Source organism: Kiloniella sp. (assembly GCF_965205715.1).
In the GTDB taxonomy this organism is placed as follows: domain Bacteria; phylum Pseudomonadota; class Alphaproteobacteria; order Kiloniellales; family Kiloniellaceae; genus Kiloniella.
The window spans coordinates 744,040-856,955 of the sequence record NZ_CBDBHW010000013.1; the positions used below are offsets into that span (position 1 = coordinate 744,040).

At 46.5% G+C, this 112,916-nt stretch carries 114 protein-coding genes and 2 tRNA genes (2 of these 116 only partly in view); 59 read left to right on the forward strand and 57 right to left on the reverse strand.

Going from position 1 to position 112,916, the window contains the following annotated elements:
• Nucleotides 1-58 carry the final stretch of a TlpA disulfide reductase family protein gene (locus ACOGW3_RS14825; protein ID WP_419903691.1) on the forward strand. 536 nt of this gene lie to the left of the window's left edge, so only the last 58 of its 594 coding nucleotides appear in the window; its start codon lies off the left edge, out of view; it ends in the stop codon at nt 56-58.
• A gap of 89 nt (nt 59-147) precedes the next feature.
• Here ACOGW3_RS14825 and ACOGW3_RS14830 read toward each other — a convergent pair whose 3' ends face one another.
• The 7 genes from ACOGW3_RS14830 to ACOGW3_RS14860 all read right to left on the reverse strand — a co-directional run bounded on the left by ACOGW3_RS14830 (nt 148) and on the right by ACOGW3_RS14860 (nt 5,447).
• Nucleotides 148-1,032 carry a 3-hydroxybutyryl-CoA dehydrogenase gene (locus ACOGW3_RS14830; protein ID WP_419903692.1) on the reverse strand — a complete coding sequence of 295 codons (885 nt, stop codon included), beginning with the start codon at nt 1,030-1,032 and terminating at the stop codon, nt 148-150.
• Between the two features lie 135 nt (nt 1,033-1,167).
• Entirely contained in the window at nt 1,168-2,100 is a 933-nt protein-coding gene (locus ACOGW3_RS14835; protein WP_419903693.1) for an electron transfer flavoprotein subunit alpha/FixB family protein, read from the reverse strand.
• Between the two features lie 2 nt (nt 2,101-2,102).
• Nucleotides 2,103-2,852 (reverse strand): electron transfer flavoprotein subunit beta/FixA family protein, encoded by a 750-nt coding sequence (locus ACOGW3_RS14840; RefSeq protein WP_419903694.1) that lies wholly within the window; start codon nt 2,850-2,852, stop codon nt 2,103-2,105.
• A gap of 149 nt (nt 2,853-3,001) precedes the next feature.
• A complete protein-coding gene (locus ACOGW3_RS14845; RefSeq protein WP_419903695.1) occupies nt 3,002-3,565 on the reverse strand; it encodes a cob(I)yrinic acid a,c-diamide adenosyltransferase in 564 nt (187 codons plus the stop codon).
• Between the two features lie 153 nt (nt 3,566-3,718).
• Nucleotides 3,719-3,916 (reverse strand): twin transmembrane helix small protein, encoded by a 198-nt coding sequence (locus tag ACOGW3_RS14850; protein WP_419903696.1) that lies wholly within the window; start codon nt 3,914-3,916, stop codon nt 3,719-3,721.
• A gap of 184 nt (nt 3,917-4,100) precedes the next feature.
• Nucleotides 4,101-4,955, reverse strand: coding sequence for a DUF4743 domain-containing protein (locus ACOGW3_RS14855; RefSeq protein ID WP_419903697.1), 855 nt, complete (start codon nt 4,953-4,955; stop codon nt 4,101-4,103).
• 102 nt (nt 4,956-5,057) lie between these two features.
• Nucleotides 5,058-5,447, reverse strand: coding sequence for a YceI family protein (locus tag ACOGW3_RS14860; RefSeq protein ID WP_419903698.1), 390 nt, complete (start codon nt 5,445-5,447; stop codon nt 5,058-5,060).
• Here ACOGW3_RS14860 and ACOGW3_RS14865 point away from each other — a divergent pair.
• Nucleotides 5,434-6,666 (forward strand): ISL3 family transposase, encoded by a 1,233-nt coding sequence (locus ACOGW3_RS14865; protein ID WP_419901077.1) that lies wholly within the window; start codon nt 5,434-5,436, stop codon nt 6,664-6,666. The genes ACOGW3_RS14860 and ACOGW3_RS14865 overlap by 14 nt on opposite strands.
• 6 nt (nt 6,667-6,672) lie before the next feature.
• Here the strand turns inward: ACOGW3_RS14865 and ACOGW3_RS14870 are convergent, their stop codons facing one another.
• The 4 genes from ACOGW3_RS14870 to ACOGW3_RS14885 all read right to left on the reverse strand — a co-directional run bounded on the left by ACOGW3_RS14870 (nt 6,673) and on the right by ACOGW3_RS14885 (nt 10,422).
• Nucleotides 6,673-7,017, reverse strand: coding sequence for a YceI family protein (locus ACOGW3_RS14870; RefSeq protein ID WP_419903699.1), 345 nt, complete (start codon nt 7,015-7,017; stop codon nt 6,673-6,675).
• A gap of 13 nt (nt 7,018-7,030) precedes the next feature.
• Nucleotides 7,031-7,621 carry a YceI family protein gene (locus ACOGW3_RS14875; RefSeq protein WP_419903700.1) on the reverse strand — a complete coding sequence of 197 codons (591 nt, stop codon included), beginning with the start codon at nt 7,619-7,621 and terminating at the stop codon, nt 7,031-7,033.
• Nucleotides 7,622-7,645: 24 nt separating this feature from the next.
• Nucleotides 7,646-8,203 (reverse strand): cytochrome b, encoded by a 558-nt coding sequence (locus ACOGW3_RS14880; protein WP_419903701.1) that lies wholly within the window; start codon nt 8,201-8,203, stop codon nt 7,646-7,648.
• 188 nt (nt 8,204-8,391) lie between these two features.
• Nucleotides 8,392-10,422 carry a protein meaA gene (locus tag ACOGW3_RS14885; RefSeq protein ID WP_419903702.1) on the reverse strand — a complete coding sequence of 677 codons (2,031 nt, stop codon included), beginning with the start codon at nt 10,420-10,422 and terminating at the stop codon, nt 8,392-8,394.
• 212 nt (nt 10,423-10,634) lie between these two features.
• Between ACOGW3_RS14885 and ccrA the strand changes: the two genes are divergently transcribed.
• The gene (gene ccrA / locus ACOGW3_RS14890; protein WP_419903703.1) at nt 10,635-11,918 is read left to right on the forward strand and encodes a crotonyl-CoA carboxylase/reductase; all 1,284 of its coding nucleotides are present in this window, start codon (nt 10,635-10,637) and stop codon (nt 11,916-11,918) included.
• 145 nt (nt 11,919-12,063) lie between these two features.
• Complete coding sequence (locus ACOGW3_RS14895; RefSeq protein WP_419903704.1) at nt 12,064-13,722, forward strand: acyl-CoA dehydrogenase family protein; 1,659 nt, start codon at nt 12,064-12,066, stop codon at nt 13,720-13,722.
• 17 nt (nt 13,723-13,739) lie between these two features.
• Here ACOGW3_RS14895 and gluQRS read toward each other — a convergent pair whose 3' ends face one another.
• Complete coding sequence (gluQRS, locus tag ACOGW3_RS14900; RefSeq protein ID WP_419904064.1) at nt 13,740-14,588, reverse strand: tRNA glutamyl-Q(34) synthetase GluQRS; 849 nt, start codon at nt 14,586-14,588, stop codon at nt 13,740-13,742.
• A 41-nt stretch (nt 14,589-14,629) separates the two neighbouring features.
• On the opposite strand from gluQRS, the gene ACOGW3_RS14905 reads away from it, so the two are divergent.
• The 3 genes from ACOGW3_RS14905 (at nt 14,630) to ACOGW3_RS14915 (ending at nt 16,877) form a co-directional block, all read left to right on the forward strand.
• Nucleotides 14,630-15,259, forward strand: coding sequence for a DNA-3-methyladenine glycosylase family protein (locus tag ACOGW3_RS14905; protein ID WP_419903705.1), 630 nt, complete (start codon nt 14,630-14,632; stop codon nt 15,257-15,259).
• 122 nt (nt 15,260-15,381) lie between these two features.
• Nucleotides 15,382-16,059 carry an alpha/beta hydrolase gene (locus ACOGW3_RS14910; RefSeq protein WP_419903706.1) on the forward strand — a complete coding sequence of 226 codons (678 nt, stop codon included), beginning with the start codon at nt 15,382-15,384 and terminating at the stop codon, nt 16,057-16,059.
• A gap of 290 nt (nt 16,060-16,349) precedes the next feature.
• Complete coding sequence (locus tag ACOGW3_RS14915) at nt 16,350-16,877, forward strand: HNH endonuclease (RefSeq protein WP_419903707.1); 528 nt, start codon at nt 16,350-16,352, stop codon at nt 16,875-16,877.
• Nucleotides 16,878-16,912: 35 nt separating this feature from the next.
• Here ACOGW3_RS14915 and ACOGW3_RS14920 read toward each other — a convergent pair whose 3' ends face one another.
• The 3 genes from ACOGW3_RS14920 to ACOGW3_RS14930 form a co-directional block, all read right to left on the reverse strand.
• Nucleotides 16,913-17,425: a disulfide bond formation protein B gene (locus ACOGW3_RS14920; protein WP_419903708.1), complete on the reverse strand. Its 513-nt coding sequence runs from the start codon at nt 17,423-17,425 to the stop codon at nt 16,913-16,915.
• A 22-nt stretch (nt 17,426-17,447) separates the two neighbouring features.
• Nucleotides 17,448-18,029, reverse strand: coding sequence for a YqaA family protein (locus ACOGW3_RS14925; protein WP_419903709.1), 582 nt, complete (start codon nt 18,027-18,029; stop codon nt 17,448-17,450).
• A gap of 140 nt (nt 18,030-18,169) precedes the next feature.
• Nucleotides 18,170-18,673, reverse strand: coding sequence for a cold-shock protein (locus ACOGW3_RS14930; RefSeq protein WP_419903710.1), 504 nt, complete (start codon nt 18,671-18,673; stop codon nt 18,170-18,172).
• A 317-nt stretch (nt 18,674-18,990) separates the two neighbouring features.
• On the opposite strand from ACOGW3_RS14930, the gene ACOGW3_RS14935 reads away from it, so the two are divergent.
• Together ACOGW3_RS14935 and ACOGW3_RS14940 are read left to right on the forward strand one after the other, a co-directional pair.
• Nucleotides 18,991-19,075: transfer RNA gene (locus ACOGW3_RS14935), tRNA-Leu, on the forward strand.
• A 146-nt stretch (nt 19,076-19,221) separates the two neighbouring features.
• The gene (locus ACOGW3_RS14940) at nt 19,222-19,680 is read left to right on the forward strand and encodes a hypothetical protein (RefSeq protein WP_419903711.1); all 459 of its coding nucleotides are present in this window, start codon (nt 19,222-19,224) and stop codon (nt 19,678-19,680) included.
• On the opposite strand, the gene ACOGW3_RS14945 is transcribed toward ACOGW3_RS14940, so the two are convergent.
• On the reverse strand, nt 19,664-20,596 hold the full coding sequence (locus ACOGW3_RS14945; protein WP_419903712.1) for a LysR family transcriptional regulator: 933 nt from the start codon (nt 20,594-20,596) through the stop codon (nt 19,664-19,666). The genes ACOGW3_RS14940 and ACOGW3_RS14945 overlap by 17 nt on opposite strands.
• Nucleotides 20,597-20,698: 102 nt before the next feature.
• Between ACOGW3_RS14945 and ACOGW3_RS14950 the strand changes: the two genes are divergently transcribed.
• Both ACOGW3_RS14950 and ACOGW3_RS14955 read left to right on the forward strand, forming a co-directional pair.
• A complete protein-coding gene (locus ACOGW3_RS14950; protein WP_419903713.1) occupies nt 20,699-21,112 on the forward strand; it encodes a VOC family protein in 414 nt (137 codons plus the stop codon).
• A complete protein-coding gene (locus ACOGW3_RS14955; protein WP_419903714.1) occupies nt 21,109-22,044 on the forward strand; it encodes a 2-hydroxyacid dehydrogenase in 936 nt (311 codons plus the stop codon). Before ACOGW3_RS14950 ends, ACOGW3_RS14955 begins: the two co-directional genes overlap by 4 nt.
• A gap of 1 nt (nt 22,045) precedes the next feature.
• Here ACOGW3_RS14955 and ACOGW3_RS14960 read toward each other — a convergent pair whose 3' ends face one another.
• A complete protein-coding gene (locus ACOGW3_RS14960; protein WP_419903715.1) occupies nt 22,046-23,233 on the reverse strand; it encodes an NAD(P)/FAD-dependent oxidoreductase in 1,188 nt (395 codons plus the stop codon).
• Between the two features lie 259 nt (nt 23,234-23,492).
• Here ACOGW3_RS14960 and ACOGW3_RS14965 point away from each other — a divergent pair, with 259 nt between their 5' ends.
• From ACOGW3_RS14965 to ACOGW3_RS14980, 4 genes are all read left to right on the forward strand, one after another.
• On the forward strand, nt 23,493-24,140 hold the full coding sequence (locus ACOGW3_RS14965; protein ID WP_419903716.1) for an NnrU family protein: 648 nt from the start codon (nt 23,493-23,495) through the stop codon (nt 24,138-24,140).
• A gap of 56 nt (nt 24,141-24,196) precedes the next feature.
• The gene (locus tag ACOGW3_RS14970; protein WP_419903717.1) at nt 24,197-24,889 is read left to right on the forward strand and encodes a cyclic nucleotide-binding domain-containing protein; all 693 of its coding nucleotides are present in this window, start codon (nt 24,197-24,199) and stop codon (nt 24,887-24,889) included.
• Between the two features lie 91 nt (nt 24,890-24,980).
• On the forward strand, nt 24,981-25,325 hold the full coding sequence (locus ACOGW3_RS14975) for an arsenate reductase (RefSeq protein ID WP_419903718.1): 345 nt from the start codon (nt 24,981-24,983) through the stop codon (nt 25,323-25,325).
• A 9-nt stretch (nt 25,326-25,334) separates the two neighbouring features.
• Entirely contained in the window at nt 25,335-27,032 is a 1,698-nt protein-coding gene (locus ACOGW3_RS14980) for an RsmB/NOP family class I SAM-dependent RNA methyltransferase (RefSeq protein WP_419903719.1), read from the forward strand.
• A gap of 41 nt (nt 27,033-27,073) precedes the next feature.
• Here ACOGW3_RS14980 and ACOGW3_RS14985 read toward each other — a convergent pair whose 3' ends face one another.
• Entirely contained in the window at nt 27,074-27,508 is a 435-nt protein-coding gene (locus ACOGW3_RS14985) for a DUF2846 domain-containing protein (RefSeq protein WP_419903720.1), read from the reverse strand.
• Between the two features lie 251 nt (nt 27,509-27,759).
• Between ACOGW3_RS14985 and ACOGW3_RS14990 the strand changes: the two genes are divergently transcribed.
• The 13 genes from ACOGW3_RS14990 (at nt 27,760) to ACOGW3_RS15050 (ending at nt 43,674) form a co-directional block, all read left to right on the forward strand.
• The gene (locus tag ACOGW3_RS14990) at nt 27,760-28,191 is read left to right on the forward strand and encodes a MaoC family dehydratase (RefSeq protein WP_419903721.1); all 432 of its coding nucleotides are present in this window, start codon (nt 27,760-27,762) and stop codon (nt 28,189-28,191) included.
• Nucleotides 28,192-28,386: 195 nt separating this feature from the next.
• On the forward strand, nt 28,387-29,382 hold the full coding sequence (locus tag ACOGW3_RS14995; RefSeq protein ID WP_419903722.1) for a bifunctional riboflavin kinase/FAD synthetase: 996 nt from the start codon (nt 28,387-28,389) through the stop codon (nt 29,380-29,382).
• A 29-nt stretch (nt 29,383-29,411) separates the two neighbouring features.
• Nucleotides 29,412-32,258: an isoleucine--tRNA ligase gene (gene ileS / locus ACOGW3_RS15000; RefSeq protein ID WP_419903723.1), complete on the forward strand. Its 2,847-nt coding sequence runs from the start codon at nt 29,412-29,414 to the stop codon at nt 32,256-32,258.
• Between the two features lie 25 nt (nt 32,259-32,283).
• Nucleotides 32,284-32,775: a signal peptidase II gene (lspA, locus tag ACOGW3_RS15005; protein WP_419903724.1), complete on the forward strand. Its 492-nt coding sequence runs from the start codon at nt 32,284-32,286 to the stop codon at nt 32,773-32,775.
• A 30-nt stretch (nt 32,776-32,805) separates the two neighbouring features.
• Nucleotides 32,806-33,387, forward strand: coding sequence for a DUF3035 domain-containing protein (locus tag ACOGW3_RS15010; protein WP_419903725.1), 582 nt, complete (start codon nt 32,806-32,808; stop codon nt 33,385-33,387).
• 339 nt (nt 33,388-33,726) lie between these two features.
• A complete protein-coding gene (locus ACOGW3_RS15015) occupies nt 33,727-34,959 on the forward strand; it encodes a M16 family metallopeptidase (protein WP_419903726.1) in 1,233 nt (410 codons plus the stop codon).
• Complete coding sequence (locus ACOGW3_RS15020) at nt 34,959-36,311, forward strand: M16 family metallopeptidase (protein WP_419903727.1); 1,353 nt, start codon at nt 34,959-34,961, stop codon at nt 36,309-36,311. Before ACOGW3_RS15015 ends, ACOGW3_RS15020 begins: the two co-directional genes overlap by 1 nt.
• A 116-nt stretch (nt 36,312-36,427) precedes the next feature.
• Complete coding sequence (locus tag ACOGW3_RS15025; RefSeq protein WP_419903728.1) at nt 36,428-37,729, forward strand: glucose-6-phosphate isomerase; 1,302 nt, start codon at nt 36,428-36,430, stop codon at nt 37,727-37,729.
• Between the two features lie 100 nt (nt 37,730-37,829).
• Nucleotides 37,830-39,755 carry a DNA mismatch repair endonuclease MutL gene (gene mutL / locus ACOGW3_RS15030; protein WP_419903729.1) on the forward strand — a complete coding sequence of 642 codons (1,926 nt, stop codon included), beginning with the start codon at nt 37,830-37,832 and terminating at the stop codon, nt 39,753-39,755.
• A gap of 33 nt (nt 39,756-39,788) precedes the next feature.
• Complete coding sequence (locus tag ACOGW3_RS15035; RefSeq protein WP_419903730.1) at nt 39,789-40,985, forward strand: DUF3095 family protein; 1,197 nt, start codon at nt 39,789-39,791, stop codon at nt 40,983-40,985.
• An 89-nt stretch (nt 40,986-41,074) separates the two neighbouring features.
• Complete coding sequence (locus ACOGW3_RS15040; RefSeq protein ID WP_419903731.1) at nt 41,075-41,383, forward strand: hypothetical protein; 309 nt, start codon at nt 41,075-41,077, stop codon at nt 41,381-41,383.
• A gap of 485 nt (nt 41,384-41,868) precedes the next feature.
• Complete coding sequence (gene ltrA / locus ACOGW3_RS15045) at nt 41,869-43,107, forward strand: group II intron reverse transcriptase/maturase (protein WP_419903732.1); 1,239 nt, start codon at nt 41,869-41,871, stop codon at nt 43,105-43,107.
• A gap of 114 nt (nt 43,108-43,221) precedes the next feature.
• On the forward strand, nt 43,222-43,674 hold the full coding sequence (locus ACOGW3_RS15050; protein ID WP_419903733.1) for a hypothetical protein: 453 nt from the start codon (nt 43,222-43,224) through the stop codon (nt 43,672-43,674).
• Here the strand turns inward: ACOGW3_RS15050 and ACOGW3_RS15055 are convergent.
• From ACOGW3_RS15055 to ACOGW3_RS15065, 3 genes are all read right to left on the reverse strand, one after another.
• Entirely contained in the window at nt 43,652-44,884 is a 1,233-nt protein-coding gene (locus tag ACOGW3_RS15055; protein ID WP_419901077.1) for an ISL3 family transposase, read from the reverse strand. The genes ACOGW3_RS15050 and ACOGW3_RS15055 overlap by 23 nt on opposite strands.
• A gap of 149 nt (nt 44,885-45,033) precedes the next feature.
• On the reverse strand, nt 45,034-45,612 hold the full coding sequence (rsmD, locus tag ACOGW3_RS15060) for a 16S rRNA (guanine(966)-N(2))-methyltransferase RsmD (RefSeq protein ID WP_419903734.1): 579 nt from the start codon (nt 45,610-45,612) through the stop codon (nt 45,034-45,036).
• Nucleotides 45,613-45,627: 15 nt separating this feature from the next.
• Nucleotides 45,628-46,659 carry a pseudouridine synthase gene (locus ACOGW3_RS15065; protein WP_419903735.1) on the reverse strand — a complete coding sequence of 344 codons (1,032 nt, stop codon included), beginning with the start codon at nt 46,657-46,659 and terminating at the stop codon, nt 45,628-45,630.
• Between the two features lie 123 nt (nt 46,660-46,782).
• Here ACOGW3_RS15065 and ACOGW3_RS15070 point away from each other — a divergent pair, with 123 nt between their 5' ends.
• Nucleotides 46,783-47,265: a nucleoside deaminase gene (locus tag ACOGW3_RS15070; RefSeq protein WP_419903736.1), complete on the forward strand. Its 483-nt coding sequence runs from the start codon at nt 46,783-46,785 to the stop codon at nt 47,263-47,265.
• Between the two features lie 69 nt (nt 47,266-47,334).
• Here ACOGW3_RS15070 and purD read toward each other — a convergent pair whose 3' ends face one another.
• The gene (gene purD, locus ACOGW3_RS15075) at nt 47,335-48,609 is read right to left on the reverse strand and encodes a phosphoribosylamine--glycine ligase (protein ID WP_419903737.1); all 1,275 of its coding nucleotides are present in this window, start codon (nt 48,607-48,609) and stop codon (nt 47,335-47,337) included.
• 170 nt (nt 48,610-48,779) lie between these two features.
• Between purD and xseA the strand changes: the two genes are divergently transcribed.
• The 4 genes from xseA to ACOGW3_RS15095 all read left to right on the forward strand — a co-directional run bounded on the left by xseA (nt 48,780) and on the right by ACOGW3_RS15095 (nt 52,754).
• A complete protein-coding gene (gene xseA / locus ACOGW3_RS15080; protein ID WP_419903738.1) occupies nt 48,780-50,342 on the forward strand; it encodes an exodeoxyribonuclease VII large subunit in 1,563 nt (520 codons plus the stop codon).
• The gene (locus tag ACOGW3_RS15085; protein ID WP_419903739.1) at nt 50,339-51,160 is read left to right on the forward strand and encodes a M23 family metallopeptidase; all 822 of its coding nucleotides are present in this window, start codon (nt 50,339-50,341) and stop codon (nt 51,158-51,160) included. The genes xseA and ACOGW3_RS15085 overlap by 4 nt, the downstream gene beginning before the upstream one ends.
• Before the next feature lie 112 nt (nt 51,161-51,272).
• Nucleotides 51,273-52,505: an ISL3 family transposase gene (locus ACOGW3_RS15090; protein ID WP_419901077.1), complete on the forward strand. Its 1,233-nt coding sequence runs from the start codon at nt 51,273-51,275 to the stop codon at nt 52,503-52,505.
• 27 nt (nt 52,506-52,532) lie between these two features.
• Nucleotides 52,533-52,754, forward strand: a complete 222-nt coding sequence (locus tag ACOGW3_RS15095; protein ID WP_419904065.1) for an NUDIX domain-containing protein — start codon at nt 52,533-52,535, stop codon at nt 52,752-52,754.
• Nucleotides 52,755-52,811: 57 nt separating this feature from the next.
• On the opposite strand, the gene ACOGW3_RS15100 is transcribed toward ACOGW3_RS15095, so the two are convergent.
• The 6 genes from ACOGW3_RS15100 to ACOGW3_RS15125 all read right to left on the reverse strand — a co-directional run bounded on the left by ACOGW3_RS15100 (nt 52,812) and on the right by ACOGW3_RS15125 (nt 59,612).
• On the reverse strand, nt 52,812-53,840 hold the full coding sequence (locus ACOGW3_RS15100) for a site-specific DNA-methyltransferase (protein WP_419903740.1): 1,029 nt from the start codon (nt 53,838-53,840) through the stop codon (nt 52,812-52,814).
• A 142-nt stretch (nt 53,841-53,982) separates the two neighbouring features.
• On the reverse strand, nt 53,983-54,630 hold the full coding sequence (locus ACOGW3_RS15105; protein WP_419903741.1) for a ribonuclease HII: 648 nt from the start codon (nt 54,628-54,630) through the stop codon (nt 53,983-53,985).
• Complete coding sequence (locus ACOGW3_RS15110) at nt 54,623-55,942, reverse strand: cation:proton antiporter (protein WP_419903742.1); 1,320 nt, start codon at nt 55,940-55,942, stop codon at nt 54,623-54,625. Before ACOGW3_RS15110 ends, ACOGW3_RS15105 begins: the two co-directional genes overlap by 8 nt.
• A 193-nt stretch (nt 55,943-56,135) precedes the next feature.
• Nucleotides 56,136-56,675, reverse strand: a complete 540-nt coding sequence (gene moaB / locus ACOGW3_RS15115) for a molybdenum cofactor biosynthesis protein B (RefSeq protein WP_419903743.1) — start codon at nt 56,673-56,675, stop codon at nt 56,136-56,138.
• A complete protein-coding gene (locus ACOGW3_RS15120; RefSeq protein ID WP_419903744.1) occupies nt 56,659-58,551 on the reverse strand; it encodes a lytic transglycosylase domain-containing protein in 1,893 nt (630 codons plus the stop codon). The genes moaB and ACOGW3_RS15120 overlap by 17 nt, the downstream gene beginning before the upstream one ends.
• Before the next feature lie 218 nt (nt 58,552-58,769).
• On the reverse strand, nt 58,770-59,612 hold the full coding sequence (locus tag ACOGW3_RS15125) for a uracil-DNA glycosylase (RefSeq protein ID WP_419903745.1): 843 nt from the start codon (nt 59,610-59,612) through the stop codon (nt 58,770-58,772).
• Nucleotides 59,613-60,026: 414 nt separating this feature from the next.
• On the opposite strand from ACOGW3_RS15125, the gene ACOGW3_RS15130 reads away from it, so the two are divergent.
• The 3 genes from ACOGW3_RS15130 to ACOGW3_RS15140 all read left to right on the forward strand — a co-directional run bounded on the left by ACOGW3_RS15130 (nt 60,027) and on the right by ACOGW3_RS15140 (nt 64,504).
• The gene (locus ACOGW3_RS15130) at nt 60,027-61,685 is read left to right on the forward strand and encodes an electron transfer flavoprotein-ubiquinone oxidoreductase (RefSeq protein ID WP_419903746.1); all 1,659 of its coding nucleotides are present in this window, start codon (nt 60,027-60,029) and stop codon (nt 61,683-61,685) included.
• Nucleotides 61,686-61,891: 206 nt separating this feature from the next.
• Nucleotides 61,892-63,607: a tetratricopeptide repeat protein gene (locus ACOGW3_RS15135; RefSeq protein WP_419903747.1), complete on the forward strand. Its 1,716-nt coding sequence runs from the start codon at nt 61,892-61,894 to the stop codon at nt 63,605-63,607.
• 21 nt (nt 63,608-63,628) lie between these two features.
• A complete protein-coding gene (locus ACOGW3_RS15140) occupies nt 63,629-64,504 on the forward strand; it encodes a 4-(cytidine 5'-diphospho)-2-C-methyl-D-erythritol kinase (RefSeq protein ID WP_419903748.1) in 876 nt (291 codons plus the stop codon).
• Between the two features lie 38 nt (nt 64,505-64,542).
• On the opposite strand, the gene ACOGW3_RS15145 is transcribed toward ACOGW3_RS15140, so the two are convergent.
• Entirely contained in the window at nt 64,543-65,313 is a 771-nt protein-coding gene (locus tag ACOGW3_RS15145; RefSeq protein ID WP_419903749.1) for a peptidoglycan-binding protein, read from the reverse strand.
• A 271-nt stretch (nt 65,314-65,584) separates the two neighbouring features.
• On the opposite strand from ACOGW3_RS15145, the gene ACOGW3_RS15150 reads away from it, so the two are divergent.
• Nucleotides 65,585-65,659, forward strand: a tRNA-Gln gene (locus ACOGW3_RS15150).
• 185 nt (nt 65,660-65,844) lie between these two features.
• Nucleotides 65,845-66,528 carry a nitroreductase family protein gene (locus ACOGW3_RS15155; RefSeq protein WP_419903750.1) on the forward strand — a complete coding sequence of 228 codons (684 nt, stop codon included), beginning with the start codon at nt 65,845-65,847 and terminating at the stop codon, nt 66,526-66,528.
• A 14-nt stretch (nt 66,529-66,542) separates the two neighbouring features.
• Here ACOGW3_RS15155 and ACOGW3_RS15160 read toward each other — a convergent pair whose 3' ends face one another.
• On the reverse strand, nt 66,543-66,860 hold the full coding sequence (locus tag ACOGW3_RS15160) for a GNAT family N-acetyltransferase (RefSeq protein ID WP_419903751.1): 318 nt from the start codon (nt 66,858-66,860) through the stop codon (nt 66,543-66,545).
• A 96-nt stretch (nt 66,861-66,956) separates the two neighbouring features.
• Here ACOGW3_RS15160 and ACOGW3_RS15165 point away from each other — a divergent pair, with 96 nt between their 5' ends.
• Nucleotides 66,957-68,189: an ISL3 family transposase gene (locus ACOGW3_RS15165; RefSeq protein WP_419901077.1), complete on the forward strand. Its 1,233-nt coding sequence runs from the start codon at nt 66,957-66,959 to the stop codon at nt 68,187-68,189.
• Here the strand turns inward: ACOGW3_RS15165 and ACOGW3_RS15170 are convergent.
• On the reverse strand, nt 68,167-68,631 hold the full coding sequence (locus ACOGW3_RS15170) for a GNAT family N-acetyltransferase (protein ID WP_419903752.1): 465 nt from the start codon (nt 68,629-68,631) through the stop codon (nt 68,167-68,169). The two genes, ACOGW3_RS15165 and ACOGW3_RS15170, sit on opposite strands and share 23 nt — an antisense overlap.
• 243 nt (nt 68,632-68,874) lie before the next feature.
• Between ACOGW3_RS15170 and ACOGW3_RS15175 the strand changes: the two genes are divergently transcribed.
• From ACOGW3_RS15175 to ACOGW3_RS15185, 3 genes are all read left to right on the forward strand, one after another.
• Entirely contained in the window at nt 68,875-69,765 is an 891-nt protein-coding gene (locus ACOGW3_RS15175) for a fused MFS/spermidine synthase (RefSeq protein WP_419903753.1), read from the forward strand.
• Nucleotides 69,766-69,824: 59 nt separating this feature from the next.
• Nucleotides 69,825-70,262, forward strand: coding sequence for a YaiI/YqxD family protein (locus ACOGW3_RS15180; RefSeq protein WP_419903754.1), 438 nt, complete (start codon nt 69,825-69,827; stop codon nt 70,260-70,262).
• A gap of 190 nt (nt 70,263-70,452) precedes the next feature.
• Complete coding sequence (locus ACOGW3_RS15185) at nt 70,453-72,165, forward strand: sensor histidine kinase (RefSeq protein WP_419903755.1); 1,713 nt, start codon at nt 70,453-70,455, stop codon at nt 72,163-72,165.
• A 19-nt stretch (nt 72,166-72,184) separates the two neighbouring features.
• Here the strand turns inward: ACOGW3_RS15185 and ACOGW3_RS15190 are convergent, their stop codons facing one another.
• Nucleotides 72,185-72,841 carry a hypothetical protein gene (locus ACOGW3_RS15190; RefSeq protein WP_419903756.1) on the reverse strand — a complete coding sequence of 219 codons (657 nt, stop codon included), beginning with the start codon at nt 72,839-72,841 and terminating at the stop codon, nt 72,185-72,187.
• A gap of 233 nt (nt 72,842-73,074) precedes the next feature.
• Here ACOGW3_RS15190 and ACOGW3_RS15195 point away from each other — a divergent pair, with 233 nt between their 5' ends.
• Complete coding sequence (locus ACOGW3_RS15195) at nt 73,075-74,214, forward strand: DNA alkylation repair protein (protein ID WP_419903757.1); 1,140 nt, start codon at nt 73,075-73,077, stop codon at nt 74,212-74,214.
• 4 nt (nt 74,215-74,218) lie between these two features.
• On the opposite strand, the gene ACOGW3_RS15200 is transcribed toward ACOGW3_RS15195, so the two are convergent.
• The 6 genes from ACOGW3_RS15200 to ACOGW3_RS15225 form a co-directional block, all read right to left on the reverse strand.
• Nucleotides 74,219-75,271: a Glu/Leu/Phe/Val dehydrogenase dimerization domain-containing protein gene (locus ACOGW3_RS15200; protein WP_419903758.1), complete on the reverse strand. Its 1,053-nt coding sequence runs from the start codon at nt 75,269-75,271 to the stop codon at nt 74,219-74,221.
• 1 nt (nt 75,272) lies between these two features.
• Nucleotides 75,273-75,458 carry a hypothetical protein gene (locus tag ACOGW3_RS15205; RefSeq protein ID WP_419903759.1) on the reverse strand — a complete coding sequence of 62 codons (186 nt, stop codon included), beginning with the start codon at nt 75,456-75,458 and terminating at the stop codon, nt 75,273-75,275.
• A 228-nt stretch (nt 75,459-75,686) separates the two neighbouring features.
• On the reverse strand, nt 75,687-76,181 hold the full coding sequence (locus tag ACOGW3_RS15210; protein ID WP_419903760.1) for a copper chaperone PCu(A)C: 495 nt from the start codon (nt 76,179-76,181) through the stop codon (nt 75,687-75,689).
• 84 nt (nt 76,182-76,265) lie between these two features.
• Entirely contained in the window at nt 76,266-76,724 is a 459-nt protein-coding gene (locus ACOGW3_RS15215) for a hypothetical protein (protein ID WP_419903761.1), read from the reverse strand.
• 15 nt (nt 76,725-76,739) lie between these two features.
• On the reverse strand, nt 76,740-77,414 hold the full coding sequence (locus tag ACOGW3_RS15220; protein ID WP_419903762.1) for a tetratricopeptide repeat protein: 675 nt from the start codon (nt 77,412-77,414) through the stop codon (nt 76,740-76,742).
• Between the two features lie 211 nt (nt 77,415-77,625).
• Nucleotides 77,626-77,895: a hypothetical protein gene (locus ACOGW3_RS15225; protein WP_419903763.1), complete on the reverse strand. Its 270-nt coding sequence runs from the start codon at nt 77,893-77,895 to the stop codon at nt 77,626-77,628.
• 449 nt (nt 77,896-78,344) lie between these two features.
• Here ACOGW3_RS15225 and ACOGW3_RS15230 point away from each other — a divergent pair, with 449 nt between their 5' ends.
• A complete protein-coding gene (locus ACOGW3_RS15230; RefSeq protein WP_419903764.1) occupies nt 78,345-81,338 on the forward strand; it encodes a phosphoenolpyruvate carboxylase in 2,994 nt (997 codons plus the stop codon).
• Nucleotides 81,339-81,436: 98 nt separating this feature from the next.
• Entirely contained in the window at nt 81,437-81,976 is a 540-nt protein-coding gene (locus ACOGW3_RS15235) for a DUF924 family protein (protein ID WP_419903765.1), read from the forward strand.
• A 20-nt stretch (nt 81,977-81,996) separates the two neighbouring features.
• On the opposite strand, the gene ACOGW3_RS15240 is transcribed toward ACOGW3_RS15235, so the two are convergent.
• Nucleotides 81,997-82,482 carry a protocatechuate 3,4-dioxygenase gene (locus ACOGW3_RS15240; protein ID WP_419904066.1) on the reverse strand — a complete coding sequence of 162 codons (486 nt, stop codon included), beginning with the start codon at nt 82,480-82,482 and terminating at the stop codon, nt 81,997-81,999.
• Nucleotides 82,458-83,690 (reverse strand): ISL3 family transposase, encoded by a 1,233-nt coding sequence (locus ACOGW3_RS15245; protein WP_419901077.1) that lies wholly within the window; start codon nt 83,688-83,690, stop codon nt 82,458-82,460. The genes ACOGW3_RS15240 and ACOGW3_RS15245 overlap by 25 nt, the downstream gene beginning before the upstream one ends.
• Between ACOGW3_RS15245 and ACOGW3_RS15250 the strand changes: the two genes are divergently transcribed.
• Nucleotides 83,677-83,934, forward strand: coding sequence for a hypothetical protein (locus ACOGW3_RS15250; RefSeq protein WP_419903766.1), 258 nt, complete (start codon nt 83,677-83,679; stop codon nt 83,932-83,934). The genes ACOGW3_RS15245 and ACOGW3_RS15250 overlap by 14 nt on opposite strands.
• Before the next feature lie 197 nt (nt 83,935-84,131).
• On the opposite strand, the gene ACOGW3_RS15255 is transcribed toward ACOGW3_RS15250, so the two are convergent.
• Together ACOGW3_RS15255 and ACOGW3_RS15260 are read right to left on the reverse strand one after the other, a co-directional pair.
• A complete protein-coding gene (locus ACOGW3_RS15255) occupies nt 84,132-85,106 on the reverse strand; it encodes a glutathione S-transferase family protein (RefSeq protein WP_419903767.1) in 975 nt (324 codons plus the stop codon).
• A gap of 19 nt (nt 85,107-85,125) precedes the next feature.
• A complete protein-coding gene (locus tag ACOGW3_RS15260) occupies nt 85,126-85,836 on the reverse strand; it encodes a pirin family protein (RefSeq protein ID WP_419903768.1) in 711 nt (236 codons plus the stop codon).
• Between the two features lie 130 nt (nt 85,837-85,966).
• On the opposite strand from ACOGW3_RS15260, the gene ACOGW3_RS15265 reads away from it, so the two are divergent.
• Both ACOGW3_RS15265 and ACOGW3_RS15270 read left to right on the forward strand, forming a co-directional pair.
• Nucleotides 85,967-86,869, forward strand: a complete 903-nt coding sequence (locus ACOGW3_RS15265; RefSeq protein WP_419903769.1) for a LysR family transcriptional regulator — start codon at nt 85,967-85,969, stop codon at nt 86,867-86,869.
• Between the two features lie 304 nt (nt 86,870-87,173).
• Complete coding sequence (locus ACOGW3_RS15270; protein WP_419903770.1) at nt 87,174-87,734, forward strand: GNAT family N-acetyltransferase; 561 nt, start codon at nt 87,174-87,176, stop codon at nt 87,732-87,734.
• Here the strand turns inward: ACOGW3_RS15270 and ACOGW3_RS15275 are convergent.
• From ACOGW3_RS15275 to ACOGW3_RS15290, 4 genes are read right to left on the reverse strand one after another with little or no spacing between them, the layout of a single operon-like run.
• Nucleotides 87,731-89,800, reverse strand: a complete 2,070-nt coding sequence (locus ACOGW3_RS15275) for a hypothetical protein (RefSeq protein WP_419903771.1) — start codon at nt 89,798-89,800, stop codon at nt 87,731-87,733. The genes ACOGW3_RS15270 and ACOGW3_RS15275 overlap by 4 nt on opposite strands.
• Nucleotides 89,797-92,556 (reverse strand): DUF4159 domain-containing protein, encoded by a 2,760-nt coding sequence (locus ACOGW3_RS15280; RefSeq protein ID WP_419903772.1) that lies wholly within the window; start codon nt 92,554-92,556, stop codon nt 89,797-89,799. Before ACOGW3_RS15280 ends, ACOGW3_RS15275 begins: the two co-directional genes overlap by 4 nt.
• Entirely contained in the window at nt 92,549-93,514 is a 966-nt protein-coding gene (locus tag ACOGW3_RS15285; RefSeq protein ID WP_419903773.1) for a DUF58 domain-containing protein, read from the reverse strand. Before ACOGW3_RS15285 ends, ACOGW3_RS15280 begins: the two co-directional genes overlap by 8 nt.
• Before the next feature lie 10 nt (nt 93,515-93,524).
• Nucleotides 93,525-94,538 carry an AAA family ATPase gene (locus ACOGW3_RS15290; RefSeq protein WP_419903774.1) on the reverse strand — a complete coding sequence of 338 codons (1,014 nt, stop codon included), beginning with the start codon at nt 94,536-94,538 and terminating at the stop codon, nt 93,525-93,527.
• A 195-nt stretch (nt 94,539-94,733) separates the two neighbouring features.
• Between ACOGW3_RS15290 and ACOGW3_RS15295 the strand changes: the two genes are divergently transcribed.
• Genes ACOGW3_RS15295 through ACOGW3_RS15310 form a run of 4 tightly spaced genes read left to right on the forward strand, consistent with a single transcriptional unit; the run spans nt 94,734 to nt 97,521 of the window.
• Nucleotides 94,734-95,285 carry a DUF1285 domain-containing protein gene (locus ACOGW3_RS15295; protein ID WP_419903775.1) on the forward strand — a complete coding sequence of 184 codons (552 nt, stop codon included), beginning with the start codon at nt 94,734-94,736 and terminating at the stop codon, nt 95,283-95,285.
• 3 nt (nt 95,286-95,288) lie between these two features.
• Nucleotides 95,289-95,963, forward strand: a complete 675-nt coding sequence (locus ACOGW3_RS15300) for a CoA pyrophosphatase (RefSeq protein ID WP_419903776.1) — start codon at nt 95,289-95,291, stop codon at nt 95,961-95,963.
• Nucleotides 95,963-96,256 carry a hypothetical protein gene (locus ACOGW3_RS15305; RefSeq protein ID WP_419903777.1) on the forward strand — a complete coding sequence of 98 codons (294 nt, stop codon included), beginning with the start codon at nt 95,963-95,965 and terminating at the stop codon, nt 96,254-96,256. Before ACOGW3_RS15300 ends, ACOGW3_RS15305 begins: the two co-directional genes overlap by 1 nt.
• On the forward strand, nt 96,253-97,521 hold the full coding sequence (locus ACOGW3_RS15310) for a CCA tRNA nucleotidyltransferase (protein WP_419903778.1): 1,269 nt from the start codon (nt 96,253-96,255) through the stop codon (nt 97,519-97,521). Before ACOGW3_RS15305 ends, ACOGW3_RS15310 begins: the two co-directional genes overlap by 4 nt.
• A gap of 43 nt (nt 97,522-97,564) precedes the next feature.
• On the opposite strand, the gene ACOGW3_RS15315 is transcribed toward ACOGW3_RS15310, so the two are convergent.
• On the reverse strand, nt 97,565-98,083 hold the full coding sequence (locus tag ACOGW3_RS15315) for a GNAT family N-acetyltransferase (RefSeq protein WP_419903779.1): 519 nt from the start codon (nt 98,081-98,083) through the stop codon (nt 97,565-97,567).
• Between the two features lie 148 nt (nt 98,084-98,231).
• Here ACOGW3_RS15315 and tnpA (ACOGW3_RS15320) point away from each other — a divergent pair, with 148 nt between their 5' ends.
• Entirely contained in the window at nt 98,232-98,666 is a 435-nt protein-coding gene (gene tnpA / locus ACOGW3_RS15320; protein WP_419901075.1) for an IS200/IS605 family transposase, read from the forward strand.
• 151 nt (nt 98,667-98,817) lie between these two features.
• On the opposite strand, the gene hemF is transcribed toward tnpA (ACOGW3_RS15320), so the two are convergent.
• Nucleotides 98,818-99,717 (reverse strand): oxygen-dependent coproporphyrinogen oxidase, encoded by a 900-nt coding sequence (gene hemF / locus ACOGW3_RS15325; RefSeq protein WP_419903780.1) that lies wholly within the window; start codon nt 99,715-99,717, stop codon nt 98,818-98,820.
• Between the two features lie 63 nt (nt 99,718-99,780).
• Entirely contained in the window at nt 99,781-100,269 is a 489-nt protein-coding gene (locus ACOGW3_RS15330) for a tRNA (cytidine(34)-2'-O)-methyltransferase (protein ID WP_419903781.1), read from the reverse strand.
• A gap of 299 nt (nt 100,270-100,568) precedes the next feature.
• Here ACOGW3_RS15330 and petA point away from each other — a divergent pair, with 299 nt between their 5' ends.
• From petA to ACOGW3_RS15355, 5 genes are all read left to right on the forward strand, one after another.
• A complete protein-coding gene (gene petA, locus ACOGW3_RS15335) occupies nt 100,569-101,123 on the forward strand; it encodes a ubiquinol-cytochrome c reductase iron-sulfur subunit (RefSeq protein WP_419903782.1) in 555 nt (184 codons plus the stop codon).
• Nucleotides 101,124-101,132: 9 nt separating this feature from the next.
• Entirely contained in the window at nt 101,133-102,344 is a 1,212-nt protein-coding gene (locus ACOGW3_RS15340; protein WP_419903783.1) for a cytochrome b, read from the forward strand.
• Nucleotides 102,345-102,358: 14 nt separating this feature from the next.
• Nucleotides 102,359-103,123, forward strand: coding sequence for a cytochrome c1 (locus ACOGW3_RS15345; RefSeq protein WP_419903784.1), 765 nt, complete (start codon nt 102,359-102,361; stop codon nt 103,121-103,123).
• Between the two features lie 147 nt (nt 103,124-103,270).
• Nucleotides 103,271-104,164, forward strand: a complete 894-nt coding sequence (locus ACOGW3_RS15350; protein ID WP_419903785.1) for a VOC family protein — start codon at nt 103,271-103,273, stop codon at nt 104,162-104,164.
• 106 nt (nt 104,165-104,270) lie between these two features.
• Entirely contained in the window at nt 104,271-104,780 is a 510-nt protein-coding gene (locus ACOGW3_RS15355) for an HPP family protein (RefSeq protein ID WP_419903786.1), read from the forward strand.
• Between the two features lie 55 nt (nt 104,781-104,835).
• Here ACOGW3_RS15355 and ychF read toward each other — a convergent pair whose 3' ends face one another.
• The 5 genes from ychF to tnpA (ACOGW3_RS15380) form a co-directional block, all read right to left on the reverse strand.
• On the reverse strand, nt 104,836-105,933 hold the full coding sequence (gene ychF / locus ACOGW3_RS15360; protein WP_419903787.1) for a redox-regulated ATPase YchF: 1,098 nt from the start codon (nt 105,931-105,933) through the stop codon (nt 104,836-104,838).
• Between the two features lie 60 nt (nt 105,934-105,993).
• Nucleotides 105,994-106,749, reverse strand: coding sequence for an aminoacyl-tRNA hydrolase (gene pth, locus ACOGW3_RS15365; RefSeq protein ID WP_419903788.1), 756 nt, complete (start codon nt 106,747-106,749; stop codon nt 105,994-105,996).
• 38 nt (nt 106,750-106,787) lie between these two features.
• Nucleotides 106,788-107,441 (reverse strand): 50S ribosomal protein L25/general stress protein Ctc, encoded by a 654-nt coding sequence (locus ACOGW3_RS15370; RefSeq protein WP_419903789.1) that lies wholly within the window; start codon nt 107,439-107,441, stop codon nt 106,788-106,790.
• A 133-nt stretch (nt 107,442-107,574) separates the two neighbouring features.
• Entirely contained in the window at nt 107,575-108,507 is a 933-nt protein-coding gene (locus tag ACOGW3_RS15375; protein WP_419903790.1) for a ribose-phosphate pyrophosphokinase, read from the reverse strand.
• Between the two features lie 283 nt (nt 108,508-108,790).
• Nucleotides 108,791-109,213 (reverse strand): IS200/IS605 family transposase, encoded by a 423-nt coding sequence (gene tnpA / locus ACOGW3_RS15380; protein ID WP_419901409.1) that lies wholly within the window; start codon nt 109,211-109,213, stop codon nt 108,791-108,793.
• 22 nt (nt 109,214-109,235) lie between these two features.
• Here tnpA (ACOGW3_RS15380) and ACOGW3_RS15385 point away from each other — a divergent pair, with 22 nt between their 5' ends.
• Nucleotides 109,236-110,405 carry an RNA-guided endonuclease TnpB family protein gene (locus tag ACOGW3_RS15385; protein WP_419901410.1) on the forward strand — a complete coding sequence of 390 codons (1,170 nt, stop codon included), beginning with the start codon at nt 109,236-109,238 and terminating at the stop codon, nt 110,403-110,405.
• Here the strand turns inward: ACOGW3_RS15385 and ACOGW3_RS15390 are convergent.
• The 3 genes from ACOGW3_RS15390 to ACOGW3_RS15400 form a co-directional block, all read right to left on the reverse strand.
• On the reverse strand, nt 110,302-111,255 hold the full coding sequence (locus ACOGW3_RS15390; protein ID WP_419903791.1) for a hypothetical protein: 954 nt from the start codon (nt 111,253-111,255) through the stop codon (nt 110,302-110,304). The two genes, ACOGW3_RS15385 and ACOGW3_RS15390, sit on opposite strands and share 104 nt — an antisense overlap.
• A gap of 150 nt (nt 111,256-111,405) precedes the next feature.
• On the reverse strand, nt 111,406-112,191 hold the full coding sequence (pgeF, locus tag ACOGW3_RS15395; RefSeq protein WP_419903792.1) for a peptidoglycan editing factor PgeF: 786 nt from the start codon (nt 112,189-112,191) through the stop codon (nt 111,406-111,408).
• 40 nt (nt 112,192-112,231) lie between these two features.
• On the reverse strand, nt 112,232-112,916 hold the 3' portion of the coding sequence (locus ACOGW3_RS15400) for a class I SAM-dependent methyltransferase (protein WP_419903793.1). Its footprint extends 416 nt past the window's final position; 685 of the gene's 1,101 nt are visible here — the last part of the coding sequence; the start codon falls outside the window, past its right edge; its stop codon occupies nt 112,232-112,234.

The following is a 112,916-nucleotide window of genomic DNA, read 5'->3' on the forward strand; positions in this document are numbered from 1 at the left end:
TTATGAGTGGGATGCACCAGAGGTAAAGACGTTGATCAAGTTTTATACTGACTTGTAATCGTTCATTTGAAACAAAAAGAGCCGTGCGAAAAGATCTTCGCACGGCTCTTTTTGTTTGATTGTCAGCTTCCCTATTAAGGAGAACCGTTACCGTGTTGGGACGGGTGTGTCGCCGCCGTAGTCATAGAAACCACGTCCGGATTTTTTGCCGACCCAGCCGGCTTCTACATATTTCACAAGTAGCGGGCACGGGCGGTACTTTGTGTCGGCAAGGCCTTCATAGAGGACAGACATAATTGCCAAACAGGTGTCTAGGCCAATAAAGTCTGCGAGTTCCAAGGGACCCATTGGGTGGTTTGCGCCTAAGCGCATTGCTGTATCGATAGAATCGACAGTCCCTACACCTTCGTAAAGGGTGTAGACGGCTTCGTTAATCATCGGCAATAAGATGCGGTTAACGATAAAGGCCGGGAAATCTTCGGATGAGGCTGAGGTCTTACCCAGCTTATGTGTCATGTTTTTGATCGCCTGATAAGTAGGCTCTTCAGTTGCGATACCTCGGATCAGTTCGACCAATTGCATGACAGGAACCGGGTTCATGAAGTGCATACCCATGAACTGTCCTGGACGGCTTGTTACGGCAGCCAAACGTGTGATCGAAATTGAGGAGGTGTTCGAGCAGAGGATTGCTTCAGGCTTAAGCAGGGGGCAAACCTTACGGAAGATATCTTTTTTAATTTCTTCGTTTTCAGTCGCGGCTTCGATGACAACGTCACATTGATTGAGGCTCTCGAGCTCTTGTGAATTCCCAATCCTGCCAAGTGCAGCGGCTATGTCGGCTTCGGAAATTTTACCTTTGGCAGACTGGCGTTGCATATTTTTTTTGATAATCGCGAGTGCGGTGTCAAGTTGCTCTTGATTGACATCGACCATACGAACATCAAAGCCGGCAAGTGAGCTGACATGTGCGATGCCACTTCCCATTTGCCCTGCGCCAATAATACCTACGGATTTAATTTCCTGAATCGTCATACTCTTTGCGAGCCTTTCCGCTACTTCTAAAATCTAAGGCAAGACGCTATCACATTTGATAGCGTCTTGCCTTAGGATATTACTGCAGAACGATCTTTGGACAATCAAGCCGTGGGGACTTGACCGTAAGATCAATTATCCGAGTTCTTTTTCAAGCTCAGGAACTGCATCGAATAGATCCGCAACCAAGCCATAATCAGCAACTTGGAAAATTGGAGCTTCTTCGTCTTTGTTGATTGCCACGATGACTTTAGAATCTTTCATCCCGGCCAAGTGTTGGATCGCACCTGAAATACCTACGGCAATGTAGAGATCCGGAGCGACAACTTTACCTGTTTGACCAACCTGGTAATCGTTCGGAACGTAACCAGCGTCAACAGCAGCACGCGATGCACCAACGGCAGCACCAAGCTTGTCAGCAACACGCTCGAGCATGGCGAAGTTTTCGCCGTTCTGCATGCCGCGACCACCAGAGATAACCACACCAGCAGTTGTTAGTTCTGGACGCTCTGATTTAGTGAGCTCCTGACCTACAAATGAAGACAAGCCAGCGTCGCCAGTTGCATCAACTGCTTCAACAGATGCTGAACCACCTTCTTCAGCAGCTGCATCAAAGGCTGTACCGCGAACGGTGATCAGTTTGATTGCATCTGAAGACTGTACGGTTGCAAGTGCGTTACCTGCATAAATCGGGCGAACAAAAGTATCCGCAGATTCAATCGCAGAAATCTCTGAGATCTGTTGAACATCAAGAAGAGCAGACGCACGTGGCAAAATATTTTTACCATAAGTCGTCGCAGGAGCGAGGACGTGGCTATAATCAGAAGCAAGCTTCACGATTAAGGGTGCGATATTTTCTGCAACGTCCTGAGCATATTCAGCAGCATCAGAAACGAGGACTTTGGACACGCCAGCAATTTTAGCAGCGGCTTCACCAGCAGCAGCACAATCAGAGCCCGCAACGAGGACGTGAACATCGCCACCGAGTTGGCCAGCAGCTGTTACAGTGTTCAACGTAGCAGGCTTGATGCTTGCATTGTCGTGTTCGGCGATAACAAGAATAGACATCGTTAGATCACCTTTGCTTCGTTTTTAAGTTTCTCAACAAGCTCAGCAACGGAGCCAACGATTACACCTGCATCACGTGCAGCTGGCTCAGTAACTTTAAGCGTTGTTACGCGTGGAGTTACATCAACACCAAGATCTGCTGGGTTTGTTGCATCGATTGGTTTCTTCTTTGCTTTCATGATGTTTGGCAAAGAAGCGTAACGAGGCTCGTTCAAGCGAAGATCAACTGTCAGGACAGATGGTAGAGGCAGGCTTACATTCTGGAGTCCACCGTCTACTTCGCGGGTGATTTTCAGTTTATCACCATCCTGCTCAACAGCAGAGATGAATGTACCCTGAGACCAACCCAGAAGAGCAGAAAGCATCTGGCCAGTCTGGTTGTTATCACCATCGATAGCTTGTTTACCGAGAATTACCAAGCCTGGCTCTTCATTGCCAACAACAGCTTTTAAAAGCTTGGCAATGGCGAGTGGCTGAAGTTCATCATCACTTTGGATATGTATGCCGCGGTCAGCGCCCATAGCGAGGCCGGTGCGCAACGTTTCCTGAGTCTGAGTTGGCCCAGCTGAAACAACAATAACTTCACTGGCAACGCCAGATTCTTTCATGCGTACAGCTTGCTCTACAGCAATTTCACAGAAGGGGTTCATCGCCATCTTGACGTTGGTTAACTCAACGCCTGTTTGGTCGGACTTAACCCGAACCTGCACGTTCGCGTCAATGACGCGTTTGATCGGGACGAGTACTTTCATCGAGAAGTATCCTTAATATTCGCGCTTTTCCTAAGCAAATTTAGGGGAATCCTATTTCCTTAAATTTACTCTCTAACAGCCAGTCGCCGGGAACTTTAGGCTCGCCGACATACACTGTCAATGATCGCCTGATCAGTTTATTCTGACGATCATCGATTTGCTCCGGGTATCCAGAGCACGTCCTGGGCTCCATTGTCATTTACGTGACGAGCCAGAACAAAAAACAAGTCTGAAAGACGGTTGATATACCGCAGTCCTTCAGGGTTAATATCTTCTTCTTGCACCAAAGCCGAAATCAGGCGCTCTGCACGTCTTGAGACCGTGCGAGCTTGATGCAAATAAGCTGCGGCGGCAGAGCCGCCAGGCAGTATGAATGATTTTAGCGGTGCCAACTCAGCATTGATTTCATCAATTTCACGCTCCAATCTTTCAACCTGCTCTGCTGAAACACGCAGAGGAGGGTATTTTGGGTCTTTTTCTTCTGGGCAGCAAAGATCAGCGCCGAGATCAAAAAGATCGTTTTGGATGCGAGAAAGAATATCATCAACAGCGGTTTTACTATGAAGTCTCACGAGGCCGACTATAGCATTGGTTTCATCAACAGTGCCGTAAGCTTCGACACGTAGGTCGTGTTTATCAACACGTTTTCCAGACCCCAAAGAAGTTTTTCCCTTATCACCGCCCCGGGTATATATTCGTGTCAACTGAACCATGAAAGCTAACTCCGTTTAGCTGTTGCTGCCTTTCGTCCTAACCAAAATCTTATTAACATAAGTCAACATAGCTGAAGCTATACAAAGAGAGATATCACCGTTGCGACTGACTTTTGACGAATTTGGCTGAAAAGCAGATTGAATTTCAGAATTTCAGGCGTTCTTAGCCCAGATTGCGATCATAAATATGAATAAAGCTACGCCTTGGGCGATGACTCTGTAGCGCATGAACTTATTGGCATTTTTGTTATTGTAATCACCTCCACGGGCCATTGTGATCAACCCGGTGAAGAGAATGATCACGACAGTAGCGAGGGAGAGAACAACAAGAATGTTGAGGAAACTATCCATGATTTAATAAACTCGAAAGATAAGGCTGTGCCTGTTATTGGTCCAAAATGCTGCTGTGCATCATTACGCATTCTACGGATAGAGGAAAAGAAGAATCATTATTATCTAAGCTTCAATTTTTCCTAAGTAACAGCTTTATCCAAGCATATCATCGAATCTGCCGTTTATATCATTGATATTTTGCTTATAGGCTTTGGCGATGCATTCCTTCAACGAGGGCCGTGTAATCTGGACTGTCAGGGGTGATATGGCCTTCGCGAATTAAGAAATGGATGGTTGCAAGGCTCACATTAAACTTGAAATCATCGGTGTTGGTAATGCGGTCAATTATTTGCTCGAGAGGCCAAAGGTAGAATTCTTCAACTTCACCATCGGTGTTTTGAGGGGTAAAGCTTTCTGGTAGATAAAGGTCGTAGGTGAAAAGGACATCATTTCTCAGGCCGTCATCTCTTTCGCAACGATAAGAAAGCAACCCTGTAGGCTTTGCTTGTTGGGCGAGTGCCTTTGGGATATCGGCTTCTTCTTCTGCTTCTTTGATAAGGTTCTCTAGTATGCTCAATCCAAAGGGCTGTCCGCCAGCGACAATATGATCGAGCTTTCCTGGTGCATTGGGCTTGTCCATTGAGCGTTTTCCAACCCATACCCTTAAGCCCTGGTCAGTCTTAACTATGCCGTTCACATGAACGCCATAGCCGCGAATGCCAAAATATCCCGCAGCCCCGCGATCCATCTTCATTAAGGGAGGCTGTCCCCATTGGTTGGTAATAGGATAGTACTCATCGCGCCAGCGCGGGATGTCGCCAGTTTCTACAAGCTGTTTTATGACGCTTTCCACAGCAATTGAACGATCATCGAAACTGGTGAGATTTTCTGAAACCCTAACTTCATTGTCTGACGTTTCGAAAACGCTTGAAAAGTCACTGAGTTTTCTGGCGAATTCATGCGTTACGTGGCCATGAATTTCCGTGCCAATGATAAAAGGGCGGTAGTTGTCGGGATGCCAATGGTGACAGGTATGTATTCGGTCCAACAATGCCATCGGCAGCTCCTGTGAAGATGTGATTTCATATATTGCGATGCCGTGGGGTGCTACGCAATTTGAAAATCAACTTTCTGGGGCAATCCCGAGTGTTCGGTGTGACTATCTGAGTACAACTGTCTCGGTAGGGTCTTCAAGTGCACTCAGGTTGAACGAAATGGATATCTCTTCATCAACGACAGAGAAGCTGGAGCCTACGCCAAAATCTAGTCGATTTAAGAAGATCTCACCTTGAAAGCTAAGCTCTTCTCTATTGGAGAGATCTTTCTTGTCGAATTTGGTGTTCAGGAGAATTTTTTTGGTAATGCCGTGCATCGTAAGCAAGCCTTGGACCTTAATGTCAGTTCCTTGACGCCATTGGGTCATCGTACTGAGAAAAATAAGGCTCTTCTCCGCTTTGTTGAGTAGAAAAAGATGCCGACCGCCAAGTAACCTGTTGATATGTATGGTTTCTGATAACTTTACATAGAGCAGGTATATGACAATCAACATCTCGCAGCATATTTTAGGCCTCAAAGGGCAACGTGTAAATGAAATTAAACTGGATGACGGCGGTGTTAAGATTGTCATTCACTGCAGCCGAGACGCGCGTAGGAGGGCTATAGACCCTGCTACAGGCCAGAAGGGAAGCATCAACCAGCATGTCCGCCGACAAGTAAACGACATCCCCCTTTTTGGGTATCCTTGTGTGGTCGAGATTGAGCTGGCGCAGGTTTATATTAACAAGGGCGAACGCCGCATTGAGGGGTGTGATTTTGTTGATAAAGGGTGCCGTTTCACTCACCGATTTTGCCGACTGATCAGTGGATTATGTCGGCATATGTCTATTCAAGCGGTTTCCAGACATTTGGATATACGATGGGAAACGGTCAAGAATATCGACAGGGCATACCTTATTGAAACTCTCCCTACGCTTGATCCTGCAGAGCTAACTGGCTTGGAATATATTGGTGTAGATGAAGTTGCCCGGGCGAAAGGTCATGACTACATGACGGTGGTCTACGATATGGTTGGCGGTCATCTGATCTGGGTTGAAGCAGGCCGAACTGCCGAGGTTTTTTCAAGGTTTTTGAAACAACTGCAACCAGATACAGCCTGCAAAATAAAGGCCGTAGCGATGGATATGGGGCCTGCCTACCAAAAGGCTGTCAGAGAGTCCTTGCCGTTGGCCGACATAGTATTTGACCGTTTCCACGTCATGAAAAACTACAGCAAAGCTATCCATAATCAGCGTCGACTTGAGTTCAGAAAGGCCGATCCAAGTGGTAAAGAGTTGATGAAAGGGACGCATTATCTGTTGCTCAAAAATGCGGATAAGTTGAGTGAAAAACAAAGTGACAAGCTGCAAAGGTTGCTGGAGAGCAATAGCAACCTGAATGCACTTTACGTCTTGAAAGAACAGCTTCAGCTGCTGTGGAGTGCCGCTTCATTTGAGGCGATGGCGGAGCAACTGGAACGTTGGTGCCTGATAGCAGATCAGTCACAGATGCTCTATCTAAAAAAGTTCGCGAAATCCCTACGGAAACATTGTGTGGGCATCTGCAACTACGCCAAACACAAGCTCACAAGCGCCAGGATAGAGGCTGGTAATGTCAGTATAGGAATGATCCGTAAGCGAGCCAGAGGCATCAAGGATACCGAATACTTCAAACTCAAAATTAGACAATCATCCATTCCAGATAATCAATCTATGCTCTATTTGAAATCCTAAATCTACTCAACAAAGCGGAGAAGAGCCAAAAATAATTTTTGGAAAATTAGTGCAATCTAGAAATGAAGCGCTTTTTACTTTTAGGGACAGGGCTTTGTCATTCATGTCGACCGAGCAGGTGTCGATTGAAATTTGCACTCTATCGTTCCCGGGGTTTTCTGGGTCAGAAAAGATTGTGCCCCTGATATCGTTAAACTGTCCGTTAAACGAAGAGAGGCCAAAATAGTAGCCCTTGAAAGTGGCTTCGGCAGTTTTAGGGTCGATAGTAAATGTTTTACCGGCAGCATGTGCGCTTATGGACAGGAAAATAACTGTTAAAGAAAGTGCGAACTGTACAACCTGTTTAATCATATATGTAAACGGTTTAGTTATTACCTACCGGCCAACCTTCTACGGCAAAGGTAATTTGAACCATTTCCCCTATTACTGCTGTGTCCAGCCATTGACCAGATCCAATACCATATTCTAGTCGAGAAATCTGAGTTCCGCCAGAGGCTGCAAGGGTTTTGCTATCAACAGATGCTAAAAAGGGGAGGTCTATGTTTTTGGTAACTCCCCGCATCGTTAGTTTGCCGTGAGCTATGAATTCGTTGTCTTGAACGTTTTCAAAACGAAAGGATTCAAAAATTGCTTTGGGATGGTTTGTGCTATCAAAAAATGCAGTTGAGCGGATAAGCTTATCACGATCATTCGATTTGGTGTTTACAGAATTTGTCTCGATTTCAATTCGGATATGACTCGTGTCTAAATCTTTGGGGTCAAAGGAGATTTCGGCATTATATTGTTCGAATACCCCCTCTACATCGGCGCCGGATTGTTGAGCGACAAAGCCAACTTGGCTTTGCTTGGTGACCAAATCCCAATTTTGTGCAGCATCTGCGTGCGACCTGCCCAAAAACATAATGCCAAAAACAAGCAATGCAGCGGAAAAAAGGATACGAAAGAATATTTTCATATGAGTCTCGTGTTTCAAAAAGAGTCAGTTCCGCACCCTGCCAAACGGTAGCATGCGAACCAAAATTAAGTCTTTGTCCAGGTAATGATGTTTGAGAGCTGCGCTTATATGGACAACGATAAGCGCTGCAATCCCCCACCCTAGCAAGAAGTGGGTAGTCGAGAGCCAATCTGCAATCGTTTTATTTGAAGATATTAAATTAGGTATGGTGTAACTGTTGAAAAATACGATTGGATACCCCGATGCCCAGGAATGAATGATGCCAACAACAGGTTGGGCGACCAAAGCTGCGTATAGTCCGTACTGTACGGTATGAGCAGCAATCTTCTCAATATTCTTTACTGTGTTTGGCGGGGGAGGTGGTGGTGAAATGTAGCGCCATAAGATTCTGAGCAAGACGAGAACCAGAATAACGATCCCAAGGGATTTGTGGAGATTGTAGTGCCAAACTTTCTCCAGACTTACTGGGAGGGTACCCATCCACCACCCAAAAGGGATGTGCCCAATGATTAAAATGGCTGTGAACCAATGCAAAAATTTTGTGACCGCCCCATACTTGTCGGGGCTGTTTTTTAGTTGCATCTCATCTGTTCCTGTCGCCGGTTCTCGTCAGTATAGCTAATTTTTGTGCTGTTGGTCGCTCAACCAGAGATAGGTATTGTCATGATTAATCAACAGTCACAAATCAGTGAGGTCCGTTGTCGCTGTGAAACTGGTGTCTCCTATAAAATGTTTTTGCTCCGGTGAGTAGGGTTGTCTCCTTGGGTATTTCAGGCCGCAGTTTTAATTGATTCTGACAAAATTTTTGTGATGTCCTCGAGTATCGATGTCAGGTCGTAATTTTTTGGGGTGTACACTGCTGACACTCCTATTTTCTTCAAGGCTTCAGCATCTTCGGGAGGAATAATGCCGCCGACAACAACGGGGATATCCGACAAGCCGGCTTTAGACATTCTTGACATGATCTCTTCTACCAAAGGAAGGTGAGAGCCAGATAGAATTGACAAACCAACGACATGGACCCCTTCTTCGAGGGCCGCGTTGACAATTTGTGCAGGGGTTAAGCGTATTCCTTCATATACCACTTCAAACCCGGCCTCTTTTGCACGTACGGCGATTTGTTCTGCACCATTTGAATGACCATCCAGGCCAGGTTTCCCTACGAGCATTTTAGCGCGACGTCCAATTTTGTCCGACAGGTGATTGAGGTCTGACTGGATTTTAAGAAGTGAATGTTGATCATTTTGAGTGCTGGAAGCCTGACCAACACCAGTTGGAGCGCGGAATTCTCCAAAAATGTCACGTAAAGTTTGTGACCATTCACCGGTAGTAACGCCGGCATGTGCGCAGGCGATGGAGCTTTCCATGATATTTTGGCTCTCTTGGGCTGCTCTCTTCAGCTCCGCTAAGGCGTTGCTTACGGCAGTATCGTCCCGTAGGTCTCTCCATTGATTTAGGCGTTTTAGCTGTTCGGCCTCAGCTTCCGGATCCGCTTTCAAAAAGCCATCATCCTCACCTGTTGTGAGGGGAGAAGGTTCCGTTTCAGTGTTTTTATTAACGCCAATTACGGTTAATTCGCCACTTTCAATGTCTCGGAATCGTTTTGCTGCAGATTCTACCAGTTTGCCTTTCATGTAAGAGCTTTCGACCGCTGCAATTGCTCCACCCATTTCTTCAATCCGGCCAAGTTCTTCTCGCGCTTCACCCATTAGGGACTGGACCTTGTTTTCGATCTCAGTAGACCCATTAAAGATATCGCCGTATTCCAATATATCGGATTCAAAAGCAACGATTTGCTGCATTCTCAGTGACCATTGTTGATCCCAGGTGCGTGGGAGGCCCATGGCTTCATTCCATGCCGGGAGTTGAACGGCTCTGGCGCGAGCATCCTTGGAAAGAACAACCGCAAGCATTTCCAGTAGGATCCGATAAACGTTGTTTTCCGGCTGTTGCTCGGTAAGGCCCAGAGAGTTGACCTGAACGCCGTAACGAAAACGCCGATACTTCTCTTCTTCTACGCCGTAGCGTTCACGGCAGATTTCATCCCATAATCTGGTGAAGGCTCTCATTTTGCAGAGCTCCGTCACGAAACGTACCCCGGCATTCACGAAAAATGAGATACGGCCAACAACTCTGGAAAAATCAGCGTCAGGGACCTGGCCTGATTCCTTAACCGAATCCAATACCGAGATTGCTGTGGCCAGTGCGTATGCAAGTTCTTGTACCGGTGTCGCACCAGCTTCTTGAAGGTGGTACGAGCATACATTCATAGGGTTCCACTTTGGAACCTCGTTATATGTGAATGATATAACATCGGTGATCAGTCGCATGGATTGTTGTGGGGGGTAAATATAGGTCCCGCGTGAAAGATATTCTTTAATTAGATCATTCTGTGTTGTTCCAGATAATTTCTCTCTGGGGACGCCCTGTTTTTCAGCACAAGCGATGTAGAGGGCTAGCAACCAAGGGGCTGTCGCATTGATTGTCATCGACGTGTTCATCTGGTCCAGGGGGATATCATGGAAGAGAGTTTCCATATCACCTAGATGGGAAATAGGGACCCCAACCTTGCCGACCTCGCCACGAGAAAGTACGTGGTCCGAATCGTACCCGGTTTGTGTGGGCAGATCGAACGCAACTGAAAGGCCAGTCTGGCCTTTGCTGAGATTATTTTTGTAAAGAGCGTTCGATGTTGCCGCAGTAGAGTGGCCAGCATATGTGCGAAATAACCAGGGACGGTCAGGGGATGATGTTTTTGCTGCACCTGCGTTGTTGGTAGGTGTTTGTTGTTCTTCTGACATTCCCGTTTTCCCTAATTTTATTTTTATTGTCACTATTTATGCCATATTTCGACATAAAATTACTATATATTATTCGTTATCGCAAAAACATAATAATTGTGCATTGCAAAATAATCAACTCTCGTTAAACTAATTTTCAACAGAGATGAAGTTTTGCCTCTCCGGGCGACTGAAAGACCATCAAAAGGTGGCATAAATGGGGAAAGGCTACGATGAGTGATACGGCAAAAGTTGTGGACATCACGGTTCACCAGGAAAAAAAAGATTTATACGAAGTAGGTGAGATTCCTCCCATGGGGCATGTCCCCAAGCAAATGTACGCTTGGGCGATCCGAAGAGAGCGACATGGTGAGCCTGAACAGGCTATGCAAATCGAAGTGGTTGACGTTCCAAAGTTGGAAAACAACGAGGTCCTAATTCTGGTTATGGCTGCTGGTGTGAACTACAACGGCGTATGGGCTGGCCTCGGTAAGCCAATTTCTCCTTTCGATGTTCATGGTGACCCCTATCATATTGCAGGATCAGATGCTTCTGGCATTGTTTGGGCGGTAGGTTCGAAAGTAACCCGTTGGAAGGTTGGTGACGAAGTTATTGTTCACTGTAATCAGGATGACGGGGATGATGAAGAGTGTAATGGTGGTGATCCCATGTTTTCTTCTTCCCAGCGTATATGGGGTTATGAAACATCAGATGGATCGTTTGCACAGTTCACACGTGTCCAGTCCCAGCAACTTATGCATCGTCCCCGTCACCTGACCTGGGAAGAATCAGCCTGTTACACCCTGACCTTGGCAACCGCTTACAGAATGCTGTTTGGTCATCGTCCACATATTCTTCGCCCGGGACATAATGTTTTGGTTTGGGGGGCATCTGGCGGTTTAGGCTCCATGGCGATCCAGCTGATTTCCACGGCCGGTGCCAATGCGATTGGGGTTATTTCCGATGAAACCAAGCGTGACTTTGTTCTCTCCCTGGGCGCAAAGGGTGTTATTAATCGACGCGATTTTGACTGTTGGGGGCGTCTGCCAGAGGTTAATGACGTCGATGGCTACAAAGATTACATGAAAGAAGTCCGCAAATTTGGGAAAGCAATCTGGGATATTACCGGCAAAGGTAATGATGTGGATTTTGTCTTTGAACACCCTGGTGAACAAACCTTCCCGGTAAGCTGTAATATTGTAAAGCGTGGGGGTATGGTCGTCTTCTGTGCTGGTACAACAGGTTTTAACCTGACCTTTGATGCTCGTTTCGTCTGGATGCGTCAAAAGCGAATTCAAGGCAGCCACTTTGCCAACCTCAAGCAGGCTTCGCAGGCAAATCAGCTTGTTATCGAGCAACGTATTGATCCCTGCATGTCAGAAGTATTCTCTTGGGATGATATCCCAAGAGCACATACAAAAATGCTGAACAATGAACATAAGCCAGGAAATATGGCTGTTCTTGTGCAATCAAAACGACCAGGGTTGCGTACTCTGGAAGACGTTATTGATGCTTAGTTGTTCCCTGTTGCCGGTAGGAATGTTCACCATTTAGGATCAGCTCTAAAAAGCTAGTTGTTGATCACTACTGGAGAGCTTTTCCTACCGGATAACATTTGAAGTTAATGATAAAATTTGTTGTATGTTTCCAAGGGCTAAAGGCATGTCTGACGATCTAGTTCTGTTTTCCAAATGTGATAAAGCTGTTGAAGCTGCGGGGCTCTTGCTTGAAAAGGCGCGTAAATCCGTCTCTGAACTCATAAGCCGTGATGACCGGATAGATGCAGCCCTGCTGGAAGAACATCAGCTGGCAGCTCATGGTTATGCCTGGCTTGCGACATATGTTTCCGCATTGGAGAACATGCTTGTCTGGGCGCGTCGGTTAAAAGATGAAAATGTCTATGGTGAAACAGAAAATCTGATTTTACAGATTTCTTTTGGCGAGTACCTCTCTCAGATGAGTGGGGGGATTGCCATAAGTCAGGTTGAGATTGTCAGGCCCAGTGATTTGGGTGTGGATCAAGATGTCGTTTTCGCCTTCCAGACCGAAGAAGTCATCTCTCTGATCGACTCAGGGAATACGACTGAAAACAAAAAGCTTCTCGCGGCTTGTTTGGTCGATAGCATGGCGACCAAAAATTTTGGCGCCCTTGGCCTGGGTGACGAGACGCTGGAGATGGTACGCGATCAATTTCAAAAATTTGCAGATGATCATGCCGATGCGGCGCACGACTGGCACTTGAAGGACGAATTAATCCCGATAGAGGTTGTCGAGCAATTGGCAGAGCTAGGTATTTTCGGGTTAACCGTTCCAGAGGAATACGGTGGCCTGGGGATGGGAAAGACCGCCATGTGCGTGGTTACCGAAGAATTATCCCGTGGTTATATTGGTCTTGGATCTTTGGGGACACGATCTGAGATTGCGGCAGAGCTTATTCGACTGGGTGGTACCGAGGAGCAGAAACAGCACTGGTTACCCCGAATTTCGGTTGGCGAGATATTGCCAACGGCTGTGTTCACAGAACCCAATACAGGATCAGATCTTGGTTCCCTCAGAACCCGAGCGGTTAAAGAGGGGGATGTCTATAAGGTTACAGGCAACAAAACCTGGATCACCCATGCGGCACGCAGTGATATTATGACGCTACTGGCACGAACAAATACTGATGAGCCCGGTTATAAAGGGTTATCTATGTTTATTGCTGAAAAACCCCGAGGCAATGACAATAACGATTTCCCTGCTGAGGGGATGAGCGGTGGCGAGATCAAAGTCCTGGGCTACCGTGGGATGAAAGAGTATGAGCTTGGTTTTGATGGTTTCGAAGTGAAGTCGGAAAATCTACTGGGTGCGGAAGAAGGGCAGGGCTTTAAGCAGTTGATGGCGACTTTTGAATCCGCCCGGATACAAACGGCGGCACGTGCGGTAGGTGTAGCACAATGTGCCATGGAGTTGGGTATGCAATACGCCCATGATCGTATCCAATTTGGAAAACCACTATATAGCTTCCCGCGGGTCTTTGGGAAGCTTGTCTGGATGGCTGTGGAGACCATGGTTGCCCGTCAGCTCACATATGCATCAGCCCGGGAAAAGGATTCTGATCGCCGGTGTGATATCGAGGCCGGTATGGCGAAACTGTTAGGGGCGCGTGTGGCGTGGTCTAATGCGGATAACGCCCTGCAAATTCACGGTGGAAATGGCTATGCTGAAGAGTACAAGATCAGTCGGGTACTCTGTGATGCGCGTATTTTGAATATTTTTGAAGGGGCTGCAGAAATACAGGCCCAGGTAATTGCGAGAGGACTGCTTGCAGGGCGTAATTGACTTCAAAGATTTAAAATTTAAATACCCGCCATCGCCGCAACCTCTTGAGGAGAGTGCCCCCGTTCTCTGAGCTCTCGAATTGCAAGCGCATTGTGCCGTTTTGCTAAACGATTACCCTTTTCATCGCAGATAAGGTCGTGATGATGCCATGTTGGCACGGGAAGTTCGAGCAGGGCTTGAAGCAGTCGATGAATATGGGTCGCTTCAAAAAGGTCTTTGCCTCTGGTGACGCAGTTCACGTTTTGAAGCGCATCGTCTATCGTGACCGATAAATGGTAGCTTGTATTGATGTCTTTACGGGCAAGGACGACATCCCCGAATCTTTCAGGGGTGGCTTCGATTGTGCCTACTGCGAGATCCTGCCATGTAAGCGGCCCTGTTAAGTCTATGGCTTTATCCATTTTGAGGCGTAGAGCGTAACTTTGTCCCAGAGTGATTTTTTCTTCACTTTGAGCCGAAGATAAATTGCGACAAATGCCTGGGTAAATGTGTCCTTCTGGCCCATGTGGCGCTTTGCCGGATCGTAGTATTTCTGCCTGGATTTCTTTTCGGGTGCAAAAACAGGGATATATTAAGTTCTTGTCGTCCAGTCTTTGTAGGGCGCCTTTGTAATCATCCATATGTCTGGATTGAATTCGGACAGGTTCTTCCCATTTTAAACCCAGCCATTTGAGATCCGTATAGATCGCTTCTTCAAAAGACTTGCGGCACCGTGTGGTGTCGATATCTTCTATGCGTAACAAAAAACGCCCGTTTAGTTTCTGAGCTTGCGCCCAGGAAAAGAGCGCTGAGTATGCATGCCCCAAGTGGAGATATCCACTGGGGGAGGGGGCGAAACGAATAACTGCTGGCTCGGCTAAGGTCATGGTAATGAAATGTGTAACGAGATAAGGGGAAATGTCCAGTCGTGAGTGATCTAAAAATTCCAGACGAGAGTTTGCGTCCGGCACTTGAAGCTCTTTCCTTGAAAGACCCGGACATGGCAAGTGCCTATAGAGAATGCGGCTTACCACCTGTTCGATCGCAAGACCCTGGATTTGATGGTCTCATCCGCATGATTATCTCTCAACAGGTATCCGTGCAATCGGCGCGGGCAATATTGGCGCGATTATTGGGGCAGGTTGGGGAAATAACGCCGGAAAACATTCTCGCTCTTGATGATGAAGGTATGAAAGCGGCTGGATTAAGTCGTCCCAAGCAACGTTACGCAAGAGGTTTGGCGTCAGACGTATCGGAGGGACGATTAAATCTCGACCAGCTTGCTGAGTTACCTGATGATGATGTGATCGAAAACCTTATTCAGGTGAAGGGAGTTGGTCGCTGGACTTGCGAAGTCTACCTTTTGTTCGCCTTACAACGCCAAGACGTGATGCCGGCGGCTGATCTGGCATTGCAAGAGGGGATGAAGCACCTCAAGGGGTTGAAAGATCGGCCAAGCGCCAAAGAAATGTATGAATTATCAGAGGCTTGGCGGCCATACAGAAGTGCTGGTGCTCGTTTCTTATGGCACTATTATCACCATGCAGGGGTCGCCTGATCTCTGTTGGATAAGGGTAATTGTGCCCTTTATTGAATATTTATTAACCAATTGGCTAAAATTAGTGACCCGGCAAAATTAATCGTGTAATGTTAAATGGTTATACATGGGGGGCATGATAAATGTCAGAGGTAACTTTATCTGGACCACGTCACGAGCCGAGCTCGGGTGGGCCAGCAAAAGAGCTAATAGTTATGTTGCACGGTTTGGGCGCTGATGGTCAGGACTTGATCGGGCTTGCCCCATACTTTGCGAATGTCCTTCCCAATGCTGCTATTGTTTCTCCAGATGCACATCAGCCCTGTGATATGGCCCCTATGGGGCGCCAATGGTTTAGTCTGCAGAGTAGAGATCAAGACCTCATTCTTGATGGTATCCAAAAAGCAGCTCCGATCATCGAAGCTTATATTGCCAAGGAAATGGCACATTATAATCTCTCAGCTGACAGAGTTCTCCTGATGGGCTTTTCTCAAGGGGCGATGATGACTTATCACATCGGCTTCCGTCAGAAAGAGCCTTTTGCGGGAATGATGTGTTTTTCAGGGATGCTGGTTGCTTCTGAGCTGCTCAAGGATGAACTGAAAAGTCGGTGTCCTGTTCTGGCTATTCACGGTGATGTAGATGAAGTGGTTCCCCCTGAGGCTTTACCCGCAGCGGTAAAGACCATGATGGAGCATGAAATTACTGTTTATCAGCAGATGATTTCTAAACTTGGTCACGGTATCGATGAAAATGGCATTAGGATGGGTGTTGGCTTTGCTATGGAGACGTTGGGTTATAGTCCTCTCGAAGAGGCTTAAGTTTTATTCCGGTCAGCGCAACTATTTGAGGCTGCTTTTCACGTATGTGGAGCGGCCTTTTTTGTGTTTTTCACGTAAGGATTTCAATGAAAATAATGTGACAGTTGAATCTTAATTTTGTGTTTCTTTTGTTACGTGTACACAAAATGTTGTATGATGAGGATATATTCACTATTTATAAGTAGATACAATCGTATCGTTAACCATAGGTGTGTAAGAACCCACGGAGGTAAAACGTGGTTTCCTTTTCTGCCAATCCGGTCTTAGTTCTCAATGCTGACTTTAGGCCGATGAGTTATTTTCCACTCTCCCTCTTGTCTTGGCAGGATGCTGTCAAAGCTGTGTTTCTTGGGCGTGTCCATATTGTTTCTGAATACGACCACGAGATCCATTCCCCATCATTTCAAATGCGCCTGCCGAGCGTTGTTGCGTTGAAAGACTACGTCAATATGGATCGCCGCCCGGCGTTTACCCGTTTTCACGTGTTTTTACGCGATGGCTTTACGTGTCAGTATTGCGGGGTGCAGGAGCGATCTGAAAATTTGACATTTGATCATGTCGTCCCGCGGTGCCAGGGAGGGGGAACTTCCTGGGAGAATATCGTAACGGCTTGTCAGGCCTGTAATCTCTCTAAAGGGGGGCGTTCTCCAGGCGAAGCACGTATGCCACTTATGTCTTGGCCGCGTTGTCCTAGTATTCATGAGCTAAATGCCAACGGACAGGGCTATCCCCCCAACTATCTTCATGAAAGTTGGCGAGATTTTCTCTATTGGGATACTGAATTGGAAGGAGAAACAGAGGGCGCCATTCTGCAATAAATGGCTTCTGTTGTCGTACCCTTGCCTGATTCCGATTATGTGTTTCTTCCACGAAGAGCCATGGAACAGATAATGGCGAGCCCTAAGGAGATGGCTACGTTAAATCCCGCCATAGAGATGCCAAACAGTTCCCAAGGAGCAACATCACATCTGACAATAGGTTGATTTAATAGTTGATTGGCGAGGTCTTCAGCGGAAAGGGATAAGTCGAGGGCATCACCCTGGCATTCACTGGTACCTTCCCACCAATGATTTTCAACCCCGACATGGAAGGCCGCAATGCCCGATCCTGCTATGAAAGATAAGCTGCTAACACCAAGTGTAATGCGGGCAAGTGTCGGATTTTTACGCAAAATCCAGGCTAAGGCTGCAAAGCCAGCAGCTGTAACGTAAGCCCAACGCTGGTACATGCAGAGAACGCAAGGATAAAGGCCGCCGATATACTGAAAGGCAAGAGCACCAGCCAGCACGAGTGCGCTGGACACTATTGCGAACAAGGCCATATACCCGGTTCTTATTTCAGTGAGCATTTGTTTTATGGCGGCCATTTTATTTCTCATTTTGCTTGGATTAAAGAAGATACTTGAGAGCGACGAAGCCCCCAATAAGCAGTATGAAGAAAATTGTGGCGAGAATATTGAGATACTTCTCAATAAAAATCCGAATAGGTTGTCCGAAGTACCATAGAAGTCCGGCCACAAGGAAGAAGCGAGCTCCACGTGCAGCGACAGAGGAAACTGTAAAGACGATTAAGTTTAGATCAAGTGCACCCGAAGCAATGGTGATGACTTTGTAAGGGAAAGGTGTGACTCCTGCGCCAAATACGATCCAGGCTCCCCATTCATGGTAAAGGTCACGGAATTTGACCAGATAATCGCCTTTCCCATAAAAATCGATTATGGGTTGACCAATTGTATCAAACAACAGCGCGCCAATTCCGTAGCCAAACATGCCGCCGAGTACAGAAGCAATCGTCGCAATGAGGGCAATTTTCCATGCCTGATCCCGTGCCGCAAGAACCATCGGTATAATGAGAATGTCTGGCGGGATAGGGAAAACCGAACTTTCAATAAAAGCGATCAAGGCGAGCGCGAGCATTGCATGCGGATTGGCAGCAAGGTTCATTGTCCAGTTGTAAAGGCTACGAAACACTATTTGCTTCCTTCTAGTAATCGGGAAGCGAAGAAAACAGGACAACGTAGCTCAGGTCAAGCTTTGAACTGAGATTATCTGTTCCGAATGTAAAAACTCGGATGCTGCAACCTGGAAATATCGGCGGGGAGCCCGAATTATTATTCGAGCATCTGCACAATTGTCGCTAATGGACCTTTGTCACCATCTTCAGTTTCCATCTTGATTCGCTGGTTTTGAGTAACGCGAAAGATGCCTGACCTCTCAAGAATTCGGGCAGAGATAAATATATCCCGGCTACCATCATCAGGAGAAACAAAGCCATAGCCTTTATCAGCATTAAAAAATTTGACAATGCCTTCTATGGTTGGTTCCCCGCTTTCACTACCTGGTGGCGGTGGCGGTTCTGGCATGGATTCAACACGGTGAATATGTTTGACTTGTAAGCCTTTGTCTCCGTTTGTCAGGTCGCAGACGAGTTCTGCCCCTTCAGGCAGAGATCTGTGGCCTGCACGTTCGAGAACGGAAATGTGGAGAAATGCATCGGGTAATCCATCACCCGCTTGAACAAAGCCAAAACCCTTGGTGGCATTGAACCATTTTACCCGAGCCTGAATATCAGGCAGTTCACTCTCAGTTTGATCTATTACACTGGTTTCCAACATGGCGCACGGTTGCTCCGGACTGACCTTACTGTTGTACTCAAAGGTTTCTTCCTGAGAAGATACCAATAAGCTTATGAGGGGGATTTATTTATTTTGGACCGGCCATTCAGCGAAATTTTCCCCCCAAGAAAGCGGCCGTTTAATCTTATGATAACCTTAATCAATGATTAAGTTCTAGCCTCAGGTTACTAAAATTTGTGACTAAATGCAAAAGTTCATGTTTAGCGTGTAAATAATGTGTCTTCTTTTTGAATGATTATTTTTTTAAAAAAGGAGGCTTGCTAAAGCCGTGTGCATGAGTAATATGCGCCCCCAGTGCCCCCGTGGTGGAATTGGTAGACGCGCGTGACTCAAAATCTCGTATCTTCGGATGTGCCTGTTCGAGTCAGGCCGGGGGCACCATTTATTTTTCCCTAAAAAAATAGCCGTATAAAAAACGAAAAACTTCGTATTTTGGCTAGCCTTGGTCTCCCTTAAACGAATATTATCTATTCTCATGCTTTTGGGAATACATTCCCTTTGTTTCTGCTGCGTTGAGGAGAATGCGGATGGCAAAATTGGATGCCGTACAGGCACATGTTTTGGCAGAATTGGCCAAGGAACAGGGCGAACAACTTCGCTTTATGGCCAACCTGGATTTACGTCTCGTATTTGGTTACTTAACGGCGCAATTTATTCTCGTTGGATGGATGACTGGACAGGAGGACATTGCTCTTCACATTGTCGCGGCGATACTCTTGGTTAATGCCTTGCTTTTTTCGGTCATTGTCCTCTTGCTTATCCGCCATGGACGACGACGTCATCAAGCTTCTCAAACCTCAAGAAATATCGATTCGGCCCTAAAGCTTTATGATCCCGGATTCTATTTTGAAGGCCGGATTAAGAATCCAGATCGCCAAAGAGAAACAAATCCTCTTCTATTGTATTGGCACCCGATCTACATTTTCATCTGCTCAGTGGCTTTTTTCGGCGTTAGTCTTCTCATCGGCTTTACGTATCTGTTTTAGCCACTTGAATAGAATGAAGCAGATGTTGCCAGATATAGTTAATGGCAGTCTCTTTTCCAGTTTCTCTTTTTCGTAATAAAATGATCTGTCGCGAGTAGGCTTGCATCGGGATTATTATTTTCTCCAAATTAAGGCCTTCAGCCCAGGGAGCGGGCCAGTTCGGCACTAAAGCAAGGCCAAGTCCTGAGTTTACGAGAACAGTAATCGCTTCAAGGGCATCAAGTTCACAAAACTCTTTTACTCTAAGGTTCTGACCTTCCAGGTACGACGTTACGTAGCCCCCACCCCAGGATCTCTGATCATATCTTATGAAGGGATGTCGTTGGAGTTGTTCGTGTAAGCTATCACTCAGGATGTTGCCGTTGAGCGTTTCATGGCTTTTTGTTGTCTGGTCCAGAAAATCAACAGCAGCGATAAGGCAAAGTTCTTCATGGTGCACTTCTGAAATACTAAGGCCTTTTGGGATTTGGAACGGCGGTTGAGTAATGACAACGGCATCAAGTTCATCTGCGAGCAGCCTGTTATATAATTGTGCAGAAGTCCCTGGGTGTAACTTTATCTCTAGATCATGATCGCTGTTACCGAGTGACTTTAAAGTACCGGGAATGATACCCGTCATCGCGGTGGAAATCGCACCAAACTCAATCCGTCCTGAAATCTTATTCCGATTGAGGGCTTCAAGTAAATTACGCTGCTCTTTAAGAAGTTCTATGGCATGAGGCAGTATTCGATTAGCTGCTTCCGTTAAGCAAACCGTTTTTCCTGCTCTCAGGGTGAGAGGAGTATCCATAAGGACTTCTAGTGCTTTAAGCCGTTGGCTTACTGCCGTCGGGGTCAATCCCTGTGCTCGGGCAGCTTCTGCAATTGAACCATATTGAGATACCGCAATTAGGCTTTCAAGAAATTGGCTATTCAAAAGATAGATATCCTACTGTTTGAAAGAAGAATAATATAGTAATTGTTCTTTTGAGGTTGTGCTAGAAATCCTTCAACGTTCTATAATTTGAGGGTAGATTTGATGAAGAGCCTATTTCACCTAGCTTATAATGTTAGTGATCTCAACGAAGCACGGAATTTTTACGGGAAAGTACTTGGCTGTGAAGAAGGACGCTCTGCCCCCACATGGATTGATTTTGACTTCTTTGGTCATGAAATTTCCCTTCATATTGGCGAACCTTTCAAGACAGAGGCTACGGGGCAGGTTGGTGGTATTCTGGTTCCTATGCCACATCTCGGCGTGATACTAGAGTATAAAGACTGGATTATTGTCGCTGAGAAGTTGAAAGCGGCACAAATTTCCTTTGTACTGGAGCCAACGGTTCGTTTTGAGGGAGAAGCGGGAGAGCAGTGGACGATGTTCTTTTATGATCCTTCAGGTAATCCAATCGAGATAAAGGGGTTTAAGTCCCTGGATAAGGTGTTTGCATCATGAGCATTCTTTTGCTGACGAGTGTGCCGTCTGAAGAAGAGACCATGTGGCTCAATTCTCTTCGTGCCTCTTTACCAGAAGAGGACATTGTTCTTCAGGATCAAGTCAGGGATAAGGAGGCCGTGGATCTCGCGATTGTTGCCAATCCGCCTCAAGGGGTTTTGAGCACGTTGCCTAATCTAAAATGGATTCAAAGTCTTTGGGCCGGTGTTGATGCTCTTCTCGATGATCCAACGCTACCCGAAAATTCACCCTTGGTGCGCCTCATTGATCCCACCCTGGCAAGATCGATGGCTGAATCCGTTGCGACCTATACTCTGATGTTACACCGCAAATTTCCTCTCTATGTTTCTCAGCAAAGTGAAACCAATTGGAAACAACACGATATGCCTTTGGCGGTGGATCGTCAGGTCGGCATACTTGGCTTGGGTGAAATGGGACGTGCCTCTGCTCAATTGCTCAGTCAGCTAGGCTTTAATGTTAGGGGGTGGAGCCGCTCTCTTAAGAATGTAGAGGGGGTAGAGTGTTTTTCTGGACAACAAGGGCTCTCGGACTTTCTAAAGGGCCTGGATGTCGTGGTTAATCTCTTGCCACTAACCAGTGAGACAAGAGGAATATTGTCGAGATCACTTTTTGAGCAACTTCCCAAGGGCGCGGGGCTGCTAAACTTTGGTCGCGGAGGTCATCAGGTTGAAGGTGACGTTATCAACGCCTTGGATAGCGGGCAGTTATCACATGCGGTTCTAGATGTCTTCTCGCAAGAGCCCTTGCCGAAAGATAACCCTCTTTGGCAGCATCCCAATATTACTTTGTTACCACATGTTGCAGCGCCGACCAATCCGGGAACTGCAGTGCAGATTGTGACGGAGAATGTTCGAAGTTTTCGTGCGACAGAAGTTATGCCCAAGACTGTAGAGAGAACTGCAGGATACTAGTCTAAACCGCGTGTCCTGCGGCATGTCCGGAGGCCCAAGCCCATTGGAAGTTGAAGCCACCGAGGTGGCCTGTCACATCGACGACTTCGCCAATAAAGAAAAGGCCGGGGCAGGTTTTGCTTTCCATGGTCGCGGAAGATAGGTCTTTGGTATCGACACCACCAAGCGTGACCTCAGCTTTGGCGTAACCTTCATCGCCAGATGGGGTGATAACCCATTTATGAATGCCGTCTGCTATGGCCTTGAGCTTGTTACTACCAAGATCCGCTGGAGTGCGGTTTTGGGATTTACGATCAACCCATTCCTGCGCGAAGCGTTTGCTTAGGAATGGTGCAAGAACATTGGTAAGAGATTTTTTCTTGTTTTGCTCATTTGTCAGCTCATCTTCTATGTTTTGGCCTGGCAGTAGATCAATGCAAAGTGATTTTCCAGGCTCAAGATAAGAAGAGATTTGCAAGATCGCCGGGCCGCTGAGGCCGCGATGAGTGAACAGGAGGTTCTCTCTGAAACTCTGCTTTTTAACCGAGGCGATACAGTCTTGGGAAATACCGCTTAACGTTTTGCAAAAGGCCTTGTCATCTTCGTTCAAGGTCAGTGGGACCAAAGCGGGTCTTATCGGTGTAACCGGGATATCAAACTGCTTGGCAATCTGATGACCAAAATCCGTTGCACCAATTTTGGGAATAGACAAGCCACCCGTGGCAATGACAAGCGAGTGAGTTGTCAGCGTGCCTTCACTGCTTTCCAGAGAAAAGTTTGGCATTCCGGTTTTTTCGGGCAGAGGGTGAACACCCTTAATGCTGACGGGGTTCTTTATACTTACTTTGGCGTCACGGCATTCTGCCAACAACATGTCGATAATCTCTTGTGCGGAGTTATCGCAAAAGAGCTGTCCCAGTGTTTTTTCGTGATGTTTGATCTGATATTTGGCCATGAGATCAAGGAAATCATACGGTGTATAGCGAGCTAGAGCTGACTTACAAAAATGTTTATTATTGGAAATGAAGTCGCTGGCTGTGGTGTGAATATTGGTAAAGTTACAGCGCCCGCCGCCAGAAATCCGGATCTTCTCGCACAGTTTCTTGGCGTGATCGACAACGAGGACTTTTCGTCCACGCTTTCCAGCCTCAATCGCACACATAAGGCCAGCGGCACCGGCTCCAACTACGATCACATCCCAATCTTGCATCAGTTCTCTCTTTGCTTGCCCAGGAGCTTTTCAAAATCAGGGCTGCTTCAACATACTCGCAGGGTCATAGCCGAATTCTGCATCGAGTCCAAGCCTGTCGCAAAGCAGAGCAGCTATGAAGAGATAAGTATTGGTGGAGATGGTGGATAAAGTGCTTGATTTTGCTCTGTAATAGCCATTCGTCTTCGTGTTGTGGTATAACGCTCAATATCAAATGCCAATCAACAAAAAGCGTTGCATGAGGTAGGAGGAGGTACAGTTGGGGATAATTCTTTTGTGTGGAGGGCTATTTCTTTTCGCCTTTCTTCATCTGCTTACGGCAACAAAATCTATACGGACACCTCTAGCGAAACGTTTTGGGGAGGGACCCTACAAAGGTGTTTTTGCGCTGCTTTCTCTTGTGGCCTTTGCTCTGGCTATGCATGGCTACGCGTCGATGGATTACATCGAATATTGGCAGCCAATCAGAATATTAGTGTTGGTTCAGACTTTTGTCATTATGCCTGTATCAGTGACTTTACTGGTTAGTTCTTACGTTTCGCGCGGAACCCAGCGAATTACCCGTCATCCCATGCTTACTGGCGTTGCGTTAGCTTGCTTTGGGCATTTGCTGGTGAACGGGGATCTCGCCGCGATATTCCTTTTTGGTGGCTTGGCTATTTACTGTGTTGTGGCAATGCTTTGGAGTGATGTTCAGGCTAAACTATCGGCTGAAGAAAAGGTGCAACAGTTCTTGGCACAAACTGGCTACGTACCCGCGTTCACAAGGTTAAGGGTCACGCCTCAGGACCTTTTGCCGCGATTGGGAGTGCTTGGGCCTGCTATTGGTGTGGTGATGTATGGTCTGGCTCTTACTTATCATGGCCAGGTTTTTGGGGTATCACCACTGTCATCTATTGCGAGTTAGTCACAATTTCGCCCCGTAACCTTTGGCTCTTAATCTTAACAACCAGAGATTGTTAGATGGATTTTTTTGTTGAAAATTTCTCTAATCTACCTGCTATCCTCGTTTCTATCGGATTTTTACTAACTCTTATTGCTTTTGTTATCAGCGATATATTGTGGCTTAGGGTCTTCACCATTGCAGCTAAACTCGCAATGGCCATAGCTGCCCTTATGCCTGAATCTGGTCCCATGTGGCTATCCTTTGCTGGCAACATGTTGTTGGTCGCCATCAATGTGGTTCACTCAAGCCTATTGATCATGGAGCGTCGTCGCTCATGTCTGTCGATGGAAGAGCAGCAGCTTAAGGACAAGGCTTTTCCCTCAATGGACCGCGTCTTTGTTAAAAGGCTTTTTGCGGCTGCCAGGTGGTGTGATCTTGAGAAGGGCGATACTCTTCTTGTTGAGGGGGAATGCCCAGATAAACTTTTTCTCTTTCTTGAGGGAGAAGCCTTTGTGTCGGTAAGGCACAAGCGCATCGGCGAAATTGGGCCCGGGCAATTTGTTGGTGAAATGTCCTTTTTAACCAGGCAAAGCGCTGGGGCTACGGTAGTTGTTCGTGAACCTTCTCGATGTCTTGTTTGGCAAAGGGATATTGTCGAAAAACTATATAAGCAGGATCGGGATTTACAAATGATATTAACAGCAGCCATTGGTGTTGATCTCGCTGGGAAAATCCTTTTACAGAATCAACGAACTGCTGGTGTAGACTAGTGATGTGATTTTGCCCGAAGCGAAGTTCCCTTGCTTTTTTGGGTAAGCAGTTTACCTAGGGGCGTGAAACTATAACCATGTGGCTAAATTCATGACTAAAATCTATGGCATTAAGAATTGCGACACTTGCCGAAAGGCATTGAAATCCTTTGTTGGCGCAGGGAAAACGCATAGTTACCATGACTTCCGCGTGAATGGACTTTCTGCTGAAAGCCTCGATAATTGGATAAAGTCTGTTGGGTGGGAAAAACTACTCAATCGGCGCGGGACGACTTGGCGTAATCTTTCTGAAGAGATCAAAGGCGCGATTGACGAAGGTTCAGCGCGAGATTTGATGCTGGAAAACCCAACTCTTATCAAACGTCCCGTTTTTGAGATAGAAGATAGTGTCGTTGTTGGTTTTACAAAAAACGAACAAGCCTTACTTGGGCTTTAGGGGAATAGAGTGACTGATAGTTCCGATAAAAAAATGTCCAATAAGCCCCAGAACGCCGATGTTCAACGCGGTTCTGAGAAGCAGCGTGCCCGTAAAGAACGGTTCATTTCTGAAAAACATAAAAGAGATGAGCGGACGGCATCTCAGTCAGCTTCACGTGACACGCGTACTCCATATCGTGAACGCCCTTCAAGGGATAGCGGCTATGGGAACAAATCTCATGATGAAAATCGAGATAATCAGAGCAACACTAAAGATGGCTTCTATACAAAACGTTCAGATGCAGAACCTGCCAAGAGTGGAGAAAGACTTGCTCGCGGAGCCAAGCGTGTAGATCTCCCCATGGGGCGGTTGCTCTATCATGTTCTTGCTGTTCTTGACGATGCGACAAACTCGGACAGTCCAATTGATCGGGCCCTTGCTTCGCATTTTACCAATATCAAGGGGCGTCTCACCGATCGAGATCACGCACGTATCCGTGACATGGTCTGGGGTGTTGTTCGTCGTTATCGCCGTTTGTTGTGGTGGCTTGAAATCAAAGGTCAAACTCTTCAGATGCGAAAGCTTCTGTTGGCGGATTTGGTGTTGCACAGTGGTAAAACTGTTCAGGATATTACAAATTTCTGTAAAGGGGGGGGAGGATACCTCAAGCGTCTAACCGATTCCGAAGCCCAGGCCTTGAGCTCCATGGAGGGCAGTGAACTTACTGAAAGCACGATGCCAGAAGCTGTGTTGCTTGAATGTCCGTCTTGGGCTGAAGCTGGATTACGCGAAGCTTTCGGCGATCGTTTTGGTGAAGAAGTTGAAGCCCTGAATGGTCCTTCTCAACTGGATATTCGAGTGAATCCTTTTAAGGGAAATCGCGAAGATATTATTCCTCGTTTGGAAAAAGCAGGCTGTAAGGTCGAAATTCTCGACTGGTTGCCAAACGGTATTCGCATACATGATCACTGTAAAAAAGCGCATATGCCGTTTTATGAGCGTGGTGAATTTGAAATACAGGATGCGGGGTCGCAAGTTCTTGCAGCAATGGTGGCTGTCGAGCCCGGTCAACGCGTAGTCGATTTTTGTGCAGGCGCTGGTGGGAAAACCTTGGCCCTTGCAGCAGAGATGGATAACAGAGGCCAACTCGTTGCTTGCGATGTCCATAACAAACGTTTGGCACGCGCAGCGCAACGACTTAAACGCGCTGGTGTCTTTAATGCTGAACGTAAAGTACTCGAGAGTGAGCGAGATCCCTGGGTCAAAAAGAACAAGGGTAAGTTTGATCGTGTTCTTATCGATGCCCCGTGCAGTGGAACGGGGTCGTGGCGGCGCGCTCCTGATTCGAAATGGCGGAGAGATGAAACCGATCTTGAGGAGCTCGTAGCACTGCAAGAGAGTATCTTGACCTCGGCAGGTCGTCTGGTAAAGCCTGGTGGTCGCTTGGTCTACGCCACTTGTTCTTTACTGCCCTGCGAAAACGAAGACCAGGTCAGAAAATTCCTGCAGTCGCGTCCTGATTTTAAGCTTGTTCCTGTCAAAGAAGTTTGGAAAGTGCAAATGCCACTTTCGCCACCTGGTTATTTGGGTGACATGCTTCGTCTTACGCCTGCACAAAATGGCAGTGATGGTTTCTTCGCGGCTGTTCTTGTGCGTGATGAGACGGCACCCGTCATAAAGAAATCGGATCCGGTCTCAGAGTCGGCAGAAAAAAGCGAAGATTAATTAGCTGGGCTGTTCGCTCTACCTGTATTCCTTCGGTTTTATTATGGGGCGAGCAGCTTTTGATTTTTGATATCTTTCAGGGCTTGTTCACTGTCAACTTCAGTGATTGAGAGATAGGTTCGGATGACCGACGTCGTGCCGTAGGCTTTGATGTATCGAGTCTCTCCTGGTGACAAGACTAGATTGATAGAGTTTTCCATGTCCGAGGAGATTTTTATCTCATAGTTGCCGGGAAGAGCATCTCGGTAAATAACCTGATTCATAACTGCTTTTCCCACCGATTTTCCATCAACAAGAAACTCGGGCTCGATAGCTGCAAGAAAAGGTATTTTAGAGCGATAGAAATAAAGTCGAGAATTGTTTTCCGATACTTGTGGCAGGCTCCCAGTTATTGGTCGGGCTTTTTTATCAACTCCGCAGGCCATCAAAGTCAGTGATAAGGTGAAAACAATGACAATTTTATTTAATATCGACAACTTTAAAGGCCCTCCGGTGTGCTCTCGCCTATAGTAGGCATTTCAACGGAAAAGGCCAGTAATCCTCTTGTAAATAAGTACTATATTTATCGCATTAATGTTGCGGTGCAAAATAACGCTTGTTTGCATGTGCGAAGACGCGTACTTTGCATGAAATTACACATTTTGATCGCAAAGTGAAATAAAACAATAAAACGAAGCGTGTAGCGAAATAATAATATGAATGATGGCGAGTTTCTGGGAGAGCTAGGATGCAGGATCAACAAGGGTATTATCTGGAAGATTTAGAGGAAGGGATGGAAGCATCTTTTGCTAAAACAGTCACAGAGGCTGACATCGTTCTCTTTGCAGGCGTTTCCGGTGATACAAATCCGGTCCATATTAATGAGGAAGCTGCACAAAAAAGTGCCTTCGAGGGTAGAATCGCCCATGGGATGTTGACGGCTTCATTTATTTCCGCGGTATTGGGGACAAAATTGCCCGGACCGGGGGCGATATATCTTTCCCAATCCCTGCGCTTTAAAGCACCAGTCAGGATCGGGGATACCGTGACGGCGAAAGTCCGGGTGAAAGAGTTATTGCCTTCAAAAAAACGGGTCATTCTTGAAACGGTTTGCCAGGTTTTGGGCAAAGATGTGCTGGATGGTGAAGCGACTGTTATGGTGTCTTCACGGGGCGCATAGTTCCTTTTCCCATCAATCTTTTTTGAAAAAGATGACTAGGCTGTTTTCAATCGGCTGCTGACCCTGTATTCATAGGCTCTTCGGGTATTCATAGGCCTTCGGGCGCGCTCTTGATGCGATAGATAACTCTGTCTCATTAAGTTACTATGAAAGCCTGTTACCAATAATTAGGTATAAGTAGGGCCAGGTCAGGATATGGCGGTTTTTCATAATTTCACCAATCTACCAGCGGACGCTAGGGACGCTGTTATTGCTATTGGGAACTTTGATGGTGTTCACTTAGGACATCAAGCTGTTATCCGTCAAGCTGCTGAGATTGCAAAGGAACTTGGCGTTCCTCTTGCCGTGCTTACGTTTGAGCCTCATCCACGTTCCTTGTTTCGCCCCGATCAGCCTTGTTTTAGATTGACCCCTATGATTGCCAAGGCACATGCCTTGGTAAAGGTTGGTGTCGACTACGTCTTTATCCAGGATTTCACACTGGAATTTGCCCAACACACTGCGGAAGCTTTTGTGCTTGAAACCCTCGTTCGCGATCTCGGTGCAAAACATCTCGTAATCGGAGGTGATTTTTGTTTTGGTAAAGATCGTCAGGGTAACGCAAAGCTTCTTGAGGAAATGGGCAAAGAACACGGTTTCGGTGTAACTGCTGCAACCCTTGTTACCGATAACAGTAGTGAAGTGTTATCGTCTTCGCGGATTAGAGATTACCTCCGCAATGGTAATCCTGGTGCGGCGGCTAGAATTCTTGGCCGTTATTGGGAAATTGACGGCACGGTTTTACATGGCTTTAAACGTGGGAGAACAATAGGCTTTCCCACGGCAAACCTGTCTATGGAAAACTATTTGTTACCAAGCCTTGGTGTCTATGCCGTTCGCGTGGCCAAGGCCGGTGTAGAAGGGTTTGGCTTGACGCATTGGTACAATGGTGTAGCAAACATAGGAAGCCGCCCGACGCTTGAAGGTGACGCCGTAAATCTGGAAGTATTTATCTTTGATTTTGATGAAGACATTTATGATATGGACCTTCGGGTACAAATCATAGAGTATCTGCGCCCTGAAATGAAATTTGATGGCCTGTCGGCCTTAACTGAACAGATCGCGAAAGACAGTGAACAAGCCAAAACGCTTTTACTGGATTTAGCTGATCACCCGATTGAGTTTGTTGTGAACACAACAAGTGATGAATAAGTAAAATAGTAAGACGGAAGATTGGCTCCATGAGCACGGATTATAAAGACACTGTTTTTCTACCTAAGACCGAATTCCCAATGCGCGGAGGGCTACCTAAAAAAGAGCCTGAGATTCTGCAGCACTGGGCCGATATTGGCTTATTTGAAAAACTGCGTGCTCAGAGCAAAGGCCGCGATAAGTTCACTCTTCATGATGGCCCTCCCTATGCGAATGGCCACCTTCATATGGGGCACGCTCTCAACAAGGTCCTTAAAGATGTGATCAATCGCTCTCAGCAAATGATGGGCAAAGATGCACACTATGTTCCTGGTTGGGATTGCCATGGCTTGCCGATTGAATGGAAGGTTGAAGAGGGTTATCGCAAACGTGGCCAGGACAAGGATGATGTCCCCGTTGTGGAATTCCGTCAGGAATGCCGTGAATTTGCGGATAAATGGATCAAGATTCAGATCGAAGAATTTAAACGCCTTGGGATTGAAGCTGATTGGGAAAATCCTTATCGGACCATGAATTTCGAGTCCGAAGCTCTGATCGTAAAGGAAATGGGCAAGTTCTTGATGAACAAAGGCCTCTATATGGGGACAAAGGCTGTTCTCTGGTCTGTTGTTGAGAAAACAGCCCTGGCTGATGCCGAGGTTGAATACCACGAACTTAAGTCACCGACCATCTGGGTCCGCTTCCCGGTTGCGAGCAGCACTAATGAATTACTAGAAGGTGCTTCAGTCGTCATCTGGACAACAACACCTTGGACCATCCCTGCCAACCGGGCTGTCGCTCGTGGTGAAGAGTTCGAATATGTTGTTTATGAGGTTACGGAACTCGGTGAAAACAGCCAGGCCAAGATTGGTGAGCGTCTTGTTCTTAACCGTGAGCTTTCTGAACAGATTAGAATCGATGCCAAAATCGAAGCTTGGAAAGAGCTCGGCGTTGTTTCGGATTTGTCGGGTGTAAAGTTAAACCATCCTTTGAATGGTCTTGAAGGGGCAAATGGTGGTTATGACTATCAGGTGCCGCTCTTAACTGCTGATTTCGTGACCAATGATGCGGGTACTGGCTTTGTTCATATTGCACCAAGTCACGGTGCTGATGATAATGAACTCGGGCGTCAGCATGGCCTTGAAGTGCCGATGATGATCGATGAAGCTGGTGTTTATTACGACCATGTTCCTTTCTTTGCTGGCGCTTGTGTTTATACGCAAGAAGGCAAGGCAGGCGATGCGAATGGTCGGGTTATCAAAGCGCTTATTGAATCCGGTTCTTTGCTGGCCAAAGGCTCCATGCGTCACAGCTATCCACATTCCTGGCGTTCAAAAGCTCCTCTCGTTTTCAGAAGTACGCCACAGTGGTTTATCTCAATGGAGACAAATGAGCTGCGTGAAAAAGCTCTTAAAGCAATTGATGACACGCGCTTCATTCCAGAAAAAGGAAGTAATCGTCTTTATAAAATGATTGAGGGCCGTCCTGATTGGTGTGTATCCCGCCAACGTGTTTGGGGTGTTCCGTTACCAATCTTCATGGAAAAGAAGACTGGCGAGCCGTTACGTGATCAAAAAGTACTCGATCGTATCGTTGCAGCATTCCACGAAGAAGGTGGCGATGCCTGGTTCAATAGCGATGTGTCGCGTTTCCTCGGGGACGAATACAACCCTGATGATTTCGAACAAATTAAAGATGTGATTGAAGTCTGGTTTGATTCCGGTTCTACGCATAGCTTTGTTCTCGAAGCGCGCCCAGAGTTGAAATGGCCTGCAGATTTATATCTTGAAGGATCGGATCAACACCGTGGCTGGTTCCATACCTCGTTACTGGAATCTGCCGGTACACGGGGACGTGCCCCTTATGATGCAGTTCTAACCCACGGTTTTGTTCTCGATAACAAAGGTCGTAAAATGTCCAAGTCATTGGGCAATATCACGGCACCAGCTGAAATCAATTCCAGATATGGCGCCGACATTCTTCGCCTCTGGGTCGTTGCTTCTGATTATTCTCAGGATCTTCGTGTCGGCGATGAAATTCTCAAGTTTCAGGCCGATTCCTATCGCCGCTTAAGAAACACTCTACGTTTCCTCTTGGGAAGTTTGAGTGAATTCTCCGAAGCTGAACGTCTTCCCATTGAAGAGATGCCGGAACTTGAAAAATGGGTTTTGCATCGCCTAACCGAGCTGGATGCAGTCGTTCGTAAGAGCTGTGAAGATTACGATTTCCACGCCATGTTCCAGGCGCTTCATAATTTCTGTGCTCTCGATTTATCGGCTTTTTATCTCGATATCCGCAAAGATGCTCTTTATTGCAATGCCTCAGACAATCTTGAGCGTCGGGCTTGCCGTACTGTCATCGACATTCTTTTTGACGCTTTGACTGCTTGGTTGGCACCGATCCTCTGTTTCACGACAGAAGAAGCCTGGTTGGCTCGTGGCAAAGTTAATGAAGCCGAATCCGTTCACCTCCGAGCTTTCCCGGAAATTCCTTCTAATTGGAAAAATGAAGCTCTTGCCAATCGTTGGGACAGCGTTCGCGAAGTCCGTCGGGTTGTAACCGGGGCTATCGAAGTATTGCGGGCGGAAAAGAAAATTGGCTCGAGCCTGCAAGCCCGTCCTGCTGTCTACATTAATCGTAGTGAGCTTCTTACTGCGATCGGTGATCTTGATATGGCAGATATCTGCATTACATCTCAGATAGAGTTGGTAAATGCTGATGCGCCACAAGAAGCCTATCGGATTAATGATGTGGATGGCGTAGGCGTTGTCGTCGACACTTCTGAAGGTGAGAAATGTGAGCGTTGTTGGAAGGTTCTTCCGGATGTGGGAAGTCACCCACATGCAGAAGGAACTTGCAGCCGTTGTGCTGATGTACTAGGTGACGTGGCATCCTAACTGCGAGTTCTAGGAAACAGATTATATGATTTTACGTGCATTGATTCTGGCCCTGATTATCGCTGGATTGGATCAAGCGGTTAAGTGGTTCATATTACTTGAGGTAATGGATCCACCCAGGGTGATTGAAGTCACGGGATTTTTTAATCTCGTTTTGACTTATAATACGGGGGTGAGCTTTGGACTATTTGGTAGTGAGTCCGAATGGCGACCTTTCATCCTTGCGGGGGTAGCGCTTGCTATTGTGATAGGATTATTTGTTTGGCTCAGTAAGGAGCCAACAAAAATGATTGCTCTATCTGTTGGATTGATTAGTGGCGGTGCAATAGGTAACGTTATTGATAGGTTTATTCACATCGGGGTCGTAGATTTTCTGAGTTTCAGTATCTCATGGCTCCCTTGGCGGATGTTTAATCCGTGGCCAGCTTTTAACTTGGCAGACAGTATTATTTTCGTGGGGGTTTTGGTTTTACTCTATGACGGGTTGTTCTTAACGCCATCTAAGGGTAATAAGTAAGTACCTTGGAAAAGGACGCGGATTGAGCGCATGAAAAGTTTACGAGTTTTTGGTTTAGTTGCTATCTCTCTGGCTGTGGCCGGTTGCAGTGATGGTTTTAAAGAACAAATCGGTTTAGGCAAGCGTGCCCCGGACGAATTTAAAGTCGTTTCGCGGGCCCCATTGAGCCTACCGCCAGATTATAATTTGGAGCCTCCGAGACCTGGTGCCCTGCGTCCTCAAGAAGGATCAGCGCAAGGCCAGGCTAAACGTGCTGTCTTTAATTTGGATGGCACAGCAGGACCTGAAAAAAACACGGCAATTCAACAAGCTGGTCGTACCGATGGTGAAATGGCTCTTTTAAAATCTGCTGGTGCTGAAGAAGCCCCTGCAGATATTAGATTGCTTATTGATCGGGAAACCCGGCAGCTGAACACTGAAAGTGAAAAAGTTGTCGACGCGTTGATTTTCTGGAAAGATCAACCGAACCCAAATAGCGTCGTTGATGCGGCTAAAGAAGCCAAACGGATCCAGGAAAATGCTGCTCTCGGAACCCGTGGCCAAGGTGAAACACCAAAAGTTGTCATTGAAAGAGAAGCCCCACTTGAGGGTGTTTTTGATAACATATTCTAAGGCCGTATAGCTTAATACAGAAAAAAGCTCCGGATTTGCCGGAGCTTTTTTTGTTTTTACTTCTGAAAATAAGTTTACTTCGGAAGCCGTGCCCTAGTTTTGCCAGATTATTGTTCAATCTATTGTGAGACATTGTGTTGCCTGTAAGCTTGCCATGGCACACCCCAACTTTTAACAAGTCCTAGCATTCATAAATTAGTTGATTCTTATATGTGGTTTTATCTAACAAAGTTTACCTCGTCGAAGCGGGTTGCAATTTTAAGCCTTATGACCTTGTTGTGGATCGCTCCCGCAAGAGCGGGTGTTTTTAATCCTGATGTATTTATGTTGGACAACGGTATGCAGGTTGTCGTTATACCAAATCATCGCGCCCCCATTGTTTCTCAAATGGTTTGGTACAAGGTAGGAGCGGCTGACGAGAGCCCTGGAGAATCTGGAAACGCTCATTTCCTGGAGCATTTGATGTTCAAGGGGACCGAAAAATTTAAGTCCGGTGAATTTTCTGCGCTAGTAGCTAAGAATGGCGGCCAGGAAAACGCGTTCACGTCATGGGATTATACCGCTTATCATCAAACAGTCGCCAAAGATCGTCTCGAGATGGTGATGGAGCTTGAAGCGGATCGTATGACAGGATTGATTTTGGATGATGAAGCTGTCTTGCCAGAGCGGGAAGTCGTTCGCGAAGAGCGGAGAAGCCGTGTTGGTAATAGTCCTGGCGCTCAATTAGGGGAAGTTATGAGAGCGAGCCAGTTTCTTAACCACCCTTATCGAATTCCAATTATAGGCTGGGATCACGAGATTGAGGCCCTTAATACTGAAACAGCTTTACGATTTTATCGCAAATGGTATGCCCCCAATAATGCGGTTCTTATTATTACAGGTGATGTCAGTACAGAAGAAGTTAAGTCTCTAGCAACAAAATATTATGGGGTGATTCCTGCAAAAAATGTCCCTGAAAGAATAAGAGTTTCTGAACCTCCTCAAAATGCATCTCGGAGGGTTGTTAAGAAAAGCAAACTGATCAACAGCCCATCCCTCACTATTCGTTATTTGGCACCAAGCTATCGTACAGCCGGAGATCGTACACCTTATGCCTTACAGGTATTGGATGAGATTATTGGAAGCGGTCCTACAAGCAGGTTGTTTAAAAAACTTGCCATAGAAGAGAAAACAGCCGCATCCGTCGGTTCTGCTTATAGCCCGACATCTTTTGATCTCAGTACTTTTACATTGTACATTTCTCCAAGCCCTGGGGTGAGTATTGAAATTGCTGAAAAGCGGTTACGAGAAGAATTGGCAACTATTCTTACAAATGGGGTCAATGAGGCCGAGGTTATGAAGGCAAAAACAAGAATGGCTGATGCTGCGGTTTTTGCCCGGGATTCACTCTCTGCGGCACCCAATATAATTGGTCGAGCCTTAATGACAGGTCGTACGGTTGAGGACATTGAGGCCTGGCCAGATCATATATCTGCAGTGACGGCAGAAGACGTGAACAAGGCCATGCATACCATCTTTGATGAAAACCAATCCGTTACCGGGCTTCTACTCCCAGAAGGGAGTGAGGAATAATGTCGTTATTCAAAATTAATACACTTATCAAAGCTCTTTCTTGTCTGCTTTTAAGCACGATGCTCTGGACACATTCTTCTCGTGCAGTTGAAATCGTAGAGGTGGAAAGTGCTATTGGTCTTAATGCTTGGTTAGTTGAGGATCATAGTAACCCCATCATATCAATCAAATTTGCTTTTTCGGGGGGATCATCGGTAGATCCTGAAGGGAAAGAAGGATTGGCAAATTTTGTTGCAGCAACAATTGATGAGGGTTCAGGAACCCTTGATTCTCAGGCTTTTCAAGGAAAATTGAGCGACCTTTCGATTTCATTGAGTTTTGACGCGGGTCGAGAATACTTTACGGGAGAACTGGTAACCCTGAAACGTAACCATAACGAAGCTTTGCAGTTGCTAAACCAAGCCCTGACAAAGCCTCGATTTGATCAAGAACCTGTAGAGAGAATTCGATCCCAAATTTCATTATCACTCAGTCGTAGAGTTGATGATCCCGGGTATAAAATACAAAATACTCTGAGAAAATTATACTACCCCAATCATGTTTATGGCCGCCCGAGTGATGGCACGGTTGAGAGCCTCGCGGACCTGAGTGTTGCTGATTTAAAGAACTATCTTCAAGATAATATCGCCCTGGATAATTTGACGATCTCGGCAGTAGGAGATGTCACTGCTGATGAGCTTGGACCAATGTTAGATCAGGCTTTCAGTGGAATAGAACGTAAAGCAAAGCCTTTTCGTGTTACAGGTGCAAACCCCAAAGTATCAGGTGGGATTGTCGTCATTAAAGAGGATATTCCACAAAGTGAAGTCCTCATGGTTCAGCCGGGGATTTCCAGAGATGATCCAGATTATTATACGGCTATACTTGTAAACCAGATATTGGGTGGAGGTAGTTTCACCTCACGCCTTTATCAGGAAATTCGAGAAAAAGAAGGGCTCGCCTATTCTGTTGGCAGTTATTTCTCTCTTCTTGATCAAGCGCCTTTGTTGATGGCTTCGGTGGCTACCCAGAATGATAGAGTAGCTGATTCTATTCGGATTATGCGTGAACAGTGGCGGTTGATGTCAGAGGAAGGTCCCACAGAAAAGGAACTTTCCGAGGCAAAAACATACCTTACGGGGTCATTTCCTTTAAGCTTTACGAGTACGGGACGTGTTGCCAATATCCTGCTGGCAATGCAGCTCAATGAGCTCGGAATTAACTACCTCGACCATCGTAACGAGTATATCGATTCAGTTACATTGGATGATGCCAAACGAGTAGCCAGAGAGCTCTACAATGATGACGTGCTTACCGTTATCATTGCAGGGAATCCCGTCGGCATTAGCAATGTGGATCCAGTTGCTTACTAGATAACAAAAGTTTGTCCTAAAGTGCCTTTTTCTGGGGGGGAGCATTTGTTAATTATATTGAGTGCTTTATCACTATCGGGCACAGCCTAATACCAGCCAAGTACCAGATGGAAAATATGTCCTACACACACGACGCTAATCTATGTCTAGAGCCTTTCCTTGGTGAAGGAGGTTTAAAACAAGAGATTTTTGAAGAACAACTTGAGAGTTGCCGCCAAAGTCTTGTCCGGCTTAGAGAGGATAAAGAAAGCGGACGATTACCATTTCTGTCCACACCTGAAAATCGAGATGATTTGGCTGTGTGCCAGACTGTGGCCTCATCCTATCGGGCGAATTGTAGTGATGTCATCGTCTTGGGGACAGGGGGATCATCACTTGGTGGTCGAACGCTTTACGGGTTGGCCACAAGTGCTTTTGGTCCGATAAATGGGGGGCCGCACCTACACTTCATTGATAATATTGACCCTCATAGTTTTGAAATTCTTCTCAAAAAACTGGATATTTCAAAGACGGGTTTGATTGTCGTTTCAAAGTCAGGGTCAACGGCTGAAACGGTAGCTCAATTTATGGCTTTGTTGCCGGCTTTCCAAAAGGCTTACGGGCCAGAGAAATTGGCTGAGAGAATTACAGTAATAACTGAACCAAGGCCAAACCCTCTGCGTAAACTCGCGCGTGATCTCGGCTTAGAGTGTCTGGACCAAAACCCTCTGATTGGAGGGCGGTTTTGTATTCTGACAATCGTTGGATTACTTCCGGCTATGATCGCAGGGCTTGATGTCGCAGCGTTACGAAGTGGTGCCGCAAAGGTTGTTGAGCAAGCTTTCCAAACGGAAGACATGTCCGAGATCCCTGCTGCTGTCGGAGCATCTATCGCGACGGGATTGTTGCGTCAGCGTGGCATTCGTCAAACCGTCATCATGCCCTATGAAGATCGGCTTGCAGACTTGGGCTTGTGGTATAACCAGCTGTGGGCCGAAAGTCTGGGTAAAGAGGGGAAGGGGACGACGCCGATCCGTGCTCTTGGTACCGTGGATCAGCACAGTCAGCTTCAGCTCTACTTGGATGGCCCTCAGGACAAAATGTTTACCGTGATTTATCACGATGCCAAGGGACAGGGTTTACCCGTTGATACTGTACTGCCTAAAAGCGAAGATTCATTGAGTTATCTTCGAGGGCGGACTCTCGGTGATTTGCTCACTATTTCAGCTGAAGCGACGACCCAGACCCTTGCGAAAAACGGTCGCCCGGTTCGAAAGTTCCTGCTCGAGAAGATCGATGAAGAAACACTGGGCGCTTTGACCATGCACTTCATGTTGGAGACTGTAATTTCAGCAGATTTGTTGGGGGTAAACCCATATGATCAACCTGCTGTTGAACAGGGAAAGATGCTTGCAAGACGGTTGCTCAAAGACCTCTAAACTTTCTTCTTGAACTTAACGATAACACTGAATTCGTCATTGTTCAGCCGGGCAGTTTAGCGCACAATTGCTGTGCTTAATTTCATTTTAGGAGCCTTTTGTGCTTATCCGTCGCCTTCCAGATACTTTGGTCAACCAGATTGCTGCCGGTGAAGTCATTGAACGACCGGCGGCAGCAATTAAGGAGCTGGTTGAAAACTCCTTGGATGCTGGATCTCGCAATATCGACGTGGTTATGCGAGATGGTGGACGGAGTTATATATCCGTAACCGATGATGGTTGTGGCATGAGTGTCGAAGGTCTGGGTATTTGCATCGAGCGACATGCAACGTCGAAGCTTCCCAGCGATGATCTCGTCCACATTGAGACACTCGGCTTTAGGGGAGAAGCTTTACCTTCAATTGGTGCGGTGGCGCGTTTGCAGATAACCAGTCGCGAAGCAGGGTGTGAAGATGCCTGGTCGATCAAGGTCGAAGGCGGTGTCTTACATGACCCTCAACCCGCAGCTTGTAATGCAGGTACGCGAGTTGAAATTCGGGATTTATTTTTTGCAACACCCGCTCGATTGAAATTCCTGAAAGCAGCACGAACAGAGGTCAGCCACGCCGAAGATGTTCTCAAACGCCTCGCCATGGCCCATCCGGATGTCGGCTTTTCGCTTTCTGATGAAAAACGTACGATCTTAAGGTTGCCTGCGAGTAGTGGTGATCTTTTCGAAGTCAGGCTTAAGCGGTTGTCTTCAGTAATGGCCCGAGAATTTGAAGAGAATGCTCTTCCGATCAACGCCGAGCGTGAATATCTCAAGCTTTCTGGCTATATCGGGTTGCCCACGCTTAACCGCGGTAATGCGCAGCACCAGTATCTTTTTGTCAATGGTCGTCCGGTAAAGGATCGGTTACTGCAAGGGGCTGTGCGGGGCGCTTATCAGGATTTCCTCGCCCGTGATCGTCATCCTCTTCTGGCTCTTTTCCTGGAGCTGCCTTCTGAGATGGTGGATGTAAACGTGCATCCCGCAAAGACTGAGGTTCGGTTTAGAGATGCGGCACTGGTGCGCGGCCTAATTGTTGGTGCCTGTAAGCATGCTTTGGCTGAAGCAGGTCATAGAGCGTCGACTTCTGTTGGCAATGCGGCCCTTGGCATGCTCGAAGCTGCTCGAGCCCGAAATGAACAAGGTGTTATACCCCCAAGACCTTCGACGGATTATTCTTGGCAGTCCAGGCCTTCTGTAAATTATCCTTCAGGTCGGTTGTCAGAGGCAGGGATGGATTACCATGCGCCTTTGCCTGGGCAATCACAGTCTTCTCTGCCAGGTGCTACGGAATTTGCCCCTCAGGCACGAAATGAGCAAGGAAGTGGACTGTCTGAAGGGAGTGTCTCCTGGAACCAAAGCCCGGGGAGCTTTGAATCGATGGGTTCTGAGGGCGATAATTTTGATCACCAGTCCCACCCCTTGGGTGCGGCACGTGCGCAGTTTCATGAAAATTACATCATTACCCAGACAGCGGATGGAATTATCGTCGTTGACCAGCATGCTGCCCATGAACGCTTGGTGTTGGAAAAAATGAAAGCGCAAATGGCAGAGCAGGGTGTGAAAACCCAAATGCTGCTATTGCCAGAAGTTGTCGAACTGGATGAAGACGCAGCGCACCGTTTGGTAAAAAGAGCGGATGAGTTGTCAGAATTAGGCCTCGTTCTCGAAGGCTTTGGCCCGGGTGCTGTTGTGGTTCGTGAAGTTCCGGCGATCTTGGGAGAACGTGCGAATGCTGCAGGGTTGGTAACTGATCTTGCGGACGAACTTGCAGAACTTGGCGAAACTTTAGCGCTGAAAGAGAGAGTTGAGCGGGTACTCGGTACCATGGCGTGTCATGGCTCGGTTCGTTCCGGAAGACGGCTTAATGGCGAAGAGATGAATGCGTTGTTACGACAGATGGAAGTCACGCCCCACTCAGGACAGTGTAACCATGGTCGTCCAACCTATATCGAGTTAAAACTCGCAGATATAGAAAAACTCTTTTCTCGGAGATAATCATCCCTATCTATAATCTAAGCGTAGAGTGTAGTGAGTGATTGGGATATTGATGTTCTGGGGGGATCCGCGTTGGAATTTGATTTTCTTGAGCTTGCGCCCGCGAAGCGGTTTTCTGATGCCTTTTGTGATGATTTTTATCAAGAAGTTCCCAATGACTGGTGGGTTATTGTCACCGATGTGGTCAGTTCTACCAAAGCGATAGAAGCTGGGCGTTATAAAGATATCAATATGCTTGGCGCGGCAGGAATAACGGCCGTGTTTAACGTGGTTGGTGGTGCAACCATTCCCTTTGTATTTGGAGGTGATGGTGCAACTTTCCTGTGTTCGTATAAAGATTGCCCCGAACTGATTTCTGAACTGTTAGCTGTCAAAGCCTTTGGCCTGCAACATTACGACCTTGAACTCCGGGTTGGCTGTGTCCCAATGCACGAAATTCGGGCCCAGGGTAAAAATGTACAAGTTGCCCGGCTGGAGCTATCACCAGGTAATAGCTTGGCACTGTTTAACGGCGGTGGGTTGGGATTAGCTGATAGTATCATCAAAGCGGATCACACCGGAAATTACTGTAAGAATGAGAACACAGATAAGCTACCCAACCTCGAAGGCCTGTCTTGCCGTTGGCAACCCCTAAAGCCCGTAAATGGCCAAATCCTGACTTTGTTGGTTCAGGCAGAGGTAGAAGAGGACTACGCCAGAATAGTTGAAGGCATTCAGGAAATACTTGGCCGTGGTAATGATGATCTTAATCCGGTCAAACCACAGGGAATGAAGCTTCGTGGTTTTTTTGAAAATTTCTCGCTTGAGCGTTTTGCGGCCAGTGCTGGGTCTGGTGAAAGTATAGTGCCAGCCTTAAAGCTTTTATTGGAAAGGTGTTTTCAACGCTTTGCGCACTTGGTGAACCTCAAATCAGGCCCCTATCAGCCCGATACCTATTTGACAGAACTCCGGAGCAATTCTGATTTTCGCAAGTTCGACGACATGGTCCGCATGGTCTTGGATTGCCAGAATTCAGTCATTGGAGAGCTAAAGGAATACCTAAAGGCTGAGCATGAAGCAGGTAAACTGATTTATGGTATTCATCTCTCGGAAGAAGCTCTGATGACTTGTCTAATGCTGGACCTTCGGCATTCTCAGCACCTCCATTTTATTGATGGTGCGGACGGCGGTTACGCTATGGCGGCGAAAAGTTTGAAAGCTCAGGCAAAAGTTAAAATCAGTAATTCGTGATGAATTGTTCCATACCTTAGTTGTTACTTATTCTTTCATAGTTCCGCTCGTTAAAGAAAGAGTGGGCTAACTTTTGGAAGGATTCAGATTTGGCACAAGTAAGAGATTTTGACCGGGATAGGGCTGAGAAAATATTTTATGGTTCAGAGAATAAAGACCCGGGATTATTAGACCAAATAGTTGATGGGTTAAAGACTCATTGGGAAATTCTCCTCCCTGTATGGAGAGAAGAGGCTACTGACGATCAGTTGGGTGAGGTTGAGAATGTATTGGATTCAGCTCTTTCGCACTGGAGTATTAATAAAAATATACCCGGTATAAAAAATAACGAAAATGCTCCGTTAGTATTAGTGTGTCACGAATATTCTTTTAGGAGGATAGAACTGTATAAGAGATGAGGGTTTGTTGGTCCCTCGGAGCCGCTTTTCAGGAGGAGGCTTCAAACCACCTTAAGCTGCTGTGGTAAAGAGCTATGGTAGTGAGCGTTAAGGAAAAGGCATCCATGAGATGTCAGGTAAGTGTCAAAGGAGACGAACGCAAGTGAACCGCTGATGAGGTGTCGAAAACGGGTTAGATGATGTCAAAACCAGGGGGCTAGTACACAACTGGGATAAGTCCAGCCGAAACCTGATTACGGGCTGGACGGCATCCGGCATAGAGGCGGCGTGACCTTGACACAGGCTCTTTTATGGAACGTGAGAACCTGTCGCCCGAATGTTAAGGGAGAAGCTCAAGTGGAAGCACCATAAGAGCCAGAACACCGATGTCGGGCACAGGGGCGGAGTAGTTCGTAGTAGCGTTGAAGAGCTTGTAACGAGCTTGGAGCAAAGGGACTACCCTGTTTGAGTATGAATTATTTATCAACCAGTATTGGGATGAATAGATGACAAATACAAAGCCTTTTACAATTTCTAAACGGCTTGTTTGGGAAGCGTGGAAGAGAGTAAAAGCCAATGGTGGAACCCATGGTGTTGATTCCGTGTCTTTGGAGACATTCGAAGGGAAACTTTCGAAGAATCTCTACAAGATTTGGAACAGGATGTCATCGGGCACCTATTTCCCCCCGCCAGTTCGGCGGGTGGATATCCCGAAAGGAGATGGCCAGACAAGGCCGCTTGGTATTCCTACAGTTGGAGATCGGGTAGCACAGATGGTTGTTAAGATGGTGTTGGACCCGGAAATTGATCCAGTCTTTTACCCAGACTCATACGGCTATAGGCCGAAGAAGTCAGCAATTGATGCGGTGCGACAAGCGCGGCAACGTTGTTTCCAATATGGTTGGGTGGTTGATCTGGATATTCAGGGTTTCTTTGATAACATTGACCATGATTTGATGATGAAGGCGTTAGCCAAGCACACAAATTGTGTCTGGATACGTTTGTACATCGCAAGATGGCTGAAAGCGCCAGTGTCACTGACAGATGGTAGTATAGCTGAAAGAGACAAAGGAACACCGCAAGGGGGAGTAATTAGCCCGCTTTTGGCAAATTTGTTTCTGCATTATGCGTTGGATGTCTGGGTACAGCGACATTATCCAAAAGTTCGTTTTGAACGGTATGCGGATGATGGCGTCTACCACTGTTCTAGCCAGAGAGAAGCGGAAAAGCTTCTAAAGGTGCTAAGAGTGCGATTAAAGGAATGTCATCTAACACTTCACCCTAAGAAAACCAAAATTGTGTACTGTAAAAATAGTTTCCGGAAAGGAAAGTATGGGCAGGTCAGCTTTGATTTCCTCGGGTATACCTTCCGGCCTCGAAGGGCAATGTCAAAGTACGGTAAAATATTTACTGGATTTTTGCCGGCGATAAGTCGGAAGGCTCTTAAGCGGATAAATGTAACTATACGGAAATGGAATTTTCAACGTTGGAGTAAATATGATGTTGAAGACATAGCCCGTATATTGAACCCCGTTGTAAGAGGTTGGGTTAACTACTATGGACATTTCGGACGAACCGCTCTCAAGCGTGTAAAGGCTTTGCTCGAATTCTCGTTGATCAAATGGGCACGGAAGAAATTTAAGAAGCTGCGAAGAAGCTATCGAAAGAGCAAGGATTATATCAGGCGTGTGCAAAAGCAACGACCCGCCTTGTTTGTACATTGGCAACTAAGTAGTAAGGGATGAACAGGAAGAGCCGTATGAGTTGAGAGGCTCACGTACGGTTCTGTGAGAGCCTGAGGGTGCAACTCCCTCGGGCTACTCGACCAATTTCTCAAGGAAATGGAAAATTTCCCAAAGATGAATGATGATCAAAAAGCTTCATTTTATGAGTCTCTTGATGAGTTTGGAAAGCTGCCTGGCCGTGGCCATATAGCACAAACTATTCGTCTTAAAGGGCAACGAATTTCTAGGAAAGGTAATGAATCTAGAAATTTTCCTCGCACGATGTCAGATAATGAACTCCTGGAAGAAATTACTAAGAATTATCAAAACATTGATCAAGCAGAGAAGTATATTGAGTTATTAGAAATAAAACCGAAAAAATTTAAGGCCTCTAAAATTTTTAAAATTGGAAGAGAGTTTGCTGAGAAAATGGCAGTCGTGAATTTAAATCGTCAAAATAGTCAAAATAAGCGACTTTTTGTCGAATTTAATAGGAGGCCACATTTAGATTTTGGGGAAAATGAATCAAAAGTACTAAGGCTCTTCTCCGCTTTGTTGAGTAGATTTAGGATTTCAAATAGAGCATAGATTGATTATCTGGAATGGATGATTGTCTAATTTTGAGTTTGAAGTATTCGGTATCCTTGATGCCTCTGGCTCGCTTACGGATCATTCCTATACTGACATTACCAGCCTCTATCCTGGCGCTTGTGAGCTTGTGTTTGGCGTAGTTGCAGATGCCCACACAATGTTTCCGTAGGGATTTCGCGAACTTTTTTAGATAGAGCATCTGTGACTGATCTGCTATCAGGCACCAACGTTCCAGTTGCTCCGCCATCGCCTCAAATGAAGCGGCACTCCACAGCAGCTGAAGCTGTTCTTTCAAGACGTAAAGTGCATTCAGGTTGCTATTGCTCTCCAGCAACCTTTGCAGCTTGTCACTTTGTTTTTCACTCAACTTATCCGCATTTTTGAGCAACAGATAATGCGTCCCTTTCATCAACTCTTTACCACTTGGATCGGCCTTTCTGAACTCAAGTCGACGCTGATTATGGATAGCTTTGCTGTAGTTTTTCATGACGTGGAAACGGTCAAATACTATGTCGGCCAACGGCAAGGACTCTCTGACAGCCTTTTGGTAGGCAGGCCCCATATCCATCGCTACGGCCTTTATTTTGCAGGCTGTATCTGGTTGCAGTTGTTTCAAAAACCTTGAAAAAACCTCGGCAGTTCGGCCTGCTTCAACCCAGATCAGATGACCGCCAACCATATCGTAGACCACCGTCATGTAGTCATGACCTTTCGCCCGGGCAACTTCATCTACACCAATATATTCCAAGCCAGTTAGCTCTGCAGGATCAAGCGTAGGGAGAGTTTCAATAAGGTATGCCCTGTCGATATTCTTGACCGTTTCCCATCGTATATCCAAATGTCTGGAAACCGCTTGAATAGACATATGCCGACATAATCCACTGATCAGTCGGCAAAATCGGTGAGTGAAACGGCACCCTTTATCAACAAAATCACACCCCTCAATGCGGCGTTCGCCCTTGTTAATATAAACCTGCGCCAGCTCAATCTCGACCACACAAGGATACCCAAAAAGGGGGATGTCGTTTACTTGTCGGCGGACATGCTGGTTGATGCTTCCCTTCTGGCCTGTAGCAGGGTCTATAGCCCTCCTACGCGCGTCTCGGCTGCAGTGAATGACAATCTTAACACCGCCGTCATCCAGTTTAATTTCATTTACACGTTGCCCTTTGAGGCCTAAAATATGCTGCGAGATGTTGATTGTCATATACCTGCTCTATGTAAAGTTATCAGAAACCATACATATCAACAGGTTACTTGGCGGTCGGCATCTTTTTCTACTCAACAAAGCGGAGAAGAGCCAGTACTAAAGCAATTTTCTCTACCGAAATAAATGTAAAGCCAAAATCAATACAATCAATTTCTCAGAAAAAAGAAAATCCGAGCCTTACCGTATTTACGGTTATCAACTTCTTCAAAGTCTGGTGGTGGTGTGATGGTCTCTTTGGCGTCGGCTTCGGCTACGATAAGGGCGGTAGGGGCGATCCACCCTGCCTTGTCCAAAGCTGAAATTGCAGGATCGGTCAGGTTTTGATTGTAGGGTGCATCCATCATTATCAAAGAACAGGGATTAGCCGTCCTAGGTGGGAAAAGTGCGTCACCAGCGATAACCTGGGTTGATAATTGTTGTTTGAGTGTTTTGATATTGCTCTGGAGGGCTGTGAGGCTCTCTGGCGCCTTTTCTATAAAGGTAACGTGCTTGGCGCCCCGGGATAGAGCTTCAAGGCCAAGAGCACCAGTACCAGCAAAAACGTCGAGTACATGCTGGTCTACCAGTAGTCTACTTGTTCCCGAAGGAAGTAAGCCACGACTAACATCGCCCTGTAGCAGGATGTTAAAGAGTGATTCCCTTGTCCTGTCCAAAGTCGGGCGTGCCGTTTTGCCCTCAGGGCAGGTTAAAGGCCGCCCACGATGTCTGCCCCCAACAATCCTCATTTAACACCCCTCATGTTAAGAACGCTTGTTCAGGGGCATGGGTTTAGCTGGTTTACGTGTCTCTGGCTTTCCTTTTCCGGCAATTTTTTTTCGGCCAGGACCCGGTTTGCCTGATTTTAACGGCTTACCGTCTTTACCTGTTTTTACAGAAGCTTCAACAGGAGCTTCTTTGGGCAGGCCCAACTGGTCTCGAACCAATTTGTATGGGAGCTCTACAATCTCACCTTCGGGAATTTCTCCTAGCTGGAAAGGTCCGTAGGAAATTCGAATTAGGCGATTAACAATTAAACCAAGGTGTTCGCAAACACGTCGAATTTCGCGATTTTTACCTTCTTTCAAAGACATCGTCATCCAGGCGTTGGTTCTTGCCTGGTTACTGATTATCGCTTCAATCGGGGCGTAGTGTATGCCATCGATGGTCATGCCCTCTGCGAGAGCCTTGATATGATGTTCCTCGACCGTGCCATGGACACGGACGCGATAACGACGCGTCCAACCCGTGGCAGGGAGTTCCATTTTACGTTTGACTTCACCATCGTTGGTAAAGAGCAACAGGCCCTCTGAGTTGTAATCTAATCGACCAACAGGCTGCAGGCGCGGAAGATCTTTTGGTAATTTATCAAAGACTGTCGGGCGACCTTCGGGGTCACGTGCGGCGGTAATCTGTCCCTTTGGCTTATGGTATTTCCATAGACGGGCACGTTCAGCTTGGGGAAGAGGCTCACCATCGACAAGAATCGAGTTTTCTGGTCCGACGACAATGGCAGGTGATTCAAGTACTTTTCCATCAAGTATGACCCTGCCCTCTGCGATCCACCGTTCAGCGTCCCTTCGAGAACACAGCCCTGCACGCGCGATAACTTTTGCTATGCGCTCTTTCTTATCTGATACAGGTGCAGCTTCCACACGCTGATAAGTTGGTTGCTCATCCTTTGTTGAGGATGGCTTACCCTTTACAGGACGGTTACCAGCAGACTTAGAAGGCCTGCCTTTGGCGTTTGGTCCAGACTTGGGACGGTTCGGTCGAGGTGTCTTTGCGTTTGTCATGGCCGGAATGTATGCCCGTGTTGATCTCCTGTCTACTGTGAATAATACAAATGACCTATGCAATGAGCATTGGAGGCATCGAATACTTGACCTTGTACCGATTTCTACAGAGAGTCCGGAGTTATGAAAAAGGGTATCGAAGTCAAGTATTGCAAGAAGCCAGGTGAAGCCATGGCACTGGCGCTGATAGAAGCAGAAGCTGCGGCTAGGGCCGGGGAAGTACCTGTTGGTGCTGTAATCGTGGAAAGCCAGACAGGGAAAGTACTGGCGCGGTCTCACAATCGGGTGGAGAGAGATTGCGATCCAACGGCCCATGCGGAGCTTTTGGCAATAAGGGCTTTGGGAAAAGAATTAAAGAGCGCCAGAATGGGGGATTGTGACCTCTATGTTACGTTGGAACCTTGTCCTATGTGCGCTACGGCGATTTCTTTTGCTCGAATCAGGCGGGTTTATTACGGGGCCTATGATCCCAAAGGAGGAGGGGTCGATCATGGCCCTAGAGTATACGAGCACGAGACATGCCATCATCGACCTGAGGTCTATGGCGGCTTGAGTGAAGAGCCTTGTGCGTCTCTATTAAAATCATTTTTCCAAAAGCGCCGATAAAAAATGCGTCAAAAAAACCGCTGATTTCATCAACTAGCGGTTTTTTATTTTTTTATATGACCAAAGTAATTATCGAGCGAGTTCACGCCAGCCAATGTCGCGGCGGCAAAAACCTTCGGGCCAAGTAATTTTATCAACCGCTTGATATGCTTTTTGTTGAGCTTCCTTGATACCTGTGCCCAATGCCGTCACGCCTAAAACACGTCCGCCAATAGCTTGTAAACTACCATCAGAGCTTGTTGTTGTCCCCGCATGGAATACGGTAACCGCCGGGTCTTCGTTGGCGGCGTCGACGCCTGTAATAACGGTATTTTTGTCATAAGAGCCGGGATAACCCTTTGCAGCCATAACGACAAGGAGTGCTGTTTCGGCGTGCCAGTCTAATGATATCTGATCAACGCCGCCTTTTGCAGAGCCGAGAAGTGCTGGCAACAAATCTGATTTTAAACGCAGACAAAGCGCCTGACATTCTGGGTCACCAAACCGGACATTGTATTCAATCAATCGTGGGCCAGTATCTGTCAGCATTAGCCCTGCAAAGAGAACACCTTTGTAGGGATGACCTTCTGCTTTCATGCCTTCGATTGTAGGTTTGATGCAGCGGTCAATTACCTGCTGCTCTAGTTCCGGTGTAAGTACTGGAGCTGGCGAATAGGCACCCATGCCTCCCGTATTTGGTCCCGTATCGCCTTCGCCGACACATTTGTGATCTTGCGCTGAGGCTAAGGGGAGATAGTTTTCGCCATCGGTAAGAATAAAGTAGCTGACTTCTTCGCCTTGCATGAATTCTTCGATGACGACCTCTGCACCCGCTGCACCAAATGCGCGGCCGGACAAGGCTTCTTCGACAGCGGTATGAGCTTCTTCGAGTGTCATCGCGACAGTGACACCTTTACCAGCAGCAAGCCCGTCGGTTTTAATAACTATCGGGGCACCTTGCTGATCGAGATATTTTTTGGCTGGTTCTAGTTCGGTGAAGCGCTGATAACCAGCGGTTGGAATGTTATACTTGGCACAAAAGTCTTTCATAAAACCTTTGGAGCCTTCCATTTCAGCAGCTGCTGCTGATGGTCCAAAAGCAGGTATGTTGATTTCGTCTAGTCTGTCGACCAGGCCGTCAACAAGTTGTCCTTCTGGGCCAACAACAACAAACTCAATAGCGTTCTTTGATGCAAAGTCGACAATGCCATCAATATCTTCCGCTTTGATGGGCAGGCATTCAGCGACTTCAGAGATACCTGCATTGCCAGGGGCACAATAGAGTTTTTCGCAAAGCGGAGATTTGGCTATAGACCAACAGAGGGCGTGTTCACGGCCACCAGATCCAACAACGAGAATTTTCATTTTGTGCTCCCGAGCTTTAGGGGGTCAATTAATCTGGCAAGCTTATGCCCTATTCGTTCCGGGAAAGCCAGTCTCAGAAACAATAACAAACTGTATTTTTCTTGTTGGGTGCTGATTATTCAACTTTGGTCTGTCGACTTTCTTTGGGGCGGTGTTTAGGATGGTTCTCAATGAACGATCTATTTTCAAAACCACCCTCAGATCCAACTGCCGAACGCGGGACAAATGCGCCGGCGTTGAGTGTTAGTGAGATTTCAAGTTCGATTAAACGGGAGCTCGAAACCCGGTTTGATCGTGTTCGCGTACGTGGAGAAATTTCAGGACTTAAACGCGCCGGTTCTGGCCATATCTATATGTCACTAAAAGACGATAGTGCCGTCTTGAGTGTGATTTGTTGGCGAGGACAAGCAAGTAAACTCTCTGTTGAACCTCAAGATGGCTTAGAGGTTATCGTGACGGGGCGGATTACCAGTTATCCCGGCCGATCCAACTATCAAATCGTCATTGATAGTATGGAAATCGCGGGTGAGGGGGCATTGCTCAAACTCCTGGAGGAGCGAAAACGCAAGTTGACCTCTGAGGGGCTTTTTGCGGATGACAGAAAACGATTAATTCCGTTCCTCCCAGAAGTCATCGGGGTTGTAACCTCGCCGACGGGTGCGGTTATTCGGGATATAATGCACCGGTTATCTGATCGGTTCCCTCGCCGGGTTCTGGTTTGGCCAGTTCTTGTGCAAGGCAAGGGAGCTGCAGAGCAAATTGCTACGGCTATTGAAGGATTTAATGCCTTACAGCCGGGTGGTGATATTCCTAGGCCGGATACTTTGATCGTTGCCCGTGGCGGAGGGAGCCTCGAAGATCTCTGGGCCTTCAATGAAGAAATCGTTGTACGTGCCGCAGCTAACTCACAAATACCGCTACTTTCAGCTGTGGGACATGAAACAGATACCACGCTGATCGATTTTGCTTCCGATAAAAGGGCACCGACGCCAACAGCTGCTGCTGAGATGGCTGTTCCAGTTCGTGCAGAGCTAATTGGTGATGTACAAAATATTGGGCGTAGGATTTATACCGGGGCAAACAGACTTTTGAGCGAAAGACGGATGCAGGTTGAAGCTCTGTCACGCGGCCTGCCTGATCCAAGACGCTTGATTGAAGAGAAAATGCAACGACTGGATGATCGTGTTGAGCGGATGCGAAATGCCATGAAAGGTTATTTGCGGGCTCAGTCGTCTGGATTGTCAGAGCTTTCAGCACGTTTGCCTCATCCAAAACAGCAGATCTTGCTCGCCAATCATCAGCTTTTGGCGCTTAAAGACAGGCTGAATGCATCTGGTACTCAGCTTTTGCCCAGAAGACAACAAGAACTTGATCGTCTGGACGCCGGGCGTCGTATGGTTGCTGCAACAAACCTACGGATTGAGCGGTCAGGCAATGAATTGCGAGCACTCGATCGGGTTCTTGAAGGCGTTTCGTACAAGAATGTGTTGAAACGGGGCTTTTCTGTCGTTCGCGGAGAAGAGGGGAGTGTGCTTAATGCAAACGATATATCAGAGGGGACGCCGATACACATTGAGTTTGCAAATGATGCATTTGTTCAAGCTGTAGCAGGTAAGGAGAGTGGAGGTAATGGGCCTCCATCAAGTTCATCTTCTGGTAGTTCAGCGAAAAATCCCAAAAAGAAAAAAGCATCGAAGAAAGATACAGATACTGCCCAAGGGAGTTTATTGTGATCAGAGGATTTTTGTTCCTATTTGCTGCTGTTTTTTTTCTCGGGCAAAATGCATTTTCTGAAGAGATCGTATCGCTTAAAGGCGAGTTTGTTCAAGGTGGAGTTATCTTGGGTGAGGCTCCAGCGGGAACGAAAATTACCCTGAATGGTAATAATGTACGAGTTTCTGGGGATGGTTATTTCGTTTTTGGCTTCGGTCGCGATTCGGAAGGCCCCGTTTTATTGAAGATTAAAACTCCTGATGGGTCCGTCCAAACGAGAGAGCTACCCATAAAGAAACGGGATTACAATATTCAAAAAATAGAAGGAGTTGCCAAAAAATATGTCTCTCCTCCTAAAGAAGTCTCCGATAGGATAAGTCGAGATGCAGTTCTTGTGGCTGATGCACGTACCTCCAACTTTGATAAACCGATGTACGCAAAAGGTTTTGTTTGGCCAGCCCATGGGCGAATTTCTGGTGTCTATGGCAGCCAGCGTGTTTTTAACGGGGTGCCTAAACGACCTCATTTTGGAGTTGATGTCGCCGCTCCGATAGGGACGCCAATTACCGCACCAGCTGAAGGTATTGTTACTCTGGCTCACCCTGATCTCTATTATTCAGGTGGAACAGTGATCATTGATCATGGTCACGGGTTATCTTCGACTTTTTTGCATATGAAGTCGGTGACGGTAAAGGTGGGTGATGTCTTAGCACAAGGGGATCAGCTTGGCACTCTAGGGGCAACAGGACGCGTGACAGGGCCGCATTTGGATTGGCGTATGAATTGGTTTAAAGAACGGGTTGATCCGCAAACCCTTGTTGGCCCGATGTCTCAGTAATATTAAGTTGTTTCTTTGGCTCTTCTCCGCTTTGTTGAGTAGAAAAAGATGCCGACCGCCAAGTAACCTGTTGATATGTATGGTTTCTGATAACTTTACATAGAGCAGGTATATGACAATCAACATCTCGCAGCATATTTTAGGCCTCAAAGGGCAACGTGTAAATGAAATTAAACTGGATGACGGCGGTGTTAAGATTGTCATTCACTGCAGCCGAGACGCGCGTAGGAGGGCTATAGACCCTGCTACAGGCCAGAAGGGAAGCATCAACCAGCATGTCCGCCGACAAGTAAACGACATCCCCCTTTTTGGGTATCCTTGTGTGGTCGAGATTGAGCTGGCGCAGGTTTATATTAACAAGGGCGAACGCCGCATTGAGGGGTGTGATTTTGTTGATAAAGGGTGCCGTTTCACTCACCGATTTTGCCGACTGATCAGTGGATTATGTCGGCATATGTCTATTCAAGCGGTTTCCAGACATTTGGATATACGATGGGAAACGGTCAAGAATATCGACAGGGCATACCTTATTGAAACTCTCCCTACGCTTGATCCTGCAGAGCTAACTGGCTTGGAATATATTGGTGTAGATGAAGTTGCCCGGGCGAAAGGTCATGACTACATGACGGTGGTCTACGATATGGTTGGCGGTCATCTGATCTGGGTTGAAGCAGGCCGAACTGCCGAGGTTTTTTCAAGGTTTTTGAAACAACTGCAACCAGATACAGCCTGCAAAATAAAGGCCGTAGCGATGGATATGGGGCCTGCCTACCAAAAGGCTGTCAGAGAGTCCTTGCCGTTGGCCGACATAGTATTTGACCGTTTCCACGTCATGAAAAACTACAGCAAAGCTATCCATAATCAGCGTCGACTTGAGTTCAGAAAGGCCGATCCAAGTGGTAAAGAGTTGATGAAAGGGACACATTATCTGTTGCTCAAAAATGCGGATAAGTTGAGTGAAAAACAAAGTGACAAGCTGCAAAGGTTGCTGGAGAGCAATAGCAACCTGAATGCACTTTACGTCTTGAAAGAACAGCTTCAGCTGCTGTGGAGTGCCGCTTCATTTGAGGCGATGGCGGAGCAACTGGAACGTTGGTGCCTGATAGCAGATCAGTCACAGATGCTCTATCTAAAAAAGTTCGCGAAATCCCTACGGAAACATTGTGTGGGCATCTGCAACTACGCCAAACACAAGCTCACAAGCGCCAGGATAGAGGCTGGTAATGTCAGTATAGGAATGATCCGTAAGCGAGCCAGAGGCATCAAGGATACCGAATACTTCAAACTCAAAATTAGACAATCATCCATTCCAGATAATCAATCTATGCTCTATTTGAAATCCTAAATCTACTCAACAAAGCGGAGAAGTGCCATAAATTCGTTTGGAAATTGGTGTGCGTTAGAAGGCGTGGTGAAGCATACCTTCACTCACTTTCATTTTGAAATAACTGTATTGTGTGGAGAGTTGCTGATCGTGAAGTCTGAGATCGCAAAAGAGCTGGATGCTCGTTGGTATCATGAGGACGAATTTGATGCCCTTGCTTTGCCAACGGTGATGAAAAAGATATTGAAACACGCTGATTTCGTTGCTTAAGGCTGAACACAAAAAAGCCCGCATCATGCGGGCCTGATTTGTTGTTGATTGGAGCTTTTAGTTTGTCATCTCTGCGCGCACTTGTTGGCGAAGAACGTCGATAGATACTTCACGCCCTTCGGCATCCATATGCCAATATGTCCAGCCGTTACAGGCCGTTGCGCCTTGAACCATGGCGCCAACCTTATGGATGGATCCTTGGAAATCTTTCGAGATCAAGCTGCCGTCGGCACGGACCTTGGCTGAGAATTTTTTCTTTGGTCCGTAAAGGGTTGTTCCTGGTTCCAATAGCCCGCGTTCAAGTAGGGTTCCAAAAGGAATTCTCGGCTGTTCGCGCTTTTGTTCAATCGTTACGAGGTCAATATCGTCGAGCTGTTTGACTTGAGATATACGTTTTTTTGCAATTTTTACGTATTCTTCGTCTTGTTCAATGCCGATGTAACTTCGACCTAACCTTTTGGCGACGGCACCCGTAGTGCCCGTGCCGAAGAAGGGGTCTAAGATAACGTTTCCAGGCTTGGTCGACGACAGAATGACCCGGTGTAGGAGGGATTCCGGCTTTTGAGTGGGATGGGCTTTGTCGCCGTCGGTGTTTTTTAACCGCTCACCACCGTTGCAAATAGGTAAGAGCCAATCACTGCGCATTTGGATGTCGTCGTTGAGAGCCTTCATAGATTCATAGTTGAAGGTATATTTTGACGTTTTCGACTTTGCGACCCAAATCATGGTTTCGTGGGCATTGGTGAAACGGCGACCGCGGAAATTGGGCATCGGATTGGATTTGCGCCAGATGACATCGTTGAGCATCCAGTAATCCAAATTTTGCAGCAAGGCGCCAACGCGGTAGATGTTGTGATAACTACCAATGACCCAAAGTGTACCGTTGTCTTTTAGGACTCTACGCGCGGCTTGGAGCCATTTCCACGTGAACTCGTCATAAGCTCTGAAGCTATCGAATTTGTCCCAATCGTTATTAACGGCATCAACCTTGGAGTTGTCCGGACGTGTTAATTCACCTGCTAACTGCAGATTATACGGAGGATCCGCAAAGATCACATCAACCGACTTTTCGGGTAGGCTGTTCATGATCTCGACGCATTCACCGAGATGGACAACATTTTTCTTCACTAAGGTAGACTCCTCTTGACTCGAGTCCCCTATTTTGAGTCACCTTGGAGTCGCGGTCAAGTGATTTTTATCGCAAGAGTCAAGTAAAGAGTCATAAGAGTCAGTCGTTTAGCTCGAGTCGCTCTTTGATGGGACGAAATGTGCGACGATGAGCAGGAGTTACCCCAAGATCTAGTAGGGCGGCTCTGTGTTCAGCTGTTCCGTAGCCCTGATTTCTTTCCCAGCCGTATCCTGGGTATTGAATCGACAATTTCTGCATTTGATGGTCCCGATTCACTTTTGCGATGACCGACGCGGCCGCGATGGAGAGACTAATGCTGTCGCCTTTGACGATTGCTTTCGCTGGAATGGAGAGTTTGGGCAGGCGGTTGCCATCTATGAGGGCGGCATCAGGAGACAGGGGGAGGTCAGAGATGGCGCGTTGCATGGCAAGCATCGAAGCTTGAAGAATATTGATCTCATCGATTTCTTCAACGGAAGCTTCGCCTAATGCTATCTGTACAGTCCCTGTTTGATTTAACTCTTGTAAGGTTTCGTTGATGTAATGGCGTTTCTTGAGCGAGAGTTTTTTTGAATCATCGAGCATCGATCTCAATTTGCGTGGAATTTTCTTACGATCCAGCCAGGCTGCAGCTGCAACTACGGGGCCGGCCCAGGGGCCCCGACCAACTTCATCTGTACCAACTATTACGGCATTCTTGAGTTTGAGTTCCCTTTCAAACTTCTGCTCTCTCGAAAAATCAGGCATCTTTAGCAGCAGGGCTGGTCGTTTTGTCTGTTGCTTGCTCAGGGATATCTCGCGGAGGCTCGTCAGAAGTTTCGTTCTTGTTAGATCCTGGATTATCCCTTTTAAGCCATTTTCCAAGGACGCGCTGTAAGGCGCTTTCGGCAATCGTTGAAGAACGGATAATGGCGCCGACCTCAGGGCCATAGGTTAAGCGCATTGTTTCTGACCCAGAAGTAATCCCGAGTTGTGTTATTTGGTGTAGCCTTCTCGCCGTAAAAAGCCAAAACGGGCTGGTGAAAAGAGAGATTACTGTGACGGATACCACAAGGCGATAATCACTATCCTCGAGGACGCCTGCGCCAATCCCTAGAGCGGCTAATATGAATGAGAACTCACCAAGTTGGGCGAGGAGAGCGCCCGAAAGAAAAGCACGGGGCCAGGTTTCGCCAAGAAAGCGGATCAAAGTAATATTCAGAGCTGTTTTGAAAAGTGCAACAAAGAGAACCAGTAAGCAAACCAACCCTAAATTATTCCATATGTATCCAGCATCAAGAAGCATGCCGATGGACAAAAAGAACACCATAAGCAGGATGCTCTGGATGGGAGCTACTTGTTTTGACATCACCTTGTGGCTCGCCGAATTGCCGAGTATCAAGCCGGCCAAAAAAGCGCCGTATGCTGCTGATAAGCCGAGCAAACCGGATAAGGCCGAGGCGCCAAAACAAAACGCCATTCCGGCTAAAGGGGTGAGATCTTCGTTGTCGCCAATTGCGCGGGCAAAGGGAATTTGCAGTCCACGTTTTTTGCTCAGGAAAACAAAGAGAACCGCGAGTAGGGCAATGGATATGCCGACTTTAACAAAGGCGTCACTGCCAATGCCACCTTCATTTCCAAATGAGCTAACGAATAGCATCATCGGCACGACAGCTAAGTCTTGAGCAATTAAAATGCCAATAGTGACTTGGCCTATGCGAGTGTTGTATTCGTTGATTTCCTGCAGCATTTTAACTGCAACAGCGGTGCTGGAAAGGGCAAAAACAAAGCCGAAAAACAGGCTTAGTTCCAGACTCCAGTTCATCAGTTGCCCCAAGGCTATCATGCCGCCAATGCCAACACCTATTTGCGCGGCGGTGGTAATCACGGCAACCTTCCAGACTTCCTTAATGCCGCGAAGGGAGAGATTCATGCCGATGACAAACAGCAGCATGAGAACCCCGAGCTCAGCGAGAGTGGAAATATTGTCCCGGTTTTCAACAAGACCCAAGCCACTTGGACCGAGGAGTACACCGGCAAGGATGTAACCTAATACAGGGGGTTGCTTGAAACTGCGCATGGCTATGCCACAGGCCAAAGCGCCTAATACGACAATCGCGAGGCCTGTAAGGCTACCACTATGATCTTGCATGTATATTCTTTACCACAAATGGAATTTTCAGAAAAACGAACCTGGATTTCAGTTTATCAGTCAGATTTGTGGCCAAATTTTGAACAAATGCCGGGCTAAATTCGGGATTATATTTGGCCGGTTAGCTTGGTAAATGCTCTTGAAGTCTGGGCATTAACTCTACCAGATTACAGGGGCGATGACGGTTGTCCAGCTGCGAGCGAAGGATTTCGCCCCATCCGTCTTTACAGGCAGAAGGTGAGCCTGGTAGGGCAAAGAGGTAGGTGCCTTTAGCCACGCCACCGATAGCACGGCTTTGCATGGTAGAGGTGCCAATCTTGGCGTAACTAATCCAGCGGAATAGTTCCCCGAAGCCTTCAATCTCTTTTTCCATAACCGCTTTTATGGCTTCTGGCGTTGTGTCACGCCCGGTAACCCCTGTGCCACCAGTCGTGATGACCACATCTATATTAGCGTCATTAATGAGTTTGTTTAGTGCGTCAACAAGATCAGGTAAATCGTCTTTGATAATGGAACGAGATGCGATGTGATGTCCGTCTTCTTTTATCATTTTGTCCAGAACGTTACCCGATTTGTCGTCGGCCGCAGTACGCGTATCTGAAACAGTGATAACGGCAATATTTACAGGAAGAAAATGGCGGGATTCATCTAGCTTTGGCATTTTCGGCGAGGTCCGATCCTGAAGTGTTCTTGAGGTTGTCCTGGGATTCATACTGGGGCCATTGCCCAGCTGCAAGTGTATCTAGTGAAGGGGAGTACTGTTGCAATCTTGCGCGATAAATCCAAAGGTTTGTAAGAACGCGTTCAATGAAAAGTCTGGTTTCTCTGGATGGAAGGCTCTCGATAAAAAGGAGCGGGTCATCATTGTAGGTAATTTTCCGTTCCCATTTTCCCAAGTTGCCAGGACCGCCATTGTAGGCCGTCGCCAATTTAAACAGATCACCTTCAACATAATTATGATTCAGAAGATACTCGATATATTTTTGGCCGAGCTCTAGATTTAAGGACGGATCAAATAACTGATTACGAGCTTTTCCTCTAAAGCTACGGTCCTTTGCAATATAATTCGCGGTTTGGGGCATCAGTTGGAGGAGACCGCGAGCCCCATCCGGGCTTTTGGCCTTTGGATTAAAAGATGATTCCTGGCGCATAAAGGCAAACACAAGTGCGCGATCAATTTCAAAACCGCCATTTGGTTCCCATTTCGGAATGGGGTAGAGGGCTGCATCGATCACGCCTCTGTTTGTCGAGGGAGGTTGTTGCTCTTTTTTCTCTTCGGCAGCTAGTCTTGCCCCTAATCTGAATGCCAGTCCGGGCATTCCCGCTTGCTCGGTCAGAGTAATGAAAGCCTGAATTTCGTTTCCATCGAGGCTGCCAATTAATCTTTTGAGCTCTTGTTGTGCTTCTTTACGGTTTCCCATTTGAAGAAGTGCCATGGCGCGGCGACTAGAGGCATGGCTTTGCAGGGTTTTGGTTGTGACTTCATTTAGTATCTGAGAGTTGTCATCAAATATTAAATCAAGTCCAAGGGCTCTTCGGGCGAGAATACCATAAAAGGTTCGTGGATATTCGGCAGCTGAGTAGAGAAATTTACTCACGTTTTGTGGAGATTTGAGTTTTAAGTTGGCGCGAGCGGCCCAATATGCTCCTGCTGAACGCATCCAGCCATTTGCTCTGCTGGCCTGCGATAATTTGCTGAAGTGTTCTCTAGCTTTTTCAATTTTCCCTAAACGCCAAGCGGCAAGACCTGCAATCCAGTCTGCGGAGGGAACGTACTTTCTGGATTGGGTTGCTTTAGCTGCGAAATTATAAGCTTTTTTATCTTTGTTGTAATAATACCAAGCAGCAGCAAGTCGCGAATAGGTCTCATTGATTTCAATCGGATCAAGGAGCTTTTTGGCCTTGGCGCTTTTTAACGCATCTTCGGTAATTGAAAGTCGAGTGTTGAGGATGTTCCGTTTGAGTTGAGCTTTAAATCGACGTGCTTTCTTTTGGTCAGCCTTCGTTAGTTTTTTGCCTGAGCGATAGCTGAAGTTTTTCCCGTGAGCTCTGTAAGCTGCACTTTTAAAGCGAATGGGGCGTTTGGGACGCGTATGATTTTTTGGGCGACGCTGCAAGGCGAGTTTATAGATGATCTCAGCCTGAGGGTGATCCGCGTAGTCGGCGAGCCAGCTTTTTAGTTCTTTATATTTGGAGCGGTAGGCCGTGGGATGTAAATATTTTTGAGCCTGTACGTGCCCGAGCAGTATCTTATCTTCAAGCTGATCTATTTTCTTTTGCGCATCCTTCCAACGACCTTGTTCTTGGAGTGCGAAGATCTTCTTGTAAAGACTGAGATCTTGTTCACTCAACTGGTCGATACGAATAGTTTCGTGCTTTGTTGCTGTGGATTCGAGGATTGGTTTGATTCGATCAGAAACAGATGTTGATGCAGTGGCATTGTTAGAGAGAGAAACAATTCCGACATCCAAAAAAACGGCACCCAGGAAGAGGGCGAATGTAATTGAACTTGAAAGAAATAAGTGCCGTACCGTCATCGTGTGAAAATTATCCTCAAAAACTTTGCGAATTTCGTAGTTATTGGGCCCCCATTAACCACGATCAAATTAGTTAATTGCCCTGGTTTGAGCAATACCTAGGCTGCAAATCAAAAATTTGCTTTGTATATTAGATACATCACCTGCCCTTACGAAAAAGTGAAGATCTTGGTTGCTGGATTCTTAGTGTTAATAAATCTGGAGATAACGTTCAGAGATTAACCTGCGTTTAACTGTTTTTTTATGGCGCGTAAATCTAGCCATGCCAAGGCTTTTTGGCGGGGGGTGTTGAGAAGCATATGAGGGGGGAAAGTTGATATCATCTTGGCCGTAGTTGAGCCGTCGGGGGTTGTGTAGTCACTCCATTTTCCCCTTTGACGTAGCAGGGAGGCGTCGGGATCGGTAAAGCTTCTGAGCGTTGTTTCCCCAAGTAACATCAAAGCCTTTGGTTTTATTAAGGAAATTTGCCTGTCAATAAAGGGTTTGCAGTAGGCGAGGTCATTGGTGGTTGGTTTTTTGTCACCAGGGGGGCGCCAGAAAACAGATGAAGTTAAATAAACCTGCTCCAAAGTTAGCCCTATTGATTTGAGCATGTTGCTCAGAAGGATACGATTTAATCCCGCTACGGTTTTTCCTTCACGGTCTTCATCTGCACGGGGGGCTCCCATGATTATCATGAGTTCAGCTGTTTCCGAACCTTCATTTAGTACAGTGTTAATAGCTGTTTTCTTTAGGGGACAGCCTTCAAAACTTTGAAGGGCACTGGCAAGCTCGGAGAGATTGTTTGCTCCCGCAGCTAGATTATTCGCTTCGGCAAGAGTTTTTTGAAGCGACTGGAGAGCTCTCTTTGCTGGGGTGGGTTTCGTTGGTGCGAGTTTTTTCGCTGCTGATTGTTGCAGCAAAGCCTTGGACTGGGCTGCTTTTTCAATAACCTCTTGCGTGAGGGCGTAGCTATCTACTGCTACCTCTTCAGTGGCTTCATCCGCGCCAAATGATAGCTGCCACTCCAAGGCTGCTAATAGTTCGTCGCGAGTCCAGTCTTCAGTCGTCATATCGTTCATTCGTGCAACACCTGATGCAATAAATTATCCTCTTAAATCGGACGCCTTATTACCAGTGTTCATAAAGCAAAGTGGAAAGATGTTCCATATAATGTTTGGATAATGTTTGGCTAATATTAGGGCTGATTTATATTTTATCATTGGCAGGTTATCCCCAATTAGTCCTGATCAGTGCAAAATCGCAAATCCTGTTCGTATTTTTTGATCCTTCAGTGTCGTTATTGTTAAATTGCTGCAACGCGAAAAATTCTATAAATTGCCTTGAGATATCACAGATAAAAAATAATTTTATCTAGAGGCAAATAAAAATGTGGTCATTTGTTGAATTTTGTTGAATTCTTGTGGCTTCATTTGGTTTTATGATAAGCGATAGTATAAGTCGCACAAATCTAGGCAGGAATTGGAGAGAAGGCTTTGGAACGCGAATTTATGGAATACGACGTCGTTATTGTTGGAGCAGGCCCTGCGGGTTTGGCTGCTGCGATCAAATTGCGTCAGTTGTCAGCTGAAACTGGAAAAGAAGTTTCAGTCTGTGTCCTGGAAAAGGGCTCCGAAGTCGGAGCGCATATATTTTCGGGTGCCGTTTTTGAACCGCGTGCTCTTGATGAGTTGATTCCGGATTGGAAGGAAAAAGGCGCTCCTCTGAACGCCCCTGTCTCGGATGAAAAATTCATGTTGTTGAGCGAGAAAGGCTCTCGCGAAATTCCTGTAGGTCTTCTTCCTGGACAAATGCACAACGATGGCAATTATGTCATTTCCCTCGGAAACCTGTGCCGCTGGCTCGGCGAACGCGCTGAAGAATTAGGCGTTGAAATTTACCCAGGTTTTGCTGCCGCAGAAGTCGTCTATCACGAAGACGGACGTGTAAAAGGTGTTGCCACCGGTGATATGGGTGTTGGTAAAACGGGTGAACAGAAAGATTCTTATATGCCGGGCATGGAGCTGCACGGTAAATACACTTTCTTTGCCGAGGGCTGCCGGGGATCTCTCAGCAAAGGGTTGATGGAAAAGTTCAACCTCAGAGAAAATTCAGACCCACAGACCTATGGTATCGGCATGAAAGAGCTATGGGAACTCGATCCTGCTAAACACAAACCCGGAACAGTTATACATACTGCTGGCTGGCCGATGAAAAGTGACACCTGGGGTGGCTCATTCATTTATCACTTGGAAAATGGCCAAGCTTATGTTGGTTACGTTGTCGGCCTGGATTATGAAAATCCTCATCTATTCCCCTTTGGCGAATTTCAACGATTTAAAATGCATCCCGCTATTGCTGAAATGCTCGAAGGCGGCAAACGGATTTCCTATGGTGCGCGCGCACTAAATGAAGGTGGATTGCAGTCAGTTCCTGATTTAGCTTTTCCTGGTGGTGCACTTATTGGCTGCTCGGCTGGCTTCTTGAACGTAGCGAAAATCAAGGGCAGTCACAATGCAATGAAGACTGGCATGTTGGCTGCTGAAAGTGCTTTTTCGGCCGTAACAGATAGTGGTGATGAAGCAACACCTGCCGTGTTGGAGAGCTATCCAGAAGCATACAAAAAATCATGGGTTTATGAAGAACTCTACGCATCGCGTAATTTCCGCCCAGCTTTTAGCAAGTTTGGCCTTTGGGGCTCCATGCTTTATGCAGGTATCGATCTAAAAGTGTTTGGCGGAAAATTACCTTGGACTTTCCATCACAAGCATCATGATCATGAATGTCTGAAGCCTGCTGCGGAAATGCCAAAAATTGACTATCCTAAGCCTGACGGCAAGATCTCCTTTGATCGTTTGTCCTCAGTGTTTATCTCTGGCACCAACCACGAAGAAGATCAGCCTTGTCATCTGACATTGAAAGATGCTTCGGTGCCGATCAATCATAATCTGGCGATATATGACGCTCCAGAGCAACGGTTCTGTCCTGCCGGAGTTTATGAGATCGTTCGCGATGATGATGGAAACAACCCGCAATTACAAATTAATGCCCAGAACTGCGTTCACTGTAAGACCTGTGACATTAAGGACCCTACTCAGAATATTAACTGGGTAACTCCTGAAGGTGCTGGCGGACCCAATTATCCTAATATGTAATGTTTTGTTTGTGAAAACAGGAAATCAGCCCAGCTTTTGACAAGCTGGGCTGATTTTTTTTGGGGTCAGTAACTTTATCTTGTGCAACAGGTACTTGGCGTGACGGTTGTAGAGAGGTAGACTGAATTCAATTATCGTCAGGCGAAGAGGAGGATGATTTGCCTCGCCATGGCTCCGTGCTCGTAAAAAGTAATATTCGTAGATTCTTGGCTCTTGCTGGAACAGCTCTTGTTTTAAGCGCTTGTTCTGCTTCGAAAAGTGAATCAGATACAACGGCTACTTCGGCAACCAATGATGCCAACTACCCCTTGATTAGCCAGTATAGCTCTCCTTCTGGTACTTATTTAGCAGGAATAGTTGCGGGTCATAATCGCGACTATTCGGTTGCTGCAGATCTTATGTTACATGCTTTGGAGGCTTCGCACGAAGACCCGCGTCTCCTTGCAAGATCATTCTTACTCACTGCGAGTGTTGGGCGTGATCGTGAAACAATGGACTTGTCAGCTCGATTGCTCGCGGTTTCTCCTGATCAAGCCTTAGCTCATCTTGTACTTCTGATCGATGCTGTAAAACGTGAAGATTGGGACGAAGTGCAAGAGAGAATCGACGCGGCGCCAAAGGTCGGTATTAATACTGTACTGCAACCGATGTTCTCGGCTTGGGCTGATCTTGCCAAAAACGATTTGGATAAAGCTCTTTTAAACCTTGAACCTCTATCCCAAAAAGACGGTTTTAAAACTCTCTATGGTATTCAAATTGCCTTGCTTAAAGATTTGGGCGGGAGACCAGGTGCGGCTAAAAACGATTATCTTAAGATATTGAGTGCAACTGAACAGCCAACCTTACGCCAGGTAAATATCGTTGCTGACTTTTTGAATAGGCAAGGTGACAAAGACGCCGCAACCGGGCTACTCGAGACCTATTTGCAAGCGGATCCAGAGAACGCTATTGCGACCCAAGCTTTAGATAGGTTGACGTCAGGAGGAGAGCTTGAGCGGGTCATCAGTAAACCTGGAGATGCCTTTGCAGAAATCTTGTTTGGATTTGCCAGCTTACATGCCCAAGAGAAAGCCTATGACACGGGGTTAGTCTACGCTAATCAGGCCCTTAAATTACGTCCCGAATATGAAGAGGCAAAAATTCTCGTTGGAGAAATTATGCAAACTCAGGGTCGTAGCCGTGATGCTATTGCGCTCTATAAAACGATTCCGTTGCAGTCCCCTTACGCTTGGACAGTGGGGCTTCGGATCGCCGATGAGATGGATGCTCTGGGTTTGGAAGCTGAAACTCTGGAAACTTTGGAACAACTTGCTACTTTGAGACCAGAGAGATTTGAGCCACATCTGCGCAAGGGGAACTTGCTTCGTGCCTCTGAAAAATATGCAGCAGCTGCGCAATCCTATGATCAGGCCATCAAACGAATAGATGAGAAAGATTCTCGTTATTGGTCTCTATTTTATTTCAGGGGAATTGCTTTCGAACGTACAAAAAATTGGCCGAAAGCCGAAGCTGATTTCCTTAAAGCTTTAGAGCTTTCTCCTGATCAACCGCACGTTTTGAATTATCTAGCTTACTCCTGGGTTGAGTTACAAAAAAACTTACCTGAAGCCGAGCAGATGCTTGTTAAGGCCGTAGAGTTACGCCCTGATGATGGTTATGTCGTCGACAGTCTCGGTTGGGTGTATTATCAGCTTGGTAAGTATGAGAACGCTGTCGAGTATCTGGAGCGTGCCATCGAATTAAAGGCTGAAGATCCAGTCATCAACGATCATTTAGGTGATGCTTATTGGAGAGTCGGGCGTCATCATGAAGCGCGTTTCCAGTGGCGCCGCGCCCTTAGTTTTGATCCGGAAGAAGAACAGGTCGAGCTGATTAAATCAAAAATTGATAAAGGTATAATTTCTTCTGGGACGGATATCTGATTAGGATTACGACCAACTGTTATGGAAAGAATTACTGAACACGCACCTGCAAAGATTAATTTGACTTTGCAGGTGACAGGGCGTCGTAACGATGGCTATCACCTACTGAGAAGCCTTGTGGGCTTTGGCGAGGTGGGTGACGTTATTCATTTTACCCCTTCTGATGAGTTTTCCCTGCACGTCTCTGGCCCGTTCGCCAAAGAGTTGGAGAATGCCAATCCAGAAAACAACCTTGTCCTCCGTGCTGCTCGTTCTCTCGCACATCTTTGCGGTGTAGAGCGCGGTGCGGAGCTTCATTTGACGAAAAATCTCCCGGTTGCCTCTGGTATCGGTGGTGGGTCGGCTGATGCGGCTGCTACGTTGCGAGGCCTTGCGCGGTTATGGGCGATCAAGGATTTAGCCGATGAGAAGTATCAAGATTTAGCCTTAAGCCTAGGTGCTGATGTCCCTGTTTGCCTTGATAGCAAGTGTGCCTGGATGGAAGGTATTGGTGATCAGCTAAGTGTGGGGCCGAGTCTTCCTATACTTCATGGCGTTCTGCTCAATCCTGGCGTGGCTGTATCTACACCTGATATTTTTAACAGGCTCAAGGGCCGGTTTTCTTCTAAGATTCACCAGCCAAGTGGATTTTCGTCACTAGATGATTTTAGGGCTTATTTGACCCTGGCGGGCAATGATCTACAGAAACCAGCTTGTGAACTGGAGCCTGTAATAACTGCGGCCCTTGGGCAACTTCAAGTACAAGGGAGTTGTGTTTACTCTGGGATGTCTGGAAGCGGCGCAACATGTTTTGGCCTTTTTGATTCTGCTGAACATGCGGAAACTGCTGCCGCTGCCATCAAATTGGAGCATCCGGATTGGTGGGTTGTTCCCACTGCCATTAATTCAAAACACTAGTTTAAAAGCCCAAATCACTATGGAATAGGATCGGGCTCTTATTCTATTTTGAGAAGCTCTTCTACCGCTTTGAGATCGACAAGAAGATCAGGTGTCGGGCGACCATCTACCTGAAGCCCAGAGATTTCTTGAAACAGGCTAATGGCTGCTACTGCATCATGATCGATGTCACCATCAATGTTTCCAGGATCAAGGTTGAGGCTTGAGAGAAGGGTCTCTATTTCCTTCAATTGTTCTACCCGCATACCATATGGAGAACTGGCATTCGGATTTGGTGTGCCAACAACTTGAACAGAAGGAGACTTTGTTGTTGCTTGTTCTTCCTCATCCATTGGGTCGTTGCCCTTAAGGAAGATAAAAAGCACTCCAAGAAATAATACAGCCGCAACTGTGGCCATCTTTGTAATAGATTTCCCTTTGCGCTGACGTGGCATCACAACATTTTCAGGTTTTGCTGTGAGTGGCTTTGCTGTTTTCTTGTTGTCTTTGTCTTTCTGTACTTTTTCTTTAGCAGTGGCCGTTTTTGTCGCGGTTAAATCTAATGTATTTTGGCTTTCGGGGTTTTTCGCGTCAATTTTAGCGGCCTTTGAGACTTTGACCGTTTTCTTGCTACTAGGTTTTACCACGGACTTTTTAGCAACAGGATCTTTTGTCGATTTTATTTTTCGATTCGTGGCTGTGGTTTTATTTGTAGCAGGCGTCGTTTTTTTTGTCCCGGCCGTCGATTTTGGCTTGGCGGGTACTTTTTTCTCAGCAGATTTGCGGCTGGCAGGTTTCCCGTCATCTGACTTGAGCTTATCTTCGCTCATAAATTTCAGTTCCCTGTTAACTCTATTTCGGCGTTTGGAAAGGCTTGAATTGCCTTCATTGAATTGCCCTAAATGGCAGGTTTTGACCGATTATCCTAGTGAAGTGAAGCATAGGATACTCAATATCAGGGCAATGGGTAAAGCAATCTGGTTTAAAAGAGGTAAATATCTGCTGTTAAGAAGAAAAATTTCTTCAAAAAAGAAAATTATTTTTTTAGCTTTAACCCATTGACTTCCTCAGATCTCACGCTATTTTCTCACCCACAAATGATGGGACGTCGCCAAGTGGTAAGGCACCGCTTTTTGGTAGCGGCATTCGCAGGTTCGAATCCTGCCGTCCCAGCCAAAGTAAAAGACTCCTTCGGGGGTCTTTTTCTTTTTGTGCTCCATTTTCCTATTCTTTCGATATCAGTTTTAAGTCTTTAGGTTTGGCTTTCTTCAGGAGTTTGATCTGGGCGGTGGTATCTCATCCTAACTGTGTTAGTCTTTTGCCGATATTTTATTAAAATACTTCTGGGGAAGAGCGAACTAATGTCTGCAAAATACAAGGTTGTTCCATTTTCTGGATTACCCGATTATTCCGAGGAAGAAATGGCAGAGCGCAGTACTGATTTCCTCCGGTTGATGGAGGGACGCCGAACGATCAGAGATTTCTCTTCAAAGCCTGTCGCAAGAGAAGTTATTGAAAATGCGGTACGCACAGCTGGCCTTGCACCCTCTGGTGCAAATAAACAGCCATGGCATTTTGTGATTGTCAGTAATCCTGAGTTAAAGCGTAAAATCCGGGAGGCCGCTGAAGTTGAGGAACAAGAGTTTTATGCTGGCAAGGCTGGTAAACAATGGCTTAAGGATTTAGAGCCGCTCGGAACTGATCCTAAGAAGCCGTTTTTAGAAGTTGCCCCATACCTGATTGTTGTCTTTCAGCAAAACTACGATATGGATCCAACTACCGGAGATAAAATTAAACACTATTACATCCAGGAATCGGTGGGGCTCGCCAGTGGTTTTTTAATCACAGCGCTACACAACTCTGGTTTGGCGACCTTGACCCATACACCGAGCCCTATGGGCTTCCTAAGAGATATTCTTGGCCGACCTAAACATGAAAAGCCTGTTATGATAATCGTGACCGGGCATTCCGCAAAAAATGCATCGGTACCAGAGGAAGCCCTGAACAAAAAAGACTTGGACGTAACGACAAGTTGGTTTGAATAAACTTGTCGTAGAGGCTAAGCCTTAACTGTGGTAAGCGCGTCATGTGTCAACTTGGACAGGCTGGATATCTGCTTTCCCTGGCCATCGAAGTTTGCCGGTGCGAGCCAGGTTTTAAAGGCGTCTTCGATTGCTGGCCATTCACTGTCGAGGATTGAAAACCAGGCTGTGTCCCGATTGCGGCCTTTGACCACACCTGCTTGGCGAAATGTGCCCTCATATGTAAAACCAAGGCGTAATGCAGCTGCCTTCGATCCTTCGTTCAGGGCGTTGCATTTCCACTCATAACGCCGATAACCAAGTTCTGAAAAGGCTCGGCGCATCATTAAAAACATAGGCTCTTCTCCGCTTTGTTGAGTAGAAAAAGATGCCGACCGCCAAGTAACCTGTTGATATGTATGGTTTCTGATAACTTTACATAGAGCAGGTATATGACAATCAACATCTCGCAGCATATTTTAGGCCTCAAAGGGCAACGTGTAAATGAAATTAAACTGGATGACGGCGGTGTTAAGATTGTCATTCACTGCAGCCGAGACGCGCGTAGGAGGGCTATAGACCCTGCTACAGGCCAGAAGGGAAGCATCAACCAGCATGTCCGCCGACAAGTAAACGACATCCCCCTTTTTGGGTATCCTTGTGTGGTCGAGATTGAGCTGGCGCAGGTTTATATTAACAAGGGCGAACGCCGCATTGAGGGGTGTGATTTTGTTGATAAAGGGTGCCGTTTCACTCACCGATTTTGCCGACTGATCAGTGGATTATGTCGGCATATGTCTATTCAAGCGGTTTCCAGACATTTGGATATACGATGGGAAACGGTCAAGAATATCGACAGGGCATACCTTATTGAAACTCTCCCTACGCTTGATCCTGCAGAGCTAACTGGCTTGGAATATATTGGTGTAGATGAAGTTGCCCGGGCGAAAGGTCATGACTACATGACGGTGGTCTACGATATGGTTGGCGGTCATCTGATCTGGGTTGAAGCAGGCCGAACTGCCGAGGTTTTTTCAAGGTTTTTGAAACAACTGCAACCAGATACAGCCTGCAAAATAAAGGCCGTAGCGATGGATATGGGGCCTGCCTACCAAAAGGCTGTCAGAGAGTCCTTGCCGTTGGCCGACATAGTATTTGACCGTTTCCACGTCATGAAAAACTACAGCAAAGCTATCCATAATCAGCGTCGACTTGAGTTCAGAAAGGCCGATCCAAGTGGTAAAGAGTTGATGAAAGGGACACATTATCTGTTGCTCAAAAATGCGGATAAGTTGAGTGAAAAACAAAGTGACAAGCTGCAAAGGTTGCTGGAGAGCAATAGCAACCTGAATGCACTTTACGTCTTGAAAGAACAGCTTCAGCTGCTGTGGAGTGCCGCTTCATTTGAGGCGATGGCGGAGCAACTGGAACGTTGGTGCCTGATAGCAGATCAGTCACAGATGCTCTATCTAAAAAAGTTCGCGAAATCCCTACGGAAACATTGTGTGGGCATCTGCAACTACGCCAAACACAAGCTCACAAGCGCCAGGATAGAGGCTGGTAATGTCAGTATAGGAATGATCCGTAAGCGAGCCAGAGGCATCAAGGATACCGAATACTTCAAACTCAAAATTAGACAATCATCCATTCCAGATAATCAATCTATGCTCTATTTGAAATCCTAAATCTACTCAACAAAGCGGAGAAGTGCCAAAACATAGCTTCAGTCGCTACAATGCTTTTCTGTAAGGTTGGGGAGTAGTTGATATGGCCGACTTCTATCGACCCTGCGGTTGGAGTGATCCTAAGATAACTAGCAACCCCCAGGGCCTTATTACTGGCCTTATCAATTATTACGAAAAATAAGGGGTCAGATTTCCCGGCTACACTCTTTACCCACCCTTTATATTCATCAAAACTTTCAAAAGGCCAGTAAGGTAAATAGCCCCATATTTCTCCTCTTGTGTCACGGCTGTTTGCTTTATAAAGATCTTGAGAGTGTTTTTCTGGATCAAGAACTTCTAATCGCGTGTGTAATCCTTCTACTGAGGTCAAAGGAGGGAGAGGGCGCTCATTCCAGTTTTTAACGGGAGCACCAATGGGTTGGCCGTTTTCGTTTGTGTACATAATTTTTACCTGTATGACTGAACTTCAAGGCATTAAGTCATGAATTGGTTCTGTCAATAAGGGCCAATTGTGTATATCTCAAGGGGCCGATTTATACTGCCTCTTGAAATACATATTTATACTCTCAGTTGGACCCGTTTCTAAGAAGTGTAAAACAGCGTGTCGTCTTAGCAATAATCGTGCGGTTTCTTGGTCTTTAGTGTAGATGTTAATAATAAATTTTAAATTTGAGAGGATGCCATCGTGCATAACAAGATAGATTTCACGACATGGTGGCATGAAGATCCTGGCGCTATTGGCTTTACCCATGCGATGAAGATGGATTTACTTCACAGTGAGCAGAGCCCCTTTCAAAAGATCGAGATCTTTGATCATAAGGATTTTGGTAGAGTGTTGGTTTTGGATGATCTCATCCAGGCTTCTGAAGCAGATGAGTTCATTTACCATGAAATGGCAGTCCACGTTCCGGTTCTTGGAAAAAAACGCGACAATATTCGGGCTTTGATTGTTGGTGGAGGGGATGGCGGATTACTCCGGGAACTTCTCGCACATGACAATGTTGAAAAAGTTGTTATGGCAGAAATTGATCGCCGGGTTATTGATCTGAGCAACGAATATCTCGGAATCAATGGTGATTATGATGATCCGCGTGTGGAACTCGTCTGTGATGATGCCGCGCGTTATGTCATGGAGGCTCTGGAAAGAAATGAGCAGTTTGACCTCATCTTTATGGATATTACTGAACCTGTAGGGCCATCTGCCAGTCTCTTTACTGAGGAATTTCTCGATAATTTGGTCGCTGTTCTAAAAGATGATGGTGTCTGTATTGATTCCGATAGTATTTTTATTGGAAAGGATCGGATCAGATTTCTCCAAGAGGCATCAAGTGAGGAAGAGCATAGCCTACTCGAGATTATGCGGAGTGGTCGTTTCTTCCCGCATTTGGATGTTTATCGCTCTATTGTGCCTATGTACCCTGGTGCCGAGTTCGGTTTTTTCCTCTACACAAAAGATGGGCATAGTTACGCTGAACCTCATAAGGAATATGATGGTAAACACTATAATGCGGCCGTGCATAAAGGGGCTTTTGCTTTGCCTAACTGGTGGAAGAACGAGTTAGGATTTGGGAAATAAAAGCCCACTTATAAAATTGATTTTACCTGAGTTTAGTGCTGCCATTGGAGTGTGATGTTATGGAGATTTATGTTGATGGTGATGCTTGCCCGGTGAAAGAGGAAGTGGTTAAGGTTGCGGAGCGACACAAGTTACAAGTTCACATGGTCAGTAATACATGGTTGAGATACGGTCGGCATCCCCTCGTGAATTCGGTAGTTGTCCCGGAAGAACCCGATGCTGCGGATGACTGGATTGCCGAACATATCCAAGCTGGGGACATCGCTATTACTGCAGACATACCTCTGGCCTCTCGTTGTGTGGGGGAGGGGGCCAAGGTATTGGACCCGAAGGGTAAGATCTTCACTGAGGACAGCATGGGGATGACCTTGGCTGTTCGTGACCTAATGACCAACTTACGAGAAGCAGGAGATGTTAAAAGTTACTCTCCTGCCTTCAGTAAGCAGGATCGATCTCGTTTCTTGTCTTCTCTCGATCAGCTTATCTGTAAAAAGTAGCGAGCTTTTCCCTGGCCAAAAGGCTGGATGGAGTAACTGGTCAGTATTAAGTCATAAAATCTGACAGATACGGAATACTCTGGTAATGCTAGATTATTGAAAACGTCGTGTCTGTATTTGAATGTCTTTCCTGCCAAGCAAAATATCCTGGAAGATTTTTACCCTTTGGCTTGCTTGCCTGGGCATTGGTTTGGCTTTTGTTCTTGCCGTGGTTCAATGGGTTGGTTTTGTTTCAGCAAGAGATCTTTCCAAAGTGGGAATAGACCGATTATCGCTCTATCACGGGACACTTCATTCTGCGCTTGAAAAGCACCGTTACCTTCCCTTTGTTCTCTCTAGAGATGAAGAGATTCAGGAACTTCTTAGTGTGCAGGATGGTCGCGAAGGCCTGGTTCTCGCCGTAAATCGTTCGCTAAATGCCACAAACCAAAAAGCTGAATCAGACGTGCTCTATGTTCTCAATAGCGAGGGAACAACATTGGCGGCATCAAACTGGTTGGAAGAGCGATCTTTTGTTGGTCATAACTATGCTTTTCGGCCTTATTACAAAGATGCAATTGAAGGTGGGGAGGTAGGCTTTTTTGCCGTTGGAGCGACGACCGGTGTTCCAGGCTTTTTTATGTCTCATGCTGTGATCAGCGAAACTGGGGTAAGTGGTGTAATCGTTGCCAAAGTTGATCTTCGCCCCTTACAGCAGCAGTGGCACGACGGTGGAGAGCATGTAATTGTCACTGATAACAATGGTGTAATCTTTCTTTCCAGTCGTGATGAATGGCGCTATCGAACCGTATCTCCGATCAGCGAAGCCTCCATGGCAAAAATTAGAACGGACAGGCAGTTTGCCGGGGCTGATCTTGACCCTTTAAAGCTGAAAAAATTAGATATCTTTGGCCGTGATGTTTTTGAAATCAATGGCGAACGCTATCTTGTCCTGACAAGGAATGCTGGAAAACCAGGGTGGAACATGCATTTCCTCACCCCCTTCAAGTTCATACGAGAAAAGCAGCAGACTACTTTGCTGATTGGTGTCGTATTGCTGGTTTTATTTCTTATGGGAGGATTGTTTCTACGTGAGCGGCGGCAAAAGTTAAGGTCCGCACAAAGGGCACGTGCGGCGGATCGCTATAAGGCAATAAACGAAATACTTCAGGTCGAGATTGATGAGCGAAAGCGTACCGAAGGGCAACTCCTTAAAACCCAAGCCGATTTGGTTCAAACAGGTAAGCTCGCTGCTCTAGGCCAGATGTCCGCGGCTATTGCTCATGAGATCAACCAGCCAATGGCAGCAATTCGAACCTTTACGGCGAGTGCACGATTACTCCTGGGGAAGGGGAAGCGTGAGCAGGTCGCTCAGTCCCTGGAAGAAATTTCCTTTCTGACAGAACGAATGGGGAAAATAACCGGAGAGCTAAAAACTTTTGCCCGAAAAGCACCTGTCGAATATCAGGTGGTCGACCTACGTGAGGCTTTGAACCGAGCTATCGCGTTGATGCAGACCGTATGTGAGCAAGAAGGTGTAACTGTTCAATTTCGGGACTTGGGTGATCTTGTTCCGGTAAATGGGGACATCATTCGGCTGGAGCAGGTATTTGTAAATCTGTTACGAAATGCAGCCGATGCCATAGAAGGCTGTGATGAGAAAAAAATCTTGGTAACTCTTCGAAGTATCAATGATTACGTGCTCGTTATCGTCGAAGATAACGGAACCGGGATTGAACCGGAAATCATGGACCAGTTATTCGATCCCTTTTTTACAACAAAAGATGTAGGCAAGGGGGTTGGTTTAGGATTGTCGATTTCTTATGGAATTGTAAAAGACTTCGGTGGAAATATTCACGTAGAAAATCTCGCAATTGGGGGAGCTAGGTTTGTTGTTGAATTCCCCTGTGCGCTAAAGAAATAAGCAATTGTCTAATTGAGAGTTAGAAGCCCTCACTTTTCATAATGATCTCCATCTGTTCGGTTGCGACATTGAGGCCGCCTTCGTGGTGATACCAAACAATCCTACCGTCGTTGTTAAGATCTTCGCCGATAAATAATGCTTCGGTCAGGGCTTTTAATGCTGTGGCGTGAGGTGCGGCTATACTTGCATCATTTGCAGCGATAATCTGAGTTGCTCGCTCTATAGCTCTTGCAGCCCGTTTAGCGGTATTACGCCCAACCGAAGAAACCATGATGCCGGAAACTCGGATGACGTCTGTGGCTCCGTCGGATTCTGTAGCAAGCTGTGCATGGGTGGCGACACCTTCAGCGGCCTTGTATAGCCCATACCCTTTTCCGGGCCCTTTGGTTTCTTTACTGGGGTCCAACGCATGAAGCACATGGCGGGCGTGTAATTGCATTGAATTGAGGTCATCGAGATTTGATGCTGCATAACCTGCGTGTGTTTTTGCAACTTCTGCTTCTGCAAGTGTGATTGGTAATAAACCCAGCCCATCAGGTGTATCTCCCCAATGTGTCATGACATGGCCTACGTGCGCTTGGGCTTCATTTGCGTGAACATGGTTTGTTGCTGTTATCAATAGCAAGCTCAGTGACAGAAAGGAGGAAGTTGCCTTTAGCTTGGAGTTTATGTTCATCAGGATTTCCGATCAGAAAGGGATCTATGGGTTTGTCGCATATATCGTAGTTATAATTACTATTATGGGGGCAAACATGTAATCAAAAGCACGTGATAGCCTCTTGGGTAACAAAACGGTTGCCCCTAGGTTCAGCAGAAAAACAATTCATTTAAAATCCTGCTGACACAATGTTGTCAGTAGGAGGGCGTTAAAAGATTACAACGTAAAATTTGACACTGTTCAGGGCGATCATGGAACCTTTCAAAGAAGTATTTAATCTCTCTACAATATCCGATTTGGCAGGCCATCTAGAGGTGCGGCTCTGTGGTTTTGATAAGGAGGGATTCATAGGTCTTGCGACAAAGAATATTCAAACACTTGAACTGAAACAGCGTTCAGAGCAGATTACCACTTCCTTGTATCAATATTTACCAAAGGACTTCTGTTGTGCGGCAGAGGTGTTACTTGGAAGCCTACGTCCGGAAGAAAACATTTCGATAAGCGATCAGGCTACGACAGATAAAGGGGTTGCCGGTTGGTTGGTGATGCCGATGTGCGATTACGTCGCTAAATATGGCCAAGATCATTTCCACCTTTCCATGGAACTGCTCAAGGAGATGACCAAGCGTTCAAGCTCTGAATTTGCGATCCGTAACTTTCTGATTTCTGCACCCAAAGAAACATTGGCAGAAGTTCTCTTGTGGGCTGAAGATGAAAATTATCACGTTCGGAGGTTGGCCTCAGAAGGTTCGAGACCGAGGCTTCCCTGGGCAATGCAATTACCGGACTTTATCGCAGACCCCACCCCCATTATTCCTTTGCTGGAGAAGCTAAAAGATGATCCGGAAGAGTATGTGCGGCGATCGGTGGCAAACAATCTAAACGATATCGCAAAAGATCATCCTGATTTGGTTGCGGAGATCGCGGATAAATGGATGAAGGATGCCTCAAAAGAGCGACAAAAGTTGGTGCGCCATGCTTGCCGAAGCCTCATTAAATCTGGGCATCAGGGATGCTTGGCAGCTCTTGGTTATGGAGAAGCTAAGGTTCAGTTGGAAGATTTTAGGGTGCTGACACCTGCTGTAACCTACGGCAAAGCTCTTGAATTCGAGATAACGATGAACTCAGATCAGGACGAGGATCAGGACTTGATCCTTGATTTTGTTGTGCATCATAAAAAGGCTAATGGTGGCATGACCCCAAAAGTATTTAAGTGGAAGACCTTTAATCTAGCAGCAGGCGAGAGCCATAAAGCTAAGAAAAGACACGCCATAAAGCCAATAACCACTCGGAAATATTACCCGGGATCCCACAAAATTGAGCTTGTAGCCAATGGGAAATCCCTTGGAATTAGAGACTTCGAACTGATCATGGATCCTGTTTGTGCATAAGGGGTTACTCTGCTGCTGAACGTGGCAGAGCTATTTCCCGCTCTCTGGCCATTTCAATGGCGATAGCATTTGTTGATCGACCCGTTTCCTTGGCGCGTTGGAAAATCACTCCCAGACTATCGCCAATAGCCTCTGTTTTCTGGCAGATATCGTCGTAGTTATAACCTTCGATCTCTGCGGCGACATCAATCAGTCCCCCGGCATTGATGACAAAGTCCGGGGCGTAGAGGATATCGCGTTTTTTGAGGTCTTCACCAATAGAGTTGTTTTCTAATTGGTTGTTGGCAGATCCTGCTATGATGTCAGCCTTTAGTATTTCCAGACACTCAGCGTTAATTGAACCACCAAAGGCACAGGGAGCAAAAACGTCTGCTTCGGCAGCGCATATCTCTTTGGGGGGGATTACTTGAGCGCCATAGTTCTCCTGGGCTTTTGTTAAAGCTCTCCGATCAATGTCAGATACAATCAAAGATGCACCGTCTTCGTAAAGTCTTTCGCAAAGGTGCATTCCGACTTTACCGATACCTTGAACCGCAATGGTTTTCCCATCGAGACTGTCATTGGCATAGCGATATTTACAAGCGGCCTTGATGCCAGCAAAAACGCCTAGACTGGTGATGACTGCGGGCTCGACAGTTTTGGCTCCGGCACCTACAACATTTGAACTGGTCTGGGAGAGAATTTTGAGATCCTCAAGATTGATGCCAATGTCCTCTGAGGTTTTGTAGGTTCCTTTGAGGCTGTCTACACAGTCGGCAAAAGCAGCCAGAAGCCTTGGCGTTTTATCCCTTTTGGGATCTCCTATGATAACGGCTTTGGCACCACCATAAGGAAGCTGTGCCATTGCTGATTTCAAGCTCATACCCTGGGAAAGATTTAAAGCATCACTCAAGGCTTCATCTTCTGTTGCGTAAGGGTACATGCGTGCGCCACCGATTGCGCAATTGGCTGTCCCCAAGCTATGGATGGCAATAATGGCGCGTAAGCCTGAGGGTTGATCGAAAAAATAATGAACTGCAGTGTGGTTTTTAAAATGGCTGTTATCAAAAATCGTCATTTTAAACACCCTCCTTTTCTATTTCTAGGAAATGAGTTGGCGGACGGATTTTGTTTTCTGGATTTTCAAAGGGGAATAAAAAGATACCAGACCCAAAATTTAGTAGATTGGGGATGGTTTTTACAATTGGGTTTTTATCGATCTCGACAGCAATAGGTGCTGTGAGGCCTTGGGCGTTCTGAGCCATGTGCTACTTCCCGTCAGATTCCTGACGTTCGGGGTGCACCTCCCTTTTTCTTTTAATTATACGCTAATTATGTGCTTATTTTCTGTCGAAAAAACGATGTTCATCGTAAGAACAAGCAACTTTGGGTGGATTGTGTATAATGATATGGCTTCTGAGGAGATTATTCCTGAAGCACAGTCATAAAAAAACCGGGCTTAGAAAACCCGGTTTTTTATCGGCATCTAATTTTTAGTGTGTAGTATGGTCTTTATTTGATCCATCCATTGGCTTCATAGCACCGCCTTTTTCGACGTGTACCATGATGTCCACAGAACCAGATTTTTCAAATGTCAGAGTAAGTGGGAACATTTCTCCTTCTTTTAACGGAGCGGAAAGTCCCATCATCATGATGTGAAACCCACCTGGTTTCAGTTCAACCATAGAGCCAGCCTTAACTGGAATCCCACCTTCAACCTGGCGCATTTTCATCACGCCATCGACCATTGTGTGAGAATGCAATTCAATGCGTTTTGCTGCGGTACCTTTTGCTGAAATAAGCGTGTCATCTTCAGAGCCCATGTTGTGGAGGGATAAAAACGATGCACCGTTTTTCACTTGTCCGAGGGTCGCGCGAGCCCAGGGTTTTTGAACCATAATTTCTCCAGCTTTAAAATCACTCGCGGTCGCGAGGGATGTGAGAGAAAAACCGATAAGGGTTGCTAGGGCTAAAAACAGTTTTTTCATGATAACCTCATAGTGTGAACCAGAGGCAATAGTGCCCTGGTCTGTCGTTTTATATTGAGTGTGGATTAGATAAAAATGGAGCGGTTATACCGCTGGGGGCGCTCTGGAAGCTGGGAGAGCATAACCTTGCGGGGGAAGGTTTTTATCCTGATCCGTTATGTGCCAAGCCAATAGCCCGATAAAGGAGTGGCGAGCTTCAATCAGGTTTGTGGCATGGCCCAAAGATAAAAAGCCGCCCATAATGCAATGATCACAATGATCGGCATAATTGGTCGAGGTAGCGTCATTGCTATCAGCAACAATTATAATGCCCGTTGGGGTGCAGATGAATTGGAGCGATTGTGTGATTTTCGGATTATTCTCAAAAGAGCTGCCATCTAATTGAGTTTGGGCAGATGCTGCATGAGATAATAAAACCGCTGAAATGAACGGTAGGAGCGTTTTTAAGCAAAGGGCGACGACTGAAAGAGCAGCGAGGCTACGTCGATCTTGATTAATCGTATAAGTCTTTCCCTTGTGCATATTGCGCTCAAGTATTGTCAAAGTGGTATTTGTTGCTTACCTCTTGGGTAGGGTTTTGGCAAGCTCTTCACCTGACTGAAGCTGGATTTCGGTCATCTTTGCGCGCAATTGTCGCAGATTTTGAGTGCTGTAGGCATTTCCCTGTTCCGATGCGACCTTGAACCAGGCATAAGCCTTAATTAAATTGGCTGTGACACCACGACCTCTTTCATATAAACGGCCAAGATTCCGCTGTGCAATTGGGTGGCCTTGAAGAGCTGCTTTTTGATACCAGTCTGCTGCTTTTGTATAATCCGGAACTTGGCCAAGCCCGTTTTTAAACATACTTGCCAAGCTGTTCTGTGCTGCTGGATCCCCTGCTTTGGCGGCGAGTTCAAGCCAGTGAGATGCGAGCTGGAAGTCTTGCCTGACGCCAATGCCATCTGCGTAATAGAGGCCCATATAGCTCTGGGCCTTGGTATTACCCTGCTTTGCCGCTTGAAGATACCAATAGGCAGACTGCTTATAATCTAGCTGACCTACTTTGCCCTCACGGTAAAGGTGCCCCATGTGGAGTTGAGCGATAGGGTCACCCTGTTTTGCAGATGTTTTGAATTCAGACAGGGCAGTACTGTAATTGCCACTTTCGTAGGCTGACAGGCCCGTTGGTGTGTCGGCTTGTACTTGCGTGGTAAATACGAGGCATAATAAAGGGATTGCAATACGATACATAAAACATTCCGTCATGGGATTAAGGTTTTTCAAAGTATAATCGCAGGGGCGAAAAGAATCACAGCAAAATATTTTGTGCTGTTGTCCGAAAGCATTTCATTCGGGCTTAGGCGCGGGAGTACGAATAAGCGGAGAATGTATTTTCAGTAATGAAGGGAGTGCTCTCACCCAATAGTTGGCGTTATGTTTTGAGGGCTAATTTATTCGGCGATTAGATATCAGGGGCAATGATGAGAATCTGATCATTGTCATGATAGAGCGTCATGCCGTTGGCAAATTGGCTGTAAGTCAAACCATTGACCTCTGTGCCAGAAGCTGTGATATGCGAATCTTCAACAACACCTGTTTCAATAAGGGGAGTATCTGTTTCGATTTTGAGAGGCTCATCACGCGCGAATAAAACCACCTCTCCCGCATCATCGGGAAGAAGGTCTGCTAGTTGCAGGACGAGATCATCGTCTGTTTCAAAAAAATCGCTCATAGGTTAAGTTTTAGTCCTTTATTTATTTCTATGCAACGATTTTTTCATAGTGATTCCAGTGACTTTTCTGTGTTCGCCACATTTCAGGAAGTTAATTTCCGCCTGATTCCAGTCGCAGAATCTAAAAAAAAACAAAGAAGTGAGAAAAATGGAGCTGCTTGATTGAAGCTAGTCGTTTTCAGAAGATAGATTTTTGCGCGCTAAGTGTTTGATAAGAATGTCGGATACTTGCTTTGTAAAAGGCTGGGGTCACAAAAATCTTTGCTACCAAACGATCTTTCTTTTATAAGCACTGAGAAATTGTGGATGGTCACATAAAAACCCCAGCACGGCAGACCCGAAAAATCGGGACAATAAAATATAAAAGTGACCATCTAATCAGGAATACGTCTAACCAGTAAATCTGGGTTAATCGTATGTCCGCGTCGTGTATGGGAAGGTAATAGCCAATGGCAAAATCAATGGCCCTAAATGGGCTCGCTCGCACCAAATTACTGTCGCGTTTAAAGACTGATGGTAAGTTCACGGTCGCCGCAAATCTGCGCGATGAACTCGAGGATCGTCTTGTCGCAATGCGTCAAGAGACGGTTAGTCATCCATTGGGTAATCCAGTACTTGAACTCGCACATGATTTATCTGAGCGACTAGCTTCAGGGCAGATCACAACAGATTCGCTCTCTCAATTGGTGCAGTTGGTGTCGGTCGAGGCTTTTGCCGATCGTGCTGAAAGAGTAGGTGAATATGTTGGCATCGCTGAAATTGATGAAAATAAGCAAAAGCTATCTTCTCTTTTCAAAAAAATAGCGAGTGATGATAAAGCGAAATCAGGTCTTGTCTCTTTTACAGAATATCAAGCACGAATAGAGCGTGAAGCATTCGGTATTGTTATCACAGCTCATCCTACTTTTGGTCTAACCAAAGAGCATTATCAGGCTTTGGCCCAATTAATCTCTAATGAAACGACCTCTGGTGGCGAATTATCTTCGGCAGAAATTGATACTCTCAGCGATTTAGTAATTGATCAGTCTCATGAACCGGATCAGACAATTGATTTGTTGGCTGAACACGCGCAGGCTCTTAAAGCGATTGAATCAATTCAGCAGGCCATGCGCGAGATTTATGATGTCGCTCTAAATGTTGCCTCTGATCTCTACCCTGAGAGCTGGACCGAACTATCTCCAAGAATACTCTCTGTTGCGAGTTGGGTCGGGTATGATTTGGACGGAAGAACCGATATTACCTGGGCAACGACACTGCATACTCGTATGAAAGTTCAAGTCGTACAGCTGCGTTATTATATCTCTGCCTTGAGCAAAATTATGTCTGAGTGCGAGACAGACCAGGACGAATTGGGCACCACACTGGCTCTGATGAAAAGCCGGATTACACTTGCGCTTCATGTTGCGGAAAAGGAAACTGGTTTCTTTGGAGAGACCGGAACTTCAGACGAAGCCCTTAAGGAAGTTTCCAGAACGATTGTTTCTGATGATGGTGCGCGGTTGGTTCATACCGTTGAATTGATCGAATCCCTTAACCGTGCCGTGAGCTTAACTGAAAATGACGCGCTTAAGCGTTCGCTCATAATCTTACGTTCAGAAATCGCGAACTATGGGCTTGCCAGCTCGCATATGCATGTACGGTTGAATTCTGCTCAACTCCACAATGCCATACGTAAGAGTATCGGCATGGAAGGGGAGCCTGATGATCCTGGCCGTCGCCGTGGTAATTTCCGGGCTCTTTCTAATTTATTGGACGAAGTCCAGCCTACGCGGATCAATTTTGGTTCTTTATCAGCAGAACATACGACGGCAAAACGTATGTTTATGTTGATCGCCCAGATTATTAAATATGTGGATGCATCGCGCCCAATTCGTTTCTTGATCGCTGAATGTGATACCCCTTTCACGATTCTTACCGCACTCTATTACGCAAAACTCTTTGGTATTGATGATCTTCTCGATATCTCGCCTTTGTTTGAGACAGGTACCGCGTTGGAGCGTGGTAGTGAGGTTATTGCCGAGCTGTTGGATAACGATCACTACCGTGCCTATGTGCAAAAACGCGGGCGTCTTTGCATTCAAACAGGGTTTTCTGACGCTGGTCGTTATTTGGGGCAGGTATCAGCTTCTTTGGCGATTGAACGCCTGCACATGAAGTTGGCAAGGCTTCTTGCCGATCAAAAATTAACCAATGTTGAGGTTGTTATATTTGATACCCATGGTGAATCCATGGGGCGTGGCGCCCATCCCGTGAGCTTTCAGGATCGCCTGAAGTATGTTTCTTCGCCAATGACACGTTCGTTGTTTGCGAAAAACTCAATCCCTTTGAAACAAGAAGTCAGTTTCCAGGGCGGTGATGGTTATCTCTATTTTGGGACGCCAAAACTTGCGCTGACGACTGTGACGAGATTACTCGAGCATGCGCTTGGCACTCCCGAAGTGGATGAGAATGATCCCTTTTATACCAACACGGATTATTCGCTCGATTTCTTCCTGACGTTGAAGGATTTTCATGAAACGACGCTCGAAAACAAGGATTATGCCGCGTTACTAGGGTCTTTCAGCACCAATTTGTTGTATCAAACAGGATCTCGTAAGAGTAAACGCCAGCACGACAAGCTTCACGGTGTTGATCGTGGGCATCCATCTCAAATTCGGGCGATCCCGCACAATGCCATCTTACAGCAGCTGGGGTATCTGGCGAATACGGCTGGTGGCTTTGGAACCGCGATATCACGTGATCTCGATGCTTTTGTTAAGCTTCATGGTGAATCAGATCGGGTCCGTCGATTTATGGACATGGTTTCTTATGCCAAAGGGCTTAGCAGTTTGAACACCCCAGAGGCTTATGCTGCTTTGTTCAATCCGCGTTACTGGTTGGCAAAGGCCTACGCCGTTAAGCACACAGAGAGAGCCCGTGACCAGTTGAGACTTTCTAATCTGGTTGGAGTTACCGAGCGTTATGACGGTATGAGCCGTATGCTTCAAACCTACCGGGAAGATGCTATCCATCTCCATAGCGGGCTTGATGCTTTAACTGCAGATGGTCAGGAGAAAGTCTTCCCCTTTGATACCCGTCGACGTATCAACCTGATAATTTTGCATATCGTTCGCCTCTGTTTGATCCAGGAAATTTTCTTGTTATCAATGAGAATTCCTCCCTTTGCGAATAGAGATGATTTGACCCTGGATGATGTCGTGCAAGATATCCTCGCCATGGAAATCCCTGCCGCATTGGAAGAGCTAAAAGCGACCTTCCCGGTTCATGAGGGGCAAACAACGTTCACTGCCAAGGACTATGGTGAGCCGAGTGATTATAGTGATGTTGAGACCCGTGATTACACGGAGGAGCATCAAAAGATCTTTGCGCCAATTGAAGAGCTTTATGACATTTGTCGTCGGGTATCGGTCGGGATATCCAATAGTATCGGTGCTCATGGTTAGGATATTATTCGGTGGTTTAACTTGAACACTTAATTCATGCTACTAAATGTGTCTTGGAACGCATTTAGTAGCAGTTAAGTAATTCAAAGGGGGTGGGCGTGATTGAAGATGTTTTAAACTTCTGGTTTGCAGAAGGCATGGACAAAAAATGGTTCTTCAAGGATCCTGCTTTCGATAAGGAAGTCGAAAAAAGGTTATTGCCCTTATACGACAAAGCCAGCCGTGGCGAATTGAAGGACTGGGAGAATAGCGTCCAGGGTTGCCTCGCCCTTTGTATTCTTCTCGATCAAGTTCCAAGAAATATGTTTAGAAATGATCCGAAAACCTTTGCGACGGATACAGTTGCATTAAATGTAGCGCAAATTGTCGTTGATAAAGGTTGGGATAAATCTCTGAGCGAGCAGGAACGCGTTTTTCTTTATCTTCCTTTTGAGCATAGCGAAGAGCTATCCCATCAGGAAAAATCTCTCGAGCTCTACCGTGAGTTAGGCGAAAAATCCGATTGGTACGTCTATGCCGAAAAACATGAGGTTATCGTCAGGCGTTTTGGTCGGTTCCCTCACCGAAATGAAGTGCTGGGTCGAGAAAGCACACCAGAAGAAATCGAATTTCTAAAACAACCTGGCTCGTCCTTTTAGGGTGGTGGTTCTCTCGCCCATTACCCGAGAATAATATTAAAGATCCCGGTTAACTCCTTATTTGTTGTTGGCATAAGGTCGATGATTAGGCTTGAGCGTATTTTCGGATCTCTCACCGATTGCAAAATGCTATCTTGGGCATTCAGTTTTTCATTTGAAAAATACATTTGAGTGGTTAGTGCCTCAAAACCTGGTCCATGTATTTTGAAATGAATGTGAGGCGTTCGTTGAAAAAGGGAATTTCCATAACTTCCGGGCTTTATTGTTCGAAAACTGTATCCGCCTGATAAATCGGAAGAGAAATTACCATATCCCTGAAAATTAGGATCCAGTTTTCTGTCTGATTGATCCGCAGGATGATTGTAACGCCCCCAATGGTTTGCCTGCCAAATCTCAACAATTGCATTGGGGATAGGTTGGCCAGTTATATCTTGTACCTGACCTTGAAGGTTTAGGCTCTTCTCCGCTTTGTTGAGTAGATTTAGGATTTCAAATAGAGCATAGATTGATTATCTGGAATGGATGATTGTCTAATTTTGAGTTTGAAGTATTCGGTATCCTTGATGCCTCTGGCTCGCTTACGGATCATTCCTATACTGACATTACCAGCCTCTATCCTGGCGCTTGTGAGCTTGTGTTTGGCGTAGTTGCAGATGCCCACACAATGTTTCCGTAGGGATTTCGCGAACTTTTTTAGATAGAGCATCTGTGACTGATCTGCTATCAGGCACCAACGTTCCAGTTGCTCCGCCATCGCCTCAAATGAAGCGGCACTCCACAGCAGCTGAAGCTGTTCTTTCAAGACGTAAAGTGCATTCAGGTTGCTATTGCTCTCCAGCAACCTTTGCAGCTTGTCACTTTGTTTTTCACTCAACTTATCCGCATTTTTGAGCAACAGATAATGCGTCCCTTTCATCAACTCTTTACCACTTGGATCGGCCTTTCTGAACTCAAGTCGACGCTGATTATGGATAGCTTTGCTGTAGTTTTTCATGACGTGGAAACGGTCAAATACTATGTCGGCCAACGGCAAGGACTCTCTGACAGCCTTTTGGTAGGCAGGCCCCATATCCATCGCTACGGCCTTTATTTTGCAGGCTGTATCTGGTTGCAGTTGTTTCAAAAACCTTGAAAAAACCTCGGCAGTTCGGCCTGCTTCAACCCAGATCAGATGACCGCCAACCATATCGTAGACCACCGTCATGTAGTCATGACCTTTCGCCCGGGCAACTTCATCTACACCAATATATTCCAAGCCAGTTAGCTCTGCAGGATCAAGCGTAGGGAGAGTTTCAATAAGGTATGCCCTGTCGATATTCTTGACCGTTTCCCATCGTATATCCAAATGTCTGGAAACCGCTTGAATAGACATATGCCGACATAATCCACTGATCAGTCGGCAAAATCGGTGAGTGAAACGGCACCCTTTATCAACAAAATCACACCCCTCAATGCGGCGTTCGCCCTTGTTAATATAAACCTGCGCCAGCTCAATCTCGACCACACAAGGATACCCAAAAAGGGGGATGTCGTTTACTTGTCGGCGGACATGCTGGTTGATGCTTCCCTTCTGGCCTGTAGCAGGGTCTATAGCCCTCCTACGCGCGTCTCGGCTGCAGTGAATGACAATCTTAACACCGCCGTCATCCAGTTTAATTTCATTTACACGTTGCCCTTTGAGGCCTAAAATATGCTGCGAGATGTTGATTGTCATATACCTGCTCTATGTAAAGTTATCAGAAACCATACATATCAACAGGTTACTTGGAGGTCGGCATCTTTTTCTACTCAACAAAGCGGAGAAGAGCCAAGGTTTATTATGGTTCCTGTTGCCTTCTTTCCAGCAAGATCGAGCAGGTTGTTGTCTGTTTCAGAGGGAAGAGGGCGCGGGTAAAAAGGACCTGCGGTTTGTTGTGGCGTGCGTAACGCAGCAGCGGCAAGTGGTTGAGAGCCAATAAGACCGCTGGCTATGCTTAATAGAGCTTTTCGCCGTGAAATGAGTTTTCTCATCATATACACCCCAAGATCTCATAGGTGATTTAGAGATTAACATGGATGGTGCGTTGATTTTATATCTCACAGTAATTTGATGGTGTTCAAAATATTCAGGGCGGAACTTGAGAGTTCCGCCCTGTCAAAGATAACGTAACGCTGATTATCTGTTGTGCGGATCGTTGAAGTCAATGTCAGGCCCCGAAGGGATGATACCTGTTGGGTTGATGGTTCCGTGACTGCCGTAATAGTGTGCCTTGATGTGTGGAATGTTAACCGTTTCAGCAACACCCGGATACTGATAAAGCTCTCGGGTTAAGGCCCAAAGGTTCGGGTAGTCGACAAGGCGTTTTTTGTTACACTTAAAATGACCGTGGTAAACCGGATCAAATCGCAAGAGGGTCGTGAACAATCGCCAATCGGCTTCGGTGAGTTGATCCCCTGCAATATATTTCTGTGTATTAAGCAAGCCTTCCAGGCTGTCCAAAGCATCAAAAAGGGCTTCGTAGGCTTCTTCATAAGCTGCTTGAGTTGTCGCAAAGCCGCTTTTGTAAACACCATTATTAATCTTGTGATAAACCAGCTCATTCACGCTATCAATGGCGTCTCTTTGCGCGACGGGATAAAAATCTGGAATATCATATTTGGCAAAGGCATCGAAGGAGCTGTTGAACATGCGAATGATCTCAGAGGATTCATTGCTGATAATTGTTTGTTCTTTTTTATCCCAGAGTACAGGTACTGTCACTCTCCCGGTATAGTGGGGATCGGCCTTGGTATAGATCTGGTGTAGATATTCTGAGCCAAAGATATGGTCCTCTGTAGAGCCCAGGTCACCGGGCCGGAACTCCCAACCGTTCTCTTTCATTTCCCAATGCACCACAGATACAGTTATGGCGTCGTCCAGGCCCTTTAAATGCCTGAAAATCAGAGTTCTGTGTGCCCAAGGACAGGCTAGATTGACGTAGAGATGATAGCGTCCACTTTCGGCGGGGTAACCCTTTTCGCCGTTTGGGCCGTCGGATCCATCTGCAGTGATCCAATTTCTGAATTGAGCATCCTTGCGCTGAAACTTACCATCACTACTTTTTGTATCGTACCAGACATCATGCCATTTACCGTCAACGAGCTTACCCATTGGTTTGTTCCTTTTCTAATTATTGTACTGTATCAGGCAGATCTGCAAAAATGAGTTCTGCAGGGCTGAGGGCCTTGATATCTAAGTTGTTCTCCAAAGCAATCATCGCACCATCTCTTTCATCAAGCCGCTGGCCATTAAGCTCTATTGAGCCTGAAGAGACGACGAGATAACCCAGTCTATTTTTATCCATGGGTTGGGTGATTTCTTCCCCCTCCAAAAGATGTGTGCCATAGAGCGTGGCGTCTTGGTTGATGCGTAAGGCTTCGGAGTGCTTTTTCTGGCCAGAAGCCAGAGGCAGGAACCCACCCTTGTACGCCTCTTGGGAGAAGGTTTTTTGATCCCAATGAGGTTGTAGGTATGTCTCAGAAGGGTGGATCCAAATTTGATAAAGCCCGGTTATTTCCGCTTCATGATTATATTCACTATGCAGAATGCCTTTACCGGCCGTCATGACCTGAATGTCACCCGCAGGGGTCTTGCCTTTGTTTGACAAGTGGTCTTCGTGGGAAATCGCGCCATAACGAACATAGGTTATGATTTCCATATTCCGGTGGCCGTGCATTGGAAATCCGCCCCCAGGCTGGATCTCGTCATCATTCCACACAAGAAGAGGACCAATACCTGTGCGGTTGGGGTCCATATAGTTTGCAAAGCTAAAATGATAGTGGGCATTCAACCATTCATTTTGAAATCGCCCCAAGCTTTTAAATGGCCGGATATCAATCATTTGGATCTCCTGTAATAAACGAATAACGACTACTCATTCAAAGATAGTTATGTCACACTAAGATGATAATCCGTGATTTTGGAATAATATTGTTTCCTTCAGGAAACAGTTGGAAAGGTGTTCGACCCGGATGAATTTAAATGAAATGGCGATATTTGCGACCGTCGTTGAAAATGAGAGCTTCACAGCCTCTGCTAAACTCTTGGGCGTCAGTAAATCTGCGGTCTCGAAGCAGGTCAGTCGTTTAGAGGATCGACTTGGAATAAGACTATTGAATAGAACTACCCGGCGGCTTTCTTTAACAGAGGCTGGAGCAGTCTTCTTTGAGAAGTGTCAGACGGTGATTGCAGTTGCAGAACAGGCTGAACAGGCGGTTTCTCGTTTATCAAATGTACCCCGGGGATTATTGAAAATTAATGCGCCAATGTCATTTGGCATAAAACGTATGGCACCTTTGATGTCAGCGTTTCGAGAGCAATACCCGGAAGTGGCAGTAGATTTAATCTTAAATGATCAGGTTGTTGATCTTGTCGACGAGGGATTTGATGTCGGGATTAGGATTGGCCGTTTGATGGATTCACGGCTTATCGCCAAAAAAGTTACAAATTGCGGCATGGCCCTGGTTGCTTCTCCGTCTCTCTTTAAAGAGACCAAAATACCCGTCGTTCCCGCTGAACTTTCAGCGTTGAATTTTCTCAATTATTCGTACGTTTCCCGAGCTTCCGGATTAAAGTTGGTTGGACACGATGGTACGGTTAATGTCCCTCTGAAGGCAGATTTTTCAGCCAATAACGGTGACTTCATTCTTTCTGCTGTAGAGCAGGGTATGGGTTTTGCCTGTATGCCGACTTTTATTTGTGGGGATTTGATTAGAGAAGGCCGACTAGTGAAAATTCTCCCCGAATGGGAAATCGATAATGATCATGCCATATATGTGGTCTATCCTGTTACGCGTAATCTTCCTCCGAAAGCTCGGGTGTTTATTGATTTTATGGCAAAATTTTATCAAGGTATCCCTGAATGGGATCAATAAGGCTTGAAAACGAAGATCTAATTAAAATACTATTTTAAACGTTTCTTACTTTGACAGCTCGATAATTCGTGATATCGAGAATAGGTAATTCGTTAATAGCTAAAATTTAGGCATTATTAAATAAATGCAAAATTGTACTGAACATCTCCGACGACGACGGACCTGCCCGCGAACTTCTGTTCGTAGGGCTGCTAGTCTGTGTGTCGCAATGGTTTGTTCAGTTACCTGAATTTCAGGTGAACCTGCACTAAGCAAAGACATCAGCTAGCACTGTGTCTTTGAATAACTAAGGTTACAGCCATAATTGGCTGGTGCTACTGCAGGATCTACCATGTGTGACTACGCGATTACTCTCCAAGCCCCTGAAGATGAACAACATATTGATCCCTTGTTGGATCTCGCCTTTGGCCAAAGTCGGATCTCTCGCCCGTCCTATATGTTGCGTGCGGGTGTCGCACCGATAGAAGATCTTTGTTTCTCCGTTAAATCGTCAAATGGCGAGTTTCTTGCCACACTCAGGTTTTGGCCAGTCTCAATTGGTGACGAAAAAGCTACCCTACTTGGACCATTGGCTGTTCAGCCAAGTCTACAAGGTCAAGGTATTGGTAAGGCGCTTGTCTCACATGGATTAGCGCGTGCTAAAAAATTGGGATACAGACTTTGTTTTGTGGTCGGGGAGCAGTTTTACTATGGACCTTACGGCTTCAAGCTTGGTCACCCTCTAGGCTATGACATGCCTGTTCCGGTAAGTGCTGATAAGTTTCAGGTTATCGCTCTTCAAGATGATGAGTTCTCAAACTTGCCAAAAGGAGTGATGCAGCCGTGGTTGGGGACGGTTACAAGTGCTGAAGTAAAGGAAGCTTAACGGCCCTCGCGATACCACGCGCCAAAAGCAGTTAAGAGTAGTAAACACAGGTAGACCCATGACGGCAATAAAGCTCTTCTACTGTCGCCCGTAATACGCTCTGCCTTTCTCGCCCTTAGGCCGGCCCAATCTTGACCATGAACAGTGCCTTTACCATGAACGAGGCGAAGTTTTGGCATTTGTGAGCTATGAAGAGAAAATAGTCCGCCACCACTTTCTTCAATGATAGGGCGGAGTAAATTCGGGTCGGTTAGAACTTTTTGGTGTTCTGGTCCACTAAGAGCCTGGTGAATGACGACGGTATGTGTGGTGTCGCTAATTGTATAAATACCAGGTTCTGGGGTGGAGAGGGTTGCCTGGGATGCTCCGTCAGATCCTGGCGTTAAAGTGAGCGTAGATATTTCACCGGATGGCTTCTTAATGGTGATGGGTATATCTGCATTGGATAAGCTTTGCCGGGTAATGGTCAGTTGATCGTTGCTAAGGCTTGCTTTTAGCGTTTCTTCGTCTAATTCAGGTTCTTTCATGAGCCAGTGGACCAGGCGGCGAATCAACTCTGTCTGTGGTCCTCCTCCCTCTATATTTCGACCCCAAAGCCAAATATGATCGCTTGTGAATTGAGCAACTCTCCCTTTATCAAAATGATCCAGGATTAATAAAGGCTGCTCTCGGCTGCCCGTCATGATCGTTGAGCCACTAAGTGTGTCGGTATCTACTTGGCGAAACCAACGCCCCCAACTCGGTTGTTCTTCCAAGCTAATATTTGCCTTTGGAAGGTGTGATGTAACTGGGTGGCGAAGCCCTAGTTCTGTAACGATGGGGAAAAAGGGAACTTTACTTACTGTACCCAGAGGCTCTGCAGGAAGCAGGTTGCCAAGGGATGTATTGTAAAGAGAAGAGGGGGTGGCGTATCCGGGGCCACCGACTTCGAGTAGAGCGCTACCTTGTTCTACATAGCGAACGATGTTGGTCAGGTAGTGGCTTGGAAGGAAGCCCTGGCGCTGGTATTGATCAAAAATGATAAGGTCGAATTCAGCTAATTTGACTTCAAACAGCTCGTGAATGGGGAAAGCAATGAGGGAAAGCTCCCTTATTGGGGTGCCATCTTGTTTTGCTGGATGGCGGAGAATAGTAAAATGGATGAGATCAACGGATGGATCAGCCTTTAGAATGTTACGCCAGGCACGTTCGCCTGAATGTGGTTCGCCAGATATCAATAATACCTTTAGGCGATCCCGGACACCGTTGGTGTCAAAGCTAACCTGATTATTAAGAGTTGTAATCTCACCTTTGAGTTCTTCCACGGAAATGTCAAAAGTGGTTTTGCCACGATTTTCGATCACCAGCTCTTGTTTATAAAGCTGATTAATAGGTACCTTTATTTCAGCGATCTCCTCGCCGTTTTGTCTAATAATCACGCCCGCCGGAGGAGATCTCTCGGTTTTGTTTTCGTCGACAACTCGAAAGGTTAATTCGATCTTTTGATCTATGATTCCAAAGGCTGGAGCTTGCTCTATTACAATCCGTCGATCTTGTCTGCTTTCATCCCCTGCTAACAAAAGATGTAGAGGAAGGCCTTCTGGGAGATTTGTTTGTTCCAGGGATTCCGGCACATCGTGAATTTGGCCCTCTGTAATTAAGAATACTCCAGAAAGGCGTTCTTTTTCTTCGGCAGTAAGGTTGAGGCTTTCAAACAACTTCGTGCCTTCTTCGCCACTTCCGTTAATGTTTACGGTTTTCAATACGAGGTCTGATCGATTGCTAATTTGCTCGTGCAGTGAGGTCAGTGCATCTGCTGCTTGGCTTTTCCTCTGTTCGTAGTTCATGGAAGGGCTGTTATCAATGACCGCCATAACCAGTTCAGGTAAGGGTTCACTGGTTTTTTGGTGAAGAGTGGGGTTGCCTAGGAATACTGCAATAATCAGCATAAATACACTGCGGAACTCTCCCCCTTTACTTCTTAGCAAAACAAGAGAAAGGAGCGATAACGCAGCTATTCCTAGGATAATGTAAATAATTGACAGGGGAAGAAGAGGAGCCCATTCGATGTCATAGTTTGATATCATTGACCCAACCTCTCAAGGATGTGGGGAATGTGAACTTGATCTTCTTTGTAGTTGCCAGTTAAGGCATACATAACAAGGTTGATACCAAATCGATAAGAGAGTTCGCGTTGGCGTTCTCCTCCCCGGATCATAGCATAAAGCGGCCTTCCTTCCGCAGTTACGGCCCAAGCCCTTGCCCAATCATTTGAACCCACAAGAATACGTGCAACGCCATCGTTTCGATATCGATCGGTACGTTCTGCCCAAAATTCTCGATTGTTATTCCGACCTGGAAAACTTTCTAGCAGGTAAAAAGAACGGGTAATAACGTGACCAGATGGGATGGGTTCCAATTCGGGGATGGTTAAGTCATCAGTGAGACGTTGAAGGTATTGGGAATTGCCTATTGATCCGATGGCTGAATTAAGGGAACTGGAGGCTTCACGAAGGTCAAAAAGGATTAATCCACCGTTGTGAATGTATTGATTAACTTGTCTACGCGCTCTGGCCGTAAGTGTTTCCTGGGTATTTGTAATTGGCCAGTAAAGGATGGGATAAGGAGCTAATTGATCTCGGTCCAGATCTATGCCAGTCACCTGAACATTTTCGACAGCAGTGCGCCTGTGCAGCTGGAGGGATAAACCTGCAAGGCCAGAGTGACTGTCTCGATCAACCTTCACATTCCCGGTAACGATATAGGCTAGATGGGTGTTCAGTGTTGCTTCAATACCTTTGCTATCCAATAATTCTACCTGATTTTGGGCGTAAGAGTGATCAGGTGTAGTCGCTAGTACCAAGCTCGAGATAAATAAAACGAGGGGGGCTGGGCGGCTGGTGGATAAATTAGACAATGTTCCTCTGAGCCAAAGGGTTATGGCCTGGTCGAGTAAAAAGAGAATGAGAGCGATTAGTAGCAGGGGAACTTGAAGAGGATTTTCCTTTTTGGTTCCATAAGTGTGTCGTTCAAGAAAATCCATTTTATTGAATTGGTATGGGCTAAGATTGCCTGCCAAATTAAGCGCTTTCTCTCGATCATTCTCACCATAGTATCCAGGAGGTGTGTGTGGGGCTGGATGAACTTGAGAACTAACTTCTGGTTGGTTTACAGGAATCTTCAGGTTGTTGTCTTGAAGGGGGATCAGGGTACCATAGGCATCTAGCAACTCTCGGATAGGGAGCTCTCTATTGTCGTCATCAAGGGCCTGAACTCCTTTTCCGAACTGCAATATGCGTTGAAGGATTTTGACAAAAGATCCCGAGAGAGAAAGGTTAGACCACCTTGTGTTGGCAGAAGTGTGGATGAGAACAATGTGGCCTTCTCCTGTTTCTTTGGCTGTTATTAAGGGTGTGCCATCCTTAAGTCGTGCCCAAGTGTGATGATCAAGCTCAGAAGTGGGTTGAGCCAAAAGCTGTCCAGATACCGTGACCTCTTTTGGTATTTGTAATCCATGCAGGGGACTGCCTTTGGCAAATTCCTCAATACCAAGAGGTTGTTCCCATGTCAGACTGCCCGTGAGGTTCCTGTAGCCACTTCTCAAGGGGATAGGGAGTAAATTGTCCCGCTGATCAGCCAGGTTTGGCCCTGCAAAGCGAAGTAATAGGCCACCATTCTCTATCCATTTAGTCAAAGCGGCTTCATCTGATGGTGGAATGGCTTCATTATCAGTAATGATAATCGTGGAAAGTTCTCTTGAAAGTAATTGGTTAAGGGATCCGTATCTAACATCTGTGAAAAGACTCAAGGCGCGTTGGAGGTAATAATGTTCTCCAAGTAGCGATTTATTGTCTTGTTGCCCACTCGAGGTTAACAAACCGACGGGGAAACGACGGTCAGTCATATCCATGAGGTAAGTCGTCGATGCTAAATTTTGCCCTGCAACGGTAATTTTTTGTACTCTGTTATGAAGCTCATTAGGGAGTGAGAGTAAGGCTGTGCCGGATGACTGCTCAGCTTCAAGTTTTAATTGCTCGGAGGCAAGAACTTCATTTTTTGCAGAAAGGGCCGTAAGTGTACGTGAATTTTCCTCAAGTTTACCAACGCGGTTGAGAGTGACTTTGATGCCGTTGTAATCAGAGTTTAACTTGCTAATCCACAAGGGGAGAGAAGTGGGGTGTGGGGAATAGTAAATGACTTCGCCAAAACTCTTTATAAAACGTTCCAGATTCTCGGACTGCTCTGTTTGGGTCATGCCGTTAGATAGCCAAACAATGCGTAAGGGCAAATTATCTGGTATTTGATCGGATACAGATTTTAAAGCTGATATAGGATCAGATTCCCAACTCCGTACGGTCGGAAGCTCTTGTAAATAAGAGAGCAAGCTTTCAGGAGATTTAAATCCACTGAAGTTAAATTTATTCTTGGATTCTGGCGCGGTAGAAAGGATGGCACTGGTTACATCCCGCCCTTTGTTTCGCTCAAGAAGAGACGTAAGCGTCTGAAGTTGTTTGTCCCGACTGCTTGATGACGCCCAGTCATTATCCAAAAGGATTAGTGTATTGAGGTTGCTTTCAGATCTTTTTTCAGGGGCATAAACAGGCTCTGCCAATGCCAAAATAACGAAAAGAAGAATTAATAATCTTAAAACAATTAGCCACCATGCGGTTTTTTGAGGTTTTGAAGTCGCGCCTTTTAATCCAAACAATAGCCGTAAAGCAGGAAAGGTTATGAGACGAGGGGAGGGGGGAGTGATCCGTAGAAGTATCCATACCAGGGGAAAACTCAGCAAGCCAAGTAGAAGCCAGGGATTAAGGAAGCCGATAATTCCCAGTTCAAGCATGGTGTTCTCCAGGCTCGTTCAAACGAACTTTAGTATCTTCTGACGCCATGGGTCTATCGGAGAGGCTTTGACGGCCGGAAATGCTTTGGTAGAGGGCAAGTAGAGTTGATTCGGGGGATTGATCTGTTCTGTGAGTTAAATGCTGCCACCCCCACCTTTGAACCATAGTGTTCAGGTCCTGGTTATGTGCTCTTATCCGGTCAATGTATGTATCACGGATTGAATCTACGTCTGAATGCAGGAGTTCAGTATCGCCAAAGGGTTGTTGGAATTTAACTCTGCCACTGTAAGGCAAATTCATTTCGGCAGGATCGAGTATCTGAACGAGCCAGACTTTCAGTTTTTGGCTTGCCAGGAATTGGAAAACCTTTCTCTGTTCTGAAAGAGGCGTCAAAAAATCAGATATGCAGACCAAAGCCGAATTTTGCGGAAGGTGATGCCCTGAGGGAAGTTCGCCTGACGCGTGATCGTTGTTTTCAAGTTGGCGCGCAATTGTATAGAGGTTTTTGCGTGAATTAGAGGGAGCAGTTTGTCCCCCGACCAAAGCGACTTTTTCTCCCCCCTTAATGAGGAGGTGAGTTAGTGCTAGGCCAAGAACTGAAGCGCGGTGTTTCTTTGTGACATCAGACCATTGAGACGACCAGTCCATACCTGGTCCCCCGCCAGCCCAAATCCAGAGACTTTGAGCCGATTCTCGTTCTTTTTGCCGAATGAATATTCCAGAGTTATCCCGCGTGGTTTGTGATTTTGCTGAGCGGCGCCAGTCGATAGTTCTGGGAGAATCTCCTGGAGTGTAACGACGGTACTGCCAAAATTCATCGCCCTGTCCGGCATGCCTTCTGCCATGAATACCTTGTAAAATAGTTGAAGCTACTCGATTTGCCTCAATCAACAGAGCCGGCAAGGTCGAAGCTAATTTTTCAGCATGTGTTTCGAGTGTTGAGATCGGTTTGGTCATTTCAAAACCGTTAGTTAAGTGGTGCGATCAGGCGGTTTATTACTTTCGTTAAGGTTACACCCTCTGCACGGGCGGTAAAATCGAGATGAATTCGGTGCCGCAAGACGGGTGGAGCAAGAGCTATGACATCGTCCAAAGAAGGGCTTAGGCGTCCCTGTAATAGGCATCTCGCTTTACTGGCCATCAACAGGGCCTGACTTGCGCGTGGTCCCGGGCCCCAGGCTACAAACTGTTTTATGAATTCATCCTCAGAATCTTCCGGGCGACCGCTGCGCACCAGAGATAAAATGCCTTCAAGCACATCTTCTCCAACGGGTATTTCTTTGACGAGTTTTTGCGCTGCAAGTAACTCCTGTGCCGTCAATACGATTTCAGCTTCGGGCTCTACCGTGCCAGTAGTCGCGAGTAACATCTGTCGTTCTGCGTCGATATCAGGATAGCCGACATAAATTTCTAGCAGAAAACGATCCAGTTGGGCTTCTGGAAGAGGATAAGTGCCTTCTTGCTCAAGTGGATTTTGTGTGGCCAGGACATGAAAGGGAGAAGGGAGTTTATGGCTATGGCCAGCAACAGTAACGGTGTGTTCTTGCATGGCCTGAAGAAGTGCTGATTGTGTCCGTGGACTAGCCCTGTTTATCTCGTCCGCCATTAAAAGCTGAGAGAAGACAGGGCCGTGGATAAAACGGAATGACCTGCGGCCACTTGCATCTTCTTCAAGAACTTCAGCGCCGATAATGTCAGAAGGCATCAAATCTGGCGTACACTGTATACGCTTTTCCTGCATACCAAATACAATGCCGAGGTTTTCGACAAGGCGTGTTTTAGCAAGACCTGGAGCCCCGACCAGAAGAGCGTGTCCACCAGCAAGTAAAGTAATCAAAACCTGTTCGATAACTTCTTCTTGCCCAAAGATAACCTTGCCTAGATTTTCATTAAGGTGGGTGAGACGTTCACACAACAAATCGGCCTGTTTGGCTAAATCTAGTGAAGACGCTGTATCAAGGCCGGTATCTTCAGTGTTCATCTTGTATCCCCTCTCGATGTATCCGTAGGGTAAATTTCGTAATTCTCTGGCAAATATTCATGATTTTCAGATCATTGCCCGATTATACCCTATGATAGTATACATGACTTCTGCGACACGTATGTTAACGCTTTGGATATAATGAACAGAAAGGCCATTTCTGAATAGTGCTGATGCGAACAAACTAAAGTGATAATGAGCGAACAAGGCCAAGAGATGACGAGCGGTAATAATAACACATCGAACGAAAAAGAACTGGAAGCGGCTGTAAATAGCCTTCCGCTTACCAGTGAAGTTGATATGCGGATCGCAAGGGATGGTCAGTGGTATCACGATGGTGGGCTTATCAGTCGTATGCCTTTGGTTCGTTTGTTTTCTACTGTTTTGCAGAGAGACCCCAATGGTGTTTTTTGGCTGGTGACGCCGGTTGAAAAGGCAATTATTACTGTTGAGGATGCGCCTTTCGTGATTGTTGAGATGAAAGATGAAGGTCAGGGTAAGGATCAAAGGATCTCATTTCGTAATAATGTAGATACCTGGATTGATCTTGATGGCGAGCATCCGATTCGAATTGAATATAAACATGAAAATGGCGATCCCTCTCCCTATGTATTGATAAGAGAAGGGCTCGAGGGGCGTTTATTACGTTCTGTTTATTATCAGCTTATTGATCTGGCTGTAGAGCAAAACAATCAGATCGGCGTTTGGAGTAAAGGTACGTTTCATGTATTGGGAAGTCTTGAGTAGGTTATGACCATCTGGGAATCACAATGGACCGTAAAGCGTCTGACAGCCTTGTTTAAAAGAGAGCGACTGAATTCAATATCAGACGATGAGCAGGTGCGCGGTGATCATGATTTAAACCCTGGTTTACTTGATCTCCCTCTTGATCGGCAGAGAATTCCCGCCGCTGTAATTGTTCCCTTGGTGGATCGACCCGAAGGTTACTCTGTGCTTTTGACCAAACGAACAGATCATCTGCACGACCATGCAGGGCAGGTTAGCTTTCCTGGAGGGCGAGTTGATCCGGGTGATAAAGATCACAATGATGCTGCCTTGCGAGAGTTAGAAGAAGAAGTGGGGCTACCCCGAGAGCACGTGACCCTCATTGGACGGCTGGATACATATCTTACCCGTACTGGTTTCGATATCACACCTGTGGTGGGCTTAATCGAACCGCCGTTCCCTGTAAATCCAGATAACTTTGAAGTGGCAGAGGTTTTTGAAGTGCCTCTCAACTTTTTCTTGAAGCCTGAAAACTGTCAGAGGCACAGCCGGGAATTCGAAGGCCATAATCGGGATTATTATGCTTATCCCTATGAAAACTACTTTATATGGGGTGCGACGGCTGGGATGATAAAGAACCTTTGTGATGTCATAACTTCGCCCTCAATTGATACGACCAAGCAAGTGGGAAATTATTGATGCTGACCCGATTTCTACTGATTATTTTACCCGTCATTTTACCGTTCGCCCTTTACCTTGGTTATTATCTTCTAACACGCGGGTCACGAACCGATGCCGACGGTGAAATGACCGAGGAAGAACTGCCCTGGGTCGAACGCGGTCCCTGGGCTTGGTTGTTCTTTTCCGGCGTGTTGCTTTCAGGAATAGCGATGGCAATTTACTTTGCTAACACAGGGCCAGCCCCTGGCGATAGTTTGGTGCGTCCAAGTTATAATGCTCCTGTTATTGAGGACACCGACACAGACTCATGACCGATACCGATCAGCTTGCCGGTACTTATCAGCTTGCCGGTACTTATCAGCTTGAAAGCCAGCCCTGGATGGAAGAGGCTGAAACCCGTCGCGTAATGGAAGCCCTGGGTGAACAAGGCCAAGACGTACGTTTTGTTGGCGGGTGCGTCAGAGATGCCTTGGTCGGGCGTGATATCAAAGATATTGATATTGCAACACCTGACCTCCCTGAAAAAGTAATCACTCTATTAGAAGATGCTGGTATTAAAGCTATTCCAACGGGAATAGATCACGGCACTATTACAGCCGTTTGTAATCATAAGGTCTTTGAAATCACGACACTTCGTCTAGATGTCGAAACCCATGGTCGACACGCGACCGTGGCCTTTACAGATGACTGGGTTGAAGATGCTGCCCGCCGTGATCTAACAATGAATGCTTTATCATGCCGTTTGGATGGAAAAGTTTTTGACCCGTTTGGTGGTGTAAAAGATCTTAGAGAAAAGCATATTCGTTTTGTTGGCGATGCGATTACCCGCATCGAGGAAGATGCCTTAAGGCTTCTACGTTTTTTTCGTTTTCAAGCCTGGTACGGTGGCGATGATATTGATGCTGTTGGACTTGAGGCAGCCAGAGAAAAGTCAGGCTTAATTAAAGGGTTGTCAGCAGAACGTATTCACAGTGAAATCATGCGGTTATTGGCTGCGCCAAACCCTGAGCCCGTTCTGAGATGTATGTTGGAAAATGAAATCTTTGCTGCTTTCCTTCCCGAAGTTGTAACGACAGATGTTTTTGCCAGTTTTCTCAAGGTAGAGGGAAGGTGTGATCCTCTTGTCCGCCTTGTTGCTCTTACGATGAATGAGACAATGGCAGGACCCAAGAATACGGTTATCACCATTCCAGAACGATTGCGCTTCTCCACAGCTGAAAAACAACACTTTTTGTCTCTTGTGAACTCTCCCTATGAAATAAACTCTAATATTGATGACGCCAATTTTCGGGAAACGACCTATCGCATTGGCGCTGGATTAGTCTCTGATTTGTTGCGGTTAAATATGGCAAGATCAGGGATAGATTTTAGTGATCAGGCCGCCTTACAACTGGCAAACAAGATCGAAAACTGGCGCCCTGTTTTCTTTCCCTTGCAGGGGCGGGACCTGATTAAGGCAGGTTTGAAACCTGGACCACAGATGGGGCGAGTCTTAAAGAGCACAGAGCAGTGGTGGATTGGACAAGCCTTCAAGCCAGCTTTGGAAGATTGCATTGCCTACGCACTAAAGCTTTAAACTCATAATTTCGGGAATATTAGTTAAGCTTCTCAAGCTATTCTTAAGAGTAATATTTGGTATCGGATAATTCTCCGCCCAAATTGATCATCCGCTTGAATTTGAGCCCGATTTTTTCCAGAACCCGGGCGGAACCTATATTCTCGGGGCCAGTAATGCCAACAACTTGGGGGATCTTTAAAGTCTGTCTGGCATAGTTGAGCGTGGCTGCAGCTGACTCAACTGCGTAACCCTTAGACCAGTACTTTGGGAGGAAGGCGTACCCAATATCAGGATGATCAAGCCCGTCTCGTTTGAGTAATCCACACAGGCCAATCGGCGTTTTTTCGTCTTTCAGTTCTGTAAGGTAAAGACCAAATCCGTGCTGTTGGTAGCTTTCTACCGGGCCCCTATTAATGTATTCACAGGCATGGTCGATTGTTCTGACGCCTTTGTCGACAATGTTTTCGATAAAGGAAGGTTCGTTCAATAACTCGAGGATAAAGGGCGCATCATCTTCACACAATTCACGTAACCTGAGGCGGTCAGTTAGTAAAATCGTGGCGGGTGTGCTCGATGACATGTTGGTCCCTTATGAAGAAGCTGTGTTCTTTATGCTTTAATTTAATCCGGTAAACCCCCGGCTATGCCGGGGGACTCTCAATGGTTTGACCGTTCCCACGGTCTTACATTTCTTTGTTTATTGACCAAAATAACAAAGGAATTAGCCGATGAGAGATTACAAAAGCCTTGCACATACGAGATGGGATTGTAAATACCACGTGGTTTTCATCCCTAAACGCAGGAAAAAAGTTATCTATGGCAACCTACGTCAGTATCTTGGTGAAATTTTCCATGAACTGGCCGGGCATCGCGAAAGTAAGATTGAGGAGGGCCATTTGATGCCGGATCACATTCACATGTGTATCAGCATACCGCCCAAACATGCTGTTTCAAAAGTCGTTGGATACCTAAAAGGAAAAAGCGCGATTGCCATAGCTCGAAAATTCAAAAATAAAGCACGGAATTTCAAGGGTGAAAATTTTTGGGCCCGTGGATATTTCGTCTCAACTGTAGGGCTCGATGAACAGATGGTGAGGGAGTATATCAGAACGCAAGAAGAGCGTGATAAGTACTTTGACCAAATGGATATATTCAATCCATAACCGCTTTAGCGGTTCCCAATTTGCCCCTTTAAGGGGCTCACCCGCTTAAGCCCCCGGCTTTGCCGGGGGTCATTTAACTCACCGCACAACTTATTAAAGCAAATGTTTACGTTGATGATAACGCGTTATCAGATTCAATACTATCGAAGTGTTAAGGCCAGGCTGCCTCTGGTGGCATCGACATTAAAATAGCTTCTACGTTTCCGCCCGTCTTTAAGCCGAACATTGTACCGCGATCATAGAGGAGATTGAACTCTGCGTAACGACCACGACGAAACAGCTGGTGTTTGCGTTGTTCAGCGTTCCAGCTTTCTTGCATATGACGACGCACCAGTTGAGGGTAAATGTTTAGAAAAGCCCGGCCGACATCCTGGGAAAAGGCAAAGTCGTCTGCCCAGTCCCCGGTATTTAAATAGTCATAAAAAATACCCCCGACCCCACGGGCTTCGTTGCGGTGTGGGATATAGAAATATTCATCGCACCACTCTTTAAATGTTGGAAAATAACCCGGGTCGTACTTGTCACAGGCAGCTTTATAAGCCTGGTGGAAGTCTTGGGTGTCCTGTTCGACAGGATACATCGGGTTTAGGTCTCCACCGCCGCCAAACCAACTTGTCGTCGTGACAATATGTCGGGTGTTCATGTGGACTGCTGGGACAAGAGGAGAGTGCATATGAGCGACGAGAGAAATGCCGCTGGCCCAAAACCGTGGGTCTTTGTCTGCTCCAGGAATGCGCTTTGCGAAGTCCTCGCTGAACTCACCCATTACGGTGGATATGTTGACGCCAACTTTTTCAAACACACGGCCGTGCATGATTGACATTTCTCCGCCGCCACCACCTTCGCGGTCCCATTTTTTACGTACAAAGCGACCGGCTTCTGGGGATCCCTTGCTTTCGAGGACCGACCCAGTGAGCTCATCTTCCAGCTTTTCAAATTCGGCGCAGATGTTGTCGCGTAATTCTTTGAACCAAATCTGAGCCTGTTCCTTGTTGTCGGAAGGAGCATTGTGATCTGGAAAGGCTTGGGTAGGATCTTGGCGCTGGTACATAAATATCTCTTCTTAAATGTCTTATTCGATAAACATCGTAAGCTATGTCACTTAAATAATGACTTATGGTTTGGTGACAGATGGAAATCCATTCGTCTGGCGCAAAGCTTCTCCGAGTACCATCGCAGCTGATACCGCTATATTTAAAGAGCGGACGCCCTCTGCCATGGGAATGAGGACTCTAGCATCGACGGAATTATGGACATCTTCTGGGACACCCGCAGATTCTCTACCGACCATTAATATGTCATCCGGTGAAAACTTAAAATCAGTATAGTTGGTTTCGGCTTTGGTTGAGAGCAATACTAACCTGCCAGAGAGCGATTGATTATCCGGCTTATTGTCGCGGGCCGCATTAAAAGCTTCCCATGAATTGTGCCTATGAAGCTCTGTTTGATCCAGGTAGTCCATACCAGATCGCTTCATGCGTTTGTCATTAAGAACAAAACCACAGGGTTCGATAATATCCACGGCAACATTCAAGCAAGCTGCCATTCGAAGCATAGTGCCGGTATTCTGGGGGATATCAGGTTGATAAAGGGCAAGGCGCATGTGGATTGTCTTTAAATTAAAGAATTGAATACCGAAGTAACGGAAAAAACGTTATTTTCCTCATAAACTCACACTTAGAGTCTTTGCCTTTCTATGACAAATCCTTTATATCCCTGTCACTGAATATAGGACTAGCCAGAACTGCGACAGGATGTCACATCCGATCTTGCACTTAGCGGTGTTTAGATAGGGACGCATAAACGGTTAGACAAGGGCAATGGCTCAAATCGCCTGTATCGTATCGCGGCTTCGTTGTTCGGAGCTGTAAAGCTTGAGAGATGAAAATAGGGATTACATAAATGGCAGATGGCGCGAATCCTGAAAATTCCGCCCAAGAGTCCGGCGAGACTCGGCGTGAATTTTTGTACCTGACGGCGGGGGCTATGACAGTCGTCGGTGCTGCTGGTGCTTTATGGCCAATGATTGATTCTATGAATCCATCGGCAGACGTTCTAGCTCTATCCTCTACCGAGGTAGATTTGACCCCAATCGAAGCTGGTCAGTCTGTGACGATCACATGGCGTGGTAAGCCTGTGTTTATCAGACGTCGTACTTCTGCAGAGATTGAGACAGCTGAAAGCACTCCTTTGGCAGATCTTCCTGATCCGCAGACCGATGGTGATCGTGTTGAGAAACCTGAGTGGCTCATTCTCGTAGGTGTCTGTACGCACCTCGGGTGTGTTCCTTTGGGGCAGAAGACAGGGGAATCCCGTGGTGACTATGGCGGGTGGTTCTGCCCATGTCATGGTTCTCACTATGATACTTCCGGTCGTATCCGTAAGGGGCCAGCTCCAACGAACTTGGAAGTACCTCCTTATGTCTTCCTTACAGACAACTCAATCAAGATCGGCTAGGGGGAAGTCATGAGTTTTAAATCAAACAATAAAGTCGTCCAATGGGTAGAAGACCGTCTTCCGGTCATCTCTGTGATGCATCACGCCATTTACGATTACCCAATGCCGAAGAACTTGAACTACCTATGGAACTTCGGTTCTTTGGCTGGTTTTGCTCTTGTTACGATGATCGTGACCGGCATCATTCTCGCAATGCAGTACACGCCGCATGTTGATATGGCTTTCGAGTCTGTTGAACGTATCATGCGTGATGTGAACAGCGGCTGGTTGATTCGTTATATACATATGAATATGGCGTCTTTCTTCTTTATTGCCGTATACATTCATATGTTCCGTGGCCTTTACTACGGATCTTACAAAGCACCACGTGAACTGTTGTGGCAGCTGGGTGTTGTGATCTTCCTGCTTATGATGGCTACTGCTTTCATGGGTTATGTTCTTCCTTGGGGCCAGATGAGCTTTTGGGGTGCAACAGTGATCACTAACCTGTTCTCTGCAATTCCAGTTGTTGGTGAGAGCATCGTGACTTGGCTCTGGGGTGGTTTCTCTGTTGATAACCCAACTCTGAACCGTTTCTTTGCACTACACTATCTTCTGCCTTTCATTATTGTTGCTGTTGTTGCTTTGCACCTTGTTGCTCTGCACACAGTGGGTTCTAACAATCCGCTGGGCATTGATACAAAAGGACCTCAGGATACCTTGGTTATGCAGCCATACTACACCATCAAAGATTTGTTGGGTGTGGGTGTGTTCTTGTTGGCTTTCTCTGTATTCCTGTTCTGGGCACCAAACTATATGGGGCATCCGGATAACTACATTCCGGCTAACCCACTATCAACGCCAGCACACATCGTTCCTGAATGGTACTTCTTACCTTTCTACGCGATCTTGCGTGCTATTCCAGATAAGCTCGGTGGCGTATTGGCTATGTTCGGTGCGATTGCGGTTCTTTTCGTATTGCCATGGTTGGATCGTTCGTCCATTCGTAGCTGTAAGTTCCGTCCGGTTGCTCGGATCTTCTTCTGGTTTTTCTTTATCAATGGTTTGTTCCTCGGTTACCTTGGTGGTCAGCCAGCTGAAGGCTGGTATGTTATCGCAAGCCGTTTTGCAACAGCCTACTACTTCTTCCACTTCCTGGTGATGATGCCTGTAATTCTGCCGATGATTGAACGTCCGCGAGAGTTGCCGAGCTCTATCCACGAAGCCGTAACGAAGTCTTGAGAGAGGAACGACTAATGAAGAAAATTCTGTCTGGCCTCTTTGCCGCGGCACTCGGGTGTCTCACTGTTCCAGCATTTGCTGCTGGTGATGCGGTAAAATTGCCATCATACGACTGGAGCTTTGAGGGTGTCTTTGGCACATACGATAAAGCTTCCATGCAGCGTGGCCTCCAGGTTTACAAAGAAGTTTGCTCTGGCTGTCACTCTCTTGATCTTGTTGCTTTCCGTAATCTGCTTGATCTTGGTTACAATGCTGATGAAGTAAAAGCATTTGCTGCCGACTACACCGTAGAAGACGGCCCCAATGACGAAGGTGAAATGTTTGAGCGGAATGGTATTGCTGCTGATTATTTCCCTGCGCCGTTTCCAAATGAGCAAGCTGCAGCAGCTGCAAATGGAGGTAAAGCTCCACCTGATCTCTCGCTTATGGCTAAGGCGCGTGTCGGTGGCCCTAGCTTTGTTCGAGCTCTCATCGGTAGTGATGGTTATGTTGATGCTCCAGAAGGATTCGAAACTGGGGATCTGAGTTATAACAAATATTTCCCAGGTCACTTGATTGCTATGGCACCTCCTCTTTCAGAGGACGCCGTGGAATATAGTGATGGTACACCTGCAACTGTTGAACAGATGGCAGCTGATGTAAGTCACTTCCTGATGTGGGCTGCTGAGCCTAAACTGGAAGAGCGTAAAAGCACTGGTATCAAGGTTATGATTTTCCTCATCATCTTCACGCTGGTTATGTATGCTGCCAAACGCAAAGTTTTTGCTCAGGTTCACTAAGTAAAAAACGGTGTTGAATTAAAAAAAGGCTGCCCTCTGGGGCAGCCTTTTTTGTTTAGTGGTTATGTCAAAGTTAAAGGGGGGATACTCAATTCCTCTCAGATGAAGTACCTTAAAAGCTGCCATTCGGTCTTGAGGGAACTACCTATGCTTTTCAGTCACACGCTCAAAGGAATTGATCACCTTCTGGTTGGGGTTGATAAACTGGAAGAGGCGAGGCATCACTATTTACGGCTTGGGTTTCGGCTTACGCCTCGGGGGCGTCATATTGGCTGGGGAACGGCCAATTACTGCATCATGTTCCCTGATGATTATCTCGAGCTTATCGGAATTGTCGATGCAAGCCAGGACACCAATGGTCTTGATACATTTTTGGAAAAAGGTGAAGGCGGCCTCGGTTTTGCGTTTCGAAGCTTGAATACTCAAGAAACGGCAGACAGTCTTACGGATTTGGGTGTCCCAATAGAAGGGCCAAATGATCTCCGGAGAATATTGGAGCTCGACAATGGCGACGTTATGCCTGCCTTTAAACTCTTACGCTATAGTGCAGAAGTTACCCCAGAGATGGCAACCTTTGTATGTGATCACAAGACGCCAGAGATTGTATGGCAAGACCAATGGGTAGGGCATGAAAACGGGGCAAATGGGATTAGAAGAATTGTCTATGCAATGGCCGATCCTTATGGACTGATAAATGAATATTCTCAATTTTTTGGTGAAGATGCCGTCGTCGTGACGGATGGGTGTATTGATATTCAGCTTCATGAGCGCAATCAGACACTTCGCCTCTTGGCATCAGAGGAAGTGAATCGTTTTTATCCGGGGTTTGATAGCGAAAAAATGGAGCGCGAAAGCTACATGATTGGCTTTCACTTATGGAGTCGGGATTTAAAGGCCACACAGGCTTATTTTGATCAGTACCGGGTTCAGTATCGGAAAGAGGGTGATCAAAGCCTCAGGCTAATGGAAAACGATGCTTGTGGTGTTGTTATCTCTTTTGATGCCAGTCCTAATACAGCGGCCCCATACGTGCCGAGCTAGAGAGGCCAGTATCTACCGCACCTATGATATGATAAGAACTTTAAAATAGAACGATCGGTATAGTTTGCTATATCTCTAGTAATTAAAATTTCCTAGAGTAAGAGCTATGAAAAAACACTTCGCAAAATATCGGGGCAAAGGTACCGCCGTTCCTCCTATTCCAAACGGGTATCATATTTTATGGAGTTGGGTTGGCGCATGTCTGGCGATTGGCGGGATAGCCTGGCTATCAAATGAAGCGGATGCACCATTCTTTATGGCACCCTTTGGGGCGAGTTGCGTGCTGGTGTTTGGTCTTCCCAACAGTCCTTTAGCTCAGCCGCGAAGCTTGGTGTTCGGCCATTTATTATCGGCCATTGTTGGATTGGTGGTAATGAAAGCATTTGGTGTTGACTGGTGGACGATGGCTATTGCGGTCGCTTCTGCCATTGCCTTGATGCAAATGACCCGAACTCTGCATGCACCTGCTGGGGCAACACCGCTTGTCGTTATGCTTGAGGGAGCAGACTGGTCGTTTCTGTTTACTCCAGTTCTGAGTGGTGCTTTGGTCCTGTTGTTGGTCGGGCTTGTTACCAATAACTTATCAAATACCAGATCCTATCCAGAGTACTGGTGAACAGGCATAAAAAAGGCGGCTCTGAGGCCGCCATTTTTATGGATGTACGTAAACTCTATACGTTGAAACGGAAGTGAAAAATGTCGCCATCTTTTGCGATGTATTCTTTACCTTCTGCCCGCATTTTACCGGCATCTTTCGCGCCCTGTTCACCATCACACTCGATGAAGTCATCAAAGGCGATGGTTTCGGCACGAATAAAGCCACGCTCGAAATCTGTATGAATAGCACCAGCCGCATTGGGGGCAGTTGAGCCTTCAACAACGGTCCAGGCACGCGCTTCTTTGGGGCCAACAGTGAAGAAGGTCAATAGGCCAAGCAGACCATAACCAGCACTAATGATGCGTTTAAGGCCTGTTTCTTCCAGACCTAGGTCGGAAAGGAATTCTGATTTTTCTTCATCATCAGACAAGGAGGCTACTTCAGCTTCGATCGCTGCAGAGATAATCACGCAAACACCGCCTTCTGCAGCCGCTTTCTCTTCCAGAAGCTTGGAGTAGTCGTTACCGGTTGCTGCGTTTTCTTCCTCAACGTTTGCAACATAAAGAACAGGTTTAGCCGTCAAGAGCTGTAGCTGTTCGTAGATGCCTTGTTGGTCTTTAGAAATTTCGGCCGTCCTCGCAGGTTTGCCATCTTGAAGAACCGCGCAAACAATGTTGAGAACTTCAAGCTTTGCCTTGGCTTCTTTGTCGTTACCTTTGGCCCGTTTTGCATTGGTCACGATTTGTTTTTCAACAGAATCAAGGTCCGCAATCATAAGCTCAGTATCGACTGTGTCTGCGTCACGAATAGGATCAACAGAGCCATCTACGTGGGTCACTTCGCCATCAAAGCAGCGTACAACATGAACGACAGCATCCACGGCACGAATGTTACCCAGAAACTCATTGCCCATGCCTTCGCCTTTTGACGCGCCACGAACCAAGCCGGCGATATCAACAAATTCGAGTTGGGTAGGGATGATTTTTTGTGAGTTGGCCATTTTTGCAATCGTATCCAACCTGGGGTCAGGTACGGATACGCGGCCCACGTTCGGTTCGATGGTACAGAAAGGATAGTTTGCTGCTTCTGCTGCTGCTGTTTCTGTCAGCGCATTGAAAAGCGTGGATTTGCCTACGTTCGGCAAGCCGACGATGCCGCAGTTAAAACCCATGGGTATTCCCTTTCACTAAGAAGCTCGTCCTGATCGGATGCCAATGAGAGCTGTTGTTTTCTAATCTTGAGGCGTTTTACTATTACTAAACCAGTTAGCCAAGGTCGATTGCCATCCTTGTGAAGAATCTTGTGTCTTGTGTTCTTTTGACGTTGTAGCTTCTTTGCTGTGCTTCTCTTCCTTAGCCATTTTTTCATTTGGCTTATGCTCTTCTGATTTCTTCTCTTGTTTTACCTTTTTAGGCTTAGGAGGAGCAACTTCGTGAGCTACCTTTGACATGTAGCCAGAGCTATCGCCCGCAGCAAGTAAAGCCACATGGCGAGAGAGTGCGTCCAGTTCCTTACCAAGCCAATCCTGATCGGACTTAGAAAAGTCCCCAAGCACATGAGCGGTAACACGATCCTTATGGCCAGGGTGACCGATGCCGAGTCTAAGGCGCCAGTACTCTTTACCGATATGGGCGTCGATTGACTTGATGCCATTGTGGCCACCGGCTCCACCCGCTTTTTTAATGCGTAGTTTTCCGGGAGCCAGGTCTAGCTCGTCATAAAAGACAAAGATATTTTCAGTGGGGATTTTGTAAAACCGAACCGCTTCGTTAACAGCGCGGCCTGATTCGTTCATATAAGTGCCAGGTTTTAAGACAAGAATTTTCTCAGAACCCAGTCGGCCCTCAGATGTTTGTCCCTGGAACCGTGATTTCCACGGAGAAAAACTATGGCGGTGAACGATATCGTCCACCGCCATGAAACCGATGTTGTGTCGGTTGTTTTCATACTTCTGGCCAGGATTACCGAGACCCACAAATAATAACATAGTGGCTTACCTCATTACTCAGGCCGGAAGGAGAGGAATTACTCTTCAGTAGGTGCTGCTGCTTCTTCTTCAGCTACAACTTCTTCTTCGCCTTCGTCTTCGTCATCGCCTTGAGCAGACTTAACAGAGCTTGGTACTGCAATCGTAGCAATCGTGAAGTCACGATCGTTGATCACTGGTTCTGTACCTTCAGGAAGTGTAACAGAAGAAATGTGAACACTGTCACCTAGCTCAACACCAGCCATATCAACAACGATACTTTCTGGAATGCTGTCTGCGCGACAAGTTAGTTCGATGTCGTAACGTACAACGTTAAGAACGCCGCCTTGTTTCAGGCCTGGGCATTCTTCATCGTTGATGAAGCTGACAGGGATCATAACGTTGACGGTAGTTTTTGCGGATACGCGCAAGAAATCAACGTGTTCTGCCATGTCTGTTACAGGGTGAAGCTGAATGTCACGTGGAAGAGTACGCTCTTTTTTGCCGTCGATTTCGATTTCCCAAAGGCGGGTACCGAACTGACCAGAAGTGTACTCTTTCATGATTGGACGTGGGTCCAAGTTGATCATGACAGGGTCTTTTTTTGCACCGTAAATGACGGCAGGAACGAGGCCTGCACGACGAGCGGCACGAGCGGGCCCCTTGCCGGCTCTATCGCGAGCAGTTCCGCTCACTTTTGTGATATCACTCATTATATTCTCCAATAGTAAAATAACAGCGGCAGAGCACGTGCTCCGCCGTTGTGCTAACTGGCCAGCCTCCAGGGGTGCTGAACCAGAGATTTCGACCGTGTTGTATACGGACGAAAGGAATTCGTCAAATCAATCAGTCAAACAGGCAGGATACGGACTGTTCATCACTGATACGACGCATTGCTTCACCAAGAAGTGGTGCAATGGAAATTTGTCGCATGTTGTGAGCCACACGGACTGCTTCAGTTGCCTGAATTGAATCTGTTGTTACAAGTTCTTCAAGTGGAGAGGCTGTTACGCGTGCAACGGCTCCTCCTGAAAGAACTCCGTGCGAGATGTATGCAGATACTGCTGTGGCCCCGGCATCTTTAAGAGCACCAGCTGCATTGCAAAGCGTACCAGCAGAGTCCACGATGTCATCGATCAAAATGCAACGTTGACCTTTTACGTCACCAATGATGTTCATGACTTCGGAAACGCCAGCTTTTTCACGACGCTTGTCGATGATAGCAAGATCTGCATCAAGACGTTTTGCAATGGCACGTGCTCGAACAACACCACCAACATCAGGTGATACGATCGTTAGCGGTCCCTTGTCCATACGGTCCTTGATGTCTTTGATAAAGACAGGAGCCGCAAAGAGGTTATCTGTCGGGATGTCAAAGAAGCCCTGGATCTGTCCGGCATGGAGATCCATGGTCAAAACACGATCTGCACCGGCTGTTTGAATTAGATTTGCAACCAGTTTGGCCGAAATAGGAGTACGAGGGCTAGATTTCCGATCTTGCCTCGCGTAGCCATAATAAGGCATTACGGCTGTTATACGGCTCGCTGAGCTGCGTTTTAATGCATCAATCGTTACCAGGAGTTCCATAAGGTTGTCATTGGTAGGATAAGATGTCGGTTGAATGATAAATACGTCTTCACCGCGCACGTTTTCATGGATTTCCACAAAAACTTCTTCATCTGAGAACCGCCGTACTGACGCTTTGGTCAGTGGTAGATTCAAATATGCAGAAATGGCCTCGGCCAATGGTCGGTTGCTGTTACCCGTTAAGATCTTCACGCCAAAATCCCCGGCTAGGCTGGACCAGACGTTTTATACGTCTCGGTCGTCAGTTTTCATATTGGTCGGGCGGAACTTACCAATACCTGTCTCACCTGTAAACGCCCATAAAGATTCATTTCTTTGTTATTTCAGAACAGTTTGATTTTGAAGACTCTTTTGTTGCAATAGATCTTCAATCCCAATCGCGGCACCCTCTGCTATAGCCTCGGATACAGGGTTTATTATCGGAACGCGCCGTAAAACCTCGTCCTTCAGGGCGGGGATATAAGGCGCAACCGCGCTAGCGCGGTTTTTTGTTGGCTCGCTGCGTTTCGACATATTTGCGGATAATATCGAGCGGCGCACCACCACATGAAGCGGCAAAATAAGACGGCGACCAAAGGACACCTTTGCGATACCTACCCGTAATTTCAGGGCGAAAGCTTCGCAAACGGCGACTGGATACACCCTTGAGACTGTTGACCAGCTTAGAGAGGGATATTTTGGGCGGATAATTGATAAGCAGATGCACATGGTCGTCTTCCCCGTCACACTCGACGAGTTGCGCCTCAAAGTCGTTGCAGACCTTGGCAAAGATGTGCCGCAAGTCCTGTATAGCCAGTTCTGACAGCACATCTCTGCGGTATTTGGTAATAAATACCAAGTGTACGTGTAGCGCAAAAACACAATGTCTTCCTGTGCGATATTCATTTGAGTTGTCCATAGACCAATGGTAGAGTCGAGATATGCTAAAGGCAACCAAAGTCCGATTGTATCCCACTGTTGACCAGAGGAAGGCGTTTGCCTTTCAATTTGGCGCGATGCGGTGGGCGTATAATTTTACTTTGGGCTGGCGTAGCTCCGCTTGGAAAGAGCGCGGCGAAAGCATCAGCAAGCGCCAGACCTTGGACAAGCTCGTTGAACTGAAAGCCACGGAAGAAACAGGCTGGCTAAAGGAAGCCGATAGCCAAGCCTTGCAACAATCGGTGATGCATTTGGATGATGCCTTTAAGCGATTTTTTAGAAAACAGGGCCGCTATCCCCGCTTTAAGAGCAAACACGGCAAACAAGCCATGTCCTACCCGCAACGGGTCAAAATTGTAAATGGTGTCAGTCTGTACTTGCCCAAAGTCGGCACGGTCAAAGCAGTTCTGCACCGTGAGATTGTAGGTAAGATTAAGACCGTCACCATCTCGCGCACTCAAACAGGTAAGTACTATGCGTCAATCTTGTGTGATGATGGGCTGGAGGTTCCAGCCCTCTTAAAAACGATTGAAGCGGACGCGGTGACGGGTATTGATTTGGGCATAACGCATTTAGCGATTGCCAGCACGGGTGAAAAACAAAAGAACCCCCGTATTTTGAAACGTGCGGCGGCCAATTTGCGCCGCAAGCAAAAAACACTGTCACGAAAGAAGAAAGGGTCGGCAAACCGCAACAAGGCGCGTGTACTTGTTGCCAAGGCTCACGAAAGAACTGCCAACACGCGCAATGACTTTCAACATAAATTGTCAAAACGACTGGTTGACGAAAATCAAGCAATCTGCGTGGAGACGTTGAAAGTCAAAAACATGCTCAAGAATAGGAAGCTTGCCAAACATATCGCTGACGCGGCATGGGGCGAATTGCTCCGAAAGCTGACCTACAAAACAGCTTGGTCAGGTAAGCACCTCGTGCAAATTGACCAGTGGTTTGCATCCAGTAAGACCTGTTCTGATTGCGGCACTAAGGTTGATGCTATGCCGCTGTCGGTGCGGCAATGGACGTGCCAGACCTGCGACCAAGAGCATGACCGCGATATTAACGCTGCCATCAATATTCGGCAGCAAGGTATCCTGAAACTAAAGGCGGAAGGGCTATCCGTCTCTGCTTGTGGAGGCTCGCGTAATTCTGGCACACTGCCAGTTGCAGCCTGAGAAACAAGAAGCCTCGTCCTTTAGGGCGAGGAGTAGTCACTCTCGATAGAGCTATATTGGGGACAGGGTTCCTTTGGGCGATGACACCGATCTCTTCACTGGTTTTCTTTTCAAAGAGAATCCATCGGAGTGTCAGAAAGTAGTTATCATCTGAAACTTCACGGTCGATTTCGAGCTTTAGATCGTAGTCACTATGAGCGGAAATAGAGGTATGTAGCTTGTAACCTCGCAACAGCAATGAAGTCTGCAGTTCTTTTACCAAAATCTCTTGGGTTGGCTTTGCGAGAAGCTCAGGAAGAGGAAGGAGTGTTAATCCAGTTAATACAGGCGAGATGGCTTTATCCTGCCCGGTAGGAGTGAGGGCTATAATCTCATTATTTAACTTCAGAGATGCTCTCTTTATTAACTCGTTTAAAATTGGCTTTGGCGTGTTGGACAAAAGGGGGGCAGGCACAACGGTATGTTCTTCGAAACTTATGACAGCTGAGTTGGAAGGACTAACCTCTGTGACAAAAACTTCCATCTTGAGTTGGGTTTGGCTGGCCGATTTGGAAATCGTTGTAAAATTACTGTGTACGTACAGGCTGTTTTGGGCTGTGGAATAATTGGACGCCGGAAGTCCTTGGTCTCGGACGTCTGCACTCAAAGTATTCTGGATCCAAATTGCAAGGTCGGGAATTTGGCCCTCAGAAATGGGGAGGTTGATAGCCGGAGGTTCTATGGCAATTGGGCGCGTACCTGAGAGTTGAAGCAGCGTGTTGTTTTGAGGTTCCTGATCAATAAAAGGACGTGGTAAGGGGCCACACCCAACAATTCCTAATGCTGTTAAAAAAACGAAAAGTAATTTCATAAGCCTTAGTTTCTATTCCCAAAGGAGGTAAAGGGTGCCGCGATTATTGAAAATACCGGGGCATTCTGTATCCCCGGGCATCCTACATAATGGTGCAGGTCGCTAATAATCCAAGAACACACATCAGGAAAAATAGGATTAAATGTGGCATTAGTCTTCCGTGACATTTTTTTCAAGGGCTATTACAGAGAGGCCTCGACCATAGTCTGCTTCCTTGCGATGGCAAGAGCGCCGATAGCTGAAAAAGAGTTCTTCTTCCGCATAGGTATCGTTTCTGGAGATTGATACCTGTTTTACACCACTGGCTTTCAACCTGTCCCCAACATATTTCCGTAAGTTAAAGAGGAAACGGCCTTCTCTAGATGACGGTATAAAATACCCCATATTGCTTTCATTTGCTTCAAAAAAACGATGAGCAAACTCTGCCCCCACTTCATAGGATGTCTGAGCAATACAAGGACCGATAGCACAATGGATATTTGAACGGCTGGCGCCGATGCTTTCCATTGCTTCGATAGTGTTGTCCGTCACGCCTTTAAAGGCGCCTTGCCATCCTGCATGAGCTGCGCCAATTACACCGGCAGTCGCATCTGCAAAAAGTACGGGAACACAATCGGCTGTCATAATGCCAAGGGCTATACCAGGTTCCTTTGTCACAAGAGCGTCCACTTCAGGAGCTTCTTCCGGGCACTTCCATGGGCTTGTAACGATTTCAACTTTTGCGGAATGGATCTGGTAGCCCGTGACCAGTTGCGCCGAGGGACAACCTATACGGTCTAAAGCCCTGCGTCTGTTTTCATGAACATTCTCTCGGGCCTCATCCGCACCAAACCCACAGTTAAGCGAGCTGTAAAGTCCCTCACTTACACCGTCGCGGCGGGTGAGAAAACCATGCATGATACCTTCGAGTTCAGTTAAAGCAGGGCTGTTTAGCATCGGTCTTCCTTTGGAGCGAAAGTATAATTTAGTTTTTTTATTAGGGAAAAGCTGCAGGTGTTTGGTAATCGGGATGAGTGAGAGCCAGAACTTTAAACAGGGTCCCCATTTCATTTGCATCGGTCAAGCGATGCTCTGCCGATGTAATATCAACGATTTGTTCATCCGTACCGGTTTTACGTAACATTTCTGCCCGCTGTTCAATGCCTAGCGAGCGTAAGAAATCACCTTGAGTTATGGGGCCGTGAGCTGCGACGCCCGCATTTAAGGCTGTCGTGACGAGAGTTGGGAAATCTACCAGTGCAGAAATATCAGCGGTACCAGGCTCTTGCAATACGGGATGCTTCTTGTGTGCTTTCACCGCTTGAAGAGTGGGTTGGGCGGTTGGAATATCCCAACCATAATCTATGAATAAAGCAGCCCCACCGTGTTCTAGAATGTGGTGAGAGATCATATCTGTAATAGTCGAGGCGATGGGCGACAGCTCAATAACAGCCCCTTCAGGAGCGGTTCGTAAGCTTTCAGGTAGTAGCGATTCTATTGCTTTAGAAGCTGGTGAGAGAGTGAAGTTAAGCTCTTTTTCATCTTCACTGAGTGTGATTAAGCGCTCACTCCATCCTTCGGGTGATCGCTCAAACTGTTTGATTGGCAGCGCGTCAAAAAACTCGTTGGCAATAAACAGTGTGGGACCTTCAGGAAGGGTGGTTAAATCAGAATGCCAAGTA

Excerpts from the sequence above, each read along its gene's own strand:
- ACOGW3_RS15120 (WP_419903744.1), bottom strand. The coding sequence starts at position 58,551 with ATGACGGTACGGCACTTATTTCTTTCAAGTTCAATTACATTCGCCCTC.
- ACOGW3_RS14940 (WP_419903711.1), top strand. The coding sequence starts at position 19,222 with ATGGCAAAATTGGATGCCGTACAGGCACATGTTTTGGCAGAATTGGCC.
- ACOGW3_RS15260 (WP_419903768.1), bottom strand. The coding sequence starts at position 85,836 with ATGATTGATATCCGGCCATTTAAAAGCTTGGGGCGATTTCAAAATGAA.
- ACOGW3_RS15275 (WP_419903771.1), bottom strand. The coding sequence starts at position 89,800 with ATGATATCAAACTATGACATCGAATGGGCTCCTCTTCTTCCCCTGTCA.
- ACOGW3_RS15230 (WP_419903764.1), top strand. The coding sequence starts at position 78,345 with ATGGCAAAATCAATGGCCCTAAATGGGCTCGCTCGCACCAAATTACTG.
- ACOGW3_RS15295 (WP_419903775.1), top strand. The coding sequence starts at position 94,734 with ATGAGCGAACAAGGCCAAGAGATGACGAGCGGTAATAATAACACATCG.
- ACOGW3_RS14955 (WP_419903714.1), top strand. The coding sequence starts at position 21,109 with ATGAGCATTCTTTTGCTGACGAGTGTGCCGTCTGAAGAAGAGACCATG.
- ACOGW3_RS14970 (WP_419903717.1), top strand. The coding sequence starts at position 24,197 with ATGGATTTTTTTGTTGAAAATTTCTCTAATCTACCTGCTATCCTCGTT.
- ACOGW3_RS14835 (WP_419903693.1), bottom strand. The coding sequence starts at position 2,100 with ATGTCTATTCTTGTTATCGCCGAACACGACAATGCAAGCATCAAGCCT.
- ychF (WP_419903787.1), bottom strand. The coding sequence starts at position 105,933 with ATGGGTTTTAACTGCGGCATCGTCGGCTTGCCGAACGTAGGCAAATCC.
- ACOGW3_RS14845 (WP_419903695.1), bottom strand. The coding sequence starts at position 3,565 with ATGGTTCAGTTGACACGAATATATACCCGGGGCGGTGATAAGGGAAAA.
- ACOGW3_RS15025 (WP_419903728.1), top strand. The coding sequence starts at position 36,428 with ATGTCCTACACACACGACGCTAATCTATGTCTAGAGCCTTTCCTTGGT.
- ACOGW3_RS15355 (WP_419903786.1), top strand. The coding sequence starts at position 104,271 with ATGAAAAAACACTTCGCAAAATATCGGGGCAAAGGTACCGCCGTTCCT.
- ACOGW3_RS14915 (WP_419903707.1), top strand. The coding sequence starts at position 16,350 with ATGAGTTATTTTCCACTCTCCCTCTTGTCTTGGCAGGATGCTGTCAAA.
- ACOGW3_RS14830 (WP_419903692.1), bottom strand. The coding sequence starts at position 1,032 with ATGACGATTCAGGAAATTAAATCCGTAGGTATTATTGGCGCAGGGCAA.
- lspA (WP_419903724.1), top strand. The coding sequence starts at position 32,284 with ATGATTTTACGTGCATTGATTCTGGCCCTGATTATCGCTGGATTGGAT.
- ACOGW3_RS14960 (WP_419903715.1), bottom strand. The coding sequence starts at position 23,233 with ATGCAAGATTGGGATGTGATCGTAGTTGGAGCCGGTGCCGCTGGCCTT.
- ACOGW3_RS15310 (WP_419903778.1), top strand. The coding sequence starts at position 96,253 with ATGACCGATACCGATCAGCTTGCCGGTACTTATCAGCTTGCCGGTACT.
- ltrA (WP_419903732.1), top strand. The coding sequence starts at position 41,869 with ATGACAAATACAAAGCCTTTTACAATTTCTAAACGGCTTGTTTGGGAA.
- ACOGW3_RS15210 (WP_419903760.1), bottom strand. The coding sequence starts at position 76,181 with ATGAAAAAACTGTTTTTAGCCCTAGCAACCCTTATCGGTTTTTCTCTC.
- ACOGW3_RS15280 (WP_419903772.1), bottom strand. The coding sequence starts at position 92,556 with ATGCTTGAACTGGGAATTATCGGCTTCCTTAATCCCTGGCTTCTACTT.
- ACOGW3_RS15345 (WP_419903784.1), top strand. The coding sequence starts at position 102,359 with ATGAAGAAAATTCTGTCTGGCCTCTTTGCCGCGGCACTCGGGTGTCTC.
- ACOGW3_RS15250 (WP_419903766.1), top strand. The coding sequence starts at position 83,677 with ATGTTGATTGTCATATACCTGCTCTATGTAAAGTTATCAGAAACCATA.
- ACOGW3_RS15340 (WP_419903783.1), top strand. The coding sequence starts at position 101,133 with ATGAGTTTTAAATCAAACAATAAAGTCGTCCAATGGGTAGAAGACCGT.
- ACOGW3_RS14950 (WP_419903713.1), top strand. The coding sequence starts at position 20,699 with ATGAAGAGCCTATTTCACCTAGCTTATAATGTTAGTGATCTCAACGAA.
- ACOGW3_RS15195 (WP_419903757.1), top strand. The coding sequence starts at position 73,075 with ATGGAACCTTTCAAAGAAGTATTTAATCTCTCTACAATATCCGATTTG.
- ACOGW3_RS15180 (WP_419903754.1), top strand. The coding sequence starts at position 69,825 with ATGGAGATTTATGTTGATGGTGATGCTTGCCCGGTGAAAGAGGAAGTG.
- ACOGW3_RS15015 (WP_419903726.1), top strand. The coding sequence starts at position 33,727 with ATGCAGGTTGTCGTTATACCAAATCATCGCGCCCCCATTGTTTCTCAA.
- ACOGW3_RS14930 (WP_419903710.1), bottom strand. The coding sequence starts at position 18,673 with ATGTTGGAAACCAGTGTAATAGATCAAACTGAGAGTGAACTGCCTGAT.
- ACOGW3_RS15220 (WP_419903762.1), bottom strand. The coding sequence starts at position 77,414 with ATGTATCGTATTGCAATCCCTTTATTATGCCTCGTATTTACCACGCAA.
- ACOGW3_RS14840 (WP_419903694.1), bottom strand. The coding sequence starts at position 2,852 with ATGAAAGTACTCGTCCCGATCAAACGCGTCATTGACGCGAACGTGCAG.
- ACOGW3_RS14910 (WP_419903706.1), top strand. The coding sequence starts at position 15,382 with ATGTCAGAGGTAACTTTATCTGGACCACGTCACGAGCCGAGCTCGGGT.
- ACOGW3_RS15350 (WP_419903785.1), top strand. The coding sequence starts at position 103,271 with ATGCTTTTCAGTCACACGCTCAAAGGAATTGATCACCTTCTGGTTGGG.
- ACOGW3_RS15050 (WP_419903733.1), top strand. The coding sequence starts at position 43,222 with ATGAATGATGATCAAAAAGCTTCATTTTATGAGTCTCTTGATGAGTTT.
- ACOGW3_RS15100 (WP_419903740.1), bottom strand. The coding sequence starts at position 53,840 with ATGAACAGCCTACCCGAAAAGTCGGTTGATGTGATCTTTGCGGATCCT.
- ACOGW3_RS14865 (WP_419901077.1), top strand. The coding sequence starts at position 5,434 with ATGACAATCAACATCTCGCAGCATATTTTAGGCCTCAAAGGGCAACGT.
- rsmD (WP_419903734.1), bottom strand. The coding sequence starts at position 45,612 with ATGAGGATTGTTGGGGGCAGACATCGTGGGCGGCCTTTAACCTGCCCT.
- ACOGW3_RS15205 (WP_419903759.1), bottom strand. The coding sequence starts at position 75,458 with ATGGCTCAGAACGCCCAAGGCCTCACAGCACCTATTGCTGTCGAGATC.
- ACOGW3_RS15190 (WP_419903756.1), bottom strand. The coding sequence starts at position 72,841 with ATGAACATAAACTCCAAGCTAAAGGCAACTTCCTCCTTTCTGTCACTG.
- pgeF (WP_419903792.1), bottom strand. The coding sequence starts at position 112,191 with ATGCTAAACAGCCCTGCTTTAACTGAACTCGAAGGTATCATGCATGGT.
- hemF (WP_419903780.1), bottom strand. The coding sequence starts at position 99,717 with ATGTACCAGCGCCAAGATCCTACCCAAGCCTTTCCAGATCACAATGCT.
- ACOGW3_RS15245 (WP_419901077.1), bottom strand. The coding sequence starts at position 83,690 with ATGACAATCAACATCTCGCAGCATATTTTAGGCCTCAAAGGGCAACGT.
- ACOGW3_RS14885 (WP_419903702.1), bottom strand. The coding sequence starts at position 10,422 with ATGTCAGAAGAACAACAAACACCTACCAACAACGCAGGTGCAGCAAAA.
- ACOGW3_RS15315 (WP_419903779.1), bottom strand. The coding sequence starts at position 98,083 with ATGTCATCGAGCACACCCGCCACGATTTTACTAACTGACCGCCTCAGG.
- ACOGW3_RS14875 (WP_419903700.1), bottom strand. The coding sequence starts at position 7,621 with ATGAAAATATTCTTTCGTATCCTTTTTTCCGCTGCATTGCTTGTTTTT.
- ACOGW3_RS15285 (WP_419903773.1), bottom strand. The coding sequence starts at position 93,514 with ATGACCAAACCGATCTCAACACTCGAAACACATGCTGAAAAATTAGCT.
- ileS (WP_419903723.1), top strand. The coding sequence starts at position 29,412 with ATGAGCACGGATTATAAAGACACTGTTTTTCTACCTAAGACCGAATTC.
- ACOGW3_RS15145 (WP_419903749.1), bottom strand. The coding sequence starts at position 65,313 with ATGAGCGAAGATAAGCTCAAGTCAGATGACGGGAAACCTGCCAGCCGC.
- ACOGW3_RS14975 (WP_419903718.1), top strand. The coding sequence starts at position 24,981 with ATGACTAAAATCTATGGCATTAAGAATTGCGACACTTGCCGAAAGGCA.
- ACOGW3_RS14855 (WP_419903697.1), bottom strand. The coding sequence starts at position 4,955 with ATGGCATTGTTGGACCGAATACATACCTGTCACCATTGGCATCCCGAC.
- ACOGW3_RS15225 (WP_419903763.1), bottom strand. The coding sequence starts at position 77,895 with ATGAGCGATTTTTTTGAAACAGACGATGATCTCGTCCTGCAACTAGCA.
- ACOGW3_RS15105 (WP_419903741.1), bottom strand. The coding sequence starts at position 54,630 with ATGCCTGATTTTTCGAGAGAGCAGAAGTTTGAAAGGGAACTCAAACTC.
- ACOGW3_RS14860 (WP_419903698.1), bottom strand. The coding sequence starts at position 5,447 with ATGTTGATTGTCATATACCTGCTCTATGTAAAGTTATCAGAAACCATA.
- purD (WP_419903737.1), bottom strand. The coding sequence starts at position 48,609 with ATGAAAATTCTCGTTGTTGGATCTGGTGGCCGTGAACACGCCCTCTGT.
- ACOGW3_RS14995 (WP_419903722.1), top strand. The coding sequence starts at position 28,387 with ATGGCGGTTTTTCATAATTTCACCAATCTACCAGCGGACGCTAGGGAC.
- ACOGW3_RS15170 (WP_419903752.1), bottom strand. The coding sequence starts at position 68,631 with ATGTACACAAACGAAAACGGCCAACCCATTGGTGCTCCCGTTAAAAAC.
- ACOGW3_RS15125 (WP_419903745.1), bottom strand. The coding sequence starts at position 59,612 with ATGAACGATATGACGACTGAAGACTGGACTCGCGACGAACTATTAGCA.
- ACOGW3_RS15370 (WP_419903789.1), bottom strand. The coding sequence starts at position 107,441 with ATGAGTGATATCACAAAAGTGAGCGGAACTGCTCGCGATAGAGCCGGC.
- ACOGW3_RS15255 (WP_419903767.1), bottom strand. The coding sequence starts at position 85,106 with ATGGGTAAGCTCGTTGACGGTAAATGGCATGATGTCTGGTACGATACA.
- petA (WP_419903782.1), top strand. The coding sequence starts at position 100,569 with ATGGCAGATGGCGCGAATCCTGAAAATTCCGCCCAAGAGTCCGGCGAG.
- ACOGW3_RS15020 (WP_419903727.1), top strand. The coding sequence starts at position 34,959 with ATGTCGTTATTCAAAATTAATACACTTATCAAAGCTCTTTCTTGTCTG.
- ACOGW3_RS15155 (WP_419903750.1), top strand. The coding sequence starts at position 65,845 with ATGTCTGCAAAATACAAGGTTGTTCCATTTTCTGGATTACCCGATTAT.
- ACOGW3_RS15385 (WP_419901410.1), top strand. The coding sequence starts at position 109,236 with ATGCTAAAGGCAACCAAAGTCCGATTGTATCCCACTGTTGACCAGAGG.
- ACOGW3_RS14880 (WP_419903701.1), bottom strand. The coding sequence starts at position 8,203 with ATGCAACTAAAAAACAGCCCCGACAAGTATGGGGCGGTCACAAAATTT.
- xseA (WP_419903738.1), top strand. The coding sequence starts at position 48,780 with ATGAACGATCTATTTTCAAAACCACCCTCAGATCCAACTGCCGAACGC.
- ACOGW3_RS15165 (WP_419901077.1), top strand. The coding sequence starts at position 66,957 with ATGACAATCAACATCTCGCAGCATATTTTAGGCCTCAAAGGGCAACGT.
- ACOGW3_RS14870 (WP_419903699.1), bottom strand. The coding sequence starts at position 7,017 with ATGATTAAACAGGTTGTACAGTTCGCACTTTCTTTAACAGTTATTTTC.
- ACOGW3_RS14850 (WP_419903696.1), bottom strand. The coding sequence starts at position 3,916 with ATGGATAGTTTCCTCAACATTCTTGTTGTTCTCTCCCTCGCTACTGTC.
- ACOGW3_RS15330 (WP_419903781.1), bottom strand. The coding sequence starts at position 100,269 with ATGCGCCTTGCCCTTTATCAACCTGATATCCCCCAGAATACCGGCACT.
- ACOGW3_RS15010 (WP_419903725.1), top strand. The coding sequence starts at position 32,806 with ATGAAAAGTTTACGAGTTTTTGGTTTAGTTGCTATCTCTCTGGCTGTG.
- ACOGW3_RS15055 (WP_419901077.1), bottom strand. The coding sequence starts at position 44,884 with ATGACAATCAACATCTCGCAGCATATTTTAGGCCTCAAAGGGCAACGT.
- ACOGW3_RS14895 (WP_419903704.1), top strand. The coding sequence starts at position 12,064 with ATGTCTGACGATCTAGTTCTGTTTTCCAAATGTGATAAAGCTGTTGAA.
- pth (WP_419903788.1), bottom strand. The coding sequence starts at position 106,749 with ATGTTATTATTTGTGGGTCTCGGTAATCCTGGCCAGAAGTATGAAAAC.
- ACOGW3_RS15065 (WP_419903735.1), bottom strand. The coding sequence starts at position 46,659 with ATGACAAACGCAAAGACACCTCGACCGAACCGTCCCAAGTCTGGACCA.
- ACOGW3_RS15140 (WP_419903748.1), top strand. The coding sequence starts at position 63,629 with ATGGAAAGAATTACTGAACACGCACCTGCAAAGATTAATTTGACTTTG.
- ACOGW3_RS15265 (WP_419903769.1), top strand. The coding sequence starts at position 85,967 with ATGAATTTAAATGAAATGGCGATATTTGCGACCGTCGTTGAAAATGAG.
- ACOGW3_RS15305 (WP_419903777.1), top strand. The coding sequence starts at position 95,963 with ATGCTGACCCGATTTCTACTGATTATTTTACCCGTCATTTTACCGTTC.
- ACOGW3_RS15300 (WP_419903776.1), top strand. The coding sequence starts at position 95,289 with ATGACCATCTGGGAATCACAATGGACCGTAAAGCGTCTGACAGCCTTG.
- ACOGW3_RS15090 (WP_419901077.1), top strand. The coding sequence starts at position 51,273 with ATGACAATCAACATCTCGCAGCATATTTTAGGCCTCAAAGGGCAACGT.
- ACOGW3_RS15070 (WP_419903736.1), top strand. The coding sequence starts at position 46,783 with ATGAAAAAGGGTATCGAAGTCAAGTATTGCAAGAAGCCAGGTGAAGCC.
- ACOGW3_RS14920 (WP_419903708.1), bottom strand. The coding sequence starts at position 17,425 with ATGGCCGCCATAAAACAAATGCTCACTGAAATAAGAACCGGGTATATG.
- tnpA (WP_419901409.1), bottom strand. The coding sequence starts at position 109,213 with ATGGACAACTCAAATGAATATCGCACAGGAAGACATTGTGTTTTTGCG.
- ACOGW3_RS15390 (WP_419903791.1), bottom strand. The coding sequence starts at position 111,255 with ATGAAATTACTTTTCGTTTTTTTAACAGCATTAGGAATTGTTGGGTGT.
- moaB (WP_419903743.1), bottom strand. The coding sequence starts at position 56,675 with ATGCCAAAGCTAGATGAATCCCGCCATTTTCTTCCTGTAAATATTGCC.
- tnpA (WP_419901075.1), top strand. The coding sequence starts at position 98,232 with ATGAGAGATTACAAAAGCCTTGCACATACGAGATGGGATTGTAAATAC.
- ACOGW3_RS15160 (WP_419903751.1), bottom strand. The coding sequence starts at position 66,860 with ATGTTTTTAATGATGCGCCGAGCCTTTTCAGAACTTGGTTATCGGCGT.
- ACOGW3_RS14990 (WP_419903721.1), top strand. The coding sequence starts at position 27,760 with ATGCAGGATCAACAAGGGTATTATCTGGAAGATTTAGAGGAAGGGATG.
- gluQRS (WP_419904064.1), bottom strand. The coding sequence starts at position 14,588 with ATGACCTTAGCCGAGCCAGCAGTTATTCGTTTCGCCCCCTCCCCCAGT.
- ccrA (WP_419903703.1), top strand. The coding sequence starts at position 10,635 with ATGAGTGATACGGCAAAAGTTGTGGACATCACGGTTCACCAGGAAAAA.
- ACOGW3_RS15290 (WP_419903774.1), bottom strand. The coding sequence starts at position 94,538 with ATGAACACTGAAGATACCGGCCTTGATACAGCGTCTTCACTAGATTTA.
- ACOGW3_RS15110 (WP_419903742.1), bottom strand. The coding sequence starts at position 55,942 with ATGCGCAGTTTCAAGCAACCCCCTGTATTAGGTTACATCCTTGCCGGT.
- ACOGW3_RS15200 (WP_419903758.1), bottom strand. The coding sequence starts at position 75,271 with ATGACGATTTTTGATAACAGCCATTTTAAAAACCACACTGCAGTTCAT.